Here is a 113,985-nt window from a genome sequence, read left to right as displayed (position 1 = left end):
AAGGTGGCCGTCACCCTCGCGGTGGTCGGCGCCGTGGTCGGCGAGTTCGTCGGCGCGAACGAAGGCCTGGGATACGTGCTCCTGCTTGCCAACGGCAATCTCGACTCGGCCCTGCTGTTCGCCGACCTGTTCCTGATGTCACTGATCGGCATCGTGCTGTTCGCGATCGTCGAGGTGACCGAGGCAGCACTCATCCCGTGGCACGCCAGCAGGCGGTCCGGGGTTCCGCTCACCACATCCTGACGGGGATTAGCCTCCCGTCGCCGCGCTAGGAGGACCAACCGAATGACAAGACTTCCCGCCCTGGCGGCCGCGCTCACGCTGCTGCTGGGCGCCGCCGCCTGCGCTCCGGGCACCAACGACCAGCCCACCGCGCCCGGCGAGAACAAGAAGGTCACCCTGACCCTCAACTGGGTCCCCTACGGCGAGCACGCGCCGTTCTACTACGGCTTCGACAAGGGCTTCTACCAGGCCGAAGGCATAGATCTGACGATCAAGGCAGGCGGTGGCTCCGGCAAGACCATCCAGGCCGTGGCCCAGCAGCAGACCGACTTCGGCTGGGCCGACACTCCCCCGCTGCTCAAGGCCATCACCACCGGGATGAAGGTGAAGAGCGTCGGGGTGTTCCTGCAGAAGGGGCCCTCATCGGTCGAGTTCCTGGCCGACAAGAACATCACCAAAATCACCGACCTCAAGGGCAAGACCGTCGGTGGCACGCCCGGAGACGCGATGTACGCGACCTTCCCCGCGCTGCTCAAGGCCAACGGCGTCGACCCGGCCGAGGTGAAGGTGGTCAACGTCGACGCCGCCGGGAAGATCGCCGCGCTGGCCGAAGGCAAGGTCGACGCCATCCAGGGCTTCTTCCACGACCAGGCCCCCACCATCGAGGCCAAGACCGGCAAGAAGGTCAACCACCTGCTGTTCGCCGACTTCGGGCTCAACCTGCTCGGCACCGGCCTGGTCGTGCACGACGACACTCTCGCCAAGGACCCGGAACTGGTCAAGGCGTTCGTCCGGGCCACCCAGAAGTCCTGGGCCGAGGCGGCCAAGGACATCCCGGGCGCGGCTGCCGCGATGGAGAAACTCGCCGAGAACGAACCCGCCAAGGACGTGCTGATCAAGCAGCTCACACTGTGCCTGCCGCTGGTCGACACGACGGCGCCGGGCGTCAACGCCGAGACCAAATGGACCGAGACCATCGACCTGATGACCAAACACGCCGAGCTGAAGGACGCGGGCGCGCCGAGCAAGTACTGGTCCGGCACGTACGCGACGAAGGGCTGACGCCGATGACCGTCCCATCGACGGCCGCGCCGGCAGTCGACATCACCGGGCTGACCGTGCGCTTCCAGTCCAAGCGCACCCACACCGTCGCGGTCGACGACGTCACGATGCGGGTCGCCCCCGGCGAGTTCGTGACCATCGTCGGCCCGTCCGGCTGCGGCAAGTCCACCCTGCTCAAGATCGTCGCAGGGCTGGTGGCGCCGACCTCCGGCACGGTCTCGTTGATGGGACGGCCCGTCACCGGCGCCCAGAAGGAGATCGGGTACGTGTTCCAGCGCGCCGCCCTGCTGGACTGGCGGGGCGCGCGCAAGAACATCCTCCTGCAGGCCGAGATCCGGGGCATGGACCGGCGCCAGGCAGCCCAGCGCGCCGACGAACTGATCGCCCTCACCGGGCTCACCGGCTTCGAGGACGCACTGCCGCACGAACTGTCCGGCGGCATGCAGCAGCGGGTGGCATTGTGCCGCGCGCTGCTGCACCAGCCGTCGGTGCTGCTCATGGACGAGCCGTTCGGCGCACTGGACGCACTGACCCGCGAACAGCTCAACGCCGAACTCAACCGGATCTGGCGCGAGACCGGCACCACCATCCTGCTGGTCACCCACTCCATCGCCGAGGCGGTCTTCCTGGGCACCAGGGTCGAGGTGATGAGCCCGCGACCCGGCCGGATCGTGCGGACCATCGACGTCGACCTCCCGCCCGAACGCGACTACGCCAAGGTGATGTCCGACCAGCGCTTCGACCGGTACGCCACCGAGATCCGCGGCCTGCTCGGGGCCGGAGCCAACCACTGAACGCCGCACAAGCGCCGGCCCGCCGCTGGAGCGCGGCGGCCGGCGCCTGGCTCGGACTGGGGGCCGCGCCCGCCGCGCTGATCCTGGGCGCCGGGATGGCCCGCCGACACGACGGCCCCGTCCCGCTGCTCGCGCTGCTCGGCGGCGCGGCCCTGATGGCGGCGCTGCTGTTCGGGCAGGGCGCGTTGGGGCTGCGCCGGCCGTACGGAGAGAACGCCGCCCTCACCGAACTGGCCCCGCGCTACCTGCCCGACCGCGCCGGCATCGCGCTCGGCGCGGTGCTCGCCGCCGCGATGATCGGCTGGAACGGCTTCAACGTCGGCCTGGGCGGCGCGTCGCTGGCCAAGGTCACCGGACTGCCCGGCCCGGCCGGCGCGCTGCTGCTGGCCGGCGCCGTGCTGGCCGCGTCGTTCGTGCCGGGCCGGTGGAACAACCGGATCGCCGTGCTGACCACAGTCGCGGCGCTGGCGCTGGTCGCGGTGTGCGTCCTGCTGCTGCGCCCGGACGCCCCACCGGTGACCGCCGACCCGGGCGGCTGGGCCACCCTCGCCGACATCGCCGCGATCGGCGGCTACGTCGCGGTGTTCGCGCTGCGCGCCCCGGACTTCAGCCGCGGCCTGGCCACCCGACGGGACCTGGCGATCTGCGTGGCGCTGCTGGTCGGGCCGGCCACCCTGGTCACGGCGGCCGGCGCCGGGGTCTGGCTACGCACCGGCAGCGCCGACGTCGTCGCGGTGCTCGCCACCGCGCCGGGCATCGCCGTCTACGGCAACATCTTCGTCACCGTCGGGGTGTTCGCGCCCGCGCTGACCACCACCTTCTCCGGCGCGCTCGCGCTGCGGGCGCTCTGGCCCCGGCTACCGGCCACCGCGGCGACGGCGATCGTCGCGACCCTCGGCGGCACGCTGGCCGCGGCCCGCTTCGACCGGGCGCTGCTGACCTGGCTGACGTTGCTGGCCGCCACCCTGCCACCGCTGATCATCCCGATGGCGGTCGAAGGCTGGCAGCGGCGACACGGCCGGCCGCCACGGCTGGTACCGGCGTGGACCTGGCTGCCCGCCGGACTGGCCGCGACCGCGCTGACCGTCGCCGGCTCCCCCGCCGGGCCGGTGGCCGGCCTGGCGATCGCGGTGGCCGCCACCGGCTGGCAGGTCCACCGGCAGCGGCGATCCCTCCGATCGGCACCGCCGGCCCGATCAGCTCCATGAGCTGCCAACCACGTCTTGTCCGACACGACCCGCGGCCGGCCGTGGTCGACATGCCCGGCGAGCTGGAACGCGGTCAGCCCGCCGGGGTCCGGTCGAGCACGGCCCAGACGTCGGCGGCGCTGAGGTGGTCCAGGTGCTGGGCTATCGCCAGCGCCTGGGTGCGCAGTTCGTGGGCGGCAGGGCCGTCGTCCTGCCGGTCGCACACGTCGGCCAGCCGTAGCAGCACCATCGCCTCCTCGTAGCGGTCACCGAGCCGGCGCGTCAGATCCAGGGCCTGCCGGTACGCCTCGGCCGCATCGGCCAGCGCGCCGGTCTGCAGATGGATGAAGCCGACGCTGTCCCAGGTGTCGGCCTCGGCGCCGTGGCTGCCGATGTGCCGGTGCAGGGCCAGTGCCTGATTGCAGTGGTCGAGGGCTTCGGCGTGGCGGCCCAGGTGAGCCAGGCCCCAGCCGATGGCGTTGAGCGCCCGCGACCGGCCGACGACGTCACCCGCCGCCGTGAACAGGTGCAGGCTGCGGTGGGCGTGCTGGAGCGCCTCCGGCCAGCGCTGCTGGCCTTCCAGCATCAGGTTGATGTTGAGATGGGTGTACGCCTGCCCGGCCCCGTCACCCAGCGTGGTGTGCAGGTCGAGGGCGAGCGCCAGATGTTCGAGCCCTTTGTCGTGCCGGCCGAGCCGTGCCGCGCAGCGGGCCAGCATCCGGCAGCAGCGGGCCTGGCCGGGCAGGTCGCCGAGGGCACGGGCCGAGCGCAGCGCCTGCTGCTGGGTGTGGTCGAGGTCGTGCCAGTGCCCGTGCCGGTCGAGGAAGTTCGCCACCACCCAGGCCAGCTGCCAGGCGTGGCCTGGTGACGCGCGCAGCGCGGGCTGCTCGAGCAGGCTCAGCAGGGTCTGGTGCTCGCGCTGGAACCAGGCCATGGCGTCGGCCGGGCCGGTGAACACCGCGGCAGCGGTGCCGGTGGCCGCGTCGGTGAGGGTGATGGTGTCGCGGTGCGGGTCGAGCGCCCGGTCGGCCCGGTGCGCGCTGTGCAGGTAATGGTCCAGCAGACGGCCCGTGGCGGCCTGCCGGGACGCCTCGCCGTCGGTCTGCTGCAGCAGGCCCGCGGCGTACGCGCGAAGCAGGTCGTGCAACCCGAACCGGCCGGGGCGGTCCTCCAGCACCAGGTGCGCGCGCACCAGTTCCGCCAGCGCGTGCCGGGCGCGGTCGGGCGGCCAGCCGGTCAGGCTGACCGCCGCCTGCCGGTCCAGGGTCGGGCCGGGGTGCAGGCTGAGCAGCCGCAGCAGCACCGCCGCGTCGGCCGACAGGGCCTGGTAGGACCAGGAGAACACCGAATGCACATCGGTCGTGGCCTCGGACCCGGCGAACGCGGTGAGGCTGCCCCGGGCCTCCTGCAACTCGGCGACCAGCCGGCTCAGCGGCAGCTGCGGCTGCACGGTCGCGTGCGCGGCCACGATCGCCAGCGCCAGCGGCAGCCCCGCGCACAGCTCGACGAGCTGGTCGACGGCGTGCGGCTCACGGGCGACGCGCTCGGGGCTGAGCCGGCGGACCAGCATCTCCCTGCCCTCACGGGCGTCGAGGATGTCCAGCGCGATGTGGGCCGCCCCACCCAGGACCAGGCCGGTGAGATCGTTGCGGCTGGTCACCACGACCATGTTGCGGGCGGTCCCGGGCAGCAGCGGACGTACGTGGTCGGCGTTGCGGGCATTGTCGATCACCACGAGCACGTCGCGGTCGGCCAGTGTGCTGCGCAGCAGCGCCGCCTGCGCCGACGGGCCCGTGGGCAGGCTCTTCGGCAGCACGTGCAGGGCCTCCAGGAAGCCCCGCACGGCGTCCTCGGCGGGCACCGGACCGGCCGGGTCGAACCCGTTGAGGTTGACATAGAGCTGCCCGTCGGGAAACCGGCCCGCGACGCGGTGTGCCCAGTGCACGGCCAGGGTGCTCTTGCCGATACCGGCCATGCCGACGATCGCGGCGACGGGCGGGCCGGGCCGGCCGCTCTGCGCGAGCAGCCGGTCGAGACGGTCCAGGTCGTCGCCGCGGGCGGCGAAGTCGGCGATGTCCGCGGGCAGCTGCCGGGGCACGGAACCGGGCCGGCGGGCCGCGGCGGGCTGCGTCGCCGGCAGCGCCGCCGAACCGCGCCGCAGGATCTCGGCGTGCACGGCGACCAGCTGCGCGCCCGGGTTCACACCCAGCTGCTCGCGGAGCTGGTGGCGTACGGTGTCGAACGCCGCGAGCGCCGCGTCGGCGTTGCCCGCCCGGTCGTGGGCCCGCATCAGCAGCTCGGCGACGGTCTCCCGCGTCGGATGCTGGTCGGCCAGCTGCTGCAGCTGCCAGATGGCCTCGTCGAGCCTGCCGACCTCGATGCGGGCGGTGGCCAGCAGCTCGGCGGCGCGCAGGTGCTGGTGTTCCAGGCTGCCGCCGATCCTGGCCCGCAGTGCCGCATCGGCGACGTCGGTCAGCAGCGGGCCCCGCCACAGCCGCAGTGCCTGCTCCAGCAGGACGATCCGGTCGGCAGGCTCGTCAGCGCCCTGCGCACTGCGCAGCAGCGCGGTGAACCGGTGCGCGTCGACGGCCGCGGGGTCGGCGTCCACGACATACCCGCCGCCGTGGGTGGCGATGGTCAGCCCGTGCGGGGCGAGGCTGCCGCGCAGCCGGGCGACATAGCTGCGCAGCGTGCTGCGCGGCAGCCCCGGGGGCTCCTCGGTCCAGATCAGCTCGGCCAGCCGTTCGACGCTGACCACCTTGCCGAGTTCCAGCAGCAGCAGGGCAAGCAGGAGCCGCTCCTGGCGGCGACCCAGCGGCACCGTGCCGCCGTCGCCGCGCACGGCACTGAACGGGCCCAGCAGCCGGAACTCCAGCACGTCACTTCCCCGAGCACGCAAAGCCGCGGTGGCCGGGCCGGTGATCGGCGGCCAGGCTCGTCATCCGGGCGATGGTAGCGCGATGGTAGCGCGATGGTAAGGCCGTGGCAGCACCTCGTCTCCAACATGGACCATCGCTCGATCGTCTCGATAGTCCTGTCGGCAAGGGCGGCTCCGGCCGCCGGCCAGAGATCTCACGCTCACCCGAACAGCGTGCCCGTGAAGGAGTCCGATGTCCGAGTCAGACGCTCCCACCGACTTTCGCATCCTCGGCCCGATGACGTTCCGGGCCGCGGCAGGCTACCGGCCGGTGACCGGCGCACGCCATCGCCGCATGCTCGCGATCCTGCTGCTCAACGCCAACGGCCTGGTCTCCGTCGACCGGTTCATCGACGCGATGTGGGACGCCGAACCGCCGGTCACCGCCCGCCAGCAGGTCCAGAACTGCGTCGGGATGCTCGCCGGCAGCATCACCAAGGCCGGGCTGGCGTTCTCGGTCGTCCGGCGGCCGCCGCACTACATGCTCGAACTCGACGACGACCGGGTCGACGCGCTGCGTTTCCAGCGGCTGTGCCGGCAGGCCGAGGCCGACGCCGCCGGCGGCGCGACCGACCGAGCGGTGGCCGGGCTGCGCGCGGCGCTGGCCCTGTGGCAGGGCGACGCGCTCGAGGACGCCGACTCCGCGCTGCTGCGCGGTGTGGCGACGAGCCTTCGCGAGACCCGGATGCGGGCCATCGAACGGCTCGTCGTGCTGGAGTTCGCCCGCGCCGGGCACGGCCGGATCCTGGCCGACCTCACCTCGTGGGTGGCGCTGTACCCCTACCACGAGGGGCTGCACGTGCGGCTGGCGCAGGCGCTGCACCACAACGGGCGCACCGCCGACGGGCTGCAGGCGCTGCGTACGCTCCGGGCACGGCTGGCCGAGGAACTCGGCCTGCAGCCGGGGCCGGACGTGCTCGCCCAGGAGCGCCGCCTGCTCGGCGCGGAGGCGGACCCGCCGGCCGGCGCCGACTTCGACGGGCTGGCCCACGGCGAGCTGCTGCACAGCCTCGGCCGCACCGTCGCCGACCTGTCCGCGATCGTGCACGTCCTGCTCGGCCAGGTCAGCGCCCAGCGGCCGTGAGCACACCGGCGGGGCCGGGACAGGTTCTGCCCTGTTCCGGCCCCGCCGTCGGTCGGGTCACATCCCCCAGAGGTCGTAGAGCGTGTCGCGCATGCGGTGGGCGTAGATGTTCGCGCCCGACACGGTCGGGTGGAAGGACTGCTGGGACTTGCCCAGCGCGTTCCATCCCTCGGGGAAGAACCCGGGCAGCGGGCCCTCCTCACCCGGGGTCAGCACCGTCACGATCCGGTGGATCGACTCGTGCGCGCCGCACACGCCCGAGCCGCTGAAGTCCGAGATCGGGTTCGCGAAGGTGACCTGCAGTCCCGGGAACTCTCCCTTGATCTCGACCACGGCGTCCTGCATCCGCGCGGCTACCAGGTCGGCGGTCTCGGTGAGCCAGTCGACGTCGAGGTCGCCGAACATCAGGTCGCATTCGAGGGTGTCCTCCAGCAGCCGGGGATAACCCATCAACATGATCCTCGCGTTCGGGGCCTTCTTGTGGATCTCCCTGAGCACCGACACCACCGACGCCTTGAACGGCCCGGCCAGGTACGCGGGCTCCGCGATCCGCAGCACCTCGGTGTCACCGTCGAGGACCTGGTTCTTGCAGTCCGACCCCAGGATGCACTTGGTCAGGATCGGCACGAAGCGGGCGTCGTTGCCGCCGATCGACAGGGTCACCAGGGTCGTGAACTCGTCGACATAACCCTGGTCCAGCTGCGTCGGCTCACCCCACAACCGGTAGTCGCCCATCTGCCCGTCGCCGTTGCGCGGTTTGAGCTCGTCGGCCGGCACCGAGTAGTACGGCAGGATGTTCTCCGACTCGGCACCTGAGCACGCCCGCAGGTGGAAGTCCATCTGCGGATCCCAGGTGTCGGCGCGCTCGCCGATGGAGCGCCCGTCGTCGGTCAGCACCGCCTGCCGCGACCAGGCGTACTGCGACCGGTGGCACAGGTTCTGGTAGAGGATCTTCTCGTTGTCGCCGGCGACGAAGATCTTCTGTTTGACGTCGGTCTCCCGGTAGTAGTTCTCCCCGCCCATCGACGAGGCGCCCTCACCGGAGGCGTAGGAGTCGCCGAGCGCGACGATCTGGTGCCGCGGACGCTGCGCCAGCGGCTCGAACGCCACCGCGTCCCACGCGATGTCCTCCTCGCCGGTGCCGTCGCCGGCGTCGCTGGTCAGCCGGATGCGCGGCACCCCGCTGACGGGGAACGCGCCGAGCGACACCCACCGGTTCTGCTGCACCCGCTGCTGCACGATGCGCTTGCGGCCGGTGAACCCGCCGCCGAGGTCGATCTCGTACGCCGCCAGCCGGGTGTGGGCGCCGTGGTCGGGCAGGTGGACCATGAAGCGCGCCCACTGGGTCAGCGGCCGGTCCAGCGCCCACGTGCCGCTGACCTTCATCTTCCCGCCGTCGGCCCCGGCCGGGCGGGTGTGGGCGAACCAGAAGTGCCCGCCGAAGCCGCCGCCGATCTGATGGAAGTCGATCTTCGAAGGGTAGGTTCCGCCCGACCCGCCGAAGTCCAGCGCGAACGTGCCGTTGCTCGTCGGCGGCGTGCACCCGGTCCGCACCGCCGGCGTCCCGTCCGGAACGTCGTCGACGACCAGCGCACCGCCGGGCAGGCCGCCCCGGTCGCAGCGCGGCGGGTAGGACGCCGCGTCGGGCTGGTACGCCCAGCCCGGGTCGAAGCGCAGCAGCTCGTAGCCGCAGTCGTCGACACACGTCTTCCACTGCGCCGGCCGGTGGTACCAGCACTTGAGGTCGTACTGGTTGAAGATGTTCTTGTGGTAGCAGGGCCCGGCCGGCTCTCCGACGACGTCGGGGTCCTGCGGCGGGAACTGCCCGCCCGGCTGGCAGTTGTTGGTGCTGTCGCAGAACAGCTCGATCGGCGGCTTGGCGAGCAGCCGGTTCATCAGCGGCGACGCCCCGCCCCACCACGCCGCCCGGTACGCGCTCACGAGCGTGTCCACGCCGTCGGGCAGGCTCGGCGGGTACGCCGCGAACCCGATGACCTTCTCCGGGTAGGGCCACCACTGCGGGTTGCGCGCGTCGTCGTAGCTGCTTGCCAAGAACGCCGGGCGGCCCGCCGGATACTTCGGATTGATCGGGTTGTTGGCCCAGCCCACGCCCCACGCGCCGTTGTGCTGCGAGGCGGTCGACTCCGGGTAGAACCCGCTGTTGTACGCCCACACGGCGTAGAACCAGTTCTCGATGTTGGCCGCGTCGCCGTCGTTGACGACGAGCCCGGCGTTCCGGGTCTCGTTCCACTTGCGCTGCAGGATCTGCAGCCCCGCGGCGACGTTCACGGCGAAGTCCAGCGCCACGGCGCGCTGCGTCTGATACGGCAGCGCGACCTCGCCGGGCTTCTCCTTGCCCGCCAGCCGCATGCCGTCGGTGACCTGCCCGACACCGTAGCCGCAGTCCGCCTTGGCCCAGTTGATGTCCCAGTCGTCGGCCGGAGTGCTGTTGTAGATCTCCAGTCCGTAGAAGTTGCCGATCAGCGGGTTGGCGGTCACGCCGGGCACGGCGAACCGCGCCGCCTGCCACATGTTCGACTCCTGGGCGACGATGCCCAGGTAGATCTGCGCCGGCACCCGGCCGCCGCCCGCCAGCGGCACCCGCGGGAACAGCCCCAGCGGCGAGTACGCCGGCATGCCCAGGTTCATCCAGTTCGCCGGCCGCGACGCGTACCCGGTGCCGGTGACCGCCTGGTCGACGGCCCATTCCACCTGACGCGGCCGCGGCTGCAGGGCCTGGTTGCGCGGATCGTTGCGCGGCACCGCGCAGTAGCGCTCGGTCTCGTCCTCGACCGGCGACGCGGGGCTCGCCAGCGACGGAGCGACACGCAGCCCCGCCGGACGCGACACCGACAGCTTCGGGTGCGCCGATCGGCCCGGCGGCGTGCTGCCCGGCCGCGCCGCCGAGGCGTGCACCCCGAACCTGACCTCCCGGCCGGTCTTGCGGACCTTGGCGGTGACAGCGACGGCACGCGGCACCGACGGATCCGAGGCGAGCTGCCGGTTGTCACCGGCGAACCCCACCCGGGTCAGCACCAGCTCGCCGCGGCTGGACAGCGCCGCCCCCGCCGGGGCGGGCACCCGGGTGATCGCGGCCGGCAGCGCCGCGGGCAGGGTGGCGGTCTCGCCGGTGATGAAGACCCGGCCGCCCGCGGCGCGGGCCAGCCCCAGACCGGTCCGCGCGCCCTGGGCCAGCGTCGACGCCACCGACCGGCGGGCGCCGTCGGCGAGGCGGACCCGTGCCTGGTCGCCGGCGTGCTCCAGGAACACGACCCGGCCAGCCGCGTCCGGCACGAGGCCGTACGCGACGCCCGCGGTGCGGGTCAGGCCGCTGGCCTTGCCCGCCTTGTCGACCCGTACCAGCTGCTCACTGGCGGCCGCGACGATCCCGCCGGGCACCGGCACCGCCGAGGTGAGTTCGATGCCGACCGTGACCGGCGCGGCGACCTTGGCGGTGTCGAGGTCCACCGACAGCAGCCGGGTCTGCCCGGCGACCCCGCCGAACTGCGACAGCACGGCGGTGGAGCCCGCGCCGCAGCCCGGGCTGAAGTAGGCCAGCGACGACATCACGGGCAGCTTGACGACCGTGCCGGAGACCAGGTCGACGACCGCGGCGAACCCGCCCCGGTCGAACAGCCGCTCCTCGTTGGTGAACGTACGCGGCGCGTACACCACCGCGAGCCGGCGACCCGAACCGGACAGGCAGGCGTTGCCGATCCACTGGTCGGTTTCGAACCCCGGCTCGGACAGCGAGGCGACCGCACGCCACGTGTAGCCGGTGTCGGCGGCCGCGGCCAGGATGTGGAACCCGTTGGCGTCACCTGAGGTGGTCCAGGCGATGTCGGTGGACTTGCGCCAGCCTGAGCCGAGCGCGGCGTCCCGTGCGGCGGGTGCGACGGCCATCGGCGCGTCCTCGGCAGGGACGGCAGGGGCGGCGTCGGATGGCGGCCGGGCGGCCGGTGGCGCCGGGGCGGCGATGGCCGGCTGCGGCAGCAACGCCAGCACGGTGAGTATCACCAGTGCCGGCAGGCCGGGCCGTGGGCGAACAGACATGCGTACCTCGTTCCGCGGGTCGGGAAAAGACGCCGCCAAGGTCGCAAGGGCGGTCATCACCGTGCCATCACCGCCGCATCCCCTGGTGGGCGAGCACAGCACGACGGCCGGTGTCCTCCCGATGAGGAGGACACCGGCCGTCGCACGCTGTCAGTAGCAGGTCGTCCAGTCGAAGGCGCTGCCGGCGGCGTAGATCTGGCCGCGCCCGCACCGTCCCGCGTCGTTGAGCATCTTGGAGTACCGCACGCCGTTGCCCGCGGGCAGGTACACGGTGCCGTAGATGGTGCCGTAGTTGCCGTACGGATGGGTGCTCATCGCGGCGCCCTGTACGTTGTTGCAGCACACGTACGCGTTGCCGCGGATCCAGATCGTCTGGCAGTAGTTGCTGTACCGCAGCTCGATGTAGTCGCTGCCGTGCCAGGCGGTGTCGATGGTCACCGCGTCGTCGCCGCAGGCGATGTAGCAGTACTGGCCGCAGTAGGTGGCCGGGAACGTCGCCGGGTCCTGGTAGTCGCAGCGGGAGCCGCAGCTCCAGGCCAGCGTGCCCATCCCGGCCGGGCGGGCGAGTGCCTTGCCGTCCACGGTGGCCGTCGCCGCGCCCGACGTCAGCTCCTTGAGGATGCGGGCGACGTCGGTGCGGGCCGGGGCGCTCACCGCTGCCGACGTGGCGTCGCCGGCCGGGGCGGTCGGCGCGGCCGATCCGGAGCCGGCCGTCAAGAACAGGGTCCCTAGTGTGGCGACCACCGTGAGGGCGGCCACTCGTCGAATGCTGAACGACATGCTGTGTCTCCCAATGCTGGACCGGTTACCGAGCAGATGAACTCTCGGCCGTCGGGCCATCGGCGCCTCATCGCAGCGCCATCACGGCCGCCGCGCGCGGAGTCCCGCGAAGGCGACAGCACCGGGCGATGCCCGGACACAGCTGATCGTCAGGAGGCGGGCTGCGCGCCGCGGTGGCGTGGGCGACACTGTTGCGGTCCAGCGACGGCGGCGATGGGAGCAGGATGCCGACGAGTGTCATCGGACGGGTGGGACGCTGGTGCTTCCGGCACTGGGCGCTGGTCCTGCTGGCCTGGGCCCTGGCGGTCGCCGCCGGAGTCGTCTCGGTCGGCCCGCTGTTCAGCCGCCTGTCCGACAACAGGTTGCCGCAAGGGGTCGAGTCGGTCGTCGCCGCAGACGTGATCACCGAGGGCGCAGACTCGGCGGGCACCGTCGTCGGGGTCGTGGACGGCATCGACCCGGCCGATCCCGCGGTGCGCGCCGCGCTGCTCACCGCCACGCCCCGGCTGGCGGAGATCCCCGGCGTGAAATCGGTCGAGCATCCCTACACGACGCCCGCGGCCGCCCCGCGGCTGACCTCTTCGGACGGTCGCGCCGTCATCGTCTCGGTGACCTTGACGGCCTTGGACCGGCCCGCCCGCGACCGGGCCGCGATCGACATCGGGCGGGCCCTGCACGACCTGCGCGGCGACCTTCCAGCGGGAGCGAGCGTGGAGGTGGGCGGTGCGCCGGTGCTCAGCGTCCAGACCCGAACCGCGGTCAAGGAGGACCTGGCCCGAGCCGAATACGTCTCGCTGCCGTTGACGCTGCTCGTCCTCATCGTGATCTTCGGCGGCCTGGTCGCCGCGGGCCTGCCGGTGCTCACGGCGGTGGTGTCGGTGGCCGCCGCCATGGGCCTGATGCTCGGCTTCTCCTACCTCACCGACGTCGACCAGGACGGCGTCACCGTGGTGAGCCTGCTCGGGCTCGGCCTCGCCGTCGACTACGGGCTGCTGCTCGTCGCGCGCTACCGCGAGGAACTGCTCGACGGCTGGCCGCCCGAGACGGCGATCGCCCGAGCCTGGGCGACCGCGGGCCGCGCCACCCTGTTCAGCGCGCTGACCGTGGCTGCCGCACTCAGCGGCCTGCTCATGTTCGACCTGCCGACGCTCACCGCGCTGGGCGTCGCGGGGGTGTCGATCGCCGTCGTCGCCATGGCGGCGTCGCTGACCTTCGCCGCCGCCCTCATCGGGCTGCTGCGCCGGTGGATCAGACCCACCGCCCGCCAGCGCCGGGCCGCCGGCACCGCGAGCGTCGACCGCGGGTTCTTCTACCGGCTTTCCCGGCTCGTCCAGCGCCGGCCCGCACTCGTCGCCCTGGCCACGACGGCGGCGCTGCTCGCCGCGGGAGCTCCACTGATCGATTCGGCGATGCGGCTGCCCAGCCTCGAAGGCGTGCCGCGCAGCATCGAAGCGGCGAGAGTCGCCGACACCCTCACCGAACGCTTCGCCCGCAGACCCGCCGCGGCCATCACCGTGGTGGCGCGGATCCAACCGCAGGCCCTGCAGGAGTGGGCCCAGCGCTGGGCGGGCGATCCGAACGTCGCATCGATCCGGCCAGTGCAGCCACTCGGCCCCGCCGGCGCGCCGACCGCGGCGTCGATCGGGCTGGACCTCCGCGGCGATCCGCAAGGACCTGCCGCGCAGGACCTGGTGCAGGCCATGCGCGCCGACCGGCCGCCCGGCGGCGCGTCGTGGGTGACCGGCGACGCCGCCATGCTCGGCGACCTGGAGGACATCCTCGGCGGCGGGCTGCCCTGGGCGGTCGGCGTGACGCTGCTGGCCATGGTGGCGCTGCTGTTCGCCATGACCGGGTCGCTGGTGGTGCCGGTGAAGGCGATCCTGGCCAACGTCGTCTCCCTCGGCGCCACCTTCGGCGTGCTCACCGCGGTCTTCGGTGAGGGCTTCGCCAGCGGCCTGCTCGACACGTTGACCATCGGCGCCCTCAACCCCTTCGTCGTGGTGCTGGTCTTCGCGTTCGCCTTCGGCCTGTCCATGGACTACGAGGTCTTCCTGCTCGCGCGGATCAAGGAGTACATCGACGCCGACGTCGACACCGACACCGCCGTGCGCCGGGGACTGCAGCACACCGGGCGCGTCATCACCTCGGCCGCGCTGCTGATGGTCATCGTGTTCGCCTGCTTCGCGGCGGCGCGGATCGGCAACATCGAGCAGATCGGGCTGGGGCTGGCGGTGGCCGTGCTCATCGACGCGACCGTGGTGCGCTGTCTGCTCGTGCCGGCCACGATGACTCTGCTCGGCCGCTGGAACTGGTGGGCCCCGCGCTGGCTGTCCCGCCTGCATGGCCGCGTCGGGCTGCGCGAGCACCGGCTGCCCGCACCGGAACCGGGGGCTCGGGAGCTTGTCGCGGCGCGCCCGAACCGATGAGAGCGCGCCGAAGGAGTGTCGATCGGAGGGCTCGCGATCTTGCAGCCGTAAGCTGCTGACATGGACGACCTGACGCTGGATCGGCTGATCACGCATGCCCTCGTCGAGGACTACGACTGGGACGAGGAGCAGGCCGAGGAGGCGGTGGCCGCATGGCGGGACAGCGGGTCGGACGGCGGCTGGGACGCTGCCGCCATCGCGGAGGGCATCCACCGAGCATCCGAGGACGAGGACTGAATCGGGACATGACCCGCCTCGGCAACATCGGGGTCGGGTCTACTCGGTGGCGGGTGCCGACGGTGTCGCACTTGGGCGCTACAGTCGCGCAACATCGCGAGCCCGGAGGTACATGGCGGGGTCTCGGCTGGATGACGCCGGCTGACGCCGGCCTGTCAGCGTAGGACCAGGAGGTCCAGCGAGTCGACTACGGCGCCGGTCTCGGTTTCCGCTGCCCGGTGCAGCCGGGCCAGCCCGGCCGTGTACTCGTCGTCGGTGATCAGTTGCAGAGGCGTGTGGGCCTCACGGCGCAGCCTGGTCGCGGCCTCGCGAAGCGACGGCGCGGTTGTCTGCGGGACCTGTTCGAAGCCGGCGGGGGCGAATCCCGCGGTGGCGAAGGCGGCTTCGACGTCGGCCACGGAGGGGTAGGTGTCCAGCACCCGGACGGCTTCAGGAAAGTAGCGGAACAGGGTGATCGCGTGGTGACGGCCCGCGAATGCCGAGCGGATCAGCACCGGTGCTCCGGGACGCAGTACGCGGCGCAGTTCTCGGGCCGCGTTTGTCAGGTCCGGCACGTGGTGGATGACCGTGGAGAGCCAGGCCGCGTCGACGCTGGCGTCGTCGAGTGGGACACCTTCGGCGTCTCCTGGCACGACGGGCCGGTGGACCGAGCGGGCGCGCATTGCCTCGGAGGGCTCGACCGCGATGACCTCCACGCCGTCGTACCAGGCGGTGAAGGCTCGCGCCCACATGCCGGTGCCGGAGCCCAGGTCGAGCACGCGCATGCCCGGCCGGGGGTCGAGGTGCCGGCTGATCGCCTCCCGCCAGGCCACGAGCTCGGCGTCGATGAGGTGGCGGCTCGCCTCGAACGCCGCCGCGTCCTCATTGTCGTATGCGATTCGGGCCATACTTGACTGAACCGCCTGTGAGCGCGGGCTCGCAAGGAGGTGCCGCTGTGACAAACCACCCACGTCGAGGGGCAGCCGGTCCGATGCGCCTTTCATTAGGGTCGGGCCATGACCGTGGACGGTGCCGTACGAACATGGCTTCGGCAGCGCGGGGCCGAGACGATCCCGCATCCCGGCGGGACTCTCTACGCGCACCTGTGCCGGGTGCACGACCGTCTTGCGGACCTGGAGTGCGGCGTCGACACGCAACTGGCCGGTCTCGCGCATGCCGTATACGGCACCGACGGCTTCGAGGTCGTCCTGCTCGACCTGACGGACCGGGGCATGGCGCAGGACCTCATCGGCCACGAGGCCGAGCAACTGGTCTACCTCTACGGGGCATGCGACCGCAGGCGGACCTGGCGAAACCTCGCGACGACCGGTGAGGTCGTCGACCGCTTCACCGGACAGACCTGGAGTCTGGGCCCCGGTCAGATTCAGCCCTTCGTGGATCTCAGCATCGTCAATGAACTGGACGTCTTCGAGCAAGATCCCTCCGTGGCGGACAAGTACGGCGCGTACTTCCGCTCGCTGTTCGCCGCCTGGGCTCCGATCGCCTCCCCGCAGGTCACCGGTCAGGTTCAGCGCCTGATCGGCCACTAGAAGCGGACGAGCCGCGCCGCCGTCGCCGACCTGGAGAGCAACTTGCCGACCTCGGCGGTCGTATCAGGCATCAGGCCGGCGGATGGACGTCATGCCTGCTCGACGTCCGCGAACAGCCCGGTGAATGTGGCTTTGGCCTCCGCGAGCGCACCGAAGACATCGGCGGCCACAGGTGTCGCGACTGCTGCGGAAGCGTCGTCGTAGCTGTCGAAGTAGAGGTCGAGCGTCCGGTAAGCGGGAACGGCGGAGCCGTCCTCCTTCGGCCACACCTTTGCGGACTCGAGTCGCTGCAGCTTCGGGAACTTCTTAGCCGCCGCCTTCACCTCGGCATAGGTACGCTCGAAGTCCTCCGTGTTCGCGGGATTATCGATGATCAAGGTGATCTTCGTCGGCACAGCGTCCTCCTCGCACATCCTTGGCGGCCGACGATCTTCGGCCACAACCTTCATGGTGCGCCCGCTCTGACCATCTGGCCGGCGGTACACCAGTTCCCAGGCCGGACGCGCGTATGGCGCGTGGGGTGAGGGCCTCGCGGGTGGGTCAGGGCCGGGAATCCGGTGTCGGCGCTTTTGTCCGCTGCGCGGTGACCGCATCCCTACCGGCACCTCCGCTATACGATGGTGGAACGAATCCGGAACTTATCGGACATCGACGTCGCATCGCAGCGCCCACCATCAGCCGGTGGGCAGCCACGGGTTCGTCATCTCCTGCGAGGCGTTCGGAGCAGATCATGGTTCCTGTACGGCATCTGACGGCGACCATCGACGGACAGCAGCTCTTCTACCGCGAGGCCGGCCCGGCCGACGCGCCGACGCTGGTGCTGCTGCACGGCTTCCCGACCAGTTCACACATGTTCCGCCGGCTGATCCCCGCGCTCGCGGACCGCTATCACGTCATCGCGCCCGACCACCTCGGCTACGGCCAGTCGGCGCAGCCCTCGGTCACGGAGTTCGACTACACGTTCGACGCCCTGGGCGCGCTGACCGCCGGCCTGCTCGACCACATCGGCGTCGACACGTTCGCGATGTATGTGCACGACTACGGCGCTCCCATCGGCTGGCGCCTGGCGATGCGCACCCCGGACAAGGTCACTGCGATCATCACCCAGAGCGGCAACGCCTACATGGAGGGTTTCGTCGAGCCCTTCTGGAAAGACCTGTTCGCCTACGCGGCTAATCCCAGCGCCGAAACCGAGCCCGGCGCGCGTAAGGTCCTGACCCTGGACGCCACCCGCTGGCAGTACCTCAACGGCGCACCCGACCCCAGCCTCGTCAGCCCCGACAACTGGCTGCACGACCAGACGCTGCTCGACCGCCCCGGCAACGACAGGATCCAGCTGAAGCTCTTCCACGACTACCCGACCAACATCGACGGATACCCCAAGCTGCAGGAGTACTTCCGCACCAGCCAGGTGCCGCTGCTGGCGGTCTGGGGCGCCAACGACGCCATCTTCGGCCCCGACGGCGCCCGCGCGTTCCAGCGCGACCTGCCCCATGCCGACATCCACCTGCTGGACGCGGGACACTTCGCGCTCGAAACCCACCTCGACGCGATCACCGGCTACATCCGCGGGTTCCTCGGGACTCTTCCTGCCGTGAGCTGAGGACCCTGAACGTTTCCGGCCGCGGCCGTTCACCACGGTGGCTTGCGGTGGGTCCGGGCTCAGCCGAACAGAGCGCTGCGCACCAGGCGGGCCAGATGTTCCTGCAGGTGCTGCGGGCTCATCTGCGCCACCGGCCCCACCCCGATGATGTACCGGCTGAAGGTGACGCCGATCAGCACCGCGGCGAGCAGGTCGACCCGCACGTCGGCGTCGTCGCCGGTGACCACCTGCTTGTAGGCGGCGGCGGTGCGGTCCAGCATCGCGCTGTAGAGATCGACTGCGGCCCGTTCGTTGGATGCCGCGCTGCGGAGTACGGCGACGACGGGGTCGCCGGCGGAGTCGTGCTCCAACCGGTCGACGTAGGCGGCGGCGACCCGCTCCGGCAGGGTCTGCGGGTCGCCGTCGACGACGAGGCCGACGTCGCGGGTGCCGGGCACGGCCGCCAGGAACAGTTGCTCCTTGGAGCCGAACTGGCGCATCACCAGGCCGTGGGTGACCCCGGCGCGCTGTGCGATGTCGCGCACCGTCGCGCGGGTGTATCCGCACTCGGCGAACGCCGCCTGTGCTGCTCGCAGGATCAGGTCCCGGTTGCCCTCAGGATCCCGGCGGTGCCTGCGCCGGGGCGCGCCGTCGCCCTCAGCGGGCGCGTTCTGCTGTGACATACGCCCTAATGTACACGTGGCCATTAAGAGAATGCGCAGTTCAGATCCGTTGTTGACCAGTTCGTAAGCAACTCTGATCGGAGCCTGATGAGAATTCAGCCCCTTGCGCGACTCAAGACGACCCTCGGCGATCTCGACATCCCGGTCACGGACACCGCCATCGCGGTACAGGGTTGACCCGTGGGGACAGTGCCGACCCGTCCACCGCGGGCTCTCGCTTCGCCGAGATCGTCCCGGCCCATCACAAGATCATCAAGTCGAACACAGCAGACGGAGAACACGATGAGCAAGCAGCTTGAAGGCAAGACCGCCGTCGTCACCGGCGGAACGACCGGCATCGGGTTGGGCGCGGCGAAGCGGCTCGCCGAGGAAGGGGCCCAAGTCTTCCTGGTCGGCCGCCGCAAGGAGCAGGTGGACGCGGCCGTGGCCGACATCGGCGCCAACGCGACGGGGCTGGTCGGCGACGTGACCAGGCCCGACGACCTCGACCGGCTGTACGAAGCCGTCCGTGCCCGGGGCAACGGCCTTGACATCGTCTTCGCCAACGCGGGCGGCGGCGAGTTCGCCACGTTGGAACAGGTGACCGAGAAGCACTTCGACGACACGTTCGGGCTCAACGTCAAGGCACTGCTGTTCACGGTCCAGAAGGCACTGCCGCTGCTCAACGAGGACGCCTCCATCATCTTGAACGCGTCGACGGCGGCCACCCGAGGCAGCAAAGCCTTCGGCGTCTACGGCGCGTCCAAGGCCGCCGTACGGGCCCTGGCACGCACCTGGGCCGCCGAACTCGCCGACCGCAAGGTCAGGGTCAACGCGATCAGCCCTGGACCGATCGAGACACCCGGGATCACCGGCCTCGCCCCGAACGACGCCGCCGCGGAGGCGCTCAAGGCCGAGTTGGTCAGCACACTTCCACTCGGCCGCATGGGCCGCCCCGAGGAGGTGGGCAACGTCGTGGTGTTCCTTGCCTCGTCGGCGAGCAGCTTCATGACCGGCACCGACGTGTTCGTCGACGGCGGGCAGAACCAGGTCTGAGAACGCTTCTGGCAAGCAGGTGAGCAGGCGGAGTCGGGCAACCAGGCCCGGCTCCGCCTCGACCCGCCCGTCCGGCCGGAATCCGGGCGACGGGCCCGTCAAGCGTTGACCGACAAGCTCCGGGTCATGCCGCGCCGCTGCAGGTACTGGCGCGCGTGGATCAGGGCGGTGATCCCTTCACCGACCGCGGTGCCGAGCTGCTTGGTCGACCCGGCCCGTACGTCCCCGGCGGCGTAGACGCCGGGCATGCTCGCGGCGAGCGTGTCGTCGGTGGTGACGAACCCCCACTGGTCCAGGTGCAAGGACTGCCGCAGGAAGCCGGAGTTGGGGTCCATGCCGATGTAGACGAAAGCAGCGTCCGGACGCCAGTTCAGCTGTTCGCCCGTGACCGCGTCGCGGGCAGTCACCTCGTACAGCTTCCCGGCCTTGGCGGTCAACGCGGTGATCTGGGTGTTGGTGTGCACCGTGAACTCGGGGTGCTCGGAGATCTTGTTCTGCAGCAGCGTGGAACCCTTCAACGCCGGCGATTGCTCGACGATGCGGACCCGGCCGGCGAACTGCGAGAGGAACAGCGCCTCCTCCAGCCCGGAGTTGCCGCCGCCGACGACCAGCAGTTCGTCGGCGCCGTGGTAGAACGGCCCGTCGCAGGTGGCGCAGTAATGGACTCCGGCGCCGATGAGCTCGTCCTCACCGGGTAGCCCGAGCCTGCGGTATGAGGAGCCGGTGGCCACGATCGCCGCGCCGGCACACAGCTGCTGGCCGCTGCTCAAGGCGACCGTCACGTCCTGCCCGTCGAGCGCCAGCTGCGCCACCTCGACGGCTGACAGCAGCTCGACGCCGTAGCGGCGGCCCTGCGCGACGAACCGGGCGGCGAGCTCCGCGCCCCCGACTCCGTCCGGGAATCCGGGGTAGTTGTCGATCTGCTGGGTGGCTCCGGCCTGACCGCCCAGGGCCCCCTTGTCGACGACGACGGCGTCGATGCCCTCTCGGGCGGCATAGATGGCCGCGGCCAGGCCGGCGGGCCCGCCGCCGATGATCGCCAGGTCGTAGACGTCGCGCTCGGCGCGAAGGTTCAAACCCAGCTTCGCCGCGATCGTATGGTTTGACGGGTTCACCATCATCGCGCCGTCGTCGAAGACGACCGTGGGGATGGTCTGGCCGCCGTTCTGCAGCCGCCGCACCTCGGCGTGAGCTTGGATGTCCTGGTCGATGTCGACCCAGTCGTATCGGGCGCGATGCTCGGTCAGGAACTTCTTGACGCGACGGCAGTCCGGACACCAGGGAGCCCCGTAGACCCTTATCATCGCCACCGCCCCACCGGTCGCCTTCACCACCAGAAGCACATGACTAACCATTCAGCGTAGCCATCGATACGGCATCGCGTGTCCGTTTCTCGATGTCCTGGCGGGACCGGATTCCGCGTGGGTGATGCCGTCGGGTCAGCAGATCGCCGAGCAGGCGGCAGGTGACCGCGAGCTCCAGTGCGGCGTCGGCCTGCTCCAGCAGCGCGAGGGCCGCGCGGTAGTGCTCCTCGGCCGTGGCCGCGTCGCTGTCGGTGGCCAGGATCAGGCCGAGCCGGCGGTGGATGTCGGAGACGGCCATCAGGTCGTCGGCCGGGTCGATGGCGGCCAAGGTGGTGTTCAGGAGCGGTTTGGCCTGGTCCGGATGACCCTGCCGGCGCAGCACGTCGGCGATCTCGCAGTCGAGCCGCAGCACGTGGAAGGCCGCTCCCGCGGCGACCAGCACCTCCCGGCGGCTGGGCGAGGTGCTCCGCATGGGTGACCGGTAGACGCGGGTCCGTTCGCCAAGGCGGCCGGCCCAACTGCCGGGACGGGCAGGACAGATCGACACTTGTCCATTTATTCTTTGGCCATCCGCTTCATCGATGGAGGGAAGATGCGCAGAGTCAAGATGGCGATCGCCGCGACGGTCCTCGTCGGCGCCACCGTGTTCGTCGGAGCCACGCCCGCACACGCGACACCCAGCCTTCGCGGCGTCGTCTACGACTACTCGGAGTGCGTCCGGATCGGCAACTACGGCATCCAGAACTACGGCTGGACCGGCCCACTCCAGTGCGTCTGGTACCCGAGTGGCAGCAGCTACCCCGCGGGCTACTGGTTCATCTACGCCTGACGCGCGGCAACCGGCGAACCCTCGCCGAAGAGCAGCAGGCGACCATCCATGACGGCCTGCCGACCCTTCGCCCTCAAGCGCTGCATCGCGGCAGCCTGGTGAAGCGGTCCGCGCCAGAGCCTGGCCGTGGCGCCACCCGGTCACCGCCGGAACCAGCGGCGACCGGGTGGCGGACCTACCGCACACCGAACGGTCAGACCGCCGACAGGCTGGGGCGCGGATGGAACAGGCGAATCCGGCTGACCCGTTGATCACGGAGCCGATGCGCCCAGACCACCGCCGGCGGGCAGTGCTCCGGGTCGTCGGGCGGGCTGATCAGGTCGGCCTCCCAGATCAGCACGTCCCCGCTGACCAGCACGTTCCTGACCCGCTGGCGCACCCCGTCGGTCAGGTCGAGGTCCATTCCCGCCAGAAGCACGCCCGGGCCGCGGCTGACGTGGCCGCCGGGGGTGACCACCTCCAGGTCCGGCCACCACGCCTGCCGTACGACCTGAGCGAATTCACCGCGTTCGGCCGCCACGAGGGTCTGTTCGGCTTCCCGTCGCCGTGTTTCGGCCTGCGCGGTGGCATCGCCGTGGGCCAGCTCCGCAGTCTCCCGCAGCAGGCCGGCGAGCCGGGTCCGGCCCTGGTTCAACCGGCTGCGCACGGTGCCGACCGGCACTCCGCACAGCGCGGCGATCTGCTCGTAGGAGTTCACCTCACTGAAGTAGCGCAGCAGCGTGACCAGCCGGACGGGTTCGGACAGCCCGGCCAGCGCGTGCCAGATCCAGTCCCGCTGGGCCTGCTGTTCCATCAGTTCGTCCGGCGTCGGCCCGTCCGCGGCCAGTGGCAGGGAGGCGAGATCGGGCAGGGGCACCGGCCGGGTGGGGCGCATCCGCATCCGGCAGTTGTTGCGCACGATGGTTCGCAGCCAGGGACCGACCGCCGCAGGGTCGCGCAGCCGGTCGATCCGGGACAACGCCATCAGCATCGCGTCCTGGACCGCGTCCTCGGCGTCGGGCCCGTACCCGAGCACGCCCAGCGCGACCGCGAGCATGCCCGCCCGGTGCCGCGCCAGCAGCACGGCAAGGCTCGACGGGTCCCCTGCCCACGCCGCGCGGACCAGCTGCTCGTCGCTGTCAGAATCTGCGGACACACCAAGCTCCCGATCATCGGCACGAGCCGCGAGTGGCTCGCCGGCTCCGCTCGCGACCGTACGTCCGGGCGAAGCCGACGCCGATCAGATGCCGCGTACCGTGACGAATCACACGGCTCGCGGGGCGGACCGGGAAGTTCGGCCTGCCCCGCGAGCCGGCGGTCATGCCACTGCGACCTGCTGACGGTCGACGAACTCGACGACCGCGCGGCTGAACGATTCCGGCCGCTCCAGGTGGGCCATGTGCCCGCAGTCCAGGACGAGCAGCTGCGAGGTCGGCATGGCCTCGTGCAGCAGCCTGCCCCAACGGCTGCCGCAGATGAAGTCCTGGTCGCCGCTGATGATCAGCGCCGGCACATGCAGCGAGCCCAGTTCGTGACGCACGTCGAACGGGGCCGGCTCGACGCCGCCGGACGGATCGATCCAGGCGCGGAACCCGGCGAACGCCGGCGCGAGTTCGCTCTCCTGAGCCCAGTAGTCGGCGAAGTACGCCGGCAGCACCTGACGCATGAGTTCCGTGAACGTCTGGTCGTCGGTGGCGGCCAGGGCCTGCGGGAACACGGCGGGGATCGCCGCCGCCTGCGGCCGGTGCGGCAGCCGTTCGGGCAGCCGCCGGAGGTTGTCCATCGCGTCGTTCCAGAACTCGGGACCGGTGACCGGGGACGTGGCGTACAGGATGAGGCCGGCGACCCGGTCCGGATGGGCCAGCGCGTACCGCTGTGCGACGAACCCGCCGTGCGAATGCCCGAGCAGGTACGCCTGGGCCACCCCGAGGTGGTCGAGCACGCCGTGCACGAAACGCGCATACGTATCGATGCGGTAGTCGCGCCGGTCGGTGAGGCGGCCGGAGGTCCCGGTGCCGACCGGTTCCAGGTACACCATCGTCAGATGCGCCTCCAACGCCGGCATGCGCAGGTATTGCCAGCTCATGCCGGGTCCGCCGGAGTGCGCCAGGCAGACCGGCCCGGTTCCGGCGACGTGGTACACCTGCCGTGTCCCGTCGATCTCCACCTCGTGGGTGCCATGCGTGACCGCGGTGGCGAAAGTCATGATCATCTCCTGTATGCGCGGCGGTGGCGGGCGGAGCCCGCCCGACCTCATCCCGATGCACCGGAACCGGGCGGAGTTCGCCGCCCACGCCGGGTTTCCGGCCGATCGGTCGGTGACGGTCACCACACCGTCGGGGCTTCTCCCGATCCCTACTCGGTGACCTTGACCTGCCGAGGGCCTGCTCTGCGTGCGGCGCTCCGTGGTCGCTTCCGTGGTCGCCACGGATGTGGGCGGGTCGGTCTGGAGGCGAAGCTGTGCTCAGACACCACGACAGCCACCCGAAGGAGCACGCCATGACCTCCATCAACCACCTCATCCTCGACGTCACCGACCCGGCCGCGGCCGACGCGTTCTACACCGCGGCCTTCGGACTGGGCGAACGCATCCGCGTGCGGGCCGGCGACGAACCGACGGCCGGGTTCCGCGGCTACGCGATCTCGCTGGTCGTGCCCCAGCCCTGCGACGTGGACAGCTTCTTCGCCACAGCCCTGGCCGCCGGAGCGACCGTGCTCAAGCCGGCGAGCAAGAGCTTCTGGGGCTACGGCGGCACCCTCCAGGACCCGTTCGGCACCATCTGGAAGCTCGCGTCGGCGGAGAAGAAGAACTCCGGCCCCGCCACGCGGCAGGTCGACGATCTCGTGCTGCTGCTCGGCGTCGACAACGTCAAGGCGACCAAGCAGTTCTACGCCGACCGCGGCCTGCCGGTGGCCAAGAGCTTCGGCAGCAAGTACGTCGAGTTCGGCACCTCGACCATCAAAATGGCGCTCTACAGCCGCAAGTTCGCCGCCAAGGACTCCGGCGTGTCACCCGAGGGCTCAGGCTCGCACCGCATCACCGTCGGCAGCGACACCGGCGGCTTCGTCGACCTCGACGGCTTCCGCTGGGAGACCGTGTCCGCTTAAGCGTCCCGAGTGCGAGGTGCCCACCCGGCGAAAGACGCCGGGTGGGCACGCGAGCGCGGTTCCGGCTCAGCGCACCTACCCGAGCATGATGACGCCCTGGGTGTCCTGCCCGTTGCCGTTCCAGTCGCCGATGACCGGGATGGCGCCCGGGTCGCCATACGGCCGCACGCGGGTCACCGGCTGCTGGGTGTCGGACTCGGTCAGGAAGTAGAACGTGCTGGTCGACGGACGGTAGACGCCGATCTCGGCAATGCGGTCGGTGGTCCAGTCACCCACGATCGGGATGTCACCGGCGTTGCCGAAGGGCACCGCGCCACCCGTGATCTTGTAGAAGGTGGCGTTGCTGGGCCGGTAGACGCCTATGTCGTCGCGGCCGTCGCCGTTCCAGTCCCCGATGATCGGCAGATCGCCGGCGTTGCCGTAGGCGATGGGCGCCGGCGCGGCATCCCCGTCGAGCATGTGGAAGTAGAACGTGCCGTTGCTGGGACGGTAGACGCCGATGTCGTCGCGCCCGTCACCGTCCCAGTCCCCCGCGATCGGCTTGTCGCCGAAGTTGCCCAGGCGCACCACCACGTCGGCGAGGCCGCCGGCGCACGGGCAGTTGCGCAGGTAGAACGTCCAGGTCGTGGGATCGTACAGGCCGATGCCATCGCCGAGATGGCCGTCCCAGTCCCCCGCGATCACCTCGGCGGCGCCGAACCCGTAGGAGAAGGCCGCAAGCGTGGCGGTGCTCGCGCTCAGCGAGTCCGACAGCGCGAACACCGGCACGGCGCCGCGCGAGCGGAAGAAGCTGGTCTCCTTGCGGGCACCCGCCCACGACATGGAGAAGTGGACGTGATCGGTGTGCGGATTGGACCCGGTGTAGGTCACCCAGTTCTTGTTGCCGGTGGTGGACCACAGGGTGATGATGCGCCTGTTCCAGATGATCTCACCGATGCCCAGCCGGCGGGCGTTGGCGTGCGGATTGCCACGCTCGTCGGTGGCCAGCAACCAGGTCAGCACCTCGTTCACCCGGGCCGCTTCGAAAGCGTTGCCGGCGTTCATCCCCCAGTCCCATGCGCGGCTCTCCCTGTGGTACGAGGTGGAGTCGTCCGCGCAATTCGTGTAGCCGAGGTGACGGCCGCCGGCGCCGGCGAGCACCATGTCGTGCAGGTAGACCGTGCCAGGCTGCGCCGTGGTGATGCAGGAGGTCGGCAACTGCCGCGTCGGGTAGCTGTCGATGCCGGTATAGACCCCGGCCGTGCTGCTCGCGGCGTGGGCGCCGCCGGCGCCGACCATCTGGCCCGCCAGAGCCATCGTGACGGCCGCGATGACCGTCAACGCGCGTCGGACCGGGGGTCTCCCCCCGGTGCGGGTCATGGGCATGCTGGTCTCCTCTGCGTGTGGGGGTGAACGCGACCGTCTGGCCGCGGCTGGTGTGCGACGGGTCGGCGGTCGGTTGACCGCCGGGCGGTGCGGGACGACGCAGCTCGCTCGTCCACACACAGCCACCGCCACGCACAGCGTGTTGCCGATGCGCGGTGCGCCCGGTCGCCACCGACCCACTCCGGATCGCTCAGGCGTCGATGCTGGTGCCACCCGTCCGGTCAGGACCAGCGCCGGATCCGACCGGACGCCGCACGGTGTGCGAGCGGCCACCGGTCCCGGCTGATCGTCGACATCGGACACGGGCGAACTAGTGGCGGCGATAGCGCGCACCCAGCGAGACTGTCTCGGCCTGCCCCGCCAGGCGTGCCGGAGACGACCACCGAAGATGGGATCCACTCACCGATGCCGGCTTGGCCGACGAGCCGGCTCGGTCACCGCCAGATCATTCACCTGACGGAAATAGACAGCGAGCCGAATCGACACGCCGACATCGATACCATGTGTCGATCGGACGGTGGCTGCCAGTAACAGCTACCACGGGTTCCTACAACGGGCGCGGCGTAAAGGCGGTTGGCATGGAGCGTTCGATTCAACCGGTGGAGTCGGCACGCCGCCAGATCGCCGCCGCGGCGTACCTGATAGCCGAACACCAGCCCACGAGCAGGACACTTTGCTCCTGCGGCCGGCTGCTGCCGTGTGGGGTCGCCATCGCGAGCTCGCGAGCCCACGACCACAACAGTTCGGTGCTGGCGATGCTGCACGCCACCCTGGAACTGCCCACGATCGCCACGGCTGGTCGATAAGCCCGAACTGCCTGTCCGGGGTCGCTGTCATCACGTACGAGCCCCGCAGCTGACGTACGCTGAGACGTCCGCGGTCTCGGCCGGCCGAGCGCCGCGTGACCGCGTGCCACGGTCGTGTCGCGACCCGCCGCCGCGCCCAGGATTACACCGGCATCGGCAGAGAACGGCCGGCGCGGGTGCCGGAACAGCGCGGCCGCGTTCGCAGTAGGGGCGTGCACCGTCACTGCCGCACTGAGCGCGCCCACCGAAGACCGGGTCATGTACGTGATCGTCCGATCCGGACATCGGTGGTCGGCGAGCCCCCACCTCGCGACGGGGTCGCCGGGTCATAGGGGTGTTGCCGTTGCCGACGGAAAGGCGCCCCGTGCCCGACCGACTTCATGATCTCGCCGCCGCCAGCTCCGCCGAGGACTTCGTACGCCTGCTCAACGACCTGCGCAACGCGTGCGGCCTCAGCTACCGGTCGCTGTCGCGGCGTGCCCGCGCCCGCGGCCACGACCTGCCCACGAGCACCGTGTGGGACATCCTGGCCCGGCCCGCGCTGCCGCGCGTCGACGCGCTGCGGGCGTTCCTGGACGCCTGCGACGTCGACGCGGCGGAGATCGCGAACTGGCTGCAGGTGCGGGGCAGGCTCGCCAGCCGGCCGGGGCCGGCCGGCGGTGCTCCCCGGCAACTGCCGCCCGAAGTGGAGCTGGTCGGACGCGGCGAAGTGCAGCGGATGCTGCACAGCTGGCTGACCGGCGCGGCGGGGCCGTCGATCTGTGCCGTGGTCGGCGTGCCGGGGGTGGGCAAGAGCGCCCTGGCGGTGGCGGCCGCGCACCGGGCGGCGGACCGGTTCCCCGCCGGTCAGATCTTCCTGGACCTGCGCGGACACAGCGGCGAGCCGGTCGCCGTCGCGGCCGCGCTCGATCACTGCCTGCGGGCGCTCGGGGTGGGCGGCGCGGACATCCCGGAGTCGGCCGCGGCGCGTTCGGCGCTGCTGCGCACCCGGCTGGCTGCCGCGCCGGTGCTGCTGGTGCTCGACAACGCGACCTCGGCCGAGCAGGTGCGCCCGCTGCTGCCCGGCTCGGCGGCCTGCCGCACGTTCGTGACCAGCCGCAACGACCTGCGAGGGCTGGCCGCGACGCACGACGTGCGACAGGTGCGGCTGGAGCCGCTGGCTGTCGACGACGCGGTACGGGTGCTCGACGCCGACCCCGCCGAGCACGATCGGGCGCTGCTGGCCGAGGTCGCCGAGCTGTGCGGCGGCTTGCCGCTGGCGCTGCGGATCGCGCACGCCCACCGGCGGGCCCATCCGGACCAGCCGCTGCGACTGCTGCGCGACCGGCTGCACACCGACCGGCTCGGCGTGCTGGAGGTCGACGGCGACCCGGCGACGTCGGTGCGGGCCGCGCTGAGCCTGTCCTGGTCGGCGCTGGTGGCCGAGGACCAGCTGCTGCTGCGCCGGATGGTGCTGCACCCGGGGCCGGTCATCGACGTCTACGCGGGCGCGGCGCTCGCGGGGTTCGCGCACGGGCAGGCCCGGCGCGCCTTCGAGCGGCTCGCGGCCGGCAACCTGCTGCGCCCCGAGGACGACCGCTACCGGCTGCATGACCTGATCCGGCAGTATGCCGCCGAGCGGCTGCACGAGCAGGACGACGCCGCCAGGCGTGAGCAGGCGACGGGGGCGCTGCTGGACGCGGTGCTGGCGGCCGTCACGGCGGCGATGGACCGGTTCGACCCGCACCACCGGCGGTTGCCGGGGCCGGGCGTGGCGGTGCCCGAGCCGCTGGTGTTCGCCGGCCCGGTCGACGCGACGGCGTGGCTGGACCGGCGCCGGGCCGACCTGGCGGAGCTGGTGCGCCTGGCCGGGGCCCGGCACCCGGGTCACGCGGTGCGGCTGGCCTACGCGATGTGGCGCTATCACCTGCGCGGCCGGCATCTGGACGACTGGCTGTCCACCCACGAGGTGGCCCTGGCCGCCGCGGACCGGCTCGGCGACCGCACCGCGCGGGCGTACCTGCTGGGCTCGCTGGCCAGTGCGTACACCCATCTGGGCCGGTCGGCGGAGGCGATCGCGTACTACGAGGAGGTCATCGTCCTGACCCGGGCCGCCGGGGACGTGCCGCTGGAGGCGATCGCGGTCAGCAATCTGGGCAGCGCGCTGCACCGGGTCGGCGACCTGGCCGGGGCGCGGGTGCGCTACCGGGCCGCGCTGGGGCTGTTCGCGGCGGTCGGCGACCACCGCAACGAGGCGCTGGTGGTGTCGAACCTGGCCGAGGTGTCGCTGCTGCTGCGCGATCATGCCGAGGCCGGGCGGGGTTATGCGAGGGCGTTGGCGATGGCCCGGGCGGTCGGTGACCCCTACGCCGAGTCGGGCGCGCTGATCGGGCTCGGCGTGGCCGCCCGCGAGAACGGTGACCTGGACGAGGCCGAGGTCCACCTGCGTCGGGGGCTGGCCGTCGCGGCCGCGGCCGGGGACCGCCACGACGTGGCCACGGCGCGGCTGGAGCTGGAGGTGCTGACGCTGCGGCGCGGCGACGTCCCGGCGGCCCGGCGGGGGCTGGCCGGCGCGCTGGTGCTGGCGCGGGCCACCGCGGACCCGAACCTGCTGGCGGCGGCGCTCAACCATGCCGGTGACGCGGCATTGGCCGACGGCGCGGACGAGGCGGCCGAGGTGTCCCTGCGCCAGGCGCTGGAGCTGGCCGGCGACGCCGCCGACGTGCTGCAGCAGGCCCGTGCCCACCAGGGGCTGGCGGAGGTGCTGCGGCGGCGGGGCCGCCCGGCCGCCGCCGCCGAGCAGGAGCACCGGGCGGCGGCGCTGTTCGAGCGGGCGGGCGTGCCCGTGGCGACCGGGGTGGCCGCCACGGCGTGAGATCGCTGTCGAGGTCAGCAGATGAAGTGGGTGTTGGGCGGTGTTCCCGTGGTCACCGGTATGACCAGGTACGGGCCGCCGAGGTCCAGCAACGTGCTGTCGTAGCCGTAGGTGCTGCTCGGGATGCCGCACTGCGAGTACATGATGCCCAGCATGTTGCCTTCGATCCCGTTGGGGACCTTGTCGACCCATCGCAGCCGGGTGGATCCCTCGGCGTAGTACCCGTCGTACGGGTCGAACGCTGCTCCCAGTTCGCTGGAGAAGTAGGGGAACTCGTCGCACTCGGCGTTGGCGGGCCGGGGGTTGTCGGCGCAGAAATTCGGCTTGAAGGGCCTGTTGTTGTACCAGTCCCTGGGCGCGATGTACTCCTCTCGCGTGTCGGATCTGGTGTAGTTCAACCGGACCCACCACGGCAGCTTCTCCGCCAGCGCCATGTCGTCGTTGACCGCCGCGTCGCCCGAGTCGGCGCTGGAGACCACGAAGATCGGCTCGTGCATGCACGGGTCGCCGATGGTTCCGCCGATCCGGGTGAGATCGAGGCACCGCTGTGCGATGGCTCCAGCCTGAGCCGCAGTGAGGCTCCACCGGGGATCCGGCGCCCGGGTGGCGGCGTAGTCGAGGACCCTCTGCTTGATCGCCGCGACCGGGCTGACTCCCCTGAGCTGCGTGTTGACGATGTCGGCCAGGGCCGCCTGCCCGGTGACGGTCGGGTGGAAGCTGGCCGGGCACGGTGTCTGCGTGCCCACGTTGCTCTGGCAGCTGACGATGCCACCGCGCACCCACGGATCGGTCCAGAATTCGCAGGCCCAGTGTGAGTGCGTGTCCCGCCACCGCTGGGTGGTGTTGACGAAGCTGATGTCGTGGCCCTCGTCGTGCACCTGCTGCACGGTGCGGGCGATCTGCAGGTTGAGCAGGTCGGCGAAGGTGTTCAGGCCGAGCATCTCCGACGTCGCCAGCCCCGCGCAGTCGGTGGGCGCCTGGAAGCGGTCGTTGAACAGCTGCGGATAACCCAGGACCAGCACCTTGGCGTTGGGCGCCCGGGAGACCACGGCCCGGTAGGTGGCGAGCAGGTGCTTGGGCAGCAGCTCCCGTATCACCTTCTTCTCGTACCGTTGCAGGTAGTCGGGGTCGACCACGTGATTGTCGCGGGTGAGGTGATGCGTGGAGCTGAAGCACGAGTCGAGGGAGGCGATGCAGCTGCGCAGCACTTCGGCGAAGCGGGCGTCGTTGCCGCCGATGGTGAGCGTGACCAGCGTGGTGTCGGCGTCGAGGTAGCCCTGGTCGACCTGCGGCAGCTCGTTGTTGAACAGGTACGGATAGCCTCCGGTCCAGTCGTATGGTTCTTTCCAGTCGGTGTGGCCGGCCGTGTCGTCCGGTTGCGGCTCGGTGTTGTACGCCGCTGTCGTGATGTTGGTGGTCATCGCGCCGGAGCAGGCGATGAAGGCGAACGACGCGGTGCCGGCCGCGGCCTCCTGGGCGATGGTGGTGGTGTGCCCGGGGAGTTTGACCTTCATCGGGTAGGCGTCGTTCTGGGACCGGTGGCAGGTGTTGGAGTAGGGGTTCGTGTTGTCACCCGGGCGGTCGCTGTCGGGCCGGTAAGGGGCGGCTCCCTCGCCGGAGGAGTAGGAGTCGCCCATGGCCACGTAGTTCGCCGACGGCTGGGTCGCGGGCACCAGCGCCACGGCATCCCAGGCGATCGTGTTTTCGCCGTAGCCGTCCAGCGTGTAGGTGCTCAGGCTGACCGACGGGATGCCGTCGAACCGGAAGACGCCGAGATCCCACCACGTGTTGGTGGTGCTGCGCTGCGGCACGACACGGAACCTGGTCTGGCCGTTGCCGAGGTCGATGTCGTAGCGGGCCAGCTGCTCGGTGGCCCCGGTGTCGGGCAGGGACACCTTCACCCGGGTCCAGCCGTGGATCGGCTGCGTCGCGCGCCACGTCCCGGTGACCCGCATGCGGGCTTCTTCGGATTCGGTGGCGGCCATGCGTGCCTGGTCCGGCCAGACGTCGGTGCTGTAGCCGGGCCCGCGGCCGAACGACGAGTAGAGGTGTCCGCCGAATCCCGCGCCGAACTGGTGAGTGTCCACCTTGGAAGGGAACTCGCCCTGCGCGTTGGCACCGAAGGTGAAGGAGAACGTGCCGCCGTTGGTCCAGGAGCGTGCGCAGCCCGGCCGCACGATCGGCGCGCTCGCCGGGATGTCGTCGATGATCACCGTCCCGGCGGGCAGCCCGGTCGTGTCGCAGCGCGGCGGGTACGCCGTTCCGTCGGCCTGGTAGGCGTATCCGGGGTCGAAGCGCAGCAGCTCGTAACCGCAGGTCTGGGCGCAGTCGGTCTTCCAGGTCACCGGCCGGTGGTACCAGCAGCGCAGGTCGAACTTCCCGGCCGTGTTCCGGTTCGCGCAGGGCCCGGCCGGCTCCCCCACCACGTCCGGGTCCGTGGGCACGTACTGCCCGCCCGGCACGCAGTTGTTGGTGGTGTCGCAGAACAGGTTCACCGGCGGCTTGACGCGGGTCCGGTTGACCGGGCCCTGGATCGAGCCGCCGTTCCACACCGCCGCCCGGAACGCCGGCACCAGGACCCCCGGTGACTCCGGCAGCTCGATCGGGTGGGCCGCGAAGCCGAGCACCCGCTCGGGGTAGGGCCAGTCCTGCGGGTGCGCGGCGTCGGCCATCGTGTTGTCCAGGAACGCGGCCCGGTTGGCCGGGTAGTGCGGATTCGCGGGATTGTTCAGCCAGCCGACGCCCCACGGCGAGCCGTCGCCCTTGTCGGCGTGGAATCCCGAGTTGTAGGCCCAGATCGCGAAGAACCAGTTCTCCACGTACCGGGGATCGCCGTTGTTCACGACGAGCCCGGCCGCACGGGTCTCGTTCCACTTCTGCTGCAGGATCCGCAGCCCGGCGGCGACGTTCGCGGCGAAGTCCAGGGCCACGGCACGCTGCTTGTCGTAGGGCAGCAGGGTCTCGCCGGGACGCTCGTGCCCGGCCAGCCGCATGCCGTCGGTGACCTGCATGATGCCGTATCCGCAGTCGGCATCCTCCCACTGGATGTCCCAGTCGTTGCTCGGATCGGCGTCGTAGATCTCCCGGCCGTAGAAGTTGCCGATGAGCGGGTTGCCCGTCATGCCCGGCATGGCCCGGCCCGTCGCCTGCCACAGGTTGGACTCCTGTGCCGCGATGCCCAGCACGATCTGGGCGGGCACGTATCCCCCGCCGCTGAGCGGAACCGGCGGGAACAGGCCCTGCGGTGTGTACGCGGGCATACCCAGGTTCTTCCAGTTGGCCTCCCGCTGAACCGTCAGCACGTTGCGGACGGCCTGGTCGACCGCCCACTCCACCTGGCGGGGTTTGGGCTGCATGACCTGGTTCCACGGGTCGTTGCGCGGCACCGCGCAGCTACGTTCGGCCTCGACCGGGTTGGTGGCCGACCCGGCCGTCAGCGTGCCGGCGGCAGCCGTCTTTGCGCCCTTGTCCACCGGCCCGCTCCGGGTGGTGCCCGTGGGCCGGGCGCGCCTGCCGGTGCGGCCCCGGTCGAGCACCTCGCGGCCCGGATCGACGGTGAACGACGCCGACTTGCCCGTCACGCGGGATCGCAGGTGCAGTCGCGTCGCGCGTTCCGACCACGTCAGCGCCTCACCGCGCGTCGACGCCACGCTCCCCTTGGGCGTGCCGGTGAGCACGACACCGCCTGGCCCGGCCGCGGCCGGCCTCGCCTCGCCGGTGACGTACGGGCGGCCGGAGGCGTCGCGGGTGAGGTCCAGCGCGGTCAGCTGCCCGGTGGCCACGGTGGAGATCGCGGCGGCCGCGGCGCCCCGGACGGCCGCGGGCGAGAGCTGGCGGACCATGCCCTCGTCACCGTCTCGGTCGAGGAAGGTCACCCCGCCGCCGGCCGTGGCGACGAGCTTGAACGGGACCGCCTTCGTCCGGGCCACGACGGTGCGCCTGCCGTCGGCGCCCACCCGCACGAGCCGGGCCGAGTCCGCGGCCACGACCACACCGGGGGCGACCGGGACCGCCGAGGTCACCTGCCCGTCGAGGTCGATCGGCCGGGCCGCCTTGCCGGTGGCGGCGTCGACCTGGATCAGGCGCGTCCGCACGGCGTGCTCGCCGGCCGCCTGGGTGAGCACGACCGCTTCGCCGGCGCCGCACCCGGGACTGTAGTAGGCCAGTGTGGACAGCAAGGGCAGCTTCGCGACCCGCCCGGTTTCCAGGTCGACGACGGCGGTGAACGCGCCGCGAGCCGCCAGCACCGCACTGTTGGTGAAGGTCCGGGGCGCGTACGCCACCGCGAGCCGCCGCCCCGAGGCCGTGACGCAGGCGTTGCCGATCCAGGTGTCGTCGCTGAAGCCGGGCTCGGACAGCGTCGCCGCGGTACGCCACGTGTAGCCGTCTGATGCGGCGGCCACGAGCACGTGCAGGCCCGACGCGTCACCTTCGATGCGCCAGGCCCGATCGGTGGACTTCGGCCAGCCGGTGCCGAGGATCGCGGCGCGGTCCGCCGCCGCGATCCCGGCCGGCGGCGGCGCCGGGCTCTGAGCCGCCGCGGGCTGAGCCTTCGACGGCGGTGAGCCCGCCGCGTCGGATGGGCTGACCACGGCCGGGAACGCGGCCATCGCGAGGGTGAGGCCGGCGATGAGGGTACGACGCTGGGGGAGGCGCATGGCAGTCAGTGTCGAAGCGCCTCTCACAGCAAACCTATGCACCGCCTATGCATGCGTGTCCGGACGATCCCGGACGGTCCCGGACAGGCCTGTGCCTTCCGGCGCACCGTCGGGCTCGGAATGCTCGGAGCATGGTCTTCCGCATCCTGGGCCCGGTGGAGGTACGCCGCGACGGCCTGCCGGTCGTGCTCGGCGGGCGCAAGCAGCGAACGACCTTGGCCCTGCTCCTGCTGCACCGGGGCCGCACGGTGTCGGTGGCGAAGCTGGCGGCGATGCTGTGGGGGCTGCAGCCGCCGCCGTCGATGCCGGCCCAGGTGCACAATCTGGTCTCCCGGGTCCGCCGGGCGGTCGGTCACGCCGCGACGCTGCGCCGCAGCTACGACGGGTACACCCTGCTCACCCACGACGGCGATCTGGACCTGGCCCGATTCGACGCCGACGCGGCGGCCGGGCGGGCGGCCATGATCGACGGGGACCCGCACCGGGCGGCCGGTGCGCTGCGAAACGCACTGGAGCACTGGCGGGGGCCCGCTCTGCACGGGGTCACCGAACACCTCGCCGAACAGGAACGCCATCACCTGGAGGAACGCCGCCTGGAGGTCCTGGCCGACCGGATCGAGGCGGACCTCTGCGCGGGCGCGGCGGCCCGGCTCGTGCCGGAGCTGACGGGACTGGTGCACGCCTGGCCGTTCCACGACCGGTTCCGCGGGCAGCTCATGCGGTCACTGCACGCGTCCGGACGGCGGGCCGAGGCGCTGGCCAGCTTCACCGACGCCAGCGACCGCTACCGCCGCGAGCTGGGCCTGTCCCCCCACGGCGAACTACTCGAACTGCACGCCCGCATCCTGCGGGCCTGACAGGCAGGTCGGCTACCGACCGCTCACCGAAGAAAGGATCACCATGCCCACCGACACCCCGACAGACGACCTCACCCAGCCCCGCCGAAGAAAGAGGATCTCCACCATCGTCCGGCGGGCCGCGGCACTGACCATGTCGGTCCTCGCCGCCATCACCATGAACGGCATCATGGCGGCGCCCGCGCAAGCCGAGCTGCCCTGGGATTCCTTCCCCGCCTCCTGGAACCGCGTCATGCTGTTCGCAGGCAGCAGCCTTCCCGCGAACAACGCCCGCAGCCTGGTCTTCGACGTTGACAACTCCGGCGGCCACGGCTGGGGAATCCTGCTCTTCCCGAGCCATGCGGCGACGAACGAGATCTGGGTGATCGAGCCGGCTGTCGAGGGCGGCTACTACTACCACCCGGCATACAACCGCAACCTGTGCATGGACTTCGACGGTGAACGCGCCGTCGGCGCCCTGCTGAAGGTCAACGCCTGCGACGGCTCAGCCTCCCAGCGCTGGCACTCCCGCTCCTACAACGGCGGCCGGCAGATCGCCACCCACAGCGACTGGCAGTACTGCATCGACGTTCCCAACAGCAACTTCAACTCCATGCAACAACTGCAACTGTGGAACTGCAACGGCACCATGGCCCAGAACTTCACCTACAACGGCTGCTACAACTACACCTGCGACGGCCGCTGGCCCGACGTCATGGGCTGCGACAAAGGCAACCCGTACCAGTCGACCACTCTGTACACCGACTCGTACGGCACCGCGCAGGCCAGGATGGTCATCTCCCAGACCTGCTCGGCCGCCTGGGGCGTGATCTATCACGACGCCGCGGCACAGAGCGTCAACCTGGTCCGCAACTCACGGCTCAACTACAGCGGTCCGACCACCTACTTCGAGAAGATCGGAGAGCGGGGCAAACACATCTGGACCTACATGTTCGGCCTGGCCGGCGGCCTGCACGTGGTGTGCCTGCGCAACGGTGCCAACGGCGACGAGGCCTGCACGGCCATCTACTGACGGCTTGACGCCGGGGGCGCCGGTCGGTTGAGACAAGCAGCTCCGGCTCCCTTCCGGTGGTGACCGTGCGTGACGGCGAACGGCTGTCGGTCACCACCGGAATCGGGACTGTCCGTTCCGGAAGGTCGGGCTTGCCGTACGGCGGGGATGTTCTCACCACGGCGCGACTGGTGCCGAGTCCATCGACGTTCCTGAATTTGAGCAGGCCACAGAACTCCTCGAACCCGCAGACGGTGACCGTCACCTGCCCTGCCGGTACGCAGATCGTCCACATCGGCGGCGACCTGCGGCGCGTACGCGGGCACTCGGTCATCGACGACTTCCAGATCATCCCACCGAACCGGGTCACCGTGACCGGGTACGAAGACCAGCTCGGCAACCCCGACGTCTGGGCCACCGAGGCGTACGCCAGCTGCGCCGTATGAGGTGCCGACACCGGCGACGCCGCCAGGCCTCATGTCGCCCTGGCGGCGTCGCTCGCGACACCCTCGCCGACGCGGCGGTCACCTCACCGGCGTCACCGCGCCGTCCGGGATGACGTGCGCCGTCACGGCGCCACCGCGCACCGGTAGCCCGAGGACGATCCCGAAACCAGTTCTGCGGCGACCTGTCCGCCGTCGAAGCGCACGTCGAACTCGGCACCGGGACCGCCGCCCGGCGACGGGACCCGCACCCGGGTCCGCTGACCCTCCGCCGGGGCGTACAGCCGCAGCCGCACGCCGTCGGCCCACTCGTAGTCCGGGCGGTCGTCGCGATCGCCGAACGCGATCACCGCGCCGGGCCGCGCGAGCACGGGCACGCTGTCGAACTCGTGCTTCTCGGTCACCCAGGCCGGCCCGGTGAGCTGCGCGCCGGTCACCAGGTGGGTCCAGGTGCCGGCCGGCACGTAGAACGTCACCTCGCCGTCGGCGCTCATCACCGGCGCGACCAGGACGTCGGGTCCGAGCATGTACTGCCGGTCCAGGTACGCCGCAGTCGGGTCGTCCGGGAACTCCAGCACCATCGGGCGCATCATCGGCAGGCCCTCGCGGTGCGCCTGCTCGGCGGCCGAGGCCAGGTACGGCATGAGGCTCAGCTTGAGTTTCGTGAAGTGCCGCAGCACGTCCACGGCCTCGCTGTCGAACGCCCACGGGACCCGGTACGAGCCGGACCCGTGCAGCCGCGAGTGCGACGACAGCAGCCCGAAGGCGACCCACCGCTTGAACACCGCCGCGTCCGGGGTGCCCTCGAACCCGCCGATGTCGTGGCTCCAGTAACCGAAGCCCGACGCCGCCAGCGACAGCCCGCCGCGCAGCGACTCGGCCATCGCGGTGAACGTCGACTCGCAGTCGCCGCCCCAGTGCACCGGCAGCTGCTGGCCGCCGGCGGTGGCCGACCGGGCGAAGACCACCGCCTCGCCTTCGCCACGCTCGGTTTCGAGCAGCTCGAAGACCGCCTTGTTGTACAGGTGGGCGTAGTAGTTGTGCATCCGCTGCGGGTCCGAGCCGTCGTGCCAGACCACGTCGGTCGGGATGCGCTCGCCGAAGTCGGTCTTGAAGCTGTCCACACCCATGTCGAGCAGGGTCTTGAGCTTGCCGGTGTACCAGGCGACGGCGTCGGGGTTGGTGAAGTCGACCAGCGCCATGCCGGCCTGCCACTTGTCCCACTGCCAGACCGAGCCGTCCGGCCGGGTGACCAGGTAGCCGTGGCGGCGGCCCTCCTCGAACAGGTAGGAGCGCTGCGCGATGTACGGGTTGATCCAGACGCACACCTTCAGGCCGCGTTCGTGCAGCCGGCGCAGCATGCCCTCCGGGTCGGGGAAGGTCGCCGGATCCCAGATGAAGTCGACCCAGTGGAACTGGCGCATCCAGAAGCAGTCGAAGTGGAACACCGACAGGGGCAGGTCCCGCTCGGCCATGCCGTCGATGAACTCGTTGACGGTCTTCTCGTCGTAGGAGGTGGTGAACGACGTCGACAGCCACAGCCCGTACGACCAGGCGGGCACCCGGGCCGGCCGGCCGGTCAGCGCGGTGTAGCGGCGCAGCACGTCCTTGGGGGTGGGGCCGTCGACGAGGTAGTAGGTCAGGGTCTGGCCCTCGACGCTGAACTGGGCCTGCGACACGACCTCGGACCCGATCTCGAACGAGACGTGCTCCGGGTGGTCGACGAAGACGCCGTAGCCTGCGCTGCTGAGGTAGAACGGGACGTTCTTGTACGCCTGCTCGCTGGCGGTGCCGCCGTCGGCGTTCCAGATGTCGACGGTCTGGCCGTTCTTGACGAACGCGCCGAACCGCTCCCCCAGCCCGTACACGGTCTCCCCCACGCCCAGGGCGAGCCGGTCGTGCACGTACGCGCGGCCCTCGGCGTCGGTGACCAGGCCGATGCTGCGCTCGGTCGACGAGGTGAGGACCCGGTCGCCGTGCAGGAAGTCGACCCGCCACCCGTCGACCAGCGCGACCCTGGCGGTCAGCTCACCGGTGGTGAGCGTGGCGGACAGGCCGGTGACGTCGACGGTGACCGGGTGCCCGTCGCCGTCGGCGAGCGCGAACCGTGGCGTCTTGGGCAGGCCGCCGAGGTGGTGGGCGACGGTGACGCCGATGACGCCGTCGGCGGGTGAGAAGAACCGCACGGTGACCATCGGCCGGTTGAGGGTGTCGCCGCGTTTGGTGATCTGGCCGGTGGGGGCGAAGACGGTGAAACCGCGCTCGTCGAGTTCGACCGACTCGACCGTGCCGGGGCGCAGCACGCTGACCCCGGGTCGCAGTTGCCAGTATCCGTCGGTGAACTTCACTTCTCGGCTCCTGCTGTGATGCCGCGCGAAAGGGTGCGCTGGAAGATGATGAAGAAGAGGACCGCCGGCACGAGGCTGATCAGCGCGCCCGCGTTGGTGGTCGGGGCGTCCATGAGCCGGTCGCCCTGCAACGAGGCCAACGCGACCGGGATGGTCTGCGTGCTGTTGTCGATGAGCATGACCAGCGGGATCAGGAACTCGTTCCAGGTCCAGATGAAGAAGAAGATCAGCAGTACCGCGAGGGTCGGCCGCACGTTGGGGAAGACGACCCGCCGCAGCACCGTCCACTTGCCCGCGCCGTCCAGCGCCGCCGCTTCGAGCACGGAGCGTGGGAAGGTGCCGAGCACCGAGGCGAGCAGGTAGGTGCCGAACGCGCTCTGGATGACCGTGAAGATGATGATCACCGAGAGCTGGGTGTTGTAGAGGCCGATCTGCTTGGCCGCGTAGTACAGCGGGTAGATCAGCGCCTCCTGCGGCATCATGTTGGCCAGCAGGAACAGCCCGACGATCCACAGCCGCCCCTTGACCCGGCCGATGCCCAGCGCGTACGCGTTGAACAGCGACACGGCGACCGCGAGGACCGCGACCGAACCGGAGATGAGCAGCGAGTTCCAGAACTTCAGCGGGAAGTCGACCTCGGTCCAGTAGGTCGTGAGGCCCTTGGTGTAGAACTCCGTAGGCCAGCTCAGCGGACCGGCCGACGAGTAGTCGCCGGGCGACTTGAACGCGTTGAGCAGCATGAACACGAACGGCACCAGCATCGCCAGCGCGGCCAGGGTGACCAGTGCCAGCACGACCCAGCGGCTCGCGCCGCGGTGGTGCCGGTCGCGGATCTTGCGGCGCGGAACGCGGTCGGTTACGAGCGTGACGGCCATGTCAGACCTCCCGGTCCTGGCGCTCGCCGCGGTACTGCAGCCAGATGAACAGCCCGGCCACCACGATGATGATCAGGGTGAGCACGGTGGAGATGGCTGAGCCGTAGCCGACCTGGAGCTTCTTGAAGAACGTGTAGTAGGCGAAGTACGAGGGGACGTTGGTCGCGTTCTCGGGGCCGCCGCGGGTCAGCGCGAACACCGGCCCGAACACCTTCAGCGCCGCGATGGTGCAGGTCAGCGCGACCACGAAGGTCTCCGGGCGGATCTGCGGCAGGGTGATGGACCGGAACCGGTGCCACCAGTTGGCGCCGTCGACCTCGGCGGCCTCGTACAGCTCGGGGTCGACGCGCTGCAGCGCGGCCATGAACACGACGATCGGGTAGCCGATCTGCACCCAGATCATGACGGCCATGACGGTGGGCAGCGCGGTGTCGGGGTCGCCGAGCCAGTCGTGGCGCAGCGCGCCGAGCCCGATCAGGTCGAGCAGGCTGTTGAACGCGCCGTCGGGGCGCAGGATCCAGCCCCAGACGATGCCGGCGACCACGACCGGCAGCACCTGCGGCAGGTAGAACGCGGCGCGCAGGGCGGCGGCGGTCCGCGGCTTGAACCGGCGGCCGATGACGTCGAACAGCACAGCGGCCAGCAGCAGCCCGAGCAGGGTCGGCACGACGACCATCGCGACGATCATCGCGACGGTGTTCTGGAACGAGGTCCAGAACACCTCGTCCTGGAACAGGCGGGTGTAGTTGTCGAAGCCGATGAAGGTGGGGTCGCCCACGCCGGACCACTTGGTCAGCGACAGGTAGAGGGTGCCGCCCAGCGGTACGCCGATGACGAGCACGAACAGAATGGCGCCCGGCAGCAGGTATAGCCAGTACCCGGAGCCGCCGTCACGGTTCTTGCGCCGCGACGGGACGGATTCGGGGCGGGTGGCGGGCCGTTGCGGGCGCGCCGGGGTCTCGGTGAGTGCCATGGGAGATCCTTCCCGGAGGGGTGGCGGGGGGGGCGGGGGGGGCCCCCCCCCCCCCCCCCCCCCCAACCCGGGTGTCCTTGTCGCCCGCGCCCGTCCGGGGGGGGGGCGGGGCGAGCACCGGGGGGGGGGGGGGGGGGGGGGGGGGGGGGGTGGGGTTGCGGGCCTTGGTATACCCTGCCGGGGGGGGGGCGGGCGGCGCGGCGCCGCCCCCGGCCCTCGCCGTCTCACTTACCGGTGATCTCCTTGACGCCCTCGCCGTACGGCTTGGCGATCGCGTCGAGCACCTGGTCGGGCGTCTTCGAGCCGTTGATCAGGCTCTGGAACCCGGAGACCAGCACGTCGTAGTAGCCGGGCACCGGCCAGTCGGGGTAGAAGGCCAGACCGTCCTGCTGGCTGATCGTGTTGAAGTTCTCGATCAGCTTCTGGTTCTTCGGGTCGGTGATCTGCGACGCGTCGGCGGCCACGGGCACGCCGCCGTTGTTGCCGATCAGCGCCTGGATCTCCGGGCGCAGGGTGATGTCGATGAAGTCGTACGCCAGGCCCTTGGCCTTGCTGCCGGCGGGCACGACCCAGAGGTTGCCCGACGAGCCGGCGTGGAACTTGTTGCCGGGGAACAGGAACGAGTCCCAGTTGAACTTGATCTCGTTCTTGAAGCGGCCGTACCACCAGCTGCCGGAGACGATCATCGGGGCCTTGCCGGAGATGAAGGCGGTGCCCATGTCCTCGGCCTTGAGGCTCGCCGACGTCTTGGCGACATAGCCCTTGGCGACGAAGTCGGCGAAGGCCTGCGCACCGGACTTCAGCGGGTCGGCCTTGAAGTCGACCGGGTTCTTGTAGAGCTGGTAGTCGTCGACGAACTTCCGGTCGGCCTTGGCGAGCGCCAGCTGGTAGAACAGCTGCCCCGCCGGGTACTCGGCGCCGGCCTCGGCCAGCGGCGTGACGCCCTTGGCAACGAAGGTGTCCATCGCCTTGGTGAACTCGTCGAAGGTGGTCGGCACCGCGACGTTGTACTGGGCGAACAGGTCCTTGTTGTAGTAGACCATGACGTACTCGCCGTAGTTGGGCACGCCGTACCAGTTGCCCTGGCCCATCACGCCCTTGTCGCTGTAACGGGCGGTGGTCTGCAGACTCGGGCTGAGCTTTTTGTCCCAGCCGCGCTTGGCGGTCTCCTCGGTCAGGTCCGTCAGCAGGCCTTGGGAGGACAGCAGGCCCGCGGTGGCGTTGCCCTTGTTGTACTCCATGATGTCCGGGCCCTCGGACGAGTTGATGATCATGCCGGCGTTCTGCTGGATCTGCTCGAACGCCTTGCGCTCGAACTGGACCTCGACGCCGGGGTGCTCGTCCTTGAAGATCTGGATCGCCCGGTCCCAGGCGATCCCCATCGCGCTGTTCGCGCTCTCGTAGTGCCAGAGTTTCAGGGTCTTGGCGTCACCGCCGTCGCCGGTGTCGCCGTCGCTGCCACACGCGGCCAGCGTGCCGGCGGCCAGCGCCGCCGTCACGACAGCCACGCCCAGCTTGCGGAATCGCGTCATTGCTATCCTCCTGATGAGTATCTAGCCGGTACTTACCTAGGCCCGTCGTCGCGTTGCAGCGCGGCGGCGGGCCGTTTTGGCTCGTCATCGCGTTGCAGCGCGAGGACGGGCCGTTGCCTGCCCGCGCGTTGCAGCGCGCGGACAGGCCGTCGCCTGTCATGTGTCCGGCGGCTCCGAGCCGGTCGGTTCGCCGGCGGGTGGCGCGGCCGGGCCGGTCGATCCTCGGATCTCCAACACGCACGGCAGCAGCTGCTGGTGGTTCTGGTCGGCGGCGCCGTCCAACTGGCGCAGCAGCGCCTCCATCGCGATCCGGCCCAGCGCCGCACCCGGCGAGGTCATCGCGGTCAGCGCGGGGTGCACCAGCTCGGCCACCTGCGGCGAGGTCACCATCGAGACGACCGAGACGTCGCCGGGCACCGCGCGATGCCGGATGGCCAGTTCGCCGAGGATGCCGAAGATCGCGCTCTCGTTCATGGCCAGCACGGCGGTCAGGTCCGGGACCTGTGCGACGGCGGCGCTCAGCGCGGCCCGGCCACCGGCGGCGCTGTCCTCGGCGGCGATCATCACGGGTTCCAGCCGGTGCCGGGCCATCGCCGCGACGAACGCGTCACGGGTGCGCACGGCCGGACCGTAACCGGCCGCGATGGCGCTCGCCGAGTGGTTGACGTAGACGATCCGGCGGTGGCCGAGCCCGACCAGGTGGTCGACGGCCTCGTGCACGGTCTGCTCGAAGTCGATGTCGACGTATGACAGGCCCGTGGTGTCGCCGGTGCGGCCGATCAGCACCAGCGGCAGGCCGGCCTCCTGGAGCGCGGCGACGCGTCCGTCCTCGACCTGCACCTCCATCAGCACGACCCCGTCGAACATGCCCTGGGTCGCCAGCCGGCGCAGGACGTCGGGGTCCGCCGCGCCGACCGGCGAGAGCACCAAGTGGTATCCGGCGGCGCTGGCGGCGGCCGCCGCCCCGGTCACGAACGCGGTCTCGGTGGCGCCCAGTCCGCGATCGTCCATGGGCATCAGCAGGCCGACGATCCTGCTGCGGCGGGTGGCCAGGCCGCGGGCCATCGCGTTGGGCTGGTAGCCGAGCTCGGCCATGGCCGCGAGCACCCTGGTCCGGGTGGCCTCGGAGATCGGGCGGGTGCCGGTGAGCACGTACGAGACGGTGCTGACGGAAACACGGGCCTGGCGCGCGACGTCATGCATGGTGGCCATGCGCACCTCCCTTGACCCGCGGCGGAAACCACGTCGATCCGGCGTCGAAGCGCTTCGTCGAAACGGTTCGACTAAGCGTTTCGACGAACGATAGGTCGCGTGTTACAACGCCGTCAATAGTTGATGTCGCAAAGAAGTCCGCAGGGTGCCGCCGGTTCGCCGCTCACCGACCCAGCTCAGCGGCCACGTTCGATGCCACTCGCACCCGAGGAGGCGACAGCGAGCCCCTGAACCGCCGAAACTCACCACGATCGAACAAGCAGACATGGAACCTCCGCCCGACAGGCGCGCGGCACCCAGGCCGTCATGTGATCCGGATCACGTCCATCTCCAGATCTCCGACACCGGACGGTGCGGGTGCGGTTCCCGCTGGGACTACCGAGCGCCGCGCTGCCGGCGCGCGCTCTCGAACTCGGCGGCATCCGACAACCAGGGACCGTGCTCGTCGAGTGCCGCGCAGCCGCCGCGGACGAAGGCGCTCACCAGCCTCCGGTACCCGCCGATCCCGTCGACCAGGCTGTACTCGACCCGGTACTGCGGATCCGACCCGGTTTGCCCGTGTCGCACCGTCGTGATCCGGGCGATGGAGTCGGCGTAGAAGTGAAGCTGGATCCCTTCGCCCAACTGCTCGTCCTCGATGGTGAACACCTCGTTGTCCCCGGCAGAGCGATCGCCGACGAACTCCCAGAACTCGGCGGAGGCAGAGCGAGCACCGTCGCGTGGCCACTTCTTCTCGGCGCCCTTGTCGTCGGTGAACGTCAGGGCCGTCATCCGCCCGCTCTCGCCGAGGTCGGCGCGGTCCTCGGCAGCCTCGTCGTCATCTGCCACCGGCGTGCTCCTGGAGCGGTCCGCAGCCTCCGAGCACATCAGGAAGCTCACCGTCCGCACCGCGTCGTCGACGAGTGCGGGGTTGGCGCGGCGCACGGCCGCGTCGACCGCCGCCGCCATCCGGTCCCAGTCCCGCTTGTCCGTGGCCCGGTTTCCCCGTCGCGGATCGAGCCCGATCCGCATCCCGGCGCACGCCTGCTCCGCGGTGGCGATCACCTGCATGACCTCGGGCAGCAGCGCGGAGTCGACGGCTTCGGGCATCCGCCGCGGCTTCGTCGCGCCATGCAGGTACTGGCCCGTGTACTTCAGGATCGCCGCGTCGAGTGGCCCGAGGACCACTCCCCGCTGGGCGCGACGGCGGTTCGCGTGGTACCGCTGAGCACGTTTCTCGTCTGGCGTCTCGGTCGCCGCGCGCATCGCCGCGCAGACCTGACCGCGCTCGAGTAGATCGGTGTCGGCACCATGGGCGATGAGCCGGCTCCGGTCCCACCGGATGCGCCCGAAGAGCGCGTCGACGTCCGCGGGCGAGGCGAGCAGGACCGGGTCCAGGAGCGCGACGGCAGCGTCCTCGTCGAGCAGGCCCCGGGTTCCGGCGGCCTCGCACAGCGGAAGGACCGCACTCCACAGCAGCAGATGCCTGGCCAGGTCCTCCCGGATCACCGCCAGATGGGCTTGCCCGATCGGGAACGTGAACGTGCGAGGCTCGTGGTTGGCGTCGGCCCCGGCGCCGAGCATCAGCCTCAGCTCGCCGTCCTCGCTGATCACGTTGGGGATCCAGCCGCTGCTGCGCGTGAAAACGATGTCTCTCATTGCTCAGGCTTCCTCAGAACGGTGCCGGCCAGACACGCTCGCCTCGGGACGGCGGCGATTTCGCAGCCACGCGCCCACTGTTCACGACCAACGGGCGAATTCGACGTCGAGGCGGGTGTCGGTGAGCACCCAGACCTCGCCCCCGCCGGCCTCGGCCGGGGCGTCGACCCGCTCCAGACCGAGGTATTCGATCAGCTGGAGCAGTAAGGCACGTTCGGCGCGGTCGTCGTCGAGACCGTGCGAGCCGAAGAAGATGTAGTACTGGTCGCTCGGGTCCACGTAGCCCGAGTTTGCCCAGATCCGAGCGATTTCTTCGATCGCCGCCGCGTCCGTCGTGATCGTGGCGGCGCGGGTGGCGCCGCGAGTCTCCGGTGACGCGTCGAGGTCGGCGAGTTCGGGGAACCACTGGCCGAAATGGTCGAGGCCGGCGTATCCGTTCTCGAAGAACAGCATCGCGCTCGTGAGGCAGCGGTTGGGCCGGTCGACCCGGAGATACTCCGGCCGAGGCGGATCCGCGACCATGATCCGCGAGATCACGCCCGCACCGGGCATGAGCACCAAAGCCTGCCCCGCCGGCTCGTCCTCGATGGCGTAGGTGGCAGACTCCCGCTCCCGGACGAACGCGGCGAACGCCTCGTAGGCCTCCTGCGGGTCGCCCACGGTGACCTGGTGGTCTTCGCCGTCATCGGCGGCGAAGACGAACTGCTTCGGTCCGGGGTCATAGGGGCGGGCCATGTGCGTCCTTCGTTCACGGGTGACGGTTCCGGCAGTTTAGTGGATCGAGCGGACATGCCCGCGGTCCTGATCACAGGCCTGCTGTGCGCACCGGCCCAGCGCTGCCGGTGGGCCGAAAAGCGACCAGGCTTCGCATGTCCACATTGTCCGTCGTGACCCTGACACTCTGCAACCGAACGGTCGCTGTGTCGATATCCTGCTGCCAGGTGTGACCTCGACAGATCCCCATTCCGCGCTCTCTGCCAGCACTTTCGTGCTGCCGGGTGACGCGAGCTTGGTGAACCACCCCACCACACGCCGTCACCCGTTGTGCTGGAGGATTCGTCTTGACCAACAACCCCGCCCCGTCCAGGGCTCCCAAGCCGCGCCGCAGCGACCTACGCGTCCGCGTGCTGGCCGCCGTGTCCGCCGCGCTCATGCTCGCCGGGCTCATCCCGGCGACCCCGGCCCACGCCGCCCCCGATCCGTACCCATTCCCCCTGCCGAAGTTCAGCCACCCGGACAGCCCGCACTCGCCGCTGTTCCACGACCGCGGCGACACGCTCATCCCGCTGCTGGTGGTCTACGCGACGTTCAACGACCTGACCACGAACGTCACCGAGAACGACATCCGCGACCGCTACTTCCCCATCTTCCAGTTCGGCACGGTCGCCGACTACTTCATCTCGCACGACCTCGGCATCCTCGTCCCCGCCGTCGAGTCGTTCGGCACCGCGGACAACGGCGTCGTCGTCGTCGACCTCGGCGCGTCCGGCCCCGGCATCGCGCAGGACGCCTCCCAGCGCCGCCGCCGCATGATGGACCTCGCCGACCCGTTCGTCGACTTCGCCCGCTACGACACCGACAAGGACGGGTCGGTCGAGGACACCGAACTCGCCGTGGCCACGATCTTCACCTCAGGGCCGGCCAACGAGAACTGCGGGCAGACCCGGGGGGTCGCCGCCGGCGCCAAGCTCGACGGCAAGACCATCGCGTTCCGCACCGCCGACAGCGCCACCGGCACCAACGAGATCACGATCGCCCACGAGCTCACGCACCAGCTCTACGACCTGTACGACCACTACGGCTACGGCGTGGGCAGCTGGGACATCGCCGGACCGACCTGCGGCGCGGCGGACCTGTGGTTCGAGCCCAACCTGTTCACCAAGCTGCACCTGGGCGGCCAGAAACCCGCCGTCATCACCAGGGACGGCTACCACACCCCCTCCGACCTGTCCATCGCCACCACATATCTGCTCTACGACTACGGGCGCGGCACCGACGACTACTTCCTCGTCGAGACCCGCAACCCCCGGCCGGGCACCTACGACGAGGACGTGCCCGACAGCGGCGTGGTCGTCTTCCGCGTCGACGAGCGCAACGTACGCAGCCCGCAGGAGACCGTCCGCGGCGTCGAACTCATGCGCCCCGACGGCACCCGCTCGCCGGGCTGCATCGACGAGGACGTGGACGGCCGCAACGACGAGGACCCGGCCGACGGCATGGACAACGACGGCGACGGCCGCACCGACGAGGACGTGCCCGAGAACCCCGTCACCTGCGACGGCGGCAACGACACCGACGCGTGGGACCCGACCGACAACCGCACCCCGCAGCGGACCATGGACCGGCCCTGGGCCGACGGCACCCCGGCCAAGGTCGCGGTGCGGGCCATCGGCCGCCCGTTCTTCGCCGACACCGCGAACAACGTCTACTACAACCAGGTCTACTTCGACGTACGCGGCCCCGGCGTCCTCGTCGACCCGGCCGACGCGCAAGGCAACGCCCCGCGCCCGACACTCGTGCTGGGCAGCACCACCGACCTGACCTACACCGTCCGCAACACCGGTGAGACGACCGACACCTTCGACTTCACCGAACTGGTGGCCTCCACCTGGACGGCGACCACGCAGCGGCTGACCCTGGCCGCCCAGCAGCAGGCGACCGTCACGATCCGGGTCACCGTGCCCGCCGACGAGCGGGCCGGGCCGCACAGCCTGTTCGCCCGGGGACGCAGCACCACCGACAGCGACGTCCGCACCGACTACCAGTTCCTCGCCGACGTCGTCCGGCGGCCGCTGTCGCTGAGCTACACCGGTGCCACGGCCGCGGACTACTCGGACGCGGCGGCCCTGTCGGCCGTCGTACGCGACGGCATCACCAACGACCCGGTGGCCGGCAAGCAGGTCACCTTCACCGTCGCCGGGCAGTCGCTGACCGCCACCAGCGGCGCCGACGGCGTCGCCACCGTCAGCTGGCCCGCCGACCAGGTGCCGGGCTCCTACCCGGTGCAGGTGCACGTGTCCGAGAGCGGCCCGCACGAGGCGGCCTCGACCGACGCGGCACTGACCGTCGAGCCCGAGAACGTCACCGTCGCGGTGGCCGCCGGCCTCAACCAGCCGGCCGGGACCGGTCAGCTGACCCTCCAGGCGACCCAGGAGGCCGACGGCCGTCCCGGCGATCTCACCAGGCTCGCGGCGCGGGTCACCCTGACCCCGACGCTGACGGGCACGACCAGGACGTACGACACGACGTTCGACGCGACCGGCCGCGCCACCGTGACCCTCGACGCCCCTGCCGACCTGTGGCGCGCCCGCATCGAGGTGCGTGGCGACTACTTCACCGGCCCGGCCGCCGACGCCGAACTCGTGCTGTTCGACCCCGACGGCAGCGTGCAGGGCACCGGCCGCGGCGACGACCAGAACGGCGACCGGGTACGGCTCACCTCGTCGCTGAGCTACCAGGGCAACTCGCCGCGGGGCTCGCTGCGCTTCGACGAGGGACCGCGTACGTTCACGGCCGGCACCGTGCGGTGGCTGGTCGTCGCCGGCGACCGGGCCGTGTTCGAGGTCAGCGGGCAGTTCGGCGGCGTGCCTGCCGTGCTGCGAGGCACCGCCGCCGACGCGGGCAACCCCGGCCGGGACGGTGACACGTTCTCGGTGCGCATCACGGCGGCCGCAGGCGGCGCGCTGCTGTACGAGTCGGGCCAGGTCGAGCCCGACAACGGCAACCTGACCGTCGGGTAGCCCGCGATGCCGAAGGGGCGTCCTCCACAAGAGGGCGCCCCTTTCGCCGTCACCGGTCAGGCCGGCGCACGGAACCGTGGCCGCCGTCGCGCGGCTGTCCCCCGGCGGGGCCAGGAAACGGGCAGATCAGGGCAGTGGAATGATTCGAGGGTGACAGTCAGAACCGACGACATCGAGCGGGCGGCCGACGTGCTGCGGGCCGGCGGCCTGGTGGCCCTTCCGACCGAGACCGTGTACGGCCTCGGTGCCGACGCGGAGAACCCCGCTGCCGTCGCGCGGGTGTTCCAGGCCAAGGGCCGGCCTCCGTCGCACCCGCTGATCGTTCACCTCGGCAGCGCCGAGCAGCTGGCGGACTGGGCCGAGGACGTGACACCCACGGCGCGCCGCCTGGCCGAGCACTTCTGGCCAGGTCCGCTCACCCTGGTGCTGCGGCGCGGTCGCCGGGTGCCGCTCGAAGTGACCGGCGGCCTGGAGACGGTGGCGTTGCGTGTGCCGGATCACCCCGTGGCGCGTGCGCTGCTGGCGGCCTTCGGCGGCGGTGTCGCGGCGCCGTCGGCCAACCGCTTCGGCTCGGTGAGTCCGACAACGGCCGACCACGTCCGCGCCGAACTCGGTGACGCCGTGGACTACGTCCTCGACGGGGGCCCGTGCGAGGTCGGTGTCGAGTCGACCATCGTCGGCGTCACGGGCGACACCGTGACACTGCTGCGGCCCGGCGGGGTGACCCGCGAAGATCTTGAAGCGGTGCTGAACGGCCCGGTCGCCGTGCCCTCGGACAGCCCCGTACGCGTGCCGGGCCAGCACCCGTCGCACTACGCACCGCGGGCTCGGGTCGTCCTCGTCGGACCCGAGCAGGTCGTCGCCGAGGCGGAGCGCGCGCAGCAGCAAGGTCACCTGGTCGGAGTGTTCCTTCCCCCGGACGTCGCCGGGGCGGACGTGAAGGCGCACGCCACGATCACGGTCCCGAGCTCGTCCGCCGCCTATGCGCGCGGCCTGTACGGCTTCCTGCGCGAACTCGACCAGGCAGGATGCGACCTCATCGTCGCGTCCCTGCCGGTGGAGCAGGGGCTGGGGCTGGCGATCGCCAATCGGCTGCGCCGCGCCGCGGGCCCTCGGCCGGCCGATCAGCTCACCGTGCCGATTCGGCCGTGACCTCGATGCCGCGGGCCGCCACCACCTGCGCGGTGCCGTCGGCCAGCCGGTAGCACAGACCCACCACGGCGGTCATGCCGGCTTCGACCCGTGCCGCGAGCACCCGGGAGCGGTCCAGCAGCAGATCCACGGTGTGCCTGACGTGCTCGACCAGGATCTCGTCGGGCTCCGTGCGGCCGGCGGCCCGGGCCGCGAGCACGCTGGGCGTCACCCGCTCGACGACGTCGCGGACGTAGCCGGCCGATGGCATCCCGGACTCCAGCGCGGCGCACGCGGCGGCCACCGCGCCACACGAGTCATGGCCGAGGACCAGCACCAGGGGGCAGTCGAGCACGTCCGAGCCGTACTCGATGCTGCCCAGCACCTCGGCGCCCAGGACGTGGCCCGCCGTGCGCACCACGAAAAGATCACCCAGCCCGCGGTCAAAAATGATCTCTGCTGCGAGCCGCGAGTCGGAACACCCGAACACCACGGCGAACGGACGCTGGCCCGGCGCGGTCTCGGCGCGGCGTGCCGCGTCCTGGTTCGGGTGCTCCGGCTTACCGGAGACGAACCGCTCGTTGCCCGCGAGCAGCAGCTCGAAAGCTTCTCGAGGCGTCGGCGACTTGATCTCGATCATGCCCGCAGCCTAGTACGGCAGCCGTCGGAAGCCATCGCGATCTGAGTCACGCTCTGATTTCGGGACGTGAACAGGCCGGGCACCGCCGGCTTCAGGATCGGATATGACGTCGGCTAGACCGGAGCGGAGCCGACGGTCAGTCGGATGTTGAAGCCTTCGGGAGTGCGCGATCGCGGAAACGTGCCAGTCACCCCGGCGCACATAGCAGATCGTGCCTTCCCGGCTCCGGCTGCGGTCAGACTGCCACGTGACCGACGACCGCAGCATCATTTCGGCGGTGCGCGCAGTGTCAGGCGGTGGCCTGCGACTCGGCGGTCGGCAGCACATCGTGCAGGTGGCGGCGGGAGCTGACCCCCAGTTTGGTGAACACGTTGCCCAGATGCCACTCGACGGTGCGGGGGCTGATGAACAGCTGGGCGGCGATCTCGGGGTTGGTGTGCCCGTCGCGGGCGAGCCTGGCGATCTCGGCCTCCTGGCCGGTCAGCGCGCCCAGCGGGCTGACGCTGCGCTTGCGTACGGTCTCCCCGGTCGCGGTCAGCTCCCGGCGGGCCCGGTCGGCGAACCCGGCGGCGCCGGCCCGCGTGAACGCCTCGTACGCGGTGCGCAGCTGCATCCGGCTCTCCTGCCGGCGCTGGTGCCGGCGCAGCCATTCGCCGTAGAGCAGGTGCGCACGCGCCAACTGGATGCTGATCCGGGTGTGTCCGAGTTGCTCGATCGACTCCCGGAACAGCGCGTCGGCAGCCGTGCCGTCGGCGAGCACGGCTCGGCAGCGGGCCTCGATGCCCGCGGCCCATGCGGTCGCGCTGGCGCGGGTGCGGGGCGTCAGCCTTTCCAGCGCCTGCTGGGCGGTGTCGCGCTGCCCGGCGCGGGCGGCCACCTCGACGAGTTCGCTCAATGCCCAACCGAAGATGCCCATGTCCTCGTGCTCACAGGCACGCAAGGCGGCGGCCAGCGCGGTTTCGTAGCGGCCGAGCCCGTTGTAGAGGACGGCGCTGGCGTAATCGGCGATGGCCAGGGCACGTCCTTCACCGCGGGCGAGGACGTCCTGGATGCCGTGGTCGATGGTGTCGAGGACCTGCTGCTCGGCCGCCTGCCAGGCGTGCAGGAGCAGCGAGGTGTAGAGCAGCGGGGTGCTGCCGGTCACCTGCGAGACGGCGGCGGCCTCGTCGATCAGCATGGCGGCGGTGTCGAGTTCGCCGGCGTGGACGCGGTAGCACGCCTGGTGGGTCAGCGCCAGCGGGAGGACCGACAGCGCGCCTGCCCGCCGCGCCAGGTCGGTGGCCCCGGTGGCCAGATCGTGCCAGGCGTCGTCGTCCCACACCTCGGGGGCGAGTGGTTCGGGGGTCAGCGGCGACGACAGCAGCAGCCAGCCCGCCGGATCACCGCCGTGTTCGGTGGTCTGCTCGCGGCGCGCGGCCTGCAGGGCGTGCCGGATGGCGTCGACGCTGGCGCTGTGGCCGTCGAGGATCCAGCCGGTGACGGCGTCGAGCAGAGTGTCGGTGACCCGGTTCGGCCGGGGTGCGGCCGGGCAGGCACGCGCGGCTCGGGCGACCTCGTGTGCGCCGTGGCCGAGGCGTCCGGCGAAGATCGCCGCTCCGGCGGCCTCCAGCAGCGTGTCGCGGGCCATGGCGGTGTCCAGCGGCTTGAGGCGGGTCGCGGCGTTCAGCAGCCGCCGGGCGGTGTCAGCGCCGCGGATCTGCGTGTGCACCAGCCGCGCCCGCAGCCGCTCGAGTTTGGCGCGCTGCAGGTCGTCGAGCGGGCCGGCCTCGGCTTCGGCGAGCAGGTGGTGAGCCTGGTCGAGGGCGCCGAGATCGAAGGCGGCCTTGGCGGCGGCCAGCGCACGGACGGTGCGGCGGGCGGGGTCGGGGGTCAGCTCGGTGGCCCAGCGCAGGAAGGCGGCGGTCGCGGCGGCTCCGCCGCGGCGGAGGGCCCGGTCAGCCGACTGTTCGAGGGCTTCGGCGATGCGTTCGTCGGGTTGGGTGGCGGCGCGGGCGCGGTGGAAGGCACGGCGGTCGGGGGCGAGGTCGGGGTCGGTGGCCTCGGCCAGGGCCTGGTGCGCGGCGCGCCGGTCGGCGATCGACGCGCTGCGGTAGATCGCGGAGCGGACGATCGGGTGGCGGAACTGTGCTCGCTGACCGAATTCGATCAGTCCGACCGCTTCGGCGGGCGTCGCCGCGGCGGCGGGGATGGCCTGCAGGTGCGCGGCTCGCCAGACCAGCTGGGTGTCTCCGGTCGGGTCGGCTGCCGCGGTGAGCAGGAGCCGCTGGGTGTCGGTGGGCAGCGTGTGGACTTCGCGGGCGAAGCAGCGTTCCAGGTCGGATTCGGTGGAGCGGCCCTCGGGCAGCCAGAAACCCCCTGCCAGGTCGGCGGCGGACAGGGCATGGGGCACCTGCAGCAGCGCCAGCGGATTGCCGTGGGCTTCGGCCACGACCCGGTCGCGGACCTGCGGGTCAAGCGGCATACGCAGGGTGGCGGCCAGCAGGCTGCGCGCGTCGGCGTCGCTGAGTCCCGGCACGGCCAGTTCGGCGAGGCCGGGTAGTGGGCGCGGGTTCGCGGGCTCGCGTACCGCGAAGAGCATCGCCACTCTTTCGGCCTTCAGTCGCCGGGCCACGAAGGCCAGCACCTGCAGCGACGCGTCGTCGACCCACTGGGCGTCATCGATCAGCCAGGCCAGCGGCTCGTCGGCGGCCCCGGCCAGCAGGCCGAGGGTGGCCAGGCCGACCATGAACCGGTCGGGCGTGTCGCCGGTCTGCAGCCCGAAGGCGACCGACAGTGCCTCTCGTTGCGGGACGGGCAGGTGGGACAGGTGCTGCAGCAGTGGCACGCACAGGTGGTGCAGCGCCGCGTAGGGCAGTTCCATCTCGGATTCGACACCGCAGACGGTGGCGAGCTGGAATCCGCGGGCTTGGGTCGCCGCGTGGTCGAGCAGGGCGGTTTTGCCGATGCCGGCCTCGCCGCGGATGACGAGCACCGCGCTGGTGCCGGTGCGGGCGTCGGCGAGCGCGCGCTTGATGGTGGCCGCTTCGTGGCGGCGGCCTTTCAACTCGACCCGGGTGGTCGTGGACACGCCCATGCGCCGACTCTTTCCCGCCGCTATCAGCTGAAAACTGGCATTTATGGTCATCGTACCGAGCTGAGGCCGACGTCACAGCGCACCGGGCCCCGACTGGGCCGGACATACGCCCCATCGGGCAGTAGCGAGCACAAAGCGCCACCGCAGCGGACGGCCCGGGGGCGAAACCCCGGGGGTTGCCCGGGGCGACCGGTCCCGGACACGGCGACCGTGGACAGGCCGGTCGACCACCGACGGCACTGATGAGGCCGCCGGGCCCTGCAACGGAGCGTGACTGACATGAGCTTTCCCAAGATCGGAACCGACCGCACCCTGCGCTACGCGACGGAGATCGACTACGCGGCGGAGTCTGCCCCCGGCGTGGACGACGGCCGCGGCTTCGTTGCGCCGGGGCCCTCCGGCCGGCATACGCCCGCGCCCCCGTCTCGCCAGCACACCATGTACGACCAACTCACCGGCCTGCCCAACCGCGTCATGCTCAAACACGCCCTGTACGCCGCGATGTCCGCGACGGCGGCGCAACGCCCGGTCGGGTTGTGCCACCTGGACCTCGACGGTTTCACCGCCATCAACCAGACGCACGGCTACGACGCCGGGGACCGGCTGCTGCAGACGATCGCCCAGCGGCTGTCGGCCGTACTGTGCGAGGGCTGCCTGGTCGCCCGCACCGGCAGCGACCAGTTCACCGTCCTGGTGTCGGCGTCGGCGCACGTCACCGACATCACCCGGGTCGCCGAGGCCATCCAGCAGGCGGTACGCCGGCCGCTGGAGCTGGACGGGCGGCAGGTCAGCGTCACGGCCTGCATCGGCATGGCAACCCCGCCACCTGCCGATTCCGCCGTCGGCTCCCTGCTCAGCGCCGCCGAGTCCGCGCTCGCGCTGGCCCGGGCCGCGGGCCACGACCAGCGCCGCCTGTTCGACGCCGACCAGCACGCCCACCGCCTGGCCTGCCACGAGACCGCCCACCAGTTGCGGCTGGCCCTGCAGCACGGCGAGCTGTTCCTGGAGTACCAGCCGATCGTCGGGGCCGGCAGCGGTGACCTCTACGGCGTCGAAGCACTGGTCCGCTGGCGGCACCCGCAGCGCGGCGTGCTCGGCCCGGCGGAGTTCATCCCCGTCGCCGAACAGACCGGGCTGATCAACGACATCGGACGGTTCGTGCTGCATACCGCCTGCGCACAGGCCAGGCAGTGGTTGGCCCGACATCCTGGCCGCCGGCTGGTGATGAGCGTCAACGTGGCGCCGTCGCAGGCCGACGATCCGGAGTTCGCCGGATACGTGGCCGAGCTGCTGTCGCACTGTGGGATCGACCCGGACCTGCTGCAGCTGGAGATCACCGAAAGCAGCATGCTGTCGACGTCCGGGCAGGTCACCGAGACCATCCGAACCCTGGCAGGTCTCGGGGTGCGGGTCGCGATCGACGACTTCGGCACCGGCTACGCGAACCTGGCCAACCTGCGGTCGCTGCCGGTGCACACCCTGAAACTCGCGCGGCAGTTCATCACCGCGCTCGCCGGCGACACCAGCCAGGTCGACGCTGCGATGGTCGACACGATCGTGCGTCTGGCACGCGGGCTCGGCCTCGGCGTGATCGCCGAAGGCGTGGAGACACCGGAGCAGGCCGACACAGTGCGGCGGCTGGGCTGCGACCTCATCCAGGGATTCCTCTACGGAAAACCGGAGTCGCCCCAGGCAATCGACGCCCGGCTGCGAGCGGCGGCCGCACCGGCCGTGGGCTGACGCGCGGCGGCGGACCGGACACTCGCGAACAGGGAGGGCAAGCCATGAAAATCGTCATCTTCGGTGGTACGGGCCGGATCGGCGCACGCCTGGCCCGGCTGCTGCGGCTCCGCGGCCACCATGTGGTGCCGGCCTCGCCCAGCACCGGCGTCGACACCGTCGCCGGCAACGGCCTGGCCGACGCGGTCACCCGAGCCGACGTCGTCGTCGACGTCACCGACACGCCGTCGTTCACCGCCCACTCGGCGATGGACTTCTTCCTCACCTCCACCCGCAACATCCTGTCTGCGGCCGTGGCGGCGCGGGTGCGCCACCACGTGGTGCTGTCGATCGTCGGCGCCGACCGCATGCCCGCCAGCGGCTACATGCGCGCCAAGGCCGCCCAGGAGAAGATCGTCGGGTACGGCCTGGTGCCCTACACGGTCGTGCGCGCCACCCAGACCTTCGAGTTCATCGACGCCAACACCGCCACCTGCGACGATCACCGTCCACTGTGCCTGTCACCGGTGCTCATGCAACCGATGGCCGCCGAGGACGCGGCCACCGTGCTCGCCGACGTGGCCGAGGCCGAACCCTTCGGCGGCCGCGTCGACATCGCCGGGCCGGACCGGCTGCGCCAGGACGACCTCGTCCGCACGCTGCTGGCTGCGCACGACGACAACCGCGACGTCGTGACCGCCCCGGCGGCGTACTTCTACGGCGCCTCGGTCGATGACGCGACGCTCGTACCCGCCCGGCCGTGGCGCCTGGGCGTCACCGATCTCACGGGCTGGTTGGCCGCCTACGCTGCCACCCGACCACTGAAACGCCCCTAGATTGTCACAAACAGGGTCAATAAGGTAAGCCCGCAGCTCGGGGTGCGGCCGAGACGCGACACGAGCATCGCCCTAGTTCGTCAGGGCCGACACGAAAGCTGACTGAACCGCTGGTTCGGCACTGCCCCGCCCGGGGAGGCACTGCGCGCGCTGTCCGAGGTTCGCCGTCTCGTCGCCGACGACGTGCTGACCATCCCCGAAGGCCGGCCGTTCCCGCTCGAACACTTCACCGAGGCCATCACGCTCGCCGAAGCACCGGCACATGGCGCCAAGCCATTGTTCGTCTTCGAAGACGGCCATCACTAGAACGCCTGGGTATGCGAAGGCTCAGTGCTGACGACGGCCGTGGTCGGCCGGGAGGCGGGTCAGGGCGTGGGCACGGGTGGCGACGTCGTCGCGGGACACGCTTCCCTGCTCGTCCAGCACGTCTTCGAGCGCGGCGAGCCAGTGGTCGTAGTAGCTCCATGGCTGGTCCTGTTCGGCCGCGTTCTCCCATTCGCCGATGCGGGCGATGAGCGCGGCCTGGAACCGGTTCCAGGTGAAGACGCCTGCGTCGTGGAGGGTCACGGCCATGCCGAAGGCGCGGCTGTGCCAGGGTTCGGCGAACAGGAGTTCTCCGTTGGCGCGGGGCGGGGCGGCGATCCCGTCGAGGTCGAGTGGTGCGGTCACGGCGCTTCCACCTTCGCGACGCCGACCATGGTGTCGCGGGTGATCAGCGGGACGAGTTCCTGCTCCGTCAGGTGCTCGGTGCCGGCGGGCCGCTCGGGCAGGACCAGCCAGCGCACCTCGCTCGTGGAGTCACGGACGGTGATCTGAACGTCGTCGCCGAGTTCGAGGCCCATCTCGGCGAGCACGGCGCGGGGTTCTTTGACCATGCGGGCGCGGTATGCGGGATCTTTGTACCAGCTCGGCGGCAGGCCCAGTACGGGCCACGGATAGCAGGAGCACAGGGTGCACACCACGACGTTGTGGATGGCGGGGGTGTTCTCGACGACGACGATGTGTTCGCCTTGCGGGCCCCCGAAGCCGAGCTCGTTGATGGCCGCGGTGCCGTCGGTCAGGAGCCGTGCGCGATAGTCGGGGTCGGTCCAGGCCCTGGCGATGACCTTGGCGCCGTTGCGCGGGCCCACGTTGGTCTCGTAATCGGCGATGAACGCGTCCACGACCCTGGGATCGACCAGGCCCCGTTCGGTGAGCAGCTGTTCGAGCGCTGCGGTGCGCAGAGCTGCGGGCGTGCCTCGGTCTGCCCCGTCGGTCGTCATGGGCTGGTCTCCAGGTAGTCCTCGAACAGGTCCACGGTGACGGCGAATCGCTCGGCGTCCTGGCCCCACAGCTCGTGCGATGCGAAGCGTACGGAGTAGACGTGCTGTGGGTGCTCGCCCAGGAAGTGTGCGTGGGTGTCGGGGAAGACGGCGGCGGGCTGGACGACCTCGACGATGCCGGCATGTCCCCGGACGTAGCCGGGCAGGCGGGTGTGCCCGGCGGGTGAGATGTTCTTGGCGCGGACGCGCTGGCCGACCGTGAATGCGGGAGCGGCGTCGACGGTGCGCAGCGAGCCGGGTCCGGCCGGCCAGGCGGGCGCCCGCCCGCGGGGCGGGTTCGGGGGTGCGGTGACAGGTGTGTCGCGCAGGTCGCGGGCTCGGGCCTCGATCTCTCCGGGGGCGAGCACGGCGCCCTCGACGAGCATCAGTTCGGCGGCGTTGAGCCAGCGGCCGAAGTAGCCCTGCTGAAGGTAGTCGGCCGGGTCCAGACGTTCCAGCGCGTGCCGGAAGGCGTCCAGGTTCCGGCCGGACAGCCGGACGGCCAGGATCGTCAGAGCGGTGGCCCGGCCTTGCCAGGGCTCGGCGAAGACCGGTTCATCGGCTCTCGGCGGGTGCACAGGACCCCATCCTGAGGTGCCCCCCATGTCGGCGATGCCATCCACGACGCAGCCCCCGAATGGCTACATAACAGACCAGACACTCGAATCGTATGCCACGTGGGACGTCGCCGCCGCCAGGTACCGCTCAGCAGCACCGCGTACAGCGCCGGCGGGAGGCGGTCTTGCCCGCCGAGCCCTGGCGTTCAGCCCCTGATCTTGTCCACCTGAGCCAGTGCCTGCTGCCGTACGACCTCAGGCAGGGGTGCGAAGTTCACGTCGTCGGCGATGGCCTGGCCGTCATTGAGCAGGTGGGTCAGGAAGCGCTTGGCGAGGTCCGCCTTGGCCACGTCGCCGTAGCTGGTGCGGACCAACAGGTAGCTCAGGGCTGTGATCGGATAAGCGCCGACACCAGGGGCGTCGAGTACGTCGTAGGTCATGTCGCCATGGACCCGGGCCGCTGCCAGTGCCATCATCGCGGCCTCGATCGTCGGCTCGACGAACCGGCCGTCCCTGTTCTGCAACGCGACCGTGGCCAGACCGGCGTCCCTGGCGTCACGCAGGTCCAGGTAGCCGACGGACCCCGCCTGGCGCCCGATCGACGACGCGACGCCCGAGCTGCCCTCGCCCGCCAGCGTGCCGGCGGGCCAGTCGACGGTGTCACCGCTGCGCAACCGCCAGGACGGTGCCGCCCCGTCGAGGTACCTGGTGAAGTTGTCGGTCGTGCCCGATCCGTCGGCGCGGCGCACGACCGTGATGGCCAGGTCCGGCAGGGACGCCCCAGGGTTGTCGGCCGCGATGGCCGGGTCGTTCCACCGTCTGACGTCACGTTGGAAGATCTTGGCGACGGTGTCCGGCCGCAGCCGCAGTCCGTCCAACCCGGCAAGATTGTAGGCGACCGTGATCGGCGCCGCGACCGTCGGGACGCGCACGAACGTGCCCGGCATGATGCCGTCGGCGTCGGTCACGGCGCTGTCGGTGCCCGCGAAATCCGTCAGGTTCTCGGCGAATTCCTTCCTTCCGGCTGCCGAACCGATCGCCTCGTAGCTGACGGTCGCATCGGGGACGACCTGCCGGAAACCTCTGATCAACGCCTGGTAGAAGGCGTCGGGCAGGCTCGCGCCAGAGCCTTCGAACTGCTTGGAGTGGGCGTACGCGTCGGCGAGCGCGGGACTGGACACCCGACCGCAGCCCGCCAGCACCGACTGCGCCAGCAGGAACACGGCCGCCAGCAGCGCCACCACCAGTCGCGACATCACACCGCCTCACCCCGACGACAGGAAGGCAACGGCCGCTCGTCCACATCGCGAGGCCGGCTACACCGAGACCGGCTTCGCGCAGCACAACGCGCCGTCGTGGTCGCACGGGCCGAGTGCCTCCACCATCTCGACTCCATCGTCCGCGCCGCACACCGCAGGTGGCAAGAAACGTCCATCTCGGTCGTAGCTCACCCAGACCGCCTGCAAGGCGGAATACAGGGCAACACGGCCGCGGCCTGACCGCGCTGGGGCCCCGCCCTCCCTGCTGGGACGCCGGCATGGCATTGATAGAACAGCATGGTGCTATGGATTTTCGTCCCGTTGCTCCTCGCCCTGGTCGCCGTCACCGCATACGCGTGGCGGCGTGCCCGGTTCCCGGTCGTCGCGGGTCCGGTCCCGGCACCCGGCTCGCTGACGCTGTCGGAGGTGGCGGTCCTGTCACGCCCGCGTGACCGCGAGCCCGTGGACTCCGCGCTGGCGGTGCTCGATCTGCACGGGCACGTCACGCTCACCGTCCCGGACAAGACCGCGAAAGCAGTGATCACCGGCGCGTACGCACGCCACGGCGGGACGGTTCGACTGCACGGCACCGCCACCCCCACCGACCCGGCTCACGCCGCGATCCTTGCGATCATCGCCGAGCTCGGCGGCGCACGGCCGGTTCAGGTCCGCGACGTCCGCGAACGCGCGCTGACCCGGGCAGAAGTCGGGGCGGCACGCGCACGGCTGATCGACGCCGGGTTGCTCACCCGTCCGGGTGCCGCCTCGACGCTTCGGATCTGCGGTGTCCTACTGGCCCTGGCCGGCGCGGCATTGCCGCTGATGGTGCTGGCGCGGGCCTTCGCGGACGAACTGCCGGAGCCGTTGGGCGAGCTGGTTCGGTCGGTGCCGGGTCTTCCCGCGTTGTTGCTCGGGTGCGCCGCGGTGGCACTGGGATCGTTCGCGTCGGTCGCCGCGAGCGAGGACCGCACAACGGCCGGCACCCGGCTCGCCGGCGCACTCGCGGCGTTGGACGGCTCGGCAGCCGATCCGGTCGCGTTCAGCCTCGCACGGCTGGGCCTGGCTGAGCACCCCGACCAGCGACTGCGCCTCGCTGTGGGAGTCATCCCGCCACCGGCCGACTGAGCCGCCCTGCAAGCCGGCCGCTGGACACCACCTGGCCACTAGCTGGTGATCAGGCCGATCGCTGGTGATCAGACGGCGGCGACACTGACATCGGTGGACTTCACCAGTGCGGTGACCTCTGTGCCGTCGACCAGGCCGAGTTCCTCGGCCGCTTCGCGCGTGACCGCGGCGACCAGCGGCCGGCCGCTCTTCAAGGTCAGCTTCACGGTCGTCATGACCGCCCCGTGCTCCACCGCCGAGACCGTGGCGGGGAACTTGTTCCGGATGCTCAGCTGCCCCACCGGGCCGACCGCCACAGCGACTTCCGTTGCCTTGATCAGTGCGACGGCCGACCCGCCAACCACCTCGACCATGCCTGGCCGGGCTGCGGTCGTAAACCCAGTAAACAAGTAGCCGCAAGGCGGATCCTGACGGTGGCCATCGCCTTGCCGCGGGCGAGATCGACGATCTCGCCGTCGAACTGGTTGCGGATGCTCAACCGCATGACTACCCCGATCGTCACACTTCGACTGCTCAGGGTGTCAACGCCGCGGACGGCCCGACGGTGACGCGTCCGGCGATGGTGGACTACGGCTTGGGCGGACACGTGCTGCCAGCCGCCGTCAGGCGGGACAGCGGTAGTGCCCGGACACCCTCAGCGCGTGCTGCGCGGTGCGAGCACCACGACCGTGGTTTCCCTGGGCCGGCGAGCGGCGTATTCGTCCAGGTTCGCATCGATGGTGCGCCAGCGGTCCCACAGCCGCCGCCTCTCGTCACCTACCGCGGCGCGGGCGGTCACGTGGCGCAACTCCCCGTTGAGTTCCGCCGTCGCGTCCGGGTTGGCGAGCAGGTTGAGCCACCAGGCGGGTTCGGGGGCGCCCCAGCCGTTCATGGCCATCGTGACGAGGTTGGGGCCGTCTTCGTAATAGCCGACCATCACGGCGCGTTCGCGGCCGCTGCGACGCCCCGTGGTGGTCAGCCGCAGGGTGCCCCAGCCACCCGGCTTGGGGCGGGACAGCCCCATGCGTCCGCCGCTGAGGCGGTAGATGCCTCTGTGGATCCGCCACGCCGTGCGGATGACCCACCGGGGCGGAAGCATCGCCCGCGCCATGACAACTCCCGTCAGGTAGTCATGTCAAACATTATTGACATTACGAAGGTAGCCTCAGATCGCCGCCATGTCAAAGAAATCTGACATGGCGGCGATCCGGCAAGGCGCGAAAACGGTCCTGTCATGGAACTGCTCGTTCACCCGATCCCGGCCGATTCCCAGGGCTACGGCTGTCGAGCCGCTCGCTGTGTCGGCTTCCCGGCGACGCCGTCTCGAAGCGCGCCGCGGCTGTTACTGTGCGCGCGTGACAGACGGCGAGCCCGAATCCCGAGGCCGACCAGGCCTGCAAGCCGCCCTGCGCTGGCTGAGTATCGTGGCGGCCATCGCCGGTATCGTCGGCACGGTCGTCACCGTCGCACAGTGGATCGAGTCACGGCCGAACGCCGACCCTCCCGCGGCCGTGGCCCCGAGCGCCACCGGCGCCGCGGCCACCACCGGCATCGCGACCAACGACGACGCCACGATCAAAGTCGGGCTGTGTGTACGCGATGCCGGCGGCGTCGACACCCCTCAGCTGAAGGTCACGCCCTGCGGGCCCGGTGCCTTGCTGGTGCTGGCCAGGATCGAGGAGGACTTCAGCCAGGAGTCCGACGCCGTTGTCGCCTGCCAAGCCCAGGCGCCCGGGTACAGCGACTACCACTTCTCCACGGTGCCCCAGGCTGCGGGAACCCAGGTCGTGTACTGCCTCAAGGAGCAGTGACCCGCGCACCGGCCGACCCGCGGAGATCAAGTATGGTCGGTGTGTGCCCTTGTCGATGGCCGCCCGTGTGGCGCTGATCGCTCTCGGCCTGGCCTGGGTGACGGTGGAGGTGCGCCAGTCGCGCGTGGTCCGCGCCGAGGCGAGCCTCGCCGATCGAGGCAGTCGCCGAGTGGTCGTGCTCGCCATCGGTGCCGGCGTCCTCGCCGCGACCGCGGTCGCCAGGTACGTGCCGGCGGCAGCGATACCGCCGAGCGCGGCGCTCGGCTGGATCGGGTTCGGGCTGCTGGTGACAGGAATGGCGCTGCGGATCTGGAGCATCAGGACACTCGGCAGATACTTCACGTTCACCGTGCAGACCAGCGGCGATCAGGCCGTGATCGCCGCGGGGCCGTACCGCGTCATCCGGCACCCCGGCTACGCCGGACTCCTGCTGGTGAGCGCGGGCATCGGGCTGCTGCTCGCGAACTGGCTGGCCGAGATCGTGGTGATCGCCGCGGCCGCCACCGGGCTGGTCTACCGGATCACGGTCGAGGAGCGGGCGCTGCTGCGCGATCTCGGCCCGGCCTACCGCGAATACGCGGCCACCCGTGCACGGCTGATCCCGTTCCTCTGGTGACCGCCGGAACGACAAGGCTCCTCCGGTCGCCGGTGACTCCTCTGGCGTCCCGTACAAGGTTTCCCCGCGCGAGTGCTGCGGAGCGCCTGCTCGGCGAAAGGAGGCCGCCGCCCCTACCCGGCGAACCTGCCGCTCAGGCCGTGGTGCGGGCGGCTTCGAGGCCCGCGACGATGGCCTCGAGTTGCGGGCGCTTCTCCGCCGACGCGACGAAGCCGACGAACGGTCCGCCCTCGAACGACAGCATCACCGAGACCAACTGCTCGCGCTCGCTGCTGAACAGCCGCACCCGGCGGTCGATGTCCTGCCAGGTCACGCTACGAAACGACGACGACGGCACCCGGGTCTTCGACTGGCCGCCGTGCAGCTTCTCGAACCACTCTCCGTCAAGCACGAGCCGCTCGTTGGACTGACCATCCACAGACAACATCGACGCAGCGTAGCCAACGGATCAAAGCCACGCCATCAACCGGTCAGTAGGCGACCGGCCGCGGAAGGACGATGACGGCGGGCATAGGTCCTTGGTGTCTGCAGTGGGTCGACCTTGGCGATCATGGTGACACCTGCGAACCTCCATGGTCACGTATAGTCGCCGACGCGAGAACGATCTACGTTGAAGGGGAGTTGCCACGTGAACCGTCGTATGGCTGGTGCAGTGATGACCATTGCCGCCGCGGCACTGTTCGGCCTCACGGCCTGCGCCGCTGCCGACGGATCCGGAGGCAGCCCGGCCGCCACGACGGCCGCGCCGGCTGACGCGACCAAGTCCTTCGCCGCCGCGACCGCCGCTCTGACCACCAAGCCCGTCGCCTTCACCATGTCGTTGCCCGGCCAGTTCTCCGCCACCGGTCGGATGGACCCCGAGAATCGGAGGGCCGAGGTCGAGGGCGTCATGACCATGGGCGGCAAGAACTCCGACATCCACCTCATCGCCATCGGCGACGACGTCTGGCTGAAGATGAGTGGGATGAAGAAGCTGTCGAACGGGAAATGGATGCACACGACTGCGGATCGGGTCAAAGGCAGCACGTTCGACATCGCCAACCCCACGAACCCCGGCGGGATCATGAACCTGATCAACGCGGTGGTCCAGGTGGAGCCCAGCGGCGCGACCGGCTTCCGGGGACATCTCGACATGACGAAGTCGCCGACCGCCAACCCGAACCTGTCCGGCGCCCTCGCCGAGAAGCTCAGCGCCGTGCCGTTCACGGCGACCACCGACACCGACGGCAACCTTGCCGGCATCCGCATCGACATGAGCGCGTTCGCGCCCGGTGTGACCATGAGCGCGACCTACCAGTACGGCCGGCCCGTCGACGTGACCGCGCCGCCCGCGAGCGACGTCATGCCGATGCCCGCCGAACTGCTGGCGGGCTCCTGACCCACTCCTCGACGTCGGTGCACGCAACGGCGAAGCGGCTGTGGCGCGGGCTGCGATGGCACCGTAGACCGCCCGGCGGGCATGACGTGAGCGGGCAATCAGGACGAACCAGATTCAAAAGGCAAGCAGGATCCGCACATCAACCAGGTGATCATGTTCGGCTGGGTCAGCCTCGCGCCACGTATCCCAGCCGTCACCGCGTTCGGTGCGCTCGACCACCCGTGAGCAGTCCAGGCACTGCCGAAACTCGCGAGTGAGGATCGTCCCGTCCTCGCGACGGCTGCTCGATCCGACCGACTGCGCCGACAGCGCACTGCCGCACAGGGGGCATCGTTCGTGGGGGTCAGGCTGCGGTGCCGCCTTGGCCGGTTTCGGCTCAGACGCCCATCGTCCAGGCGGCAGCAGCGCCGAAAGGCGGGGCAGTCGCTCGGGAACACGCTCGGCGTCGTCGGCATCGGGTTCCGAGTCCCGCCGCCGAACGTCGCCAGACACGACCGCCTCTTCGCGGGCATCGAGGGCTTCCCAGAAGGCGTCCTCGTCGCCGCCGCTGATCCGGGCATACGCCGACGACGCCGCGAAGAGCAGGTCTTCGCTGGCGAGCGACATCCGCTCAGCACGACCCGCTGCGATGTCGATGACGACAGGATGCCCGGCCAGGCAGTCGGGGTCGGCGATGATCTGCTCTACGGTCCGACGCCCCAACCCGACAAGACCAGCCCGGAACGAGGAGAAGAAGTCGTCGGAGATGTAGCCGGTGATGAGTTGGCACGCGACGGCCACCTCCCAGGTGTCCAGCCGCGCGGTCACATCGTCGAGGACCTCGTCGAAGTCGAGGATCTCATCGCGCGACATCGCCGTCAGCCGCACGATCAGCGCTTCGGCAACCGCGTCGGTGTCGAACGGACCTGTCGCGGCACCCGCGTCGTCACGGGCCTGATCCACGATCCCCCAGAACTCATTGATCTCCACCGCGACAGTATGCCAACCTCTCCAGCTGCTCGTGGTCCACGCGTGGCTGGTGCGGGCACCCCGCCGTTCAGCGGGCAAAATCGCGACGGGCACCGAGCCGATGCGCGATGGTTGTCAGGTGGAGATGCACTTCAGCAGAGGTCCCCGAGCCGGACGTGGCGACCATACGCCGCACCTGCGGAAGGCTCTCGACGGTTCAGTCACCAGCTTCGCACTTCGGCAAGGGTAGGTCGGTTCTCGTGGAGGTCGACTGGGGCGGCTACACGCCGCTCGCTCTGACGCATGGCGAAGTCGCCTACGGTGACCTGACCAGGTCACAGGCGATGGGCGCGTGTAGGCCGACGCGTACCGCGTGTTGTCCGGCGACGGAGACATGCCGGATTTCCTGGTACGGATGCCGGCAACGGAACTCGCGAAGGTTTGGCAGGCAGACTCGCCCCCGGCGGCAACGGCACAGAACACATGCTGCACGTCAATAAATCGAACGTACTCGCTGTCAAATACCGTCGGCTGCCAGTTCTCCCGAACGCGCCGATGTCCCGCTGAGCTCGAACGAGGGTCGTGCCCAGCGGGATTCTTCCGGTCCGGGTGCGGTCAGCAGAACGGCAGCGGGAACAGGTGTACGCAGGCGCGCTGGATGTCGGCGGTCAGCGCGGGCGCACCGTCCACGGGTGCGGGGTCTTCGGGTGTCGGCTGGATCCCGCCGGCGGCGATCGCGTCCAGTGCGGCCATCCCGGCTTCGTCGATGGTGCCGAAGACGGTGTAGTTGGGCCGCAGGATCGAGTCGGCGTAGACCAGGAAGAACTGGCTGCCGTTGGTGTCGGGTCCGGCGTTGGCCATCGCCAGGGTGCCGCGCGGGTAGTAGACGCGGTCGGGCCGGTCGGGCACGGGCGGCAGGTCGGTGGGCAGTTCGTCCTTGTACTGGTAGCCGGGGCCACCGTTGCCGGTGCCGGACGGGTCTCCGCACTGCAGCACCTTGAGCGTCGGGTACGCCGTCAGCCGGTGGCAGTTGGTGCCGTTGTAGAAACGGTGCAGGATCAGATGCTCGAAGCTCTGCACGGTGCAGGGCGCCTTGGCGGCGTCCAGCGTGATCATGATCTTGCCGTGGCTGGTCTTGAGCACGACGTGGGTGTTCCAGGTCTGCTGGTGTCGCGGATCGAAGGGCAGCCCGACCGGCCGGGCCGGCGGATCGTCGGGTGTCTCGGCGTACTGGCAGGGGCCTTTGGTGGTCCGGGGCGCCGGGTCGGCCATGGCAGGGGTGGCGGTGGCCGTGGCGGCGAGCAGGCCGGCGACGAGTCCGGTGATGGTGAACCGGATCAAATGGGTTCGCATATTGAAAGATATACATTAGATCATTCGGTTCAGCAGTTCGGGAGCACCACGCCGCACACGTCCCGAATCGGAACCGAATGGCATGGAACCGATTCGGGTTCTCGTGCGCCAGGCAGGATGTGCAGGTGGATGAGGTACGACAGCGTGCCCCCGGCGATGTGTACGCCCACGAATACCCAGGGCTGGTACGCCCGGATCCCGCCCCTGCCGCACGACTTCGGCCACGCCGGCGGCTGACCCGCACGGAATGCCGCAACGGGGCTGAAACATCCCGAAAGCTATGTTCATGCCACAGGGAGTCGGCTTCATCGCGCTGAACCGCGCCCGCGGCAGCGGCCTGACCTCAGGATTATGGTGATGGCGTAGAGCAGCTTCGCGCTGTTCTACGCGGCGGCATTCCACGACCCAGTCGGTACCCGACTGCCACGCTCGTCAACGTCCTGCGCCGAAGGGTGGACGCCCATGTCGAGCACGCCTTCGGCCTCGGCCGGACGGGAGAGGCGCCGATTCGCGTGGACCGTGATCCTGGGGATCATCGCGTTCACGGCGACTGCGGGACTGCTGGTCGAGCTTGGCCCACGTCCACGTCCGGCGATGTATGGGGCGCTGTGCGTGCTGTACATGGCGAACGCCCTGGGCTCGCTTCAACAGGCCCGGCGCAGCACGCCCACGGATCCCCGCACCCGCGCCTTCTGGCGTTGGGCGGCGATCGGCGGCACGTTCCTGACGGCCGGGTCGATCGTGCAGATACTGCCCGGGCTGGGCGCCTGGCCCGACGCGCCGACGCCGATGCTGATCACCAAGGCGCTGGCGACAGCGGGCTTCGCGGCTGTGACATGGCCCATGCTGGCCTGGCCCCTGAACGTGGCCGGACGCCAGCGGCTCCGTATCGGCCTGGACGCGGCCACCGTGATGTGCAGCGTTGCCGTGTTCACCTGGGCACTCGCCCACAGCACCGGAGCACGGCCGGTCGACGAGGTCGACCTGCTGTTGACGCTGCTGGCCAGCGGCGTGCTGGTGGCTTCGGCATTCGCGATGGTGCGGCTGATCCTCAGCGGGTCGGCTCCGTTCACCCCCGCGACCGCCGCCACCGGCACGTCGGCGCTGCTCCTGCTGTCCATCGGCATCGCCACCGATGGGCTGACCGGCCCCCAGCCCGACACGCGGCTGTTGTTCACCTTGAAACTGGTCTCGGGGGCGCTGCTCGCGATCACGCCTCAGGTCGAGCAGCTCACGCACACTGTCGGCCGCCCGCTGACGCCGCCACGGCGGATCAGCGCCACGCTGCCGTACCTCGCCGTGGCGGCCGCCCAGGTGCTGCTGATCGTGCAGCTCTGGCGGGATGGACTGACCCGCGCGACCTGGGGTGTCATCGCTGGGATGGCGCTGATCACCGCGCTGGTCACGGTGCGGCAGAAGATCACCACGACGGACAACGAGCGCCTGATCGACCAGCTCGACACGACCATGACCACGCTCAGCGCGCAGGAACGGCGCTTCCGCGCACTGGTGCAGAACACCTCCGACGTGACGCTGGTCGTCGACCGCGCGGGCGACATCGCCTACGCCAGCCCGTCGGCCTGTACCGTGCTGGGCATCTCGCCGCAGGAAGCGCAAGGCAGACCCGCGCGCGACGTGCTGACGGCCCGCCATCCCGACGGCACCCGGGAGTGGCTGACCCCCCTCTACGGCCGGTCCGCCCAGCGCGACGACCTTCAGGTGCGGCTGCACGACGGCACCCGGGAGTGGCTGACCCCCCTCTACGGCCGGTCCGCCCAGCGCGACGACCTTCAGGTGCGGCTGCACGACGGCACCCTCAAGCACCTTGAACTGATCTCCACGAACATGCTGGAAGACCCGTCGGTCGGCGGGATCGTGATCAACCTGCGGGATGTCTCCGAAGCCAAGGACCTTCAGCGACGGCTGCGCCACCAGGCGACCCATGACAGCCTCACCGGCCTGGCCAACCGCGCACTGCTCAACGAACAGCTCGGCGACGACGACCAGGCCCAGGGCAGCAACGCCGTGCTGCTGCTCGACCTCGACGGCTTCAAGGAGGTCAACGACCGGTTCGGCCATCACGTCGGTGACCGGCTGCTGATGGCCGTCGCGCAGCGGCTGCGGCAGCTGGTGCGCCACGACAACCTGGTCGCGCGGCTCGGCGGCGACGAGTTCGTCGTCCTGCTGCGCGACAGCACGGCCGACACCGCCGTGCGCACGGCCACCCGGCTGCTCGAAGGGGTGGGCCGCACGGCCTGCCGCGACGGCGACAGCACCGTGCAGGCGCAGACCAGCATCGGCGTCGCCGTCGGCACCGACACCGCGTTCGACACCCTGCTGCGGCAGGCGGACGAGGCGATGTACCAGGCAAAGCGCAACGGTTCCGGAGTGTCCCTGTACACGGGTGCCGACGGCTCGACCCCGCCCACCTGACCACTGCGCCCGGGGCGCTCCCGGCTGGTCAGCCGCCGACGTGGATGCCGGGCCGCCGGGCCGGATCGCGTTCGCTCTGCCGCAGGATCTCACGTACCACCGGCGGGGTGTCGCCGCGGCCGAGCAGCAGATACCGGAACAGGTGAGTAAGCGGCGAGCCCTCGGACCACTCGAAGTAGCAGTGCGGGCGTACGCCGGTGGTGTCACGCAGGGTGAGCAGGATCGCGGCGATGGCGTTGGGAGCGGCCGGCGCGGCCGCGCGCAGCACACGATGGTTGCCGACCTGCACACCGGTCACGTGCAGCACATTGGTGAACTGCGACGGGTCGACGACGTCGATCTCCAGGAACATGACGTCGGCCCCGCCCGGCACCGGATTCATGCCGCGCTGCTCGGCCTCCTTGGCCGCGTACTCGCCGACGTCGCCGGACTGGCGGCGGTTGGCGATGAGGTTGATGGCGCCGTCGTAGTCCAGGGTCTCGGTGACGAACTGCCGGGCGCGGGTGTCGAACTCGATGTGCTCGACGCGCAGCTCGGTGGTGCGGGTGATGCGCGAGATCAGGGAGATCACCACCATCGCGGCGATGAACATGGCCGAGATGGCGATGCCGTCGGGCTTCTCGTGGATGTTCTCACCGAGGGCGTACAGCAGGATCAGGGTGAGCACGGCGAAGCCGGTCGTGGCCTTGCGGCGGCGGTGCCGCCAGGCGGAGATCGTGACGGCGATGCTGCCGGAGACCATCATCGCCAGGATGCCGGTGGCGTACGCCCCGGCCTGCGCCTCGACGTCGGCCCTGAAGGCGATGGTCACGCCGATGCAGACGGCCGTGTAGACCAGCACCACCGGCCGCACGGCGCGACCCCATTCGGGGGCCATGCCGTACGAGGGCAGGTAGCGGGGCACGATGTTGATCAGACCGGCCATCGCCGACGCGCCGGCGAACCACAGGATCAGGATGGTGCTGATGTCGTAGACCGTGCCGAAGCCTTCGCCCAGGTGCTCGTGCGCGAGGTAGGCCAGGGCCCGGCCGTTGGCGGCCCCGCCTTCGGCGAACTGCTCGGCGGGGATGAGCACGGTGGTGACGAAACTGGTGGCCAGCAGGTACACCGACATGATCAGCGCGGCGGCGGTGAGCAGCTTGCGGGTGTTGCCGATCCGGGACACCAGCCTTGCCCGCGCGTCACCGCCGTCAGCCCTGACCAGCGGCATCATGCTCACGCCGGTCTCGAAGCCGGACAGGCCCAGCACCAGCAGCGGGAACGCCAGGATCGCCGGGCCCATCACGCCGCCGAACCCGCCTCCCCCACTGGTCAGCGCACCGGTCCAGCCCGACCACGCGCCCGGTGTGGTGAACACCTCGACGAGCCCGGCCACGACGATGATCGCGTTGAGGCCGAGGAAGACCGCGACCAGCGGGATGGCGACGCCGACGGCTTCGCTGAAGCCCAGCAGGAACACCCCGCCGAGGATGAGCAGCAGGACCACCGTGATGGTCACCGCGTGGCCTTCCAGGAAGTGCGGGGCGAGTGGGTTCTCCAGCAGGTGCACCGAGGCGTCGGCGGCCGACAGGGTGATCGTGATGATCCACGAGGTGGCCACGAAGCCGAGCAGCACCAGCACGAAGACCTTGCCCCGCCAGAACGGCAGCAGGTCCTCCAGCATCGCCACCGAGCCCTGCCCGTGCGGGCTCTCCTTGGCCACCCGCCGGTACATCGGCAGCATGCCCAGCAGCGTCAACGCCACGATCAGCAGCGTCGCCAGCGGCGACAGCGCCCCGGCGGCGGTCGCCGCGATCGCGGGCAGGTACGCCAGGGTGGAGAAGTAGTCGACGCCGGTCAGGCACATGACCTTCCACCACGACTGCGGCTTGGCGTGGCTCTCGTCGGCCTCCGGCCCGACCGGCTGCACGCGGTGCTGCAGCAGCCAGCCGGTGAACCGGCCGTGCGGCTTCGGGGCGGGCCCCGGCGCTCCGACGGTCGCCGGGATGGCGTATTCGATCACCTGTTGCTGTGCCGGGTTGCCCATGACCTTCCGATGCCCTCGCCGAATCCTGTGTCGAGCCTCGGCAACGATAGGGCCTTTCCCGACCCCCTGAGCGTCAAAATTTCGTCAAGACCTGCCGCAACGGCCGCGGCCCCGCCCCGGCGGCTGACGCGGGGCGGGGTCCGGTGGGCGGTGCCCGTGGTCGGTCAGGCGGCGTCGCGGGCCAGGACGTCGTCGAGGGTCTCCCGGCGTACCAGCTCGTGTGCCTGCCCGTCGTGGACGGCGAGCAGCGGCGGTCGGCCGACCAGGTCGTAGTTGGAGGCCAGCGGGAAGTGGTACGCCCCGCAGCCCGGCACGGCCAGCAGGTCGCCGGGGCGCAGGTCGCCGGGCAGCGGCTCGTCGCGTACGAGCAGGTCGCCGGGTTCGTCGTGGCGGCCGACGACGGTGGTCGGGCACAGCGGCGCCTGGCTGGCACGGCCGGTCAGCACGGCGGTGTAGCGGGCTCCGTACAGGGCCGGGCGGGGGTTGTCGGACAGGCCGCCGTCGACGGCGACGATCTGGTGGCCGTCCTCGTGCCGCACGGCGGTGACCCGGTACAGGGCCACACCGGCGCGGGCGACGATGGCCCGGCCGGGGGTCACCGACAGGCGCGGTTTGGCGATGGCGCGGCGGTCGCATTCCAGTGCCAGCCGCCGGCGCATCCGGGCGGCGAACGGGTCGACGGGCAGCGTCGGGTCGTGCTCGGTGTGGGCGACGGCGAACCCGCCGCCGATGTTCAGCTCCTCGATCCGCACACCGTGGGCGCGGCCCAGCTCGGCAGCCGTGGCGACCAGTTGGGCGACGGCGTGTTCGTAGCCGCCGAACTGGGCCAGCTGCGAGCCGAGGTAGACGTCGAGGCCGACCAGGTCCAGCAGCGGCTCGTCGGTGATGGCTGCGACGAGTTCGGCCAGTTCGCCGCTGGCGACCGGTGCGCCGAAGCGCTCCTGCGCCGCCCAGGGGGCCCGGCCGAAGCCGAGCTGGGCGGGCAGCACCCGCAGGATCACCTGCTGGCGGCGCGGGCGGCGGGTGCGGGTGAGCCGCTGCACGTCGGCCAGCGATTCGACCACGACTCTGCCGTCGCCGCCGGTCTCGACCTGCCCGTGGGCGATGATGCGGTCGGGGGCGATGCCGAGGGTCCGGGCGAGGTTCCACTGCCCCTGGGAGTACACGGCCAGGCCGAGTCCTGCTTCGGCGACCCAGCGCAGCAGGCCACGGCACATGAGCGCCTTGGCGGCGTAGTAGACCTGGGCGGGGCCGAACGCGGCGGCGTAGGCGGCGCAGCGTTCGCGTACGTCGGCTTCGTCAAGGATGTAGGCGGGGGTGCCGTACTCCTCCTCGATGAGGGTGAGGGGCACGCCGCCGATGGCCAGGCCGCCGCGGCCGAGGGTGGTGGTCAGCGGCCACAGGCCGCGGTCGAGCTGCCGGGGCGGCAGCGACGAGCGCAGGGACGGGATCACGTCGGCGAGGGTCATCGCCACTCACCTCGCCGAAGCGATGAAGCGGGCTCCGCCGGAGCCGAGGGTGCGGTTGTCACGTCTCCCATGACAGCCGCCGCGGCACCCGCCTGCCAAGGATCTTGACGGGATGCGTACGCCGCGCGGCCGATTCTTGACGCGGATCCGGCTGCGGCCCGCCGCCGGCGGCTCACGCGGGCAGTTCCTCGGCGGGCACGAACCGGTAGCCCATGCCCGGTTCGGTCAGCAGCTGGCGGGGGTGGGCGGGGTCGGCTTCGAGTTTGCGGCGCAGCTGGGCCATGTACTGGCGCAGGTAGTTGGTCTCGGTGGCGTACTGCGGCCCCCAGATGTCGTGCAACAGCTGCCGCTGGCTGACGAGTTTGCCGGGGTTGCGGACCAGCGCGGCCAACAGCTGCCACTCGGTCGGGGTGAGCCGGATGTCGCCGCCGCGGATCTGGTGGTCGGCGACGTCGAGTTCGAACCTGCCGACGCGCACGAACCGCCGCGACTCCGGCGCGGCGCCGTGGCGGCGGGTCGCGGCGCGGATGCGGGCCAGCAGCTCGTCGACGCCGAAGGGTTTGGTGACGTAGTCGTCGGCTCCGGCGTCGAGGGCTTCGACCTTGTCGTCGCTGCCGGTGCGGCCGGACAGCACGATGATCGGCGTCGCCGACCAGCCGCGTAGGCCCCGGATGACCTCGACGCCGTCCATGTCGGGCAGGCCGAGATCGAGCACGACCACGTCGGGCAGGTACGAGCCCGCGGCCCGCAGCGCTGTGGCCCCGTCGCCGGCGAGCTCGACGTCGTAGCCGCGGGCTTTGAGGTTGATGCGTAGCGCGCGCAGGATCTGCGGTTCGTCGTCGACGATGAGGACCTTCGTCATCGGGTGGCCTGTTCTGGTTCGTGGGCGGTGGTGGCGGGCGTCGGGTCGGCGGTGGGCAGGGACAGCACCATGGTCAGCCCGCCGCCGGGGGTCACCTCGGGGATCAGTGTGCCGTCCATGGCTTCGCTGAGGCCGCGGGCCAGGGCCAGGCCGAGGCCGACCCCGGTGTCGTTGCTGCGGTCGCCCAGGCGCTGGAACGGCAGGAACACCCGTTCCCAGTCGGCTTCGGGTATGCCGGGGCCGTGGTCGACGATGCGCAGCTCGACCCGGCCGCCGTGGGCGCTGGCCTTGACCAGCGGCGGATGGCCGGACGGGCTGTGGCGCAGCGCGTTGCCGATGACGTTGACCAGGACCCGTTCCAGCAGGCCGGGGTCGGCGGTGACGGCGGGCAGGTCGGCGGGGATGCGCATCCGCACGCCGCGGCCCGCGTCGCCGAACTCGTCGAGAGCGTGCGGGACCACGTCCTCGACGCCCATGGGGCGCGGTGACACGCCGAGCACCCCGGCCTGCAGGCGGCTCATGTCGAGCAGGTTCTCGACCAAGCGGTGGAGCCGGTCGAGGGATTCGGCGGCGGTGGCCAGCAACTCGGCGCGGTCCTGCTCGTCGAAGTCGACCTGGCCGCCGGCGAGGCTGTCGACGGCGGCTTTGGCCGAGGCGAGGGGGGTGCGCAGGTCGTGGCTGACCGCGGCCAGCAGCGCGGTGCGCATCCGGTCGGCCTCGGCCAGGGGCACGGCCGCGGCGGCCTGCTCGGCGAGGCGTTCGTGTTGCAGCGCGAGTGCGGCCTGGGAGGCGAAGGCCTCCAGGATGCGCCGGTCGGCGGCGGCCAGCGCCTTGCCGCGCAGCACGAGGGTGAGGTCGTCGCTGACGGGCACGTCGGTGTCGGCCTCGCCGGGCGCGAACGACGGCTTGCCTCCGACGGTGGCCACGACGCGCCAGGCGGCGGGATCGTGGCGGCGTTCGGGACCGCGGCCGACGCCTTCGCGGGCTTCCAGCAGCGTGACCGACGCGAGGCCGAAGGTCTCCTGCAGGCGCTGCAGCAGCGCGGTCAGCGGCCGGTCGCCGCGCAGGACGCTGCCGGCGACGGTGGCCAGGGTCTGGGCTTCGGCTCCGGCCTGGGCGGCTTCGCGGCTGCGGCGGGCCGCGGCGTCCACGGTCGCGCTCACCGCGATCGCGACGACCAGGAACACGCCCAGGGCCAGCAGGTTCTCCCGGTCGGTGATGGTCCACTGCCTTATCGGCGGGGTGAAGAAGTAGTTGAGCAGCGCGGAGGCGCCCAGTGCGGCGACGATCGCCGGCCACATGCCGCCGACCAGTGCGATGGCGACGACAGCGGCCAGGTACAGCAGGATGTCGGTGCCCAGGTTCAGGTCCTCGAACTGGTACAGCGCCACGGTCAGCAGTGGAAGGCCGAGCAGCGTCAGCGCGTATCCGGCCAGGCGGCGGCTGACCGACAGGGCGCTGCCCTCCCCGCCGACGGTGCGCCCGCGGCCGGCTTCGGCGTGGGTGACCAGGTGCACGTCGATGGACCCGGACTCGGCGGTGGTGGTGACACCGACGCCGCGGGACAGGATCTGCGCGAAGCGCCCGCGGCGGCTGGCGCCGAGCACGAGCTGGGTGGCGTTGACGCCGCGGGCGAAGTCCAGCAGCGCCCGGGGCACGTCGCCGCCGACGACCTGGTGGTAGGTGCCGCCCATGCTCTCGACGAGGATGCGCTGCTTGGCCAGCAGCGCCGGGTCGGCTCCGGCCAGGCCGTCGCTGCGGGCGACGTGCACGGCGAGCAGGTCGGCGCCGCGGGCCCGGTCGGCGATGCGGGCCGCGCGGCGGATCATCGTCTCGCCTTCGGGGCCGCCGGTCAGCGCGACGACGACACGTTCGCGCGCCTCCCACGTCGTGTCGATCCGGTGTTCGGTCCGGTACCGGTCGAGCTGCTCGTCGACCTTGTCGGCCAGCCACAGCAGCGCCAGCTCGCGCAGCGCGGTGAGGTTGCCGACGCGGAAGTAGTTGCCCAGCGCGGCGTCGATCTTCTCGGGCCGGTAGACGTTGCCGTGGGCCATGCGCCGGCGCAGCGCCTCGGGGGTCATGTCGATGAGCTCGACCTGCTCGGCGCGGCGGACGACCTCGTCGGGCACGGTCTCGCGCTGCGGCACCCCGGTGATGGTCTGCACGACGTCGTTGAGCGACTCCAGGTGCTGGATGTTGAGGGTGGACAGCACGTGGATGCCGGCGTCGAGCAGTTCGTTGATGTCCTGCCAGCGCTTGGCGTTGCGGCAGCCGGGCACGTTGGTGTGGGCGAGCTCGTCGACGAGCACGACCTCGGGGCGGCGGGCGAGGATCGCGTCGACGTCCATCTCGGTGAACGTCGCGCCGCGGTAGCCGATCGTGCGCCGGGGCACGAGTTCGAGTTCGCCGAGCATGTGCAGGGTGTGTTTGCGCCCGTGCGTCTCGACGAAGCCGACGACGACGTCGGTGCCGCGCTCGCGGCGGCGGTGCGCCTCTTCGAGGGCGGCGTAGGTCTTGCCGACGCCGGGGGCGGCGCCGAGGTAGATGCGCAGCTGGCCTCGCGTCATCTGCGGTCCTCTCTGCGGGTGCGGCCGGGCGGCCGGGTGACCTTGGGGGGTCACCCGGCCGCCCGGGACCGTCGGGGTTCGCGGTTACCCGCGGTCCAGGGCCAGGTTGAGTTCCAGGACATTGACGCCGGGTTCGCCGATGAACCCGAGGACCCGTCCGGTGGTGTGCTCGTCGATCAGGGCGTCGACCTTCTCGACGGGCAGGCCGCGGGCGGCGGCGACGCGCTTGGCCTGCAGCTTGGCGTACTCGACGCTGATGTGCGGGTCGAGGCTGCTGCCACTGGCGGTGACCGCGTCGGCCGGGACCGGCGAGGCCTGCGGCGCGTCGCCCCGCACCGGGACGAGCACGCCCTTGCTGTAGTCCTCGCCGAACTTGGCGCACTCCACATTCACGCCCTGGTAGGTGGCGATGAACGGGGTGGCGGGGCAGGCCTGGTTGACGCTGACGGCGCGGGTGACCTTGCCGGACAGGCCGCCGGTGTAGAAGACGCGCAGGACCGCGCCGACGCCGTCGGACGTGCAGTAGGGCCGGGCGCCGCTGACGCCTTCCAGCTCGCCCACGGCTTTGCTACGGGCGCAGACCTGGGTGAGCAGGGCCTGCTTGCTGCCGTCGCCCTCTTCGGAGTTCGGGTCGAGGGCCGGGTCGCCGAGGGTGTCCTCGATGCTCTCCGGGCCGAGGTTGGACGCGGCGGTGGCGTCGGGGTCGTATCCGGACGCCGACGGGCGGCTCTGGAAGTACTTGGCCACCGGGTTGCCGTCGGCGTCGGTGAACGACTGGCCGATCAGCGAACTGCCGACGGGCTTGCCGTTCACCTCGACCACGGAGCCGTTCGCGTGCCCGCGCAGCCCGGGGAGCTGGGCGACGCCGGTGACGACCAGCGGGTAGGCCAGCCCGAGCACGACGGTGAACAGCAGCACGGCCCGCAGTGCGGCCAGGTGCTGGGAGATCCAACCGGGTATACGCATGTCAGCCGATCCCTGGGATGAGCGAGATGATCATGTCGATGATCTTGATTCCGATGAAGGGTGCGACGATGCCGCCGAGGCCGTAGACCCACAGGTTGCGGGTCAGCAGCTTGCTCGCGCTGGACGGCGTGTAGCGCACGCCGCGCAGCGACAGCGGGATCAGCGCGATGATGATCAGCGCGTTGAAGATGACCGCGGACAGGATGGCGGACTCGGGACTGGACAGCCGCATGATGTTGAGCGCGTCCAGGCTCGGGTACACCACCGCGAACATCGCCGGGATGATCGCGAAGTACTTCGCGATGTCGTTGGCGATCGAGAACGTGGTCAGCGCACCCCGGGTGATCAGCAACTGCTTGCCGATCTCGACGATCTCGATCAGCTTGGTCGGGTCGCTGTCGAGGTCGACCATGTTGCCGGCCTCCTTCGCGGCCGACGTGCCGGTGTTCATCGCCACGCCGACGTCGGCCTGGGCGAGGGCCGGGGCGTCGTTGGTGCCGTCGCCGGTCATCGCGACCAGGCGGCCGCCCTCCTGCTCCTTGCGGATCAGGGCGAGCTTGTCCTCCGGCGTCGCCTCGGCCAGGAAGTCGTCCACCCCGGCCTCGTCGGCGATCGCCTTGGCGGTCAGCGGGTTGTCACCCGTGATCATCACGGTGCGGATGCCCATGCGGCGCATCTCGTCGAACCGCTCGCGCATCCCGGACTTGACGACGTCCTTGAGGTGGATCACGCCCAGCGCGCGGGCAGGCTGCCCGGCGACCAGTTCGGCGACCACCAGCGGCGTGCCGCCCTGGCCGGAGATGGCGTCCACGGCCGGGCCGACGTCGTCGGAGGGGTGGCCGCCGTTGTCGCGTACCCACTTCATCACCGCCGACGACGCACCCTTGCGCACCTGCCGGGTCTGCCCGTCCTCGGCCAGGTCGACACCGGACATGCGGGTCTGCGCGGTGAACGGGATGAACGTGGCGTGCGGCATCAGGCCCTCTTCCCGGGCCCGCAGACCGTACTGCTCCTTGGCCAGCACCACGATCGAACGGCCCTCCGGCGTCTCGTCGGCCAGGCTCGACAGCTGCGCCGCGTCGGCCAGCGCCTGCTCGGACACCCCCGCGGCGGGCAGGAACTGCCACGCCTGGCGGTTGCCCAGGGTGATCGTGCCGGTCTTGTCCAGCAGCAGCGTGCTGACGTCGCCGGCCGCCTCCACGGCCCGGCCGCTCATGGCCAGCACATTGCGCTGCACCAGGCGGTCCATGCCGGCGATGCCGATCGCCGACAGCAGCGCCCCGATCGTCGTCGGGATGAGGCAGACCAGCAGCGAGACGAGCACGATGCCGCTGATGCCGTCCGGGCCGAACGAGGCCGTGTCCGGGGCGGCGCCCTGCCAGGCCTTGGCGTAGATCGCCATCGGCTGCAGGGTGACCACCGCCAGCAGGAAGATGATCGTCAACGCCGCCAGCAGGATGTTGAGCGCGATCTCGTTCGGGGTCTTCTGCCGGTTCGCCCCCTCGACCAGGGCGATCATCCGGTCGATGAAGCTCTCCCCCGGCTTCTGGGTGATACGCACGACGATCCGGTCGGACAGCACCTTGGTGCCGCCGGTGACCGCACTGCGGTCCCCGCCGGACTCCCGGATGACCGGGGCCGACTCGCCGGTGATCGCCGACTCGTCGACGCTGGCGATGCCCTCGACGACGTCGCCGTCACCGGGGATCACCTGGCCGGCCTCGACGACCACGACGTCGCCCTGGGCCAGCGCCGACGCCGCCACCGACTCCTCGCGGTACTGCGTCGCCGCCGCACCCTCCGACCAGCTGATCAGGCGGCGGGCCATGGTGTCCTTCTTGGCGTTGCGCAGCGTCGCCGCCTGGGCCTTGCCCCGGCCTTCGGCGACCGCTTCGGCCAGGTTGGCGAAGACGACCGTGAGCCAGAGCCAGATCGTGATCGCCCAGGAGAACCCCGACGGCTTCGTGATCGCCAGTAGGGTGGTGAACACCGCGCCGACCTCGACGATCAGCATGACCGGGTTTCGCCACAGCGTCGCCGGGTTCAGCTTGCGCAGCGCGTCGGGCAGCGACTTCCACAGCTGCCTGGGGTCCAGCAGCCCGCCGCCGACCTTGCGCGACTGCTGCCGCGGGTTCGGGGTCGCCACCGATGTGACAGTCATTTCTTTTCCTTGTCTTGTCTTCTCGTGGCCGCTCACAGGCCCTCGGCCAGCGGGCCGAGCGCGAGCGCGGGCAGGAAGGTGAGGGCCACCAGGATCACCACGACGCCGACGACCATGCCGATGAACAGCGGCTTGTGGGTCGGCAGCGTCCCGGCCGAGGCGGGCACGGGGCTCTGCTTGGCCAGCGAGCCGGCCAGGCCGAGCACGAAGATGATCGGCAGGAACCGTCCGAGCAGCATGGCCAGCCCGGTGGCGGTGTCCCACCAGGGGGTGTTGACAGTGATGCCGGCGAACGCGGAGCCGTTGTTGTTGGCCGCCGAGGTGAACGCGTACACGACCTCGGAGAAGCCGTGCGGGCCCACGTTGAGCTGGGTCTGCCAGTTGCCGGTCGCCATCGCCGCGGCCACGCCGATCAGCACCAGCGTGGGTGTGATCAGGAAGTACAGCGACGCGAACTTGATCTCGCGGGCGCCGATCTTCTTGCCCACGTACTCGGGCGTGCGGCCGACCATCAGGCCCGCGACGAACACCGTGATCACGGCGAGGATCAGCATGCCGTACAGGCCCGAGCCGACGCCGCCGGGCGCGACCTCGCCGAGCATCATGTTGACGATCGGCATCATGCCGCCCAGCGCGGTGTACGAGTCGTGGAACGAGTTCACCGCACCCGTCGACGTCAGCGTCGTCGCCGCGGCGAACGTCGCCGAGTCCGACAGGCCGAACCGGACGTCCTTGCCCTCCATCGCCGCGCCGACCGCCTGCGGCACCGTGCCCGCGCCGTTCAGCTCGAAGACGTTGGTCAGGGCGACGCTCGCGACCGCGATGACCGCCATGACGGCCAGGATCGCGTAGCCCTGCCGGTTGTCGCCGACCATGCGGCCGAACACCCGCGGCAGCGCGAACGGGATGCAGAGCAGCAGGAAGATCTCCAGCCAGTTCGTCCACGTCGTCGGGTTCTCGAACGGGTGCGCCGAGTTGACGTTGTAGAAGCCGCCGCCGTTGGTGCCCAGCTCCTTGATGACCTCCTGGCTGGCCACCGGCCCGCCGGTCAGGTGCTGATCCGCGCCGGTCAGCGTGGTGGCCATCGTGCCGTCGCCGAGGCTCTGCACCACGCCGCCGATGATCAGCAGCACCGCGCCGACGACCGCGATCGGCAGCAGGATGCGCAGCGTGATCCGGGTCAGGTCGACCCAGAAGTTGCCCAGCCGATCGGACTTGCGCCGGGCGAACCCGCGCACCAGCGCCACCGCCACCGCGATGCCGACGGCCGCGGAGACGAAGTTCTGCACCGCCAGGCCGGCCATCTGCACCAGGTGGGTCATCGTCGACTCACCGGAGTACGCCTGCCAGTTGGTGTTGGTCACGAAACTGACCGCGGTGTTCCACGCCAGGTGCGGGAACATCCGCTCGTCGATGGTGGCCGCGAAGTCCGGGACCTTGAAGATCACGTCCTGCAGGCGCAGGAACGCGTACAGGAACAGGATCGAGATCAGCGAGAACGCCAGGACGCTGCGGGCGTACACGCCCCAGGACTGCTCGGCGTGGGGGTCCACGCCGAGGACCTTGTAGATGCCGCGCTCGACGCGGCCGTGCCGTTCCGCGGCGACCACGCGGAACATGTAGTCGCCGAGGTAGCGGTACGCGACCGCCAGCGCGACGATGAGCGAGAGGATGAACAGCACTCCCGCTGTTGCCGTTGTCATGTCAGACAGCTCTTTCCGGGAGTCAGAACTTCTCAGGGAACAGCAGCGCGAAGACCAGGAAGACCGCCAGCACGCAGGCGATCACCAGGCCGACCAGATTGGCTGTCACAGTCGCTCCACTCCCCGTACGACGAGAGCGAGCACTGCGAACAGACCCACCGTCAGCAGCACGTAAGCCAGATCGGCCACCGCGTGCCTCCTTTTGAGCTAGTTTCGGAGTTTTGCTCATATTGTGTCCGCTTCGGCGGGTGCCGGGATGGCGGAACGGGCCAATCAAACTGCACGAAAATCCGCTGGTGAGGGTTCTTGACGCCATCCATACGGCCGCAGGCGCTTTCTTTACGCGCGTTTGACGGCGGCGTATCCGCGCTCACAGCGGCCGGGGCCGGACCGGTTCGCCGAGCGCGGCCAAGGCCTGCTCGGGGTGGTCCAGGCTCACCGTGACGGTCCGGGCGGAACTGAGCACCAGCTGCAGCGCCGGGCCGGGGCGCAGCACATGGCGGCCGTCCGGCGGCGCCGTCAGCCACCACGACGCACCGGCCCGCGCCGGACCGGCATCGACGGTCCGGACCTCGTGAATCGCGTCGACGGCCACGATCGTGGTGTGCATCGGCACCGGCCAGCTGCACACCCGCATCTCGTGCTCGTCGATGTGGACCACGACCCGCCACCTGGTCAACGCCGAGACGGCGAACTTGGCTGCCAGGTACAGGGCCAGCACAGCGGCGGTGATCACGTAGGCGCGGGCGGGCACACCGACGCGAGGCATGATGGCGTCGACCAGGACGACCGCGGCCAAGGCCAGCCCCGCCACCGCCGCCAGCGCCAGGCCCGCGGAACGGGCCGCGCTCGCCGTGCCGCGCCAGGCGGGTTGCTGGACGCTCATACGCCCGGGTTCTGCTCCGCGACCGGGCGCGGGGCAGGCCGCCGCCCGGCCAAACCCGTCACCTCCGGTTCAGCGGCGGCGTTGTCGCGGACGTGGCGCAGCCAGCGCTGCCCCAGCCCCAGGCCGAGCGCCACGGCGAACACCGACAGGTTCCACCAGGTGGCGGTGCCGTCGAAGGACAGCTCCCCGTACCGGTTGACGATGAATCCGTTGAACAGGCCGAAGCCGAGCAGTGCGGTGACCAGGCTCGCACGTGTGTCGGCGACGGTCGCGGCGTAGCCGCCGACGGCCAGCGCGACGATGAGCAGCTGTTCGGTCTCGTTCGCGGTGAGGGTGGCGGCCAGGATGGTCGCGGCGGTCATCGCGGCCGCGCCGATGCCGACGCTGACGCCGAACGGCGTCCGCGGCCGGGCCCGGTCGTCGGACCGAGCCGGGCGCGGCGTGGCTGCTGCCGGCGGCGTGGACGGATGCCGCCGCGGGCGGACGGTCCCGCCGACCGTATCCGTGCGCCGGGTCGTGTCGGTTCTCATCCGAACACCGCGACCAGCGTGATGACCGCGACGAGGACGGTGAGTTGGATGATCAGCACCGTTCGGGCCGCGGCTCGGTCGGCCGGGCTCGCGTCCGCCGACATGGCCTGGCCGAGATAGTGCCGTCTGGTATAGCGAGGGTCCATGTCTTGCACGCTGCTGCGCCGATCAGCGACCTGGAAGGGGCTTTGACGTGATCCTGACGGCGGCGAGGTCAATCACGACGCGGTCTTGACGGCACGACGCTGCGGCGACGGTCGAACAACCCAGCCGCGCCTGTCAGCCGGCCGCGGCGGCGGGCCCGGCGGACGCGGGCTCAGGGACCGACGTGGATGCGAGGTCGGTGGGCCGGGTCGGGTTCGGCGTTGCGCAGCACGGCCACGGTGACGGCGGCCAGGTGCCCGGAGCCCAGCAGTAGGAACCTGATCAGGCTGCGGCGGTGCCCCTCGGTGGGCCAGGCGAAGTCCGCGCGCGGCGCGACGGCGTGGACGTCGCGCAGGTGCAACAGCACGGCCGCGATCGTCTTGCCGGGTGCGCCGCCCCGCACAGCGAGCACGGCGAAGCCGTGCTCGTCACGGCCCCGCACCTCGATGACACCTCGCCGCGCGGTCGGTCCGGCGAACTCCAGGAACACGGCCTGCCCGCCGGTCACCATCAGGCCGGTTCCAGGTGCCGCCTGATGCGCGTGCGGGGTGGGAGCGGTGGCGATGACACGCAGTGTGCGCTCGGCGGTGGTGGCCGAGGTGACGATGTCGCGGGCGGCGCAATCGAGCACGACCGGGTCGCGGCTGGGGATGAACGCATGGAACCGCGTGGCCAGCAGCACCGCCAGTACGGTACCCACCACAGGCGCCAGAGCCGCCAGAATGATCATCCCACCGGTACCCGTTCTTCCCTCGATCATTTCCGGATCACGGTGGCCTGCGCACGAGCTTCCGGGAAGCGGCTTTGACGGTATCGCTACGGCGGCGGCCGCATTCTTGACGCGACGTTGATGTTTGCGCGCACCCCCGCGCCGGAAGGCGTATGGATTTCGTCAAGATTCCGGCGTCCACCCGGCACGATCCGGGCATGCTCGGGGTAATAGGGACGCATCCGGCCCGGCAGCGATGCGAAGGCACCGCCACCAGGCCGGTATCGTCCCCGCACGACACCGAATCATGTGGAACCGACGCGCAGGAGACCTTCCTTGACTAGCCGTCAGCAGGAGCCGGGGCACACTGCCGGCGCGCGGGACGTGGTGCGGCTCGCCGTCATCGTCGGCGCGCTGGGCGTGGTGTTCGGCGACATCGGCACCAGCCCGATCTACACCATGCAGACGGTGTTCAACCCGGCCGACCCGCACCCGGTGCCGGTCAGCATCGACAACGTGTTCGGCGTCGTCTCGCTGATCTTCTGGTCCGTGATGATCATCGTAACGGTCACCTACATCCTGCTGGCCATGCGCGTGGACAACCAGGGCGAGGGCGGCATCATGGCCCTGATCACGCTGCTGCGCCGCTGGAGTTCCGGCCGCGGCGGCAAGGTCGCGGCGGTGCTCGCGGCGCTGGGCATCTTCGGCGCGGCGCTGTTCTTCGGCGACAGCATGATCACCCCGGCGATCTCCGTGCTGTCCGCGATCGAGGGCCTCAAAATCGTCAACCCCGACCTGGAACCGGCGATCATCCCGGTCACCGCCGTGATCATCGTGGCGCTGTTCATGGTGCAACGCCGGGGCACCGCCGCCGTCGGCCGCGTCTTCGGCCCCATCATGATCGCCTGGTTCCTCGTCATCGCGGTCTTCGGGATCGCCGGCATCACCCACCACCCCGACATCCTCAAAGCCCTGTCCCCCACGTACGCGCTGAGCTTCCTGTCCCAGCACTTCGGCATCGCGTTCTTCGCCCTCGCCGCGATCGTCCTGTCGGTCACCGGCGCCGAGGCCCTCTACGCCGACATGGGCCACTTCGGCCGCATGGCCATCACGTACGGCTGGCTGGGCCTGGTCCTGCCCGCCTGCGTGCTCAGCTACCTCGGCCAGGGCGCCCTGATCCTGGAAGACAACGCCAACATCAGCAGCCCGTTCTTCCTGCTCGCCCCCGGCTGGGCCCGACTGCCACTGGTCGTGCTGGCCACCGCCGCGACCGTGATCGCCTCACAGGCCGTCATCACCGGCGCGTACTCGGTCGCCTCGCAGGCCGCGCAGCTGGGCTACCTGCCGCGGCTGCGCATCGCGCACACCTCCGAGTCGACCATGGGCCAGATCTACGTACCGTGGATCAACTGGCTGCTCATGGTCTCCGTGCTCACCCTGGTGTTCGCGTTCCAGACCTCCGCCGCGCTGGCGTACGCCTTCGGCATGGCCGTCACCGGCACCATCACCATCACCACCCTGCTGTTCTTCTACGTCGCCCGGCTCAAGTGGGGCACCCCCTGGTGGCTGCTGGGCACCGGGGCGGCCCTGCTGCTCGGCGTCGACCTGCTGTTCGTCGCCGCCAACCTGACCAAGCTCGTGCACGGCGCGTGGCTGCCGCTGCTCATCGGCCTCACCGCGTTCACCATCATGACCACCTGGCAGAAGGGCCGTCAGGTCGTCACCGCCGAACGCGAGCGCACCGAGGGCACCCTGCCCGAGTTCGTCGAACAGCTGCGCGAGAGCCGCGCGACGACCGCGACGGTGCCGGGCACGGCGATCTTCCTCAACCGGGGCAAGCAGACCGCGCCGCTGGCGCTGCGCGCCAACCTCGAACACAACCATGTCCGGCACGAGCACGTGGTCATCATGTCCCTGGAGACCGACACCGTGCCGTACGTGCCCGCCGACGAGCGCGTCACCGTCGACGACCTCGGCTACGCCGACGACGGCATCACCCACGTGACCGCCCGGTTCGGGTACATGGACAGCCCGGACGTGCCCGCCGCGCTGCGCACCCTGGACCCGGCCGCCACCGAGGGGCCGCTGGACCTCGACAACGCGACGTACTTCCTGTCCAAGATCGAGCTACGGCGTGGTCCGGCGCCGACGATGGCCGACTGGCGCAAGCGGCTGTTCATCGCCACGTCCTACATCACCGCCGACGCCGCCGCCCACTTCGGCCTGCCCCGCGACCGCACCATCATCATGGGCAGCCACATCGACGTGTAGGCGGCCGGCGAATCGGCGGCACGACACCCATGCCGCCCGCGCGTTCCCTGCTGCCGGAGTTTCGCCGACGGCGCCGCCGTCGGCTCTCAGCCTCCCCGCCAGTGGCAGTGGTCCTTCCTGGCAAGAGAGTTCGTAGCCAGCATCTTGCGTGGTGGCGTCGTGTAGATGGTGAGCCATCCTCTGCCGCCGGTGTGCTCGACCACCACGGCGGTGATGTCGGCGCACATGTCCAGCGCCTGGTGCCGGTCCGCGTCGGTCACGAACACCGACAAGGACAGCCCCTGCGGGTCCCAACTGGCGGCGGCGAGACCGGGCTCCCATGCCCTGTCCGCGAACCGCAGCCGCAACTGGTCGAGGGTCACCGGGTCGTTGCGAGGCGGCTGCATCTCGAGGTAGTGGGCGAACAGGTGCGCACCGGCCACCACCGTGAGCGTGAGGGCGACGAAGGCCGCTGCCAGACGAGGCCTGCCCGCCAAGAACGGATAGCTCTTTCCCGGCTCGGCTTCCACATCGGCAGATTAGCTCTGCCGGACACTGTCCGTGTGCCCCGGCGGCCGTGCGGACAGCCGCCCGCGCGATGGCGGGCGGCCTGGTCGGATCCTCAGGCGATCTTGCGACGGTAGACACGCATCGCGAACGCGTAGGCGACGACGAGGATGCCGGCGCACCAGCCGAGCGCGATCCAGATGTCGTTGCCGACCGGCTGCTGGTCGAACAGCGCCCGGATCGCGTTGACGATCGAGGTGACCGGCTGGTTCTCCGCGAAGGCCCGCACCGGTCCCGGCATCGTCGCGGTGGGCACGAACGCCGAACTGAGGAAGGGCAGGAAGATCAGCGGGTACGAGAACGCGGTGGCTCCGTCGGTCGACGACGCCGCCAGGCCCGCGATCATCGCGACCCAGGTCAGCGAGAGCGTGAACAGTGCCAGGATCCCGGCCACGGCCAGCCAGGCCAGCACCCCGGCCGAGGTCCGGAATCCCATCAGCAGCCCGACCGCGATGATGACGACCGCGGAGATGGCGTTGGAGACCACCGAGGTCAGCACGTGTCCCCACAGCACGGCGGAGCGGGCGATCGGCATGGAGTGGAATCGTTCGAAGATGCCGCTCTGCATGTCGTTGAACAGCCGGAATCCGGTGTAGGAGATGCCGCTGGCGATGGCGATGAGCAGGATGCCGGGCATCAGGTAGTTGGTGTAGTTGCCGGTGCCGGCCTGGATCGCGCCGCCGAAGACGTACCGGAACAGCAGCATGAACGCGATCGGCATGATCGTGACGGTGATGATGGTGTCCATGCTGCGGGTGACGTGCCGGATCGAGCGGCCGAGCATGACACCGGTGTTGCTGAGGACGTGCGTGCTCATGACTGCTCCTTGGTTCCGACGACGGCGAGGAAGACCTCTTCGAGGGTGGGCTGGCGTTCGACGAGTTCGGCTTTCGCCGCGGGCAGGAGCTTGCGCAGTTCGGCGAGGGTGCCGGAGACGATGATGGTGCCCTGGTGCAGGATCGCGATCCGGGCGGCGAGCTTCTCGGCCTCCTCCAGGTACTGCGTGGTGAGCAGGACGGTGGTGCCGCTGTCGGCCAGGCCCTGGATCTCCTTCCAGACCTCGATGCGGGCCTCGGGGTCCAGGCCCGTGGTGGGCTCGTCGAGGAAGATGACCTTCGGGTCGCCGATGAGGCTCATCGCGATGTCCAGCCGGCGGCGCATACCGCCGGAGTAGGTCGCGACCCGGCGGCCGCCCGCGTCGGTGAGGTCGAATCGTCGCAGCAGGTCGTCGGCGACCTGGCCCGGATTCCTCACCTGGCGCAGCTTCGCGACCATGATGAGGTTCTCGCGGCCGGTGAGGATCTGGTCGACCGCAGCGAACTGGCCGGTCAGGCTGATCGACTCGCGGACCCGCTGCGGCTGGGCCACGACGTCGAAGCCCGCCACGGTCGCGGTTCCCGCGTCCGGCTTGAGCAGCGTGGACAGGATGCGCACGGCGGTGGTCTTGCCGGCGCCGTTGGAGCCGAGCAGCGCGAAGATGCTCCCGGCCGCGACGGTGAAGTCCACGCCTTTGAGGACTTCGAGCTTTCCGTATGACTTGCGCAGTCCACTGACGTGGATGGCGGGGGGTGGTGTGCTCATGGGGGTGGTGTCTCCTTATTCGACGATCATGTTGGCGGGGGTGAACCCCATGCCCTTGAGGGCGGCGTAGGTGAGTTTGTCCATACGGGCGCCGTCGAAGTTCACGGTGCGCAGGGCCTTGTAGTACTTCTTGCTCCAGCCGCCGCGGAAGGAGCAGTCGCGCAGGATCGCCCCGCGCAGGGACATGCCCTCAAGCCCGGCCTGGTCGAACTTCACGCCGGTGAACGTCTCGCCGTCGAAGACGAGCCCGCGCAGGTCCGACTGGGTGAAGTCGACGCCGGTGAAGGTGCAGCGTTCGAAGACGGTGCGCTTGAGATCGGTCTGGCGGAACGCGACGTCGGTCAGCGCGGCGTCTTCGAACCTGACCTCGAACAGGCCCGACATGCTGAAGTCGGTGCGCACCAGTCGCGCCCGGCGGAACGTGGAACCCTTCAGCTCGGCGGTGGTCAGGACCGCGTCGGTCAGGTTGGCGCCGTCGAAGTTGGTGTCCTTCAGGTCGCTGCTCTTGAACCTGCTGCCGGCCAGGTCGGCGTTGGAGAAGTCCGAGCCGCGCAGCGCGCTGGCCCCGAACCGGCCCTGCCGCGCCGATACACCGGCGAAGTCGCTGCCTTCGAGCGAGCTGGCGTCGAACCGGGTCACGACCTGGCGCTCCAGGGTCCGCGACAGGTTGGTGACCTCCTGCACGGTCTCCTCGATGTCGCCGATGCTGTCGACGGTCAGCTCGAACGCGGTCGCCTCGTCCTTGCCTTCGGCGCGCAGCTCGCGGTAGCGCTCCTGCAGGTCGGCCAGCAGGTCGGCCTTCAGTTCGGTGACGCTCTTGGTGCCCTCGTAGGGGGCGAAGACTCCGTCGAGATACTGGTTGATCTTGTCGGTCATGGCTGTTTCCCCTTACAGCAGCGTGTCGAGCACACGCTTGGCGTACTCCCACGTGGTCTTGTTGTTCGCGTAGGTCGCGCGGCCCTTTTCGGTGATCTTGAAGTACTTGCGGCGGCCGCCCTGGGATTCATCGCCCCAGTACCACGTGATGTCGCCGTCGGCTTCCAGCCGCCGGACGCTGGAGTACATCGTGGCTTCCTTCAATTCGTATTCGCCCTGCGAGCGTTCGGCGATCAGCTTGACGATCTCGTATCCGTAGCGGTCCGCCTCGATCAGCAGCCGCAAGATCATCGTGTCGGTGTTGCCCCGCAGCAGGTCGGACGTGACCTTGTTCGCGCTCATACCTCACCTCCCGAGATACAACGTAGGTCCCACTACTGTGACTGTCAAGGTACTTGGGTACACGTGGTAAGTTGCTTGGCGGGGTAACGAAGGTGCCTCAGATCTGGCATTGCCGAGGAGTCAGCACCATGGAAGAAGCGCTCAGCCCGGACGACATCGCGCAGTTGATCGAGCAGGCCGCGGAGAACGGCGACCTTGCCCTGCTACGACGGCTGGCCGACGCGGGCAGCGCCGATGCTCTGGACCAGCTCGTCGAGTCGGCGGCAGAGCAGGAGGATTTCGAGGAACTGCGGCGCCTGGCGGCTGCCGGCAACCAGGATGCCGCGGACATCCTGGCCGAACTCGACGCCGACGCCTAGGAACGGACCGGCGGCACACGCCGGCCGACGGTCACTTCTTGTCGGTGCCGGGCTTCGCGCCGATGGACTCCTGATAAGCGTCCGCGTAGGTGCGCGAGTCCTTGATCAGGTCGTCGCAGAAGGCGGCGACGTCGGGACCGATGAGTTCCAGCACTCCCTTGCCGTCGGCGGCGCCGGTTTCGAAGAAGTCGACGATCCCGGGCAGCAGCCGTTCGTCGGTGAGGTCGACCGGTCCGACCTTGAACAGGTACTTCTGCATCTCCTTGTAGACGATCTGGTAGTCCGGCGGCAGCGCCTTGACCCGCGCCACGTGGGCCCGCCACTGCTTCTTGCCCTCGATGATGTCCTGGATTCCCACGTCAGCCTCCTAGCCGGCCCAGTTTCCTTGCGACGTTCCTGTTCAGCTGCTCGCGCCACCGATCGCGGTAGGTGCGGGCGCCCTCTCCCCCGGCCAGCGCCGCGCAGAAGCCCGGGATCTCGTCGCCGAGCACCTCACCGATGCCCTGCCCGTCCGCCGCTGCCTCCTCGAGCAACCCGAGAGCGGAATCGAGGATCGGCATCAGATTGCGGCCCGTGAAATCGCCATAGGGGAAGAGGTTGTTCTTGATCTGCTCCCACGCCGACCGGTACTCGGCCGGCAAGGCTTGCGCTCGGATCTCGAACGCCTTCCATTCCCTGGTGAGATCGCTGCCGGTGATGGTTTCCCAGAAGCTCATCTCGCGCCCCCCTTAAGACTGTCGATACGTGACGATACGTACTGCCATCTCGCCCAGAACGACGCGAGTTCGGCGTGGCCGGCGTCGTTGAGCGAGTAGAACTTGCGCGGCGGGCCCACCTCGGACGGCCGTTTCGTCACCTGGACGAGTCCGTTCTTTTCCAGCCGGAGCAGGATGGTGTAGACCGTGCCTTCGACGACGTCGGCGAAGCCCAGGTCGTTGAGCCGGCGAGTGATGGCGTATCCATACGTCTCCTCGGCCCGGATGATTTCGAGCACGCAACCCTCAAGGGTGCCCTTCAGCATCTCCGTCAGATTTTCCACAGCGCCCCTTCTCCGCCATCCAGGTACTCAGTGCCACTGGCTACCGCTATAAAGTAGCACTAGCTACCGGTACCTAGCAACACTTGATACCACCTGAATGCACCCGCACTGCGCGACCATGGCAGCCGGGTAAGCCGTTGACTCGGGCGCCGGCCTGGGGCACCGTTGCCCTGATGCACGTCAGCTGGAGGATGCAGCACCACGGCTGGGCCGTCTGCGCCCTGGGCGACGAGGGCGCGCGAACTGAAGCGCTCGTGTCCTATGTGGCGGACGGGCCTGAGGAGTTCCTGACCGCCGTGGCCCGCCTGCTCCTCGGCTGGTCGCATACCCGGGTGGAGTTCGTGGCCGAGCCCGAGGCGCACCGATTGATCTTCCACCGCGACCTCACCGAGGTCGACGTTCGTCTCCTCCACATCCGCACACGCGACCTGCCGGACGAGGCCGGCACAACCGTGTGGACCACCCGTCAGCCGCTCACGGTCCTGGCCCGCGCCGTGATCCGAGCGTTCGACGCGGTGGACGAAGAGCAGGGCGAAGCCGGCTACCTGGCGGCATGGCAGCGGCCGTTCCCTCGCGCCGAACTGGCCGCCCTTCGCACAGCCTGGCGCGGCGCGCGTGGCCGGCGCGGCCGGAACAGCACTCGACACGATCCTGCGCCCGAGCGGAATCCGGCGCCCTCGCTCAAGCCGTGATGGACAGGTCCAAGGCATCATGGGTTTTGTCGTTCCACGCCTTGACCGCCAGGTCCGACGGGTCCGCGACGCCCAGCACCGCGCGGAGGGTCTGCACCAACCTCGACGTCGTGGCGTCGTACTGCGCCGAGGTCGCGGGCCACGGCAGCTCGCGGTGCCAGTTCGTGAAGCGGGGCACGTCCGGCGGGATCCACCCGAGCTCGACCAGTGCCGCGTGCTCCTGCTCCGCCACCGGCGGCGCATGGACCGAGCCCATGATCGCCTCGGTCAGCAGCAGCCGCGGGGTCTGCACGAACTGCACGCCGCGGGCGCCGTACAGCAGGATCACGATGTCCTCGTCGGCCAGGTCGGCCAGGTCGCGGCGCAGCCGGGCGGCGAAGTCGCTCCAGTCGCTCACAGGGCGCTCCGGTCGAGGTTGCGCCGCTCCTCGAAGAACTTGCGCTCCGTCCAATCGGCGGCGACCCCCGCGGTGGCACGGGTGATCCCTACGACGCTGTCGGGCAGCCACCACACCTGCGAAGGCGTCTTTCCCGGCGACGACTCGTCGGCCGGGCCGAACACCGCCTCGGCGGCCGCGATCACCTCGACGAAGCTGTCGTTGATCGGAGCCGCGTCGGCGTCGACAGGCGGCCAGTGGTTGATGCCCGAGAACCGGATGTCGAGGCTGCGGACCCGGCCGCGGGAGATGTTGACCATCTGCAGCAGTCTTCCGAGGTCCCAGCTCGCCCGAGCGACGATCGGACCGTCGGGGACCGATTCGACGGTGCTCCAGCCCAGGTGCGCCATGAGCGCCGGGACCTCGTCGGCCGACCAGGCCCACTGCCAGTCGCGTACGACGGTCAGCGTCGCGTGCACGTCGGCGGGGTCCGCGCTCTTGAAGTCGGTCACTGCTGCTCCTCGGGCTCGTAGCCGACCAATCTTATGCCGTCGGCCAGCAGCCGGTCCGGGTCCAGCGTGGCGACCTGGATCATGATCCTGCCGTCGGGCCGGCCGCGCACCACCAGGCACTCCAGCTGGCCCGCGGTGAGCAGTTCGTGCATGGCCCGAGCGAGGTCGGGGTCGGCTTCCATCACCGGCCGCAGGTAGGCGTCGATGGCCAGGACGCCGCGCACGTACTCCGGTGACGTCTGCTGAGAGTTGATCATCGGCCCACCGGGGTTGGCCGGGTCCGGAACCCATCGGGTGCCCAGCTCAGCGCCGGCGCCTTTCTCCTCAATGAGGACCACCATCGGCGGGTCCCCCGCGCTGACCAGGACACGGTCGAACGTGGCGGGCCGACCGGGCTCGTCCACACCCCCGGTGACCAGCCTGCTTCCCTGGTACAGCTGCTCGGTGACGTAGTCGCCGGCGAGCAGGCCGAGCCGTTCGCTGGCGCGCACCAGGTCCCGGCAGATGTCGTGGTAGTCGTCGAGCGCCCGCTGCAGGGCCGCCATCTCGGCCGGGGACAGCACCATCGACATCGCCAGCCGGAAGTCCCGGGTGTTCTGGTTCTCCGACCCGAACGTGTTGCGGTCGACGGTGAACCCGGCGGCGGTGATCTGCGGGATCAGCGGCGCGACCTGCGTACGCCAGATCGTCTCCTTGTCCCTGCTGGTCTGCTGGTGGGCGGTGACCCCCGCATCGAACGCGGCGCCGGCCTCGGTGGTGGTGTCCACCGGCAGGGCGACGGCGTTGGGCAGGTCGCTGCCCACCACGCCTTCCGGGGGCAGCTTGTTGTCGTCGGTGTAGTAGTGGTTGTTCTCGTCGAGCAGCTGACCGTTCTCGTTGCGGCGGGTGCCCACCGGGTCGCCCGGGAAGTGGTCGAACCCGTCGTCGCCGAGCATCAGCTCGCGGCGCTGGGTCCGGCCGTCCATCCGTCCGGTCGGGGTGAGGTCGTCGCGGGTGTAGCGCGGCACGTCCGGCGCGGTGGGCACGGTGCTGCCCGGGGTGCTCGGCGCGGGGGTTCCGCCGTGGTCCGGGGCGGGCGCCCAGTGGCCGGGCGGGGCGTCGGCGACAGTGAGGGGGCGCAGCTGCGGGTCGAGGGCGAGGCCGTCCATGCGGGTGACGCCGTCGGTGAACGGCGGGCGGCCGAGCCTGGTGCCGCCGTCGTAGTAGCGGATCTCGCCGTCGTGGTTGATGACGTTGATGACGTGCGCGGTGCCGTCGGCCCGCTGGAAACACACGATGCCCTGGGAACCGGGCCGGCTCAGGCTGAGTTCGAGCTGGTCGAAGCCCGCGGCGACCGCGACCGCCGCGAGCCGGGGGTCCATGGTGCCGAGGTCCGAGGTGAGCTGCTGGAAGTCGGTGCCCAGGACCTGCTGGATGCGCAGGTGCCCGTCCGGGGCCGGTGGCGGGATGCTGCCGTCGGGTGTCGGGGTGCGCCCGGCGGCGACGCGGGGCAGGCCGGCGTAGGTCGAGGCGAAGGCCAGTGCCCGGTCGACGCAGGCGGTGGCGCGGGTCGGGTCGTCCTGCGGGGACACCGGGTCGAACGCCGCGCCCCAGCCGGTGTCCGGTGACACGTGGGGCGGGAAGGAGCCGTCGGGGTTGCGGGGCAGCGACGCCTCCAGGTCGCGCTGCTGGGCGACGGTCGGCATGGTGTGACCGTCGGGCTCGCCGTACTGGCGGCTGTCCTCGATTCCCGGGGGCGGGCCGTCGGTGGGCGACGCGGCCGGATCCACGCCGCCGGGTGCCGGGGTGTCGCGGTGCTGGGTGGCTTGCAGGGCGTCGGTGAGTATCCGGCGGCGCTGCCGCAGGTCGGGGCCGACTTCGACCTCGGCGTTCGGGTCGGCGCGCCGGTCGTTGTAGAGCGACTGGACGGAGGTCTCGGCGCGCAGCCGCACCCGGGCCATGTCGACCACTCGGCCGCCGAGGTTGCTCGGGCTCAGCGCGTCGCGGTGCGTGGCCATCCACTGCATGGCCGCGGTGATCCTCGCGGCGCGATCGAGCCTGGCCGCGTCCCTGTCCGACAGTTGCGTTGCGTCGGTCGCGGGCATCGCAGCCGTGGGGTCGGTGCTGGTGCGGCCGCCCGGAGCGGGACTCGCGGTGACCGGGGTTCCGGTGGCGGGGGTTGCCGGCGGGGGTGTCGCGGTCCCGGGGGGCGTACTGCCGGTGGCCGGCGGGCTGGTCGCGGGGCTGGTCGTCACCGGCGTGCTGGTCGAGGGGCCGCCGGTCGTCGGGGAGCTGTTCGCGGGTCCGGTCGTGGTCGGCGTGCCGGTCGAGGGACCGCCGGTCGTGGGGTTCGTGGTCGTCGTGCCGGCGGTCGGCCCTGAGCCGGTCGGGCTCGCCGTGGTCGGCTGGCTGGTCGACGCAGGCGTCGTGGTGGCCGCGACCGGGGTCGTGGCCGGGGAGCCCGGCCGGGTGTCGGTCGAGGCTGCGGTGAGCCCACCCGGATTCGCGGTCGTGCTGGTGGAGGCGTTCGCGGTAATGCCGGGGCTGGTCGAGGTTCCCGGCGGCGGCAGGGACGCCGACGTGGAGACCGACGTGCCGGCGGTCGCGGTCAGCCCGCCGGTGGTCTGCGTCGGCAGACCGGCGAGCGAGGCCGGTGCCGGTCCGCGCGTCGTCGTCGCGGGGTTGGCCGATGTGCCGGTGTTGGCCCCAGGCGGCGCGGCCGTCTGCTGGCCTGGTGCGGACTGGTTGGCCGCCTGCACGTTGGCGGCGGCCTGCTGCGTGGCGGCCTGTTGGGCGGTCGCGGCCTGTTGCGCGGCCTGCTGGCCGGGCGGGGGTGCGGCGTCGACGGCGGTGGCGGCGTCGACGCGCAGCGGTCCCGCCGCGGTGGCGTCGATGCCGACCCCCGCGACGGCCGGTGGTGCGATACCGCTCAGCGACAGTCCTTGCGAGGGGCCGCCACCGTATGACGGCACGGTCGACGGATGGTGGGTGCTGCCGGTGTTCGTGCCGGTCGTGGCGGTCGGCTGCGGGCCGGGGGGTGCGCCGCCGGTGTCGACCTGGTTGCCGGGCGGCCGATCGCCCGTGGTCGACGGATCGCCGGTCAACCCGCTCGCCAGGGTCTGGCTGTTGCCTGCGAGCTGGTTGAGGTTCTGGACCTGCGAGTTGATGTTCGCGGTGAGGTTGTCCAGGCCGCCGGTGCCCTGCCCGAGCATGCTGGAGCGCGCGCCGGACGTGGCCGCCATGCCGACGTCGTCCAGGCCGGGGAGATTGCCGGTGGCGAGGTTGCCCGCCACATCCCCGGCCACTTCGGCGAGCACGTCGTTGCGCATGTTGCGGACGAAGCCGCCGCCCGGCCCGAGTTTGAGGTTCACCCCCGCGGCCGCGAAACCGCCGGCGAAGCCCGCGACCCCGGACATGCCGATGGCCATGCCGTCGAAGCCGTCCCGGTGCCCGTCGGCGATCTGCGCGCCCTGGATGGCGGTCTCGGTGACCAGCTCCTCCAGCGCCTCCTTGGCGCCCTCTTTGATCATCTTCTTGAGGGCGGCCTTGGTGAGCTCCTTCATGCCCTTCTCGGCGAGCTCCTTGAGCAGCTTCTTGATGATCTGCCGGATGGTGTACTGGGTGGCCATCTGCAGCACGGGGATGCCCGCCGAGGCCGCGCCGAAGGTGCAGAACGCCGCCACGATCAGCGCGATGACCTCGATGACGAACAGGACCAGCTCGATCCAGAACTCGATCTTGGCGGCCTGGATGTCCTGCCCCGCGGCCTCGACCACCTGGCCCATCACGTCGAGGATCGAGATCAGCTGGGGCAGCGCCGACTCCGCGGTCGCGCCGAGCTTGTCCCAGCTGAGCTTGACCGCCTCGCCGAGCTGGGTCTGGGTGCCCCCGGCCGCCGACACGGCGTCGGTCACATAGGCGGCGGCGTCCTGCAACGGGCCGGACGCCCGGTCGGCGGCCTTGAACCACTCGTCGGCGAGATCCCAGATGATCTCCTCGTTGCCGTCGGGCCAGTCGGCGCCGATGACCCACTCCAGCAGCGGCCGCACCTCCGAGGGCACATGCAGCAGCTCCATCGGATTCGGGATCGGGGAAGGCAGTACGGACACGGCTCCACCCTCCTGACCGGACTTCGACACGGCAGCCGAGCCTGCAAACTATCGCACCAGCGGTAACCACGCAGACCTCGTTCCATGCGATACGGAGCACAGTGCGAAATGCGTGCGGTTAGCTCCACAACCGTCCGGCATGCGCGGCACATCCTGGGACGGTGCGGCCCGCGCGGCCACGGTAGCCTCGCCTGGTGAGTGTGTTCACCCGACGCGATGCCGAACAGGTCGCCACTGGCCTGGCACGGTCGAGCAGCGACCCCGCCGGGCCGCTGTGGCGCGGCTGGGTGCAGGAGTTCCCCGACGTCTTCGTGGTCTGGACCACCCCGGCCGCCGACCAGACGGCCGCACCCGGCTCCGGCGCGAAGATCCTGATCGAGCGGGCCACCGGGGCCGAGGCCGTCTTCGGCTCCATCGCCGCCGAGCAGGCCCACGACCAGTGGCGTCGCGACCCCGCCCGGGTCGCCGCGCGTCGCGCCGTCGGCGCCGTGCAGCGGCTCGGCCGCGCCGGCGGACGGGACAACTCACTGACCGTCAGCGCCGTGCTCACCTTCCCCGACGGCCGCACCGTGACCGCCGTCGGCTCCAAAGTCGACGCCGAGCCGGTGCACCACCCCCTGGTCGCGGCCTGGCTGAGCGCGTCCTCCGGCGGCATGAAGACCCGCGGCCAGTCCCGGCACGCGGAGCTGATCGTGCTGTCGGACTGGCTGCTGCGCGCCGACGCCGCCCGCGCCGCCGCCGGGCTCGCCCCCACCAGCCTCGAACAGGCCCGCGACGAACTCGGCCGCGCCGTCGTGCGACTGAACCACCTGCGCGACGGGGCGATCGCCCAGCCTGCCGCAGCGACACCGTGCGCGGGCTGCCTGCGCGCCTGGATCGACTTCGGCCTGCTCGACGCCGCGCTGCTGCAGCTCACCGACCCCGTCACGCCACACCCCCGCAACGAGCTTGCCGGCACGCGGTTCCCGGCGATGGTCACCGCGGCGCTCAACGAGGCCGGCTGGGGGGCCTTCCCCGACCCGGCCGACCGCGCCGACCTCGCCGAGGCGGTCATCGAGCAGATCGCCGACCAGACCGGCCTGCCCCCATTGGAACCGGCCCGCCAGATCTTCACCGAGTTCGGCCCGTCGCTGCTGATGACGGTGCGCGGCCGCGGCGCCCAGAACTGGGTCACCCCGTACCGCATCGGGCACGACGGCCTGGCCGGCGTCCGGGACGTGCTCACCGACCTGGGCCGCCGCCTGGGCCGAGCGGTGTTCCCCATCGGGCTCGACGACGACGGCGCGGTGCTCGCCGTCGACGCCGACGGCCGCGTGTTCGCCGCGGACCAGGGCGGAGAATGGTGCTACGGCCACGGTTTCGACGTCGCCGTCACCGCGCTGACGCTGGGACATTCACCCGACCGCGTGCGCGACGACGGCACGATGGAGCTGACCGGACTGGGAGGACTCTGACCGCCATGCGCTACGCCGACAGAAACGCCAACGCAGACCTGATGGCCCGCTTCGACGAGGTCTACGAGCGCTACACGAAACTGCGCGGCGGCCTGGGCACGCTGCAGGCCAGGCTCAAGGACGTGAACGCCACCGCGGCCTCCCCCAACCGGCTGGTGACGGTGAAGGTCGGCCCGCAGGGCCAGCTGATCGAACTGGTCATCCACGACGACGCCTACCGCAGGTATCCGGCCCGCGAGCTGTCCTCGCTGATCCTGGGACTCACCCGGACCGCGGCCGCCGAGGCCGCCGAGAAGATGCAGCAGTTACTGGGCGAGTTCATGCCGGCGGGCACCGGCGCGGCGGAGTTCGTGCGCACCGGCGACTTCGACTCGCTGCTCAGCCGCACCGACGAGACGCTGGGCAAACCGACCGGGGCGGGCCACGATGGCTGAAGAGCGCGCGATCCAGATCGACACCGACGCCACGACACAGGCCGGCAAGCGCATCGTGTTCGCCGGGGAGGACCTCGCCGACCTGCACCGCGACATCGGAAGGATGATCCGCCAGCTGTCGGCCGGCCCGCCGTGGAGCATGGACAAGATCGGCAAGCAGGTCGAGGTCGGCGACGGCGCCGAGAACAAGGGCTACCGGATCAACGAGGACGAGGTCCTCAAGGCCTGGGCCACGGTCGCGCAGGCGATCGAGAACCTCGGCGTCAACGTCCAGAACGCGGTCGCCACCATCGTCAACGCCGACGTGGTCAGCTCCGTCAACGTCGAGTCGGTCCGCCAGCCGGGGACCAACACCAGCCGCCTGTGAGGGCGTGACCCGCGAAAGACCACATCGGATCGACGGCGAAAAGCCGCAGCGATCCGTGCTCTCACCGTGATCTCGCACCGCCTGCGGCGCGGGAACTGCGTACGGCCGTCCCGCGATGACCAATCTGGACGCCGGCCACAACCGTTCACGCCCGGCAGGCAGTAGGTCCAGGTGACCGGTGACGGCCACGGCCGTCGACTGCCCGCGTACGGCAGTCGGGCGCAGAGAGGGAGCACGTGCAGACACCCGTGTTGGAGATCGTGAACCTGTGCAAACGGTTCGGGGAACGGACAGCCGTCGACGACGTCAGCCTGCGGGTGCCCGCCGGTTCGTTCTTCGGCCTGGTCGGACCGAACGGTGCGGGGAAGACCACCACCCTGTCCATGGCGGTCGGCCTGCTGCGCCCCGACAGCGGCACGGTGCGCGTCGAGGGCCTCGACGTCTGGGCCGACGCCGTCGCCGCCCGCTCCCGGCTCGGCGTCCTTCCCGACGGCCTGGCCCTGCCTGAACGCCTCACCGGCCGCGAGCTGCTGACCTACCTCGGCAGGTTGCGCGGACTCGCCCCGCGAGTGGCGGCCGGCCGTGCCGATGAGCTGCTGGCCATCCTCGATCTCGCGGGTGCGGACCGCACGCTGGTCATCGACTATTCGACCGGCATGCGCAAGAAGATCGGCCTGGCGGCGGCTTTGCTGCACGGCCCGTCACTGCTGGTGCTCGACGAGCCGTTCGAGGCCGTCGACCCGGTGTCCGCGCTGACGATCCGCGCGATGCTGCGCCAGTTCATCGCCATCGGCGGCACGGTCGTGCTGTCCAGCCACGTCATGGCCACCGTCGAGCAGCTGTGCGACCACGTCGCCATCGTGCACCGGGGCCGGATCGCCGCGGCCGGGCCACTCGACCGGGTCCGGGCCGGAGCGACGCTGGAGGAACGGCTGGTGGAGCTGGTCGGCGCCGATCTCGATCTCACGCGGAGCCCGTCGTGGTTGGTGTCCTGATCCTGATGAAGCTGCGGGTGCTGGCGAACTCGACCAGCGGCGCCCGCGCCGGGGGCCTGCTCCTCGGCACCGTGGCCGGCCTTGCCCTGGCCGTGGCCACGCTCATGCTCGCCGGCGCCGAGGCAGGCCCGGCGCTGCGGGCCGACCTGTTCGCGGCGGCCCTGGCGGTGTGGCTGTTCGGCTGGCTGCTCGGCCCGGTCTACACCGGCGGCGGCGACGATGCGATCCGGCCGGAGCAGCTCGCGCTGATCCCGCTGCCGCCGCTGCGGGTCGCCGTCGGGTTCCTGGCGGTGTCGTTCGTCGGCGTCGGCCCGCTGATCAGCCTGGTCGCGTTCAGCGCCCTGGTGGTGTACGCCGCGGGTCTGGGCCTGGCCGCGTTCACCGTCGCGCTGGTGCTGGTGCCCTTGCAGCTCGCCATGGTCGTGGCGCTGTCGCGGTTGATGCTCGCGGCCATGGCGCTGGCCGTGCGCTCCCGCCTCAGCGCCGTACTGTCCGCACTGGTCAACGCCGGGGTGAACGCGACGCTGAACCAGTCCTGGGTGCTGCTGTGGGCAGCGGTGCAGTTCGGGCTCGTCGACCAGGGCCTGCCCGCCGGGTTCTCGACCCTGTTGCGGGTGCTGCCGTCCGGCTGGGCACTGGTGTGCCTCGACGCGGTCGCGCGCGGCGACTGGCCGCTCGCGGCCGCCGCCGGCGCAGGGCTGGTCGCCTTGCCGGCCGCCGCGGTGCTGATCTGGTCGCGGCTGCTGCTGCGGCGCACCACGACCCGGCCGGTGCACCGCGGTCCGCGCCGCGGCCGCACACCGCTCCTGGACCGGCTGGACGCGGCCGGGCCGGTCGGCAGCGTCGCTGCCAAGGAACTGCGCACATGGTCGCGTGACCTGATGCGGCTGCACCTGCGGTGGTTCGCGATCTGGTTCGGGCTCGTCTACACCCTGTGGCCGCTGGCCATCGGCTGGACCGGGTTGCTGCCGTGGGCCGGTGTCGTCGTCGCGGTGCTGGCCGCGGCGACGTCGGCGAACCTGTACGGCCTCGACGGCACCGCCCTGTGGCTGACCCTGGTCGACCCCGGCACTATCCGCGCCGACGTACGCGGACGGCAACTGGCCTGGCTGATCCAGGTCGCGCCGGTCGCGCTCGCGCTGACCGTGGCGGGGACCGCGCTCGGCGGCGGCGCGTGGACGTGGCCGTGGACGCTGGGGATACTGGCGGCGCTGCTCGGCGGCGGGGCCGGTCTGATCGCGTACACCTCGGTGGTGTTCCTCGTGCCCGGCCCGGAACCGGCCCGGCGCGGCGGCAACCCGCTCGACGCGGGCAACATTTTCGGCCAGGTCCTGGCGATGCTCGTGGTCGTCCCGGTGACCGCGGTCCCTGCGGCAGGTGTCGCGTTGCTCGGCGACCGCGCCGACAGCCCGCTGCTGAGCTGGGCGGCGGTTGCGGTCGGGCTGGTCACGGGAGCCGCGGGCGCGTGGTGGCTGGGCCGGGCGGCCTACCGGCGGCTGGGTGAACACGGCCCCGAACTGCTCGGACGCATGTCCGGCGGCGGTACGGCCGGCCCGAGAGCGGGTGCCCGCACCGGCCGGGTCAAGCTGCCGCCACGCCAGTCGGCTCTGGTCACCGTGCTGTTGGTCGTGTGCTGGATCCCGCTGTTCCCGCAGGGGCTGGTGCCGCTGTACCTGATCTGGCAAGGCAGCGACACCAAGCTGTGGTTCCTCGCCCTGCACCTCGGCGATCCGTACCGGGTACCGGTCGCCGCGGCGATGGCCGTACTGGGCGTGGCCCTGCTGTGGCTGGGAGCCGGATTGTCGCGGCGATGGGAACGCGCAGCAGCACGGGATCGAGTCACGCCGGAGCGGTGAACCCCGCATCCGGACGTCACGACAGCAGCCGGGCCGCACCGGCCCGGCCCACCGAACAGACAGGATGATCGTGCAAGCGCTGACCGCAGCCGAGATCCGAAACAGCCTGGCCAACACCTCGAAAGGCGAGGCCCAACGGCTGACGCTGCCCGCGCCGCCGGAGCACCTCGCCTGGACGGAACTGGACTTCCTCGGCTGGCGCGACGCCAAAGCGCCCGGTCGGGCATACCTGGTGACGCCGATGGGCTCCACCGTCGTCGGGTTGGCGCTGAGCGCGACCGTGCCGCCCCGGACCCTGATGCGGTCGAGCATGTGCGAGTTCTGCACCGGGCCGCGGACGCCACCAGCGGCCCGGCCGCACACCGCACGTCGGGATCAGACAGCGAACTCGGCGGCCAGGGCCGGGTTGGCGATGTCGGCTGCCATGGCGCGGGCACGGGCCAGGTGCTGCCCGCCTTCGCTACGGCTGCGATGGATCAGCGCCCGCACGGTGAGCTCACGCATCGTGGCCGCGCCGGCGACGCGTTCCAGCTCGGCGAGCAGCTCGGCGCCTTCCCGGGTGCCGAGGGTGAGCCGGGCGGCCAGGTCGATCAGGCGCGCTCGCGGCCACAGATACCAGGGCGCTGCCGCCAGGCCGGTACGGCACCAGGCCAGCGCGTCGCGTCCTTCATGCAGCGCGAGAGTGGCCTGGGCGTGGGAGACGACCGCGACCCAGCACTGGTCGCCGGACTCGACGGTCTGGACCCAGGCGTAGTCGAGCAGCTCGCGTGCCGTCGCGGCGTCGCCCAGGCCGACGGCTGCCTCGGCGCGCAACGCCTGCGGAAACGGAGTGAACGCGGTCCAGCGTTGCGCGCGGATGTGGCCCAGCGCCTCATCGAGCACGTGGGCGGCCTGGGCGTTTTCGCCCCGCAGCAGCCGGACCCGGCCGATCATCGCCTGCGACCAGGCGAGCTGCCGCCGGTTGCCGCTGCCGCGGGCCGCGTCGGTGGACGCGCCGAGCACGGCCAGGGCCTCGTCGTACGCGCCGGCGTCGCTGAGACTCATGCCGCGCACGCCGAGAATCCGCGCGGATTCGGCCTCCGTCGGGTGCCAGGCTTCGGCCTGACCCAGCCAGTGCTCGACCTCTGACCGGTGTCCTGCCTGCACGGCCAGGAACGCCAGTTCCCGGCACGCGGCGGCCCCGATCGCCGGGTCGCCGCCGCGGTGGGCGTGCACAAGTGCCTGGTGCAGCAGCATGGTGACGTCCCCGCCCCGGCCGCCGTCGGAGTGGATGAGAGCGGACGCCAGGGCGAGGCGGGCCCGGCCGGACAGGTGCTGGTCGGTGTCGGCCACCCCCGCCACGGCACGGCGCAGCTGGCTGAGCCCGGCCGCCACGGAGCCCGCGGACAGCGACGAGTCCGCGAGGTCGAGCAGGGACCGGACAGCGGCGGCGCTGGCAGCGGGCTCGGCCGGTGCCCACGCGGCCGCGGCGGCGACGGCCGCGGGCAGCTCGGCACCGAGTTCACGGCGGTACAGGTCGGCGCATCGGGCCAGGTGGGCGCGTGCTGCCTCGTGGTCGCCGGAGCGTGTCAGGCTGGAGACGAGGACCGCGTGCAGGTCGGCGTTGAGCCGGTCGTTCTCCAGTGCCTGTGCCGCGATCACTGCCGCCGCCTGCGGCTGCCCGCCGGTCAGCAGCTCGACGGACCGGCGGTGGGCCAGGGCGCGGCAGTCGGCGACGAGCCGCTGCCTTTCCACGCTGAGCCAGGTGTCGAAGGCGGGCGAGTCGTCGAAGCTGAGCCCCTCCAGCAGCTCCCCGTGCAGGACGTCGGCCGGGCCGGGGGCGGCAAGACCCATCACGTCGATGGACACGTCGTGATCGGTGGCGAGGGTCAGCGGGTCCCGGCCGACGGTCACCCGGCCGCCGAGCGCCCTGCGCATCTCGGCCAGGTTCCATCGCAGTGCGCCGCGCGGGTCTTCGGCGTGCTCGAAGAGCATCGACACCAGACGCTGCCTGCTCGGCGGGCGCTCGGCCAGGGCCAGGAAGGCCAGCAGCCCCCAGGCCTTGTGGCCGCGGGGGCCGCCGACCGGCGTGCCGTCCTGGACGATCTGCGGCGGGCCGAGCAGCCGGACCACGGTCGTCATGGGCTGTCCGGTCCCGCCGCGGGCGCGGGTGCGCGGCCGAACGTCACGGCTTCGAGCACCGCCTGCGGTGTGCTGGTCCGCAGCTGCCGGTCGGGGACCGCGCCCAGCGCGTCGTTGACGGTGGAGAACGCGATCCGCAGCGCCACATATGCGGTGATCGCCATGATCTGCGCCTCGTCGAAGCCGACCTCGCGCAGCGGCTGCACGTCCGGGGCTGTCGTGGCGTTCGGGTCGGCGGCGACCCGGCGGGCCCATCGCGCCAACGCCCGTTCCCGGTCGTCCAGGAGGCTGTCGTCGCCGGTGAGGACCCCGGCGCTGACCTGGTCGGACGCCGCCGCCGCCAGTTTGGCTCCCCACGCCAGCGAGCAGTAGGAGTCGCCCAGCGTCGACGTGGCCGCGGTGACCAGGATGCCCCGGTCGCGCACGCTCAGACCGGCCGTCCTGGTGACCCGGCCGAGGGTTTTGAACAGCGACTCCATCGCCTCGATGTCGTGAGCCCACAGCCGCGTGGCGTTCATGACGTAGCCTAACTCGGCCTCGTCGTCGGCGTAGGCGGCGCTCGCCCTGGCGCTCAGTTGCACCGGCTCGGCCAGAAACGACGAACCGGCACCGGGCGTCGCCGGGTTCCGGGCGATGAAGCCGACGAGGTTGATCTCCGCTCGCAGCGGCAGCCCCTCGCGGACGTGCTGCACGGCCAGCTGGGCGGCATCATCGAGGAAACGCTGCTCGCCAATGGTCTGGATCGCCTCGTATCCCGGCCCGGTGCAGGCCATGGCCCGCGCGTAGGACTCGGGGTCGGCGAACTCCCAGACGAACGGCACGTCCACCCGCCGGACGGCCTCGAACCCGTGGCCTGCCAGCAACTGCTCGCCGACACCGGGTTTGCCCAGGCTGTTCATCGCGGCCTGGTGGGCGACCCGGGATGCGTCCGCCCACAGGAACGGACGCAACGCCCAAGCCCCGGGCGAGGCCTTGACGTGGCCCCAGACCGTCATGCCCAGCAGCCCGCCGGGCCGCAGCACCCGACGCACCTCGGCGAGGACTTCGGGTGTGGTGCCCCAGATCCCGCGGAAGCTGGTCACCACATCGAAGGCGCCGTCGGCCCAGGGAAGGTCCCGCATGTCGCCCACCCTGAGATCGGCCCCACTGCTGCGGTCACGGGCGACGGCGACCAGCCGCGCGGACGCGTCGATGCCCGCAGCCGTCGCTCCCCGCGCCGTGGCGAGCTCGACCGCCAGGCCCGCGCCGCAGGCGACGTCCAGCAGGCGCGTGCCGCCGCCGACTTCTAGGTGCTGGTGAATCGTGACGTACTCGCGGATGTTCTGCGGCTCGTGCAGCGTCGCCGCGTCGGCGCTCTTGCGGCCCCAGCCCTCGTCGGGCAGCTTCCACTGCGGCGTACTGCCGACGTCTGCGCCATGGTAAACGACCTGCTCGCCGGACGCGGCCCGCGGGACCGCCGGCTCGGCGTTCGATCTCGGATCTGCTTGCATGTCCGCTCGCATCGGCCCACTCCACCTCGCCCGGTACTCCATCAGCAGGTTCCACGATCGCCGGGCACCGTGTGACGCGCCGTGTGACGCGAACGCTCATCTCGCGGCGGTAGGTGGTCAGGATGGGCCACACCGCACCGCGGATCGCGGCGCAGCGCGAGGAGACCAAACGTAACAAACTTTGTTGCTTCTACGGCATGGGTGAGCGAGACTGCTCCGGTGGCGGCCAACAGCAGAGTGACGATCGCGGCCCACGCGCTGGCATGGATGGAACTGGCCAGGCGGCGTGGACGCGAGGTGCTCACCTCGGAGGAGGTGGCCGCCAGCGTCAACACGAACGCGGTCGTCATCCGCCGCAGCCTCGGCGACCTGCAGCGAGCGGGCCTGGTGAGCGCCCGCCGCGGCAACGGCGCAGGCTTCTCCCTCGGCCGGCCGGCAGCGCAGATCACACTGCTGGACGTGTGGCTCGCCGTCTCGCCGGAGCCGCTGCTCGCACTGCACCACTCCGAACCGAACCTGGAGTGCCCGGTCGGACGCGGCATCCGTCCGGTGCTCGCTGACCTGTACGACGAAGCGACCGACACGTTCCGGGCGGCGCTGGCCCGCTCGACCGTCGCCGACGTTCTGGAAAGGATCCTGTCATGATCGTCGAGCTGCGCCGTTACACCCTGCATGAGGGACGCCGCGACGAGTTGATCGACCTGTTCGACCGCGAGTTCGTGCACCCCCAGGAGGACCTGGGGATGGCGGTGCTGGGCCAGTTCCGCGACCTCGACCGGCCCGATCAGTTCGTGTGGCTGCGCGGATTCACCGACATGGCATCGCGCCGGACCGGCCTTTCGGCCTTCTATTCCGGCCCGGTGTGGGCGGAGCACGGACCGGCGGCGAACGCGACGATGGTCGACTCTGACGACGTCCTACTGCTCCGCGAGATCAAGCCGGTGCCGGTGTTCGACCGGGACGCCTCTGACCACGATTCGATCCTGCACGCGACCATCTGGTACTGGGCCGGCCCCTTCCCCGACCCAGCCGAGATCCCGACCGACACGCTGGCGGTGCTGCGGGCCGAGTACGCCGCGAACGACTTCCCCCGGCTGCCGGTCCGCGAGGGCGAGCATGCGCTGGTCTGGCTCGCCCGGTCCCCGCTGCAGGCAGACATCCCAGCGGAGGTGGTGAAGACCGAGACCTTCCGCCTGCGCCCCACCCACCGCTCCAGCCTCTACTGAGACCCGGCAGCGGGGCATGTGAGACCGGCCTGCCCCGCGTCCGGGACGCGGGGCAGGTCCTGGTCAGCTGATCCGGTCGATGAGGCCCGCCAGCAGCGCGACCCGCGGAACGACCGAGTCGAGGTCGAGCCACTCGTCCAGGCCGTGGTCGCCGCCGCCGACCGGCCCGAGCCCGTCGAGCACGGCCACACCCGACTCGGCCAGCAGGTTCGCGTCGGCGCAGCCGCCGGTGGCGGCGTGGGTGACGGTCAGGCCCAGTTCGCCGCCGACCTGCTCGGCGGCGCGCAGCAGCGCCGCCGTGCCGGGTCCGCCGGACCACGGCGGGGTCGGCGCGACAACCCGCACGGTGGCGGTGACCCCGTCGACGAGCGGGCTGCCGGCCAGCCGGGTGATGTCGGCCAGCGCCGCCTCGTAGGCGGCCGGTTCGGCCGCGCGCACGTCGACGACCAGGCGCGCCCGGTCGGCCACCACGTTGGGCCGGGTGCCGGCCTGGAGCACGCCGACGTTGACACCCGTGAGGCGTTGCAGCGCCACGGTCAGGTGCGCGGCGGCCAGCGCGGCGTTGGCGCCGCGCTCGGGTTCGATGCCGGCGTGGGCGGCCCGGCCGTGCAGGTCGATCTCGACGTCGGCGACGCCTTTGCGGGCCGAGACGAGATCGCCGTTGTCGCGGGCGCATTCCAGGCACAGGATCGCGTCCGCCTGCTCGGCGAGCCCGGCCAGCAGCGGCCGGCTGCCGATGGAGCCGATCTCCTCGTCGGGGGTGGCGACCAGCGCCAGCTCGCCGAAACCGTCGGCACGCAGCGCGAGGAGGGTCTCGATCGCGGCGAGCCCCGCCAGCAGCCCGCCCTTGTCGTCGCAGACGCCGGGACCGTACGCGCGGCCGGTGGCGCCGTCGACGGTCAGCGGCCGGGCGGCGGCGGTGCCGGGCGGGAACACGGTGTCGAGGTGCGCTGCGAGCAGGATGCGCCGGGTTCCGCGGCCGGACAGCCGGGCCACCACGGCGTCGCCGAGCGGCACGGCGGTGTCGTCGTGGATCGGCACCACCGTGACGTCGAGCCCGGCGTCGGCGGCGTACCCGCTGAACCGGGCGGCGACCTGGCGCAGGCCGGCGACCTGCCGCGACCCGCAGTCGATCTCGACGAGTTCGGCGAGCCTCGCCAGGAACGCCGGGTAGCGGGCCTGGGCGGCGGCGCGCAAAGCGGCGGCGTTCACAGGACCTTCGCCAGGAACGCGCGGGTGCGGTCGTGGCGCGGGTCGCCGAGGACCTGCTCGGGGGTGCCGGCTTCGACGACGACGCCGCCGTCCATGAACACGACCGTGTCGGCGACCTCGCGGGCGAAGCCCATCTCGTGGGTGACCACCAGCATGGTCATGCCGTCGGCGGCGAGTCCGCGCATGACGTCGAGGACCTCGCCGACGAGTTCCGGGTCCAGCGCGGAGGTGGGCTCGTCGAACAGCATCAGCTTGGGCCGCATCGCCAGGGCGCGGGCGATGGCGACGCGCTGCTGCTGCCCGCCGGACAGCATGGCCGGGTAGGCGTCGGCCTTGTCGGCCAGGCCGACCCGGTCGAGCAGGTCCAGTGCCCGCTGCCGGGCTGCCGCTTTCGGTTCGCGCAGCACGTGCACCGGGGCCTCCACGACGTTGCCCAGGGCGGTCAGATGCGGGAACAGGTTGAACCGCTGGAACACCATGCCGATGTCGCGGCGGCGTTCGGCGACCTCGGACTCGCGCAGTTCGTGCAGGCGGTCGCCGCGCTGGCGGTAGCCGACGAGGTCGCCGTCGACCCACAGCCGCCCGGCGGTGACGGTCTCCAGGTGGTTGACGCAGCGCAGGAACGTGGACTTGCCGGACCCGGACGGGCCGAGCAGGCAGCACACCTGCCCCTTGTCGACCTGCAGGTCGATGCCGGACAGGACCTCCAGTTGCCCGAAGCTCTTGCGCACTCCCTCGGCTTTGATCATCGCGGTCACCGGAACATTCCTCCCCCACTGGTGGCGCGGTGGCCGCGGCCGAAGCGCCGTTCGACGAACCACTGCACCACCGACAGGACGCTGACCAGGGCCAGGTACCAGATCGCGGCGACGGCCAGCAGCGGGATGACCTTGTAGTTCTGCGCGTACACGGTCTGCACCGCGGTCATCAGGTCGCGGCCGGCGATGACCGACACGAGGGCGGTGGACTTGAGCATCGTGATGACCTCGTTGCCCATCGGCGGGGCGATCACGCGCATGGCCTGCGGCAGGATGATGCGGCGCATGGTGAGGCCGGGTTTCATGCCCAGGGCGTGGGCGGCTTCGGTCTGTCCCTTGTCGACGGCGAGGATGCCGGCGCGCACGATCTCGGCGGCGTAGGCCATCTCGTTGAGCGACAGCGCGAGCACCGCGGGCACGATGCCGACCATGACGGCGTTGGTCGGCTGGTCGAAGACCGCGATGCCGGTGAACGGGATCGTGATGGTCAACCGGGGCAGCAGGGCGCCGAGGAAGCCGAAGAAGACGATCTGGACCAGCAGCGGGGTGCCGCGGAAGAACCAGACGAACGCCGCGGCCGACACACGCAGCACCGGGTTGGCCGACAGGCGCATGACGGCGAGCAGCACGCCGCCCGCGGTGCCCAGCAGCATGGCGATCACGGTGAGCAGCAGAGTGGTGCGTACACCTTCGAGGACGAAGTCTTTGAACAGGTATTCGCCGATGGTGTGCGGTTCGAGGTTGGGGCTGCTGAGCAGGGCCGAACCGACCTGGTAGGCCAGCAGCAGCACGACGGCGGCGGCGATCCAGCGGCCGTGGTGGCGTACCGGCACGGCCTTGATCGGCGGTGGGGTGTCGGTTGTCATCGGTGGGGTTCCCTCGGTTGGCGCGGGTGGCGGGCGGTGAGTGCCCGCCACCCGTGGGCGGGCGGTCAGTCGATGGCCTGGTCGATGGTCGCGGTGACCAGGCCGATCTCCTTCTGCTCGTACTGGGCGAGGATCTTGGCGTAGGTGCCGTCGTCGATGAGGGACTGCACCGCGGCCTGGAACGCCTGGGCGAGGTCGGCGCGGGACTTGAGGAAGCCGAAGCCGTTGGGGCTGGCCAGCCAGCCGTTGGGGTTCTGGGCGTCGGCGGCGAGCTGGACCTTGTCCTTGAGCTGCTGCTCGGTGTCGACGAGGTTGACCTTGGTCGCGGCGACGGCGTCGACGGTTCCGGCGAGCAGGGCCTGCACGGCCTGCGGGTTCTCCGGGTACTCCTTGACGGTGATCGCGTTGCCGGCGCAGCCGGTCTTGCTGTATTCGGCCAGGTGCTTGGCCTGGTTGCTGGCCTTCTGCACGGCGACGGTGCGCCCGCACAGCCCGGTGACGTCGTTGATGGACTTGGGGTTGCCCTTGGTGACGAGGAAACCGGTGCCCGAGGCGGAGTAGTCGACGAAGGTGGCGACCTGCTGGCGCTCCTTCTTGTCGGTGATGCCACCGGCGATGGCGTCGTACTTGCCGGCCTGCAGGCCGGGCACGAGGCCGTCGAACGGCTGCTGGCTCCACTGGGCCGTCAGGCCCAGCCGCGCGGCGGCGGCGGTGAGCAGGTCGTAGTCCAGGCCCTTGAACTCGGTGGTGTTGCCCTCGGCCTTGAAGTCGATGAACGGCTCGTAGGGGGCGTTGGTGGCGATGGTGATGGCGCCCTTGCCGCGGAAGTCGGCGGGCAGTTTGGCAGCGACCTTGGCGTCGGTGGTGACGTCGCCGACGCCGGTGATCGCGACGGTGACGGTCGCGGCTGCCGCGGAGTTGCCGGTGGTCGGGGTGTCGGTGGTGCCGCAGGCGGCCGCGGCGAGCGCGACGGCCGCGAGCGCGGCGGTGGACAGGGCGAAACGGCGCGAACGCATGAAGTCCTCCCGGTTACTGAAACTCAGTACCGGGGACTGTAATAGGCGTTACAGAAATTGTGAAGTTACGTTTTGATGTAACAAGATCATTCGAGCAGGCCGTACCGCTGCGCCGCCGTCTCGATGGAGGTGAGCCGCTCCCCCGCAGCCGGACCCAGCCTGGCGATCACCCCGTCGATCAGGGTCTCCAGCACCGCGACCGTGGGCACGAAACTGTCGTACGCCGACGGCGAGTCCACCCGGCTGGGCAGCACCACGTCGGCGACGCCCGCGACCGGCGACAGCCACCGGTCGGTGAACAGGATGATCTTCGCGTCGTGCTCCTTGGCCGCCTGCGCCAGCCGCAGCGTGGGCTGCTCGTAGCGGCGGTAGTCGAACAGCACCAGCAGGTCCCGACGGCCCAGCTCGGCCAGCAGGCCGGCCCGCTCGACCTGCCCCGCGGGCAGCAGCCGGCTGTTGCCGCGGACCTGCACCAGGTGCATCACGAGGTAGTGGGCCAGCAGCGCGGAGAAGCGCCCGCCGTGGCCGGTGACGCGCAGCTGCGGGTCGGCCAGCAGCCGCACCGCCGCCTCCACCTCCGATTCGGGCAGCTCGGCCAGGGTGGCCTCGACAGCCTGGGGCAGCACCCGCCGCGCGCGTTCCAGCGCCCCACCGGGCGCGGTCGGCGGTTCGGCGGTGTAGGCGGCCAGCGGGGAGGTGTCACGTTCGGCGAGCTCGTCGCGCACCGCCTTCTGGAACTCGGGATGCCCGCGAAACCCCAGCCGGTTGACGAAGCGCAGCACCGTCGGCCCGCTCACCCCGGCCCGCTCGGCCAGCACCGCCACCGTCTCCAATGCGGCTGCGGGGTACGCCGCCAGCAGCACCCGGGCCACTCGGCGCTCGGCCGGGCTGCACTCGCCCAGCCGGGCATGGATCATCCCGGCGACGCCGTGCTCGACTGCGGTCATCTGCCACCTCCGCCGCACAGCGTAGCCACGCCCGGGCAGGGGTCCCCGCCCGGCGCGCGCCGGGCGGGGACGCCGGTCACTTGGTCACGGTGCAGGAGTAGGCCGCCGAGCCGGAGCCGGAGTAGGACTCCAGCTCCACGTAGACGGTGGCGCTGCCCGAGGCCGTGCGGGTGTAGGTCAGCGACTCGTCGGCTCCGGCGCCGTCGTTGACCGAGCGGACCAGGGTGCTGCCGGAGGAGTTGAGCAGGTACAGGTCGGCGTCGTAGGCCGACGGGATCGCGCAGTTCACGGTGATGGTCTGGCCGGAGGCCAGGGTGGTGGCGAAGTAGTCACGGTCGGAACTGCTGCCCATGTTCCCGGTGACGGTCGCGGGATAGGTCAGCGACGCGATGCTGTTGGCGGCCGAGCGGGAGTCGTTCGGCTCGAACTCGGCGTAGCTGGACCCGCCCCCGCCGCCGCCGCCGGGCGGCGGGCAGGAGGTGAGCGGCGTGCCGTTGTACAGGTTGGACTCGGCCACCCCGTTGGTGACGCTGCGCAGGTAATAGCCGCAGGTCGGACGGTTGGCGAAATCGTAGGTCTGGCCGCCGGTCAGCTTCCAGATCTTGAAGTTGGAGAAGCTGAGCGACTGCCCGGCCGAGGCTCGTTCGGGCTGGTGGTCGCCTAGCACGACATATGCGCTCGGGCCGCTCAGCGTCGCCTTGCCCGCCGCGTCGATGAACAGCGACGCCCCCTCCTCGACCCCGACGCCCCAGGCCGAGCCGCCGCTGACCAGTCCGTCCTTGATGGATCGGGCGACAAAGGCCATCAGCCGGCCCATCCGGTCGCGGGCGACGAAGTGCGAGTCGTTGACCGTGTCGGCGTAGTGCGGCCACTCGAACATGCCGGTGGTGAAGCTGATGTAGCTGTCGTACGGGTCGGCCAGGGCCTCCGACGAGAGCACGCTGCCGGTGCAGGCGTCGTAGACGACGTCGCTGTTGATGTGGTGCCCGGCGCTGCCGCCGCCGACACCGCCGCCCTTGGCGACCACCGACTGCACCGAGGCCCGCAGCGAGGTGCCCTTCCAGTTCGCGTAGCGGCACTGGTCGCCGCCGGCGAAGTAGACGAACTCGGCGTTGCGGATGTCGGTGTTGACCTGGGTGTTGTTGCCGTCGTTGGCGCTGGTCAGGGTCAGCGTCGTGCAGGAGTTGACGTTGGCCAGCCCCACGATGGTGTCGCACTCGGGGGTCTTGCTGCCCGAGGTGGGCGCGGATCCGGCCAATACCGCGACGTCGATGCTGCCGCTGCCGCCGCGGATCGCGTCGATCGCCTTGGTCATGGTCGCCGTGACGACCCCGCCGGAGCCGTTCATCGTGTACGCCGGGCCGGACCAGGTGGTGCGGCTGACGTCGGTGGCGCTGCCCTGGCGGACCCGAGTCACGGCGGCGTGCGCCGGGGTGCCGATCAGGGTGCCTGCCAGCACGGCGACGGCTGTCGCGGCGGCCAGGCGGGACATGGGGGGCATAGATCCTCCTCGACGGATCCCACCACGCTGGTGATGTAACGCACAGTACAGACACGGCCAATTCTTGTACATGTGTAGTTCCTATTACTTACGAACTCGTAACATGCATTACATCTAGACTATGAGTACAAGCTCTTGTAACGTGCTCTCGCGTCGCCCACCTGGCGCCGACACCCAGTCCGGCTCCGCCCGCCGTTTGGAAACCCAGTTCCCACCACGCGGCGGCGGGCGGAGCCTCCCATCCCCCGGGAGGCACCCCATGACCCGCAGACGCACTGTCCTAGCCGGAGCCCTCGGCGCAGCCGCCCTCACCGCGTTCGGCCCCGCCGCACCCGCCGCCGCCAAGGCCTGCCGCGGCCCGCTGATCCTCGTCGGCGGCTCGCTGGCCGACGACAACACCGAGATCTACGGCGAGATCGTCCGCCGCGCTGGCGGCGCGACCGCCCGCATCGGCGTACTCACCGCCGCCTCCGTCCCGCCCAGCCAGGACCCCGACGCCGGCTCCCCCGACGCGGTCAACAGCGAGACCAACGGGCAGTACTACGCCGACCTGCTGCGCTCCCACGGCGCCGGCGAAGCCGTCTGGATCCCCGTCGACCTCGACCGCCTCGACGCCGCCGACGATCCCGCCGTCGCCGCGCTGGCCGCCGGCTGCACCGGCTTCTTCTTCGGCGGCGGCGACCAGTTCCGCTACATCACCACCCTGCTGCACGGCGACGCCCACACCGACACCCTCGTGCTGGCCGCGATCCGCCGCAGCCACGCCGCGGGCGCCGTCATCGCCGGCAGCAGCGCCGGAGCCCAGATCCAGCAGGGCGCCGACATGGTCACCGGCGGCGAGAGCTATGAAGCCCTGCGCGACGGCGCGTTGCCGGGCTACTTCGACGACCCGAACACCAGCGGCTACTGGCCCGCGGGCGGGTTCGGGTTCCTGCGCTCCGGGCTGATCGATACCCACTTCTCCGCGTACGCCCGCCTCGGCCGCGCCGTCCAGCTCGCGAAAGACACCGGCCACGACCGGGTCTACGGCCTGGACCCGAACACCGCGCTGCTGGTCACCGACCCGGGCAGCCGCGACGAGCGCGGCCGTGTGCTGGGCGCCGGCGGCATCAACGTGCTCGACCTGCGCGACGGCGTGCGCTGGAGCCACCTGACCGCGGGCTTCACCTACTCCCCCGCCGACTGGCGCATCCGCGTGCCGAACACGCTACGCGAGCTGCGCCCCGACGGCACGCAGGCCGTCGCCGACAGCGACGACATCTTCGGTGACGACGTCGCGACCGCGCTCGCCCTGGAACTGGCCGGTTCCCGCGACCGCAGTGCCATCGGATACACCCGCCAGCAGGACCCGCGGTTCGCGGTGACGCTGGCCAAGCACCGCGGATTCGCCGCGTACACCGCCGACGGCCACACCGCGGCCGCGTTCCAGGGCCTCGCCGTCCACATCCGGCAGGCCTGACGGGGGAACGGGTCCGGCTCGCCATCGCGCGCCGGACCCGCCCTCACCAGGGCGTGCCGGCCGGCGTCGACGCATGACGGGCACGGTCCACCCGTCGGCGTCAGATCGAGACGACGATCTTGCCGCGTACGCCGCCGTCCTCCAGTGCCCGGTGCGCGCCCGCGATGTCAGCCAGCGGGAAGACCCGGTCCACGACCGGCCGCACCGCGCCCCGCGCCACCAACGCCGCGAGCCGGTCCAGGTCGGCGCGGCGCGGATTGCCGCTGAAGAACCGCACCCGCCGCGAACCGTGCACCGCCGAGGCGGCCACGTATCC

General features: G+C 70.9%; 100 protein-coding genes and 1 pseudogene (2 of these 101 running past the window's edge). 39 read left to right on the top strand and 62 right to left on the bottom strand.

Going from position 1 to position 113,985, the window contains the following annotated elements; all coding sequences use genetic code 11:
* The 4 genes from AB0B35_RS20920 to AB0B35_RS20905 form a co-directional block, all read left to right on the top strand.
* Positions 1-243 carry the final stretch of an ABC transporter permease gene (locus AB0B35_RS20920; RefSeq protein WP_361047869.1) on the top strand. 645 nt of this gene lie to the left of the window's left edge, so the window shows 243 of its 888 coding nt (coding positions 646-888); its start codon lies off the left edge, out of view; its stop codon occupies positions 241-243.
* Between the two features lie 42 nt (positions 244-285).
* A complete protein-coding gene (locus AB0B35_RS20915; RefSeq protein ID WP_361047866.1) occupies positions 286-1,284 on the top strand; it encodes an ABC transporter substrate-binding protein in 999 nt (332 codons plus the stop codon).
* 5 nt (positions 1,285-1,289) lie between these two features.
* Positions 1,290-2,078: an ABC transporter ATP-binding protein gene (locus tag AB0B35_RS20910; RefSeq protein WP_361047864.1), complete on the top strand. Its 789-nt coding sequence runs from the start codon at positions 1,290-1,292 to the stop codon at positions 2,076-2,078.
* A 95-nt stretch (positions 2,079-2,173) separates the two neighbouring features.
* Entirely contained in the window at positions 2,174-3,286 is a 1,113-nt protein-coding gene (locus AB0B35_RS20905) for a hypothetical protein (protein ID WP_361047862.1), read from the top strand.
* 73 nt (positions 3,287-3,359) lie between these two features.
* Here the strand turns inward: AB0B35_RS20905 and AB0B35_RS20900 are convergent, their stop codons facing one another.
* Positions 3,360-6,143 carry a BTAD domain-containing putative transcriptional regulator gene (locus AB0B35_RS20900; RefSeq protein WP_361047859.1) on the bottom strand — a complete coding sequence of 928 codons (2,784 nt, stop codon included), beginning with the start codon at positions 6,141-6,143 and terminating at the stop codon, positions 3,360-3,362.
* A 232-nt stretch (positions 6,144-6,375) separates the two neighbouring features.
* Here AB0B35_RS20900 and AB0B35_RS20895 point away from each other — a divergent pair, with 232 nt between their 5' ends.
* Positions 6,376-7,266, top strand: a complete 891-nt coding sequence (locus AB0B35_RS20895; protein ID WP_361047857.1) for an AfsR/SARP family transcriptional regulator — start codon at positions 6,376-6,378, stop codon at positions 7,264-7,266.
* Positions 7,267-7,323: 57 nt separating this feature from the next.
* Here AB0B35_RS20895 and AB0B35_RS20890 read toward each other — a convergent pair whose 3' ends face one another.
* Entirely contained in the window at positions 7,324-11,319 is a 3,996-nt protein-coding gene (locus AB0B35_RS20890) for a hypothetical protein (protein WP_361047854.1), read from the bottom strand.
* Positions 11,320-11,469: 150 nt separating this feature from the next.
* Complete coding sequence (locus AB0B35_RS20885; protein ID WP_361047853.1) at positions 11,470-12,099, bottom strand: DUF2690 domain-containing protein; 630 nt, start codon at positions 12,097-12,099, stop codon at positions 11,470-11,472.
* 224 nt (positions 12,100-12,323) lie between these two features.
* Here AB0B35_RS20885 and AB0B35_RS20880 point away from each other — a divergent pair, with 224 nt between their 5' ends.
* Complete coding sequence (locus tag AB0B35_RS20880) at positions 12,324-14,525, top strand: MMPL family transporter (protein WP_361047851.1); 2,202 nt, start codon at positions 12,324-12,326, stop codon at positions 14,523-14,525.
* Positions 14,526-14,585: 60 nt separating this feature from the next.
* Positions 14,586-14,762, top strand: coding sequence for a hypothetical protein (locus AB0B35_RS20875; protein ID WP_361047849.1), 177 nt, complete (start codon positions 14,586-14,588; stop codon positions 14,760-14,762).
* 155 nt (positions 14,763-14,917) lie between these two features.
* On the opposite strand, the gene AB0B35_RS20870 is transcribed toward AB0B35_RS20875, so the two are convergent.
* Positions 14,918-15,649 (bottom strand): methyltransferase domain-containing protein, encoded by a 732-nt coding sequence (locus AB0B35_RS20870; RefSeq protein ID WP_361047846.1) that lies wholly within the window; start codon positions 15,647-15,649, stop codon positions 14,918-14,920.
* 108 nt (positions 15,650-15,757) lie between these two features.
* On the opposite strand from AB0B35_RS20870, the gene AB0B35_RS20865 reads away from it, so the two are divergent.
* Positions 15,758-16,291: a DUF6817 domain-containing protein gene (locus tag AB0B35_RS20865; RefSeq protein WP_361047844.1), complete on the top strand. Its 534-nt coding sequence runs from the start codon at positions 15,758-15,760 to the stop codon at positions 16,289-16,291.
* 89 nt (positions 16,292-16,380) lie between these two features.
* Here the strand turns inward: AB0B35_RS20865 and AB0B35_RS20860 are convergent, their stop codons facing one another.
* Positions 16,381-16,686 carry an EthD family reductase gene (locus tag AB0B35_RS20860; protein WP_361047841.1) on the bottom strand — a complete coding sequence of 102 codons (306 nt, stop codon included), beginning with the start codon at positions 16,684-16,686 and terminating at the stop codon, positions 16,381-16,383.
* A gap of 335 nt (positions 16,687-17,021) precedes the next feature.
* Here AB0B35_RS20860 and AB0B35_RS20855 point away from each other — a divergent pair, with 335 nt between their 5' ends.
* A complete protein-coding gene (locus tag AB0B35_RS20855) occupies positions 17,022-17,894 on the top strand; it encodes an alpha/beta hydrolase (RefSeq protein WP_361047839.1) in 873 nt (290 codons plus the stop codon).
* 59 nt (positions 17,895-17,953) lie between these two features.
* Here the strand turns inward: AB0B35_RS20855 and AB0B35_RS20850 are convergent, their stop codons facing one another.
* Positions 17,954-18,556: a TetR family transcriptional regulator gene (locus tag AB0B35_RS20850; protein WP_360537696.1), complete on the bottom strand. Its 603-nt coding sequence runs from the start codon at positions 18,554-18,556 to the stop codon at positions 17,954-17,956.
* A 282-nt stretch (positions 18,557-18,838) separates the two neighbouring features.
* Between AB0B35_RS20850 and AB0B35_RS20845 the strand changes: the two genes are divergently transcribed.
* The gene (locus AB0B35_RS20845; RefSeq protein ID WP_361047836.1) at positions 18,839-19,591 is read left to right on the top strand and encodes an SDR family oxidoreductase; all 753 of its coding nucleotides are present in this window, start codon (positions 18,839-18,841) and stop codon (positions 19,589-19,591) included.
* A 98-nt stretch (positions 19,592-19,689) separates the two neighbouring features.
* Here AB0B35_RS20845 and AB0B35_RS20840 read toward each other — a convergent pair whose 3' ends face one another.
* Positions 19,690-20,934 (bottom strand): FAD-dependent oxidoreductase, encoded by a 1,245-nt coding sequence (locus AB0B35_RS20840; RefSeq protein WP_361047833.1) that lies wholly within the window; start codon positions 20,932-20,934, stop codon positions 19,690-19,692.
* Positions 20,935-20,938: 4 nt separating this feature from the next.
* On the bottom strand, positions 20,939-21,337 hold the full coding sequence (locus tag AB0B35_RS20835) for a tetratricopeptide repeat protein (RefSeq protein WP_361047831.1): 399 nt from the start codon (positions 21,335-21,337) through the stop codon (positions 20,939-20,941).
* A gap of 150 nt (positions 21,338-21,487) precedes the next feature.
* Here AB0B35_RS20835 and AB0B35_RS20830 point away from each other — a divergent pair, with 150 nt between their 5' ends.
* Positions 21,488-21,724 carry a hypothetical protein gene (locus AB0B35_RS20830; protein WP_360537702.1) on the top strand — a complete coding sequence of 79 codons (237 nt, stop codon included), beginning with the start codon at positions 21,488-21,490 and terminating at the stop codon, positions 21,722-21,724.
* Positions 21,725-21,917: 193 nt separating this feature from the next.
* On the opposite strand, the gene AB0B35_RS20825 is transcribed toward AB0B35_RS20830, so the two are convergent.
* Together AB0B35_RS20825 and AB0B35_RS20820 are read right to left on the bottom strand one after the other, a co-directional pair.
* Positions 21,918-22,859, bottom strand: a complete 942-nt coding sequence (locus tag AB0B35_RS20825; RefSeq protein ID WP_361047828.1) for a sigma-70 family RNA polymerase sigma factor — start codon at positions 22,857-22,859, stop codon at positions 21,918-21,920.
* 162 nt (positions 22,860-23,021) lie between these two features.
* Entirely contained in the window at positions 23,022-23,909 is an 888-nt protein-coding gene (locus AB0B35_RS20820) for an alpha/beta hydrolase (protein ID WP_361047826.1), read from the bottom strand.
* A 293-nt stretch (positions 23,910-24,202) separates the two neighbouring features.
* Here AB0B35_RS20820 and AB0B35_RS20815 point away from each other — a divergent pair, with 293 nt between their 5' ends.
* A complete protein-coding gene (locus AB0B35_RS20815; protein WP_361047823.1) occupies positions 24,203-24,811 on the top strand; it encodes a glyoxalase in 609 nt (202 codons plus the stop codon).
* Between the two features lie 75 nt (positions 24,812-24,886).
* Here AB0B35_RS20815 and AB0B35_RS20810 read toward each other — a convergent pair whose 3' ends face one another.
* On the bottom strand, positions 24,887-26,176 hold the full coding sequence (locus AB0B35_RS20810; protein WP_361047821.1) for a hypothetical protein: 1,290 nt from the start codon (positions 26,174-26,176) through the stop codon (positions 24,887-24,889).
* 578 nt (positions 26,177-26,754) lie between these two features.
* Here AB0B35_RS20810 and AB0B35_RS20805 point away from each other — a divergent pair.
* Positions 26,755-26,982: a hypothetical protein gene (locus AB0B35_RS20805; RefSeq protein ID WP_361047818.1), complete on the top strand. Its 228-nt coding sequence runs from the start codon at positions 26,755-26,757 to the stop codon at positions 26,980-26,982.
* Positions 26,983-27,346: 364 nt separating this feature from the next.
* The gene (locus AB0B35_RS20800) at positions 27,347-29,836 is read left to right on the top strand and encodes a tetratricopeptide repeat protein (protein ID WP_361047816.1); all 2,490 of its coding nucleotides are present in this window, start codon (positions 27,347-27,349) and stop codon (positions 29,834-29,836) included.
* 14 nt (positions 29,837-29,850) lie between these two features.
* Here AB0B35_RS20800 and AB0B35_RS20795 read toward each other — a convergent pair whose 3' ends face one another.
* Positions 29,851-34,494: a hypothetical protein gene (locus tag AB0B35_RS20795; RefSeq protein ID WP_361047813.1), complete on the bottom strand. Its 4,644-nt coding sequence runs from the start codon at positions 34,492-34,494 to the stop codon at positions 29,851-29,853.
* Between the two features lie 131 nt (positions 34,495-34,625).
* Between AB0B35_RS20795 and AB0B35_RS20790 the strand changes: the two genes are divergently transcribed.
* The 3 genes from AB0B35_RS20790 to AB0B35_RS20780 all read left to right on the top strand — a co-directional run bounded on the left by AB0B35_RS20790 (position 34,626) and on the right by AB0B35_RS20780 (position 36,788).
* On the top strand, positions 34,626-35,351 hold the full coding sequence (locus AB0B35_RS20790) for an AfsR/SARP family transcriptional regulator (RefSeq protein ID WP_361047811.1): 726 nt from the start codon (positions 34,626-34,628) through the stop codon (positions 35,349-35,351).
* 43 nt (positions 35,352-35,394) lie between these two features.
* Positions 35,395-36,363, top strand: a complete 969-nt coding sequence (locus AB0B35_RS20785; RefSeq protein WP_361047808.1) for an RICIN domain-containing protein — start codon at positions 35,395-35,397, stop codon at positions 36,361-36,363.
* A 197-nt stretch (positions 36,364-36,560) separates the two neighbouring features.
* Positions 36,561-36,788 (top strand): hypothetical protein, encoded by a 228-nt coding sequence (locus AB0B35_RS20780; RefSeq protein WP_361047805.1) that lies wholly within the window; start codon positions 36,561-36,563, stop codon positions 36,786-36,788.
* Positions 36,789-36,910: 122 nt separating this feature from the next.
* Here AB0B35_RS20780 and yicI read toward each other — a convergent pair whose 3' ends face one another.
* The 7 genes from yicI to AB0B35_RS20745 all read right to left on the bottom strand — a co-directional run bounded on the left by yicI (position 36,911) and on the right by AB0B35_RS20745 (position 46,098).
* Positions 36,911-39,133 carry an alpha-xylosidase gene (gene yicI / locus AB0B35_RS20775; protein ID WP_361047803.1) on the bottom strand — a complete coding sequence of 741 codons (2,223 nt, stop codon included), beginning with the start codon at positions 39,131-39,133 and terminating at the stop codon, positions 36,911-36,913.
* On the bottom strand, positions 39,130-40,008 hold the full coding sequence (locus AB0B35_RS20770) for a carbohydrate ABC transporter permease (RefSeq protein ID WP_361047801.1): 879 nt from the start codon (positions 40,006-40,008) through the stop codon (positions 39,130-39,132). Before AB0B35_RS20770 ends, yicI begins: the two co-directional genes overlap by 4 nt.
* Before the next feature lies 1 nt (position 40,009).
* On the bottom strand, positions 40,010-40,981 hold the full coding sequence (locus AB0B35_RS20765; RefSeq protein WP_361047798.1) for a sugar ABC transporter permease: 972 nt from the start codon (positions 40,979-40,981) through the stop codon (positions 40,010-40,012).
* Between the two features lie 224 nt (positions 40,982-41,205).
* A complete protein-coding gene (locus tag AB0B35_RS20760) occupies positions 41,206-42,513 on the bottom strand; it encodes an extracellular solute-binding protein (protein WP_360537722.1) in 1,308 nt (435 codons plus the stop codon).
* A gap of 156 nt (positions 42,514-42,669) precedes the next feature.
* Positions 42,670-43,725, bottom strand: coding sequence for a LacI family DNA-binding transcriptional regulator (locus AB0B35_RS20755; RefSeq protein WP_360537724.1), 1,056 nt, complete (start codon positions 43,723-43,725; stop codon positions 42,670-42,672).
* 375 nt (positions 43,726-44,100) lie between these two features.
* Positions 44,101-45,363 (bottom strand): DUF6357 family protein, encoded by a 1,263-nt coding sequence (locus AB0B35_RS20750; protein ID WP_361047796.1) that lies wholly within the window; start codon positions 45,361-45,363, stop codon positions 44,101-44,103.
* An 81-nt stretch (positions 45,364-45,444) separates the two neighbouring features.
* Positions 45,445-46,098 carry a DUF6357 family protein gene (locus tag AB0B35_RS20745; protein WP_361047792.1) on the bottom strand — a complete coding sequence of 218 codons (654 nt, stop codon included), beginning with the start codon at positions 46,096-46,098 and terminating at the stop codon, positions 45,445-45,447.
* A 326-nt stretch (positions 46,099-46,424) separates the two neighbouring features.
* Here AB0B35_RS20745 and AB0B35_RS20740 point away from each other — a divergent pair, with 326 nt between their 5' ends.
* Complete coding sequence (locus tag AB0B35_RS20740; protein WP_361047789.1) at positions 46,425-49,103, top strand: hypothetical protein; 2,679 nt, start codon at positions 46,425-46,427, stop codon at positions 49,101-49,103.
* Between the two features lie 150 nt (positions 49,104-49,253).
* Entirely contained in the window at positions 49,254-50,255 is a 1,002-nt protein-coding gene (locus tag AB0B35_RS20735) for an L-threonylcarbamoyladenylate synthase (RefSeq protein WP_361047787.1), read from the top strand.
* Here AB0B35_RS20735 and AB0B35_RS20730 read toward each other — a convergent pair.
* Positions 50,233-50,874, bottom strand: coding sequence for a carbonic anhydrase (locus tag AB0B35_RS20730; RefSeq protein WP_361047784.1), 642 nt, complete (start codon positions 50,872-50,874; stop codon positions 50,233-50,235). The genes AB0B35_RS20735 and AB0B35_RS20730 overlap by 23 nt on opposite strands.
* Positions 50,875-51,163: 289 nt before the next feature.
* Entirely contained in the window at positions 51,164-53,947 is a 2,784-nt protein-coding gene (locus AB0B35_RS20725; protein WP_361047781.1) for an AAA family ATPase, read from the bottom strand.
* Positions 53,948-54,226: 279 nt separating this feature from the next.
* Here AB0B35_RS20725 and AB0B35_RS20720 point away from each other — a divergent pair, with 279 nt between their 5' ends.
* From AB0B35_RS20720 to AB0B35_RS20710, 3 genes are all read left to right on the top strand, one after another.
* The gene (locus AB0B35_RS20720) at positions 54,227-55,687 is read left to right on the top strand and encodes a bifunctional diguanylate cyclase/phosphodiesterase (RefSeq protein WP_361047779.1); all 1,461 of its coding nucleotides are present in this window, start codon (positions 54,227-54,229) and stop codon (positions 55,685-55,687) included.
* 44 nt (positions 55,688-55,731) lie between these two features.
* Complete coding sequence (locus AB0B35_RS20715; RefSeq protein WP_361047776.1) at positions 55,732-56,502, top strand: SDR family oxidoreductase; 771 nt, start codon at positions 55,732-55,734, stop codon at positions 56,500-56,502.
* A gap of 183 nt (positions 56,503-56,685) precedes the next feature.
* Positions 56,686-56,808 (top strand): hypothetical protein, encoded by a 123-nt coding sequence (locus AB0B35_RS20710; protein ID WP_361047774.1) that lies wholly within the window; start codon positions 56,686-56,688, stop codon positions 56,806-56,808.
* A 21-nt stretch (positions 56,809-56,829) separates the two neighbouring features.
* Here AB0B35_RS20710 and AB0B35_RS20705 read toward each other — a convergent pair whose 3' ends face one another.
* The 4 genes from AB0B35_RS20705 to pstS all read right to left on the bottom strand — a co-directional run bounded on the left by AB0B35_RS20705 (position 56,830) and on the right by pstS (position 59,616).
* Positions 56,830-57,171: a nitrile hydratase accessory protein gene (locus AB0B35_RS20705; RefSeq protein WP_361047771.1), complete on the bottom strand. Its 342-nt coding sequence runs from the start codon at positions 57,169-57,171 to the stop codon at positions 56,830-56,832.
* Entirely contained in the window at positions 57,168-57,764 is a 597-nt protein-coding gene (gene nthA / locus AB0B35_RS20700) for a nitrile hydratase subunit alpha (RefSeq protein WP_361047768.1), read from the bottom strand. Before nthA ends, AB0B35_RS20705 begins: the two co-directional genes overlap by 4 nt.
* The gene (gene nthB / locus AB0B35_RS20695) at positions 57,761-58,426 is read right to left on the bottom strand and encodes a nitrile hydratase subunit beta (protein ID WP_361047765.1); all 666 of its coding nucleotides are present in this window, start codon (positions 58,424-58,426) and stop codon (positions 57,761-57,763) included. Before nthB ends, nthA begins: the two co-directional genes overlap by 4 nt.
* A gap of 140 nt (positions 58,427-58,566) precedes the next feature.
* Complete coding sequence (pstS, locus tag AB0B35_RS20690) at positions 58,567-59,616, bottom strand: phosphate ABC transporter substrate-binding protein PstS (protein ID WP_361047763.1); 1,050 nt, start codon at positions 59,614-59,616, stop codon at positions 58,567-58,569.
* Positions 59,617-59,916: 300 nt separating this feature from the next.
* On the opposite strand from pstS, the gene AB0B35_RS20685 reads away from it, so the two are divergent.
* Entirely contained in the window at positions 59,917-60,744 is an 828-nt protein-coding gene (locus AB0B35_RS20685; RefSeq protein ID WP_361047759.1) for a hypothetical protein, read from the top strand.
* A gap of 68 nt (positions 60,745-60,812) precedes the next feature.
* Here AB0B35_RS20685 and AB0B35_RS20680 read toward each other — a convergent pair whose 3' ends face one another.
* Together AB0B35_RS20680 and AB0B35_RS20675 are read right to left on the bottom strand one after the other, a co-directional pair.
* Positions 60,813-61,097: a TOBE domain-containing protein gene (locus AB0B35_RS20680; protein WP_361047756.1), complete on the bottom strand. Its 285-nt coding sequence runs from the start codon at positions 61,095-61,097 to the stop codon at positions 60,813-60,815.
* A gap of 281 nt (positions 61,098-61,378) precedes the next feature.
* A complete protein-coding gene (locus tag AB0B35_RS20675; RefSeq protein WP_361047753.1) occupies positions 61,379-61,834 on the bottom strand; it encodes a nitroreductase/quinone reductase family protein in 456 nt (151 codons plus the stop codon).
* Positions 61,835-62,078: 244 nt separating this feature from the next.
* Between AB0B35_RS20675 and AB0B35_RS20670 the strand changes: the two genes are divergently transcribed.
* Both AB0B35_RS20670 and AB0B35_RS20665 read left to right on the top strand, forming a co-directional pair.
* Positions 62,079-62,534, top strand: coding sequence for a hypothetical protein (locus AB0B35_RS20670; RefSeq protein ID WP_361047750.1), 456 nt, complete (start codon positions 62,079-62,081; stop codon positions 62,532-62,534).
* Between the two features lie 43 nt (positions 62,535-62,577).
* Positions 62,578-63,150 (top strand): isoprenylcysteine carboxylmethyltransferase family protein, encoded by a 573-nt coding sequence (locus tag AB0B35_RS20665; RefSeq protein WP_361047748.1) that lies wholly within the window; start codon positions 62,578-62,580, stop codon positions 63,148-63,150.
* Positions 63,151-63,283: 133 nt separating this feature from the next.
* Here the strand turns inward: AB0B35_RS20665 and AB0B35_RS20660 are convergent, their stop codons facing one another.
* Entirely contained in the window at positions 63,284-63,577 is a 294-nt protein-coding gene (locus AB0B35_RS20660) for a hypothetical protein (RefSeq protein WP_361047745.1), read from the bottom strand.
* A 228-nt stretch (positions 63,578-63,805) separates the two neighbouring features.
* On the opposite strand from AB0B35_RS20660, the gene AB0B35_RS20655 reads away from it, so the two are divergent.
* On the top strand, positions 63,806-64,528 hold the full coding sequence (locus AB0B35_RS20655; protein ID WP_361047742.1) for a hypothetical protein: 723 nt from the start codon (positions 63,806-63,808) through the stop codon (positions 64,526-64,528).
* A gap of 114 nt (positions 64,529-64,642) precedes the next feature.
* Here AB0B35_RS20655 and AB0B35_RS20650 read toward each other — a convergent pair whose 3' ends face one another.
* Positions 64,643-65,497: a DUF4240 domain-containing protein gene (locus AB0B35_RS20650; RefSeq protein ID WP_361047739.1), complete on the bottom strand. Its 855-nt coding sequence runs from the start codon at positions 65,495-65,497 to the stop codon at positions 64,643-64,645.
* A gap of 594 nt (positions 65,498-66,091) precedes the next feature.
* A complete protein-coding gene (locus AB0B35_RS20645) occupies positions 66,092-66,748 on the bottom strand; it encodes a peptidylprolyl isomerase (protein ID WP_361047895.1) in 657 nt (218 codons plus the stop codon).
* Between the two features lie 702 nt (positions 66,749-67,450).
* Here AB0B35_RS20645 and AB0B35_RS20640 point away from each other — a divergent pair.
* Entirely contained in the window at positions 67,451-69,262 is a 1,812-nt protein-coding gene (locus AB0B35_RS20640) for a sensor domain-containing diguanylate cyclase (protein ID WP_361047893.1), read from the top strand.
* A 28-nt stretch (positions 69,263-69,290) separates the two neighbouring features.
* Here AB0B35_RS20640 and AB0B35_RS20635 read toward each other — a convergent pair whose 3' ends face one another.
* The 12 genes from AB0B35_RS20635 to AB0B35_RS20580 form a co-directional block, all read right to left on the bottom strand.
* The gene (locus AB0B35_RS20635) at positions 69,291-71,288 is read right to left on the bottom strand and encodes an amino acid transporter (RefSeq protein ID WP_361047737.1); all 1,998 of its coding nucleotides are present in this window, start codon (positions 71,286-71,288) and stop codon (positions 69,291-69,293) included.
* 164 nt (positions 71,289-71,452) lie between these two features.
* Positions 71,453-72,757 carry a diaminopimelate decarboxylase gene (locus AB0B35_RS20630; protein WP_361047735.1) on the bottom strand — a complete coding sequence of 435 codons (1,305 nt, stop codon included), beginning with the start codon at positions 72,755-72,757 and terminating at the stop codon, positions 71,453-71,455.
* A gap of 172 nt (positions 72,758-72,929) precedes the next feature.
* Positions 72,930-73,619 carry a response regulator gene (locus tag AB0B35_RS20625; RefSeq protein WP_361047733.1) on the bottom strand — a complete coding sequence of 230 codons (690 nt, stop codon included), beginning with the start codon at positions 73,617-73,619 and terminating at the stop codon, positions 72,930-72,932.
* Positions 73,616-76,186 (bottom strand): DUF4118 domain-containing protein, encoded by a 2,571-nt coding sequence (locus AB0B35_RS20620; protein ID WP_361047729.1) that lies wholly within the window; start codon positions 76,184-76,186, stop codon positions 73,616-73,618. Before AB0B35_RS20620 ends, AB0B35_RS20625 begins: the two co-directional genes overlap by 4 nt.
* A gap of 84 nt (positions 76,187-76,270) precedes the next feature.
* Positions 76,271-77,152, bottom strand: a complete 882-nt coding sequence (locus AB0B35_RS20615) for a potassium-transporting ATPase subunit C (RefSeq protein WP_361047727.1) — start codon at positions 77,150-77,152, stop codon at positions 76,271-76,273.
* Between the two features lies 1 nt (position 77,153).
* Positions 77,154-79,313, bottom strand: a complete 2,160-nt coding sequence (kdpB, locus tag AB0B35_RS20610; protein WP_361047725.1) for a potassium-transporting ATPase subunit KdpB — start codon at positions 79,311-79,313, stop codon at positions 77,154-77,156.
* 32 nt (positions 79,314-79,345) lie between these two features.
* Positions 79,346-81,016 (bottom strand): potassium-transporting ATPase subunit KdpA, encoded by a 1,671-nt coding sequence (kdpA, locus tag AB0B35_RS20605; RefSeq protein ID WP_361047723.1) that lies wholly within the window; start codon positions 81,014-81,016, stop codon positions 79,346-79,348.
* Between the two features lie 22 nt (positions 81,017-81,038).
* Positions 81,039-81,245 carry a potassium-transporting ATPase subunit F gene (locus AB0B35_RS20600; RefSeq protein WP_361047720.1) on the bottom strand — a complete coding sequence of 69 codons (207 nt, stop codon included), beginning with the start codon at positions 81,243-81,245 and terminating at the stop codon, positions 81,039-81,041.
* 141 nt (positions 81,246-81,386) lie between these two features.
* The gene (locus AB0B35_RS20595) at positions 81,387-81,902 is read right to left on the bottom strand and encodes a hypothetical protein (protein WP_361047718.1); all 516 of its coding nucleotides are present in this window, start codon (positions 81,900-81,902) and stop codon (positions 81,387-81,389) included.
* The gene (locus AB0B35_RS20590) at positions 81,899-82,432 is read right to left on the bottom strand and encodes a DUF4118 domain-containing protein (RefSeq protein ID WP_361047716.1); all 534 of its coding nucleotides are present in this window, start codon (positions 82,430-82,432) and stop codon (positions 81,899-81,901) included. The genes AB0B35_RS20595 and AB0B35_RS20590 overlap by 4 nt, the downstream gene beginning before the upstream one ends.
* The gene (locus AB0B35_RS20585) at positions 82,429-82,578 is read right to left on the bottom strand and encodes a hypothetical protein (RefSeq protein ID WP_361047714.1); all 150 of its coding nucleotides are present in this window, start codon (positions 82,576-82,578) and stop codon (positions 82,429-82,431) included. The genes AB0B35_RS20590 and AB0B35_RS20585 overlap by 4 nt, the downstream gene beginning before the upstream one ends.
* Positions 82,579-82,748: 170 nt before the next feature.
* Positions 82,749-83,276: a hypothetical protein gene (locus AB0B35_RS20580; protein WP_361047712.1), complete on the bottom strand. Its 528-nt coding sequence runs from the start codon at positions 83,274-83,276 to the stop codon at positions 82,749-82,751.
* A 345-nt stretch (positions 83,277-83,621) separates the two neighbouring features.
* On the opposite strand from AB0B35_RS20580, the gene AB0B35_RS20575 reads away from it, so the two are divergent.
* Entirely contained in the window at positions 83,622-85,556 is a 1,935-nt protein-coding gene (locus tag AB0B35_RS20575; RefSeq protein WP_361047709.1) for a potassium transporter Kup, read from the top strand.
* An 86-nt stretch (positions 85,557-85,642) separates the two neighbouring features.
* On the opposite strand, the gene AB0B35_RS20570 is transcribed toward AB0B35_RS20575, so the two are convergent.
* The 5 genes from AB0B35_RS20570 to AB0B35_RS20550 all read right to left on the bottom strand — a co-directional run bounded on the left by AB0B35_RS20570 (position 85,643) and on the right by AB0B35_RS20550 (position 88,901).
* The gene (locus AB0B35_RS20570) at positions 85,643-86,065 is read right to left on the bottom strand and encodes a hypothetical protein (RefSeq protein ID WP_361047706.1); all 423 of its coding nucleotides are present in this window, start codon (positions 86,063-86,065) and stop codon (positions 85,643-85,645) included.
* A 92-nt stretch (positions 86,066-86,157) separates the two neighbouring features.
* Complete coding sequence (locus AB0B35_RS20565) at positions 86,158-86,919, bottom strand: ABC transporter permease (RefSeq protein WP_360540455.1); 762 nt, start codon at positions 86,917-86,919, stop codon at positions 86,158-86,160.
* On the bottom strand, positions 86,916-87,683 hold the full coding sequence (locus AB0B35_RS20560) for an ATP-binding cassette domain-containing protein (protein ID WP_361047703.1): 768 nt from the start codon (positions 87,681-87,683) through the stop codon (positions 86,916-86,918). The genes AB0B35_RS20565 and AB0B35_RS20560 overlap by 4 nt, the downstream gene beginning before the upstream one ends.
* A gap of 15 nt (positions 87,684-87,698) precedes the next feature.
* Positions 87,699-88,559: a pentapeptide repeat-containing protein gene (locus tag AB0B35_RS20555; RefSeq protein WP_361047700.1), complete on the bottom strand. Its 861-nt coding sequence runs from the start codon at positions 88,557-88,559 to the stop codon at positions 87,699-87,701.
* A gap of 12 nt (positions 88,560-88,571) precedes the next feature.
* Positions 88,572-88,901 carry a PadR family transcriptional regulator gene (locus AB0B35_RS20550; protein ID WP_360540461.1) on the bottom strand — a complete coding sequence of 110 codons (330 nt, stop codon included), beginning with the start codon at positions 88,899-88,901 and terminating at the stop codon, positions 88,572-88,574.
* Positions 88,902-89,029: 128 nt separating this feature from the next.
* Here AB0B35_RS20550 and AB0B35_RS20545 point away from each other — a divergent pair, with 128 nt between their 5' ends.
* Positions 89,030-89,260: a hypothetical protein gene (locus AB0B35_RS20545; protein ID WP_360540463.1), complete on the top strand. Its 231-nt coding sequence runs from the start codon at positions 89,030-89,032 to the stop codon at positions 89,258-89,260.
* A gap of 31 nt (positions 89,261-89,291) precedes the next feature.
* Here the strand turns inward: AB0B35_RS20545 and AB0B35_RS20540 are convergent, their stop codons facing one another.
* Genes AB0B35_RS20540 through AB0B35_RS20530 form a run of 3 tightly spaced genes read right to left on the bottom strand, consistent with a single transcriptional unit; the run spans position 89,292 to position 90,299 of the window.
* Entirely contained in the window at positions 89,292-89,618 is a 327-nt protein-coding gene (locus AB0B35_RS20540) for a DUF1048 domain-containing protein (protein ID WP_361047697.1), read from the bottom strand.
* Position 89,619: 1 nt separating this feature from the next.
* Complete coding sequence (locus AB0B35_RS20535; RefSeq protein ID WP_361047694.1) at positions 89,620-89,976, bottom strand: DUF1048 domain-containing protein; 357 nt, start codon at positions 89,974-89,976, stop codon at positions 89,620-89,622.
* Positions 89,973-90,299: a PadR family transcriptional regulator gene (locus AB0B35_RS20530; RefSeq protein ID WP_360540469.1), complete on the bottom strand. Its 327-nt coding sequence runs from the start codon at positions 90,297-90,299 to the stop codon at positions 89,973-89,975. The genes AB0B35_RS20535 and AB0B35_RS20530 overlap by 4 nt, the downstream gene beginning before the upstream one ends.
* Before the next feature lie 173 nt (positions 90,300-90,472).
* On the opposite strand from AB0B35_RS20530, the gene AB0B35_RS20525 reads away from it, so the two are divergent.
* On the top strand, positions 90,473-90,991 hold the full coding sequence (locus AB0B35_RS20525) for a hypothetical protein (RefSeq protein ID WP_361047691.1): 519 nt from the start codon (positions 90,473-90,475) through the stop codon (positions 90,989-90,991).
* Here AB0B35_RS20525 and AB0B35_RS20520 read toward each other — a convergent pair.
* The 3 genes from AB0B35_RS20520 to AB0B35_RS20510 are packed head-to-tail and all read right to left on the bottom strand — an operon-like array spanning position 90,981 to position 95,967.
* On the bottom strand, positions 90,981-91,388 hold the full coding sequence (locus AB0B35_RS20520; protein ID WP_361047688.1) for a hypothetical protein: 408 nt from the start codon (positions 91,386-91,388) through the stop codon (positions 90,981-90,983). The genes AB0B35_RS20525 and AB0B35_RS20520 overlap by 11 nt on opposite strands.
* Positions 91,385-91,879, bottom strand: a complete 495-nt coding sequence (locus tag AB0B35_RS20515; protein WP_361047685.1) for a DUF6301 family protein — start codon at positions 91,877-91,879, stop codon at positions 91,385-91,387. Before AB0B35_RS20515 ends, AB0B35_RS20520 begins: the two co-directional genes overlap by 4 nt.
* Positions 91,876-95,967, bottom strand: coding sequence for a toxin glutamine deamidase domain-containing protein (locus AB0B35_RS20510; protein WP_361047682.1), 4,092 nt, complete (start codon positions 95,965-95,967; stop codon positions 91,876-91,878). Before AB0B35_RS20510 ends, AB0B35_RS20515 begins: the two co-directional genes overlap by 4 nt.
* A gap of 194 nt (positions 95,968-96,161) precedes the next feature.
* Between AB0B35_RS20510 and AB0B35_RS20505 the strand changes: the two genes are divergently transcribed.
* The 6 genes and pseudogenes from AB0B35_RS20505 to AB0B35_RS20480 all read left to right on the top strand — a co-directional run.
* Positions 96,162-97,421, top strand: a complete 1,260-nt coding sequence (locus AB0B35_RS20505; protein WP_361047679.1) for an SUKH-3 domain-containing protein — start codon at positions 96,162-96,164, stop codon at positions 97,419-97,421.
* Positions 97,422-97,426: 5 nt separating this feature from the next.
* Positions 97,427-97,855 (top strand): YbaB/EbfC family nucleoid-associated protein, encoded by a 429-nt coding sequence (locus AB0B35_RS20500; protein WP_361047676.1) that lies wholly within the window; start codon positions 97,427-97,429, stop codon positions 97,853-97,855.
* Complete coding sequence (locus tag AB0B35_RS20495; RefSeq protein WP_360540481.1) at positions 97,848-98,222, top strand: hypothetical protein; 375 nt, start codon at positions 97,848-97,850, stop codon at positions 98,220-98,222. Before AB0B35_RS20500 ends, AB0B35_RS20495 begins: the two co-directional genes overlap by 8 nt.
* 236 nt (positions 98,223-98,458) lie before the next feature.
* Positions 98,459-99,217 carry an ABC transporter ATP-binding protein gene (locus AB0B35_RS20490; protein WP_361047673.1) on the top strand — a complete coding sequence of 253 codons (759 nt, stop codon included), beginning with the start codon at positions 98,459-98,461 and terminating at the stop codon, positions 99,215-99,217.
* Complete coding sequence (locus tag AB0B35_RS20485; protein ID WP_361047670.1) at positions 99,202-101,073, top strand: hypothetical protein; 1,872 nt, start codon at positions 99,202-99,204, stop codon at positions 101,071-101,073. Before AB0B35_RS20490 ends, AB0B35_RS20485 begins: the two co-directional genes overlap by 16 nt.
* 64 nt (positions 101,074-101,137) lie before the next feature.
* Positions 101,138-101,401, top strand: a pseudogene (locus AB0B35_RS20480) (FBP domain-containing protein); the annotation flags it as partial.
* 47 nt (positions 101,402-101,448) lie between these two features.
* On the opposite strand, the gene AB0B35_RS20475 reads toward AB0B35_RS20480, so the two are convergent.
* Positions 101,449-103,194 carry a hypothetical protein gene (locus tag AB0B35_RS20475; RefSeq protein WP_361047667.1) on the bottom strand — a complete coding sequence of 582 codons (1,746 nt, stop codon included), beginning with the start codon at positions 103,192-103,194 and terminating at the stop codon, positions 101,449-101,451.
* Positions 103,191-104,696: a methyltransferase domain-containing protein gene (locus tag AB0B35_RS20470; RefSeq protein WP_361047664.1), complete on the bottom strand. Its 1,506-nt coding sequence runs from the start codon at positions 104,694-104,696 to the stop codon at positions 103,191-103,193. Before AB0B35_RS20470 ends, AB0B35_RS20475 begins: the two co-directional genes overlap by 4 nt.
* 189 nt (positions 104,697-104,885) lie before the next feature.
* On the opposite strand from AB0B35_RS20470, the gene AB0B35_RS20465 reads away from it, so the two are divergent.
* Positions 104,886-105,329: an Rrf2 family transcriptional regulator gene (locus tag AB0B35_RS20465; protein ID WP_361047661.1), complete on the top strand. Its 444-nt coding sequence runs from the start codon at positions 104,886-104,888 to the stop codon at positions 105,327-105,329.
* Positions 105,326-105,910: an NIPSNAP family protein gene (locus AB0B35_RS20460; protein ID WP_361047658.1), complete on the top strand. Its 585-nt coding sequence runs from the start codon at positions 105,326-105,328 to the stop codon at positions 105,908-105,910. The genes AB0B35_RS20465 and AB0B35_RS20460 overlap by 4 nt, the downstream gene beginning before the upstream one ends.
* A 63-nt stretch (positions 105,911-105,973) precedes the next feature.
* Here AB0B35_RS20460 and AB0B35_RS20455 read toward each other — a convergent pair whose 3' ends face one another.
* From AB0B35_RS20455 to AB0B35_RS20430, 6 genes are all read right to left on the bottom strand, one after another.
* On the bottom strand, positions 105,974-107,122 hold the full coding sequence (locus AB0B35_RS20455) for a M20/M25/M40 family metallo-hydrolase (RefSeq protein ID WP_361047654.1): 1,149 nt from the start codon (positions 107,120-107,122) through the stop codon (positions 105,974-105,976).
* The gene (locus tag AB0B35_RS20450) at positions 107,119-107,880 is read right to left on the bottom strand and encodes an amino acid ABC transporter ATP-binding protein (protein ID WP_360540496.1); all 762 of its coding nucleotides are present in this window, start codon (positions 107,878-107,880) and stop codon (positions 107,119-107,121) included. Before AB0B35_RS20450 ends, AB0B35_RS20455 begins: the two co-directional genes overlap by 4 nt.
* Positions 107,877-108,746 (bottom strand): amino acid ABC transporter permease, encoded by an 870-nt coding sequence (locus AB0B35_RS20445; RefSeq protein WP_360540498.1) that lies wholly within the window; start codon positions 108,744-108,746, stop codon positions 107,877-107,879. The genes AB0B35_RS20450 and AB0B35_RS20445 overlap by 4 nt, the downstream gene beginning before the upstream one ends.
* Positions 108,747-108,811: 65 nt before the next feature.
* Positions 108,812-109,762, bottom strand: a complete 951-nt coding sequence (locus tag AB0B35_RS20440; RefSeq protein WP_361047651.1) for an ABC transporter substrate-binding protein — start codon at positions 109,760-109,762, stop codon at positions 108,812-108,814.
* A gap of 86 nt (positions 109,763-109,848) precedes the next feature.
* Positions 109,849-110,709, bottom strand: coding sequence for a MurR/RpiR family transcriptional regulator (locus AB0B35_RS20435; RefSeq protein ID WP_360540501.1), 861 nt, complete (start codon positions 110,707-110,709; stop codon positions 109,849-109,851).
* Positions 110,710-110,785: 76 nt separating this feature from the next.
* Positions 110,786-112,210 (bottom strand): pre-peptidase C-terminal domain-containing protein, encoded by a 1,425-nt coding sequence (locus AB0B35_RS20430; RefSeq protein WP_361047648.1) that lies wholly within the window; start codon positions 112,208-112,210, stop codon positions 110,786-110,788.
* Between the two features lie 259 nt (positions 112,211-112,469).
* Between AB0B35_RS20430 and AB0B35_RS20425 the strand changes: the two genes are divergently transcribed.
* A complete protein-coding gene (locus tag AB0B35_RS20425; RefSeq protein WP_360540505.1) occupies positions 112,470-113,669 on the top strand; it encodes a cyanophycinase in 1,200 nt (399 codons plus the stop codon).
* A 100-nt stretch (positions 113,670-113,769) separates the two neighbouring features.
* Here the strand turns inward: AB0B35_RS20425 and AB0B35_RS20420 are convergent, their stop codons facing one another.
* On the bottom strand, positions 113,770-113,985 hold the 3' end of the coding sequence (locus AB0B35_RS20420; protein WP_361047890.1) for an NAD(P)-dependent alcohol dehydrogenase. The gene runs 738 nt beyond the window's last position; 216 of the gene's 954 nt are visible here — the last part of the coding sequence; its start codon lies off the right edge, out of view — the gene reads right to left on this strand; it ends in the stop codon at positions 113,770-113,772.

This window comes from Catellatospora sp. NPDC049133 (assembly GCF_040648455.1).
Classification (GTDB): Bacteria; Actinomycetota; Actinomycetes; order Mycobacteriales; family Micromonosporaceae; genus Catellatospora; species Catellatospora aurea.
This window is presented reverse-complemented; position numbering and strand designations above follow the sequence as displayed.

What these genes read in the sequence shown, in the direction of transcription:
- AB0B35_RS20600 (WP_361047720.1), bottom strand. Translation starts at nt 81,245, where the DNA reads ATGAGCAAAACTCCGAAACTAGCTCAAAAGGAGGCACGCGGTGGCCGA.
- AB0B35_RS20635 (WP_361047737.1), bottom strand. Translation starts at nt 71,288, where the DNA reads ATGGGCAACCCGGCACAGCAACAGGTGATCGAATACGCCATCCCGGCG.
- AB0B35_RS20715 (WP_361047776.1), top strand. Translation starts at nt 55,732, where the DNA reads ATGAAAATCGTCATCTTCGGTGGTACGGGCCGGATCGGCGCACGCCTG.
- AB0B35_RS20585 (WP_361047714.1), bottom strand. Translation starts at nt 82,578, where the DNA reads ATGGACCCTCGCTATACCAGACGGCACTATCTCGGCCAGGCCATGTCG.
- AB0B35_RS20475 (WP_361047667.1), bottom strand. Translation starts at nt 103,194, where the DNA reads ATGACGACCGTGGTCCGGCTGCTCGGCCCGCCGCAGATCGTCCAGGAC.
- AB0B35_RS20765 (WP_361047798.1), bottom strand. Translation starts at nt 40,981, where the DNA reads ATGGCACTCACCGAGACCCCGGCGCGCCCGCAACGGCCCGCCACCCGC.
- AB0B35_RS20680 (WP_361047756.1), bottom strand. Translation starts at nt 61,097, where the DNA reads ATGGTCGAGGTGGTTGGCGGGTCGGCCGTCGCACTGATCAAGGCAACG.
- AB0B35_RS20565 (WP_360540455.1), bottom strand. Translation starts at nt 86,919, where the DNA reads ATGAGCACGCACGTCCTCAGCAACACCGGTGTCATGCTCGGCCGCTCG.
- AB0B35_RS20910 (WP_361047864.1), top strand. Translation starts at nt 1,290, where the DNA reads ATGACCGTCCCATCGACGGCCGCGCCGGCAGTCGACATCACCGGGCTG.
- AB0B35_RS20615 (WP_361047727.1), bottom strand. Translation starts at nt 77,152, where the DNA reads ATGCGTATACCCGGTTGGATCTCCCAGCACCTGGCCGCACTGCGGGCC.
- AB0B35_RS20885 (WP_361047853.1), bottom strand. Translation starts at nt 12,099, where the DNA reads ATGTCGTTCAGCATTCGACGAGTGGCCGCCCTCACGGTGGTCGCCACA.
- AB0B35_RS20630 (WP_361047735.1), bottom strand. Translation starts at nt 72,757, where the DNA reads ATGACCCTCGCCGACGTGATCCCGTCCCTGCGCTCGTCGCTGCCGCCC.
- AB0B35_RS20810 (WP_361047821.1), bottom strand. Translation starts at nt 26,176, where the DNA reads ATGCCCATGACCCGCACCGGGGGGAGACCCCCGGTCCGACGCGCGTTG.
- AB0B35_RS20555 (WP_361047700.1), bottom strand. Translation starts at nt 88,559, where the DNA reads ATGACCGACAAGATCAACCAGTATCTCGACGGAGTCTTCGCCCCCTAC.
- AB0B35_RS20430 (WP_361047648.1), bottom strand. Translation starts at nt 112,210, where the DNA reads ATGCCCCCCATGTCCCGCCTGGCCGCCGCGACAGCCGTCGCCGTGCTG.
- AB0B35_RS20815 (WP_361047823.1), top strand. Translation starts at nt 24,203, where the DNA reads ATGACCTCCATCAACCACCTCATCCTCGACGTCACCGACCCGGCCGCG.
- AB0B35_RS20915 (WP_361047866.1), top strand. Translation starts at nt 286, where the DNA reads ATGACAAGACTTCCCGCCCTGGCGGCCGCGCTCACGCTGCTGCTGGGC.
- AB0B35_RS20655 (WP_361047742.1), top strand. Translation starts at nt 63,806, where the DNA reads ATGACCATTGCCGCCGCGGCACTGTTCGGCCTCACGGCCTGCGCCGCT.
- AB0B35_RS20755 (WP_360537724.1), bottom strand. Translation starts at nt 43,725, where the DNA reads ATGGCCACCATGCATGACGTCGCGCGCCAGGCCCGTGTTTCCGTCAGC.
- AB0B35_RS20820 (WP_361047826.1), bottom strand. Translation starts at nt 23,909, where the DNA reads ATGACTTTCGCCACCGCGGTCACGCATGGCACCCACGAGGTGGAGATC.
- AB0B35_RS20625 (WP_361047733.1), bottom strand. Translation starts at nt 73,619, where the DNA reads ATGACGAAGGTCCTCATCGTCGACGACGAACCGCAGATCCTGCGCGCG.
- AB0B35_RS20435 (WP_360540501.1), bottom strand. Translation starts at nt 110,709, where the DNA reads ATGACCGCAGTCGAGCACGGCGTCGCCGGGATGATCCATGCCCGGCTG.
- kdpB (WP_361047725.1), bottom strand. Translation starts at nt 79,313, where the DNA reads ATGACTGTCACATCGGTGGCGACCCCGAACCCGCGGCAGCAGTCGCGC.
- AB0B35_RS20845 (WP_361047836.1), top strand. Translation starts at nt 18,839, where the DNA reads ATGAGCAAGCAGCTTGAAGGCAAGACCGCCGTCGTCACCGGCGGAACG.
- AB0B35_RS20875 (WP_361047849.1), top strand. Translation starts at nt 14,586, where the DNA reads ATGGACGACCTGACGCTGGATCGGCTGATCACGCATGCCCTCGTCGAG.
- pstS (WP_361047763.1), bottom strand. Translation starts at nt 59,616, where the DNA reads ATGTCGCGACTGGTGGTGGCGCTGCTGGCGGCCGTGTTCCTGCTGGCG.
- AB0B35_RS20905 (WP_361047862.1), top strand. Translation starts at nt 2,174, where the DNA reads ATGGCCCGCCGACACGACGGCCCCGTCCCGCTGCTCGCGCTGCTCGGC.
- AB0B35_RS20795 (WP_361047813.1), bottom strand. Translation starts at nt 34,494, where the DNA reads ATGCGCCTCCCCCAGCGTCGTACCCTCATCGCCGGCCTCACCCTCGCG.
- AB0B35_RS20760 (WP_360537722.1), bottom strand. Translation starts at nt 42,513, where the DNA reads ATGACGCGATTCCGCAAGCTGGGCGTGGCTGTCGTGACGGCGGCGCTG.
- AB0B35_RS20720 (WP_361047779.1), top strand. Translation starts at nt 54,227, where the DNA reads ATGAGCTTTCCCAAGATCGGAACCGACCGCACCCTGCGCTACGCGACG.
- AB0B35_RS20445 (WP_360540498.1), bottom strand. Translation starts at nt 108,746, where the DNA reads ATGACAACCGACACCCCACCGCCGATCAAGGCCGTGCCGGTACGCCAC.
- nthA (WP_361047768.1), bottom strand. Translation starts at nt 57,764, where the DNA reads ATGACGACCGACGGGGCAGACCGAGGCACGCCCGCAGCTCTGCGCACC.
- AB0B35_RS20640 (WP_361047893.1), top strand. Translation starts at nt 67,451, where the DNA reads ATGGCGAACGCCCTGGGCTCGCTTCAACAGGCCCGGCGCAGCACGCCC.
- AB0B35_RS20895 (WP_361047857.1), top strand. Translation starts at nt 6,376, where the DNA reads ATGTCCGAGTCAGACGCTCCCACCGACTTTCGCATCCTCGGCCCGATG.
- AB0B35_RS20685 (WP_361047759.1), top strand. Translation starts at nt 59,917, where the DNA reads ATGGTGCTATGGATTTTCGTCCCGTTGCTCCTCGCCCTGGTCGCCGTC.
- AB0B35_RS20460 (WP_361047658.1), top strand. Translation starts at nt 105,326, where the DNA reads ATGATCGTCGAGCTGCGCCGTTACACCCTGCATGAGGGACGCCGCGAC.
- AB0B35_RS20590 (WP_361047716.1), bottom strand. Translation starts at nt 82,432, where the DNA reads ATGAGAACCGACACGACCCGGCGCACGGATACGGTCGGCGGGACCGTC.
- AB0B35_RS20785 (WP_361047808.1), top strand. Translation starts at nt 35,395, where the DNA reads ATGCCCACCGACACCCCGACAGACGACCTCACCCAGCCCCGCCGAAGA.
- AB0B35_RS20560 (WP_361047703.1), bottom strand. Translation starts at nt 87,683, where the DNA reads ATGAGCACACCACCCCCCGCCATCCACGTCAGTGGACTGCGCAAGTCA.
- AB0B35_RS20675 (WP_361047753.1), bottom strand. Translation starts at nt 61,834, where the DNA reads ATGGCGCGGGCGATGCTTCCGCCCCGGTGGGTCATCCGCACGGCGTGG.
- AB0B35_RS20830 (WP_360537702.1), top strand. Translation starts at nt 21,488, where the DNA reads ATGCGCAGAGTCAAGATGGCGATCGCCGCGACGGTCCTCGTCGGCGCC.
- AB0B35_RS20730 (WP_361047784.1), bottom strand. Translation starts at nt 50,874, where the DNA reads ATGATCGAGATCAAGTCGCCGACGCCTCGAGAAGCTTTCGAGCTGCTG.
- AB0B35_RS20535 (WP_361047694.1), bottom strand. Translation starts at nt 89,976, where the DNA reads ATGAGCTTCTGGGAAACCATCACCGGCAGCGATCTCACCAGGGAATGG.
- AB0B35_RS20725 (WP_361047781.1), bottom strand. Translation starts at nt 53,947, where the DNA reads ATGGGCGTGTCCACGACCACCCGGGTCGAGTTGAAAGGCCGCCGCCAC.
- AB0B35_RS20855 (WP_361047839.1), top strand. Translation starts at nt 17,022, where the DNA reads ATGGTTCCTGTACGGCATCTGACGGCGACCATCGACGGACAGCAGCTC.
- AB0B35_RS20595 (WP_361047718.1), bottom strand. Translation starts at nt 81,902, where the DNA reads ATGAGCGTCCAGCAACCCGCCTGGCGCGGCACGGCGAGCGCGGCCCGT.
- AB0B35_RS20805 (WP_361047818.1), top strand. Translation starts at nt 26,755, where the DNA reads ATGGAGCGTTCGATTCAACCGGTGGAGTCGGCACGCCGCCAGATCGCC.
- AB0B35_RS20495 (WP_360540481.1), top strand. Translation starts at nt 97,848, where the DNA reads ATGGCTGAAGAGCGCGCGATCCAGATCGACACCGACGCCACGACACAG.
- AB0B35_RS20745 (WP_361047792.1), bottom strand. Translation starts at nt 46,098, where the DNA reads ATGGCCCGCCCCTATGACCCCGGACCGAAGCAGTTCGTCTTCGCCGCC.
- AB0B35_RS20545 (WP_360540463.1), top strand. Translation starts at nt 89,030, where the DNA reads ATGGAAGAAGCGCTCAGCCCGGACGACATCGCGCAGTTGATCGAGCAG.
- AB0B35_RS20440 (WP_361047651.1), bottom strand. Translation starts at nt 109,762, where the DNA reads ATGCGTTCGCGCCGTTTCGCCCTGTCCACCGCCGCGCTCGCGGCCGTC.
- AB0B35_RS20500 (WP_361047676.1), top strand. Translation starts at nt 97,427, where the DNA reads ATGCGCTACGCCGACAGAAACGCCAACGCAGACCTGATGGCCCGCTTC.
- AB0B35_RS20865 (WP_361047844.1), top strand. Translation starts at nt 15,758, where the DNA reads ATGACCGTGGACGGTGCCGTACGAACATGGCTTCGGCAGCGCGGGGCC.
- AB0B35_RS20525 (WP_361047691.1), top strand. Translation starts at nt 90,473, where the DNA reads ATGCACGTCAGCTGGAGGATGCAGCACCACGGCTGGGCCGTCTGCGCC.
- AB0B35_RS20770 (WP_361047801.1), bottom strand. Translation starts at nt 40,008, where the DNA reads ATGGCCGTCACGCTCGTAACCGACCGCGTTCCGCGCCGCAAGATCCGC.
- AB0B35_RS20470 (WP_361047664.1), bottom strand. Translation starts at nt 104,696, where the DNA reads ATGCGAGCGGACATGCAAGCAGATCCGAGATCGAACGCCGAGCCGGCG.
- AB0B35_RS20660 (WP_361047745.1), bottom strand. Translation starts at nt 63,577, where the DNA reads ATGTTGTCTGTGGATGGTCAGTCCAACGAGCGGCTCGTGCTTGACGGA.
- AB0B35_RS20425 (WP_360540505.1), top strand. Translation starts at nt 112,470, where the DNA reads ATGACCCGCAGACGCACTGTCCTAGCCGGAGCCCTCGGCGCAGCCGCC.
- AB0B35_RS20790 (WP_361047811.1), top strand. Translation starts at nt 34,626, where the DNA reads ATGGTCTTCCGCATCCTGGGCCCGGTGGAGGTACGCCGCGACGGCCTG.
- AB0B35_RS20550 (WP_360540461.1), bottom strand. Translation starts at nt 88,901, where the DNA reads ATGAGCGCGAACAAGGTCACGTCCGACCTGCTGCGGGGCAACACCGAC.
- kdpA (WP_361047723.1), bottom strand. Translation starts at nt 81,016, where the DNA reads ATGACAACGGCAACAGCGGGAGTGCTGTTCATCCTCTCGCTCATCGTC.
- AB0B35_RS20750 (WP_361047796.1), bottom strand. Translation starts at nt 45,363, where the DNA reads ATGAGAGACATCGTTTTCACGCGCAGCAGCGGCTGGATCCCCAACGTG.
- AB0B35_RS20870 (WP_361047846.1), bottom strand. Translation starts at nt 15,649, where the DNA reads ATGGCCCGAATCGCATACGACAATGAGGACGCGGCGGCGTTCGAGGCG.
- AB0B35_RS20850 (WP_360537696.1), bottom strand. Translation starts at nt 18,556, where the DNA reads ATGTCACAGCAGAACGCGCCCGCTGAGGGCGACGGCGCGCCCCGGCGC.
- AB0B35_RS20880 (WP_361047851.1), top strand. Translation starts at nt 12,324, where the DNA reads ATGCCGACGAGTGTCATCGGACGGGTGGGACGCTGGTGCTTCCGGCAC.
- AB0B35_RS20890 (WP_361047854.1), bottom strand. Translation starts at nt 11,319, where the DNA reads ATGTCTGTTCGCCCACGGCCCGGCCTGCCGGCACTGGTGATACTCACC.
- AB0B35_RS20645 (WP_361047895.1), bottom strand. Translation starts at nt 66,748, where the DNA reads ATGGCCGACCCGGCGCCCCGGACCACCAAAGGCCCCTGCCAGTACGCC.
- AB0B35_RS20620 (WP_361047729.1), bottom strand. Translation starts at nt 76,186, where the DNA reads ATGACGCGAGGCCAGCTGCGCATCTACCTCGGCGCCGCCCCCGGCGTC.